The following is a 113989-nucleotide window of genomic DNA, read 5'->3' as shown; positions in this document are numbered from 1 at the left end:
CGGGTCGCGTATCTTGAGGAGCGAATGGCATCTCACTAGCGCTTGGGCGAAGCATCGGTGACACGCCGGTCTGCCCGGAACATGTGGTCAAACTGCTGGAGGGTGCGCCGGCGCCGTTTTCGCCGATCAGCGACGGGCATCGGCGGTTGCCTGGTCCGCGCGCCTGATCAGGGCCGCGAGCTCTCCGGGGGCGTCTGGCCCGGGCCTTGAGGTTCCGGAGATGTCGGAGAATCTCCATTTATCCCATTGGGATAGGACTAAACTCTGCTATCAAAAGACGCGGGCGAGACGCCGGCAGTAGAATGAGAGCCGCTGCAACCATGGATGACGTTGGCGAACCCAAGGGTGGAGACGAAGAGCGCCAGTCCAAGGCGCCGCTGATCGTAGGTGTGGGCGCGTCCGCCGCCGCCCTCGATAGCATCGAACGGTTCTTCTCGAAGCTGAGGCTGAACCCCGACCAGGCCATGGTGCTCGTGTTGCAATACCGGGATGCCATCGAGGATGGCCGGCTGCGCAAGGCGCTTCAGCGATCGGACGGAGCGAAACTGTCCGAGATCAGCGACGGCCAGCGCGTGGAAGGGGGCACGATTCACCTTTGCCCGTCCGACATGCTCACCACGATTCATGGCGACCGTTTCGCGGTCCGGCGCGCAGAACAGGCGCGGGGCGAGCGGGCGACCATCGACAGCTTCCTGGTCTCGCTGGCGGAGGAGCGTGCCGAGCAATCGATCGGCGTGGTTCTCGCCGGCACCGGCGGCGATGGCACGCTCGGCGTCGCGACCCTGAAGGATCACGGCGGCCTGACGATTGCCGAACGGATCGGTGACGATTCGCCCGATCCGCACAAGGAAGGCAATTCGGCGATCGCGATCGCCGACTTTGTACTGCCGCCCGAGGATATTCCCGAGCATATCGACGTCTATGCCCGCCACCTGCGCCGCCTCGAGGAGAAGCAGGGTTTTGATGAGGTGCTGGCAGCGGCCGCCACTTCGCTGGCGCGCATCGCGGACATTCTGCGCAAAAAGACCGGCAACGATTTCCACGGCTATAAGCAGAACACCTTCCTGCGTCGCGTCCAGCGCCGTATGCAGGTGGTGCAGATCGACGATATCTCCGGCTATGTCGATTTCCTGCGCAACGACAAGGACGAGGCGCAGCACCTCTTCAACGACCTCCTGATCGGCGTGACGGAGTTCTTCCGCGATAAGAAGGAGTTCGATGTCCTGGAAACCCAGGTCATACCGAATATCTTCGAGGGCAAGGGGGCAGGCCAGCAGGTGCGCGTCTGGGTGCTCGGCTGCGCCACGGGAGAGGAGGCCTATTCGATCGGCATCCTGCTGCGCGAGCACATGGCCGGACTGGACTCGGTGCCGCAGGTGCAGATCTTCGCGACCGACATCGACGGCCGTGCACTCGCCACCGCGCGGGTCGGCCGCTACCGCACCAGCATCGAAAACGACATGACGCCGGAGCGATTGGCGCGCTGGTTCGTGCGCGAGGGCGATACCTATTGCGTGGTCAAGGAGCTGCGCGAGATGTGCATCTTCTCGCAGCATAACGTCATCAAGGATGCGCCGTTCTCCAAGCTTGATCTGGTCTCCTGCCGCAACCTGCTGATCTATCTCAACGGGGAGCTGCAGAACCGCGTCATCCCGCTGTTCCATTTTGCGCTACTGCCGGACCGCTTCCTGTTTCTTGGCAATTCGGAGAACGTCACGCGGCATCCGAAGCTGTTCGCGCCGGTGGATCGCCGCGCGCGCATCTTCAAGAAGCTCGAGACCGGGACGCGGCTACCGCCGGAATTCCCGATCAGGACGGCGGCCGGGCGGGCCTCCGTCGACATCCCGCCGGTCCGGGCCATCGGCCCCGACATCGGCCTCGAGCGCCGCGCCCAGCGCCTCGCCGAGCGTTATGCGCCGGCCTATGTCATCACCGACGACAGTTTTCACATCCTGCATTTCTCCGGCCGTACCGGCCGCTATATCGAGCCGACCGCAGGCACTGCGACGCTCGATCTGCTGCAACTCGTGCATCGCGATCTCCGGCTCGAACTGCGCACCACGCTCAGCCGTGCCGCGGAGACCAATGAACCCGCACACGCCGAGCAGGTGCAACTCGGCGTCAACGGCCATCGCGTGCTGGTCGATATTGCGGTCGAGCCGATTCCGGACGGGCCGGCAGGTCACCGCAATTTTGTCGTGCTGTTCAAGGATGGGCCGATCCGCCCGGTCGAGCACGCCGATAATAATCCCAACGTTCTGGTCCGGACTGAGCATGTCGAGCGGCTGGAGAGCGAGCTGCGGGCCACCCGCGAGCGTCTGCAGGCGACAATCGAGGAGCTCGAAAGCACCAACGAGGAGCTGAAGTCCTCCAACGAGGAATACCAGTCGCTCAATGAGGAGCTGCAATCCGCCAACGAGGAATTGGAAACTTCGCGCGAGGAATTGCAGTCGGTCAATGAGGAGTTGACTACCGTCAACGGCGAGCTGGCGCATCGCGTACAGGAACTGACGCGCGCCACCAGCGACCTGAAGAACTTCCTCGAGAGCACCCAGATCGCGACAGTATTCCTGGACAACGATCTGAAGGTGATGAACTTCACGCCGGCGATCACCCAGTTGCTGCATCTGGTCGAGACCGATGTCGGCCGCCCGATCGGGCATATCAAGGCGCGCATCCCGATTGAGGAGCTCTACGATGATGTCCGGCGTGTGCTGCGGACGCTGGCGAGCGCCGAACGCGAGCTGACCGCGCCCGACAGCGGCACGCGCTACATCGTGCGCATCCTGCCTTACCGGAGCATCGACAATTTCATCGCCGGCGTCGTGATCACCTTCATCGACGTCACCGCGATCACGCGGGCCGAGGAGCGGCAGCGGCTGCTGCTTTCCGAACTGCAACACCGCGTTCGCAACACGCTAGGCGTGGTCCGCTCGATCGCTCGCCGCTCGGCCGAGACCAGCGCGAACGTCGAGGACTATGCATCCCATCTCGATGGCCGTCTTAACGCCTTTGCGAGGACCCAGTCGCTGGTGACCCGCGATCCGGAAAGCGGGGTTGACCTCGAATACCTCGTGGTCGAGGAGCTTTTGGCCTACCACGCAAAGGAGGGCGAGCAAGTCACGGTCTCCGGTCCCAGGATCCGGCTGCAGCCCAAGACGGCGGAGACGTTCGCGCTGGCTATCCATGAGCTCGCGACGAACGCCTTGAAGTATGGCGCGTTGAGCAATCCGGCCGGGCAAATCGAGGTTGCGTGGCGCATCGACGACGCAGCGGAGCCGCTGCAATTGCTGTTCGAGTGGCGGGAGCGGGGCGGGCCCGTCGTGTCACCGCCGCGCCGCAGGGGATTCGGATCGGAGCTGTTGGAGCGGACCCTGGCGTTCGAATTCAAGGCCAAGTCCACGCTCGATTTCAATCCATTAGGGCTCCGCTGCACGGTGGCCATTCCGGTGAGCTCGCGGACGGTCCACACGCCGAGCATGGGGAGCTAGGGTGCATTCCTCTATGCCCGAGGGGAATCTGGCGCTGCCGGTGATCCGGCGGCTCAACGCCCTTCGCCAATTGTCCGAGCAGGGAATCGCGCTGCTCCAGCGGGCGATCCAGGACGGGCTGCAACGCGCCCGTGCTGGCGAAGACATTGCCAACGAAGGCGATCCGATCGACAGCGTAAAGATCGTGCTGTCGGGCTGGCTGTGCCGTTACAAGACGCTGGAGGACGGCCGCCGGCAGATCGTCAATTTCGTACTGCCGGGCGATAGCTGCGATGCCAGCGTCTATCTGCTCTCAGTGATGGATCACTCGATCGGCACGCTGACCCCGGTTGTCTATGCCGATATCAGGCGCGCCGCGTTCGAGCAGCTACTTGCGAGCGACCGGTCGCTGGCAGAGGCCATGTGGTGTGAAACCATGGTGAACAGCGCGATCCAGCGTGAGTGGACGGTCAATATCGGCCGGCGAAACGCGCTGGAGCGGGTCGCGCACCTGTTATGCGAACTCTACGAGCGGTTGCTCCCGGTCGGCATGATCGATGAGGATTCCTGCCCGTTTCCGGTCACGCAGATGGATCTGGGCGATGCCACCGGCCTTTCCGTGGTCCATGTCAACAGGACGTTGCAGGAGTTGCGGGCCTCCGGCCTGATCATGTTGCGCGATCGGATGCTAACGATCCACGACCTGAAAGTCCTCAAGGACACGGCGTTGTTTTCGCCCGACTACCTGCACACCAAGCGGCGCGGCTAGCGCATCCGTTTGCGACATCTGCCGCGCGCCGGTCGAATTCCGGACGGCGTTTAACATAGGTGAAGTCGCGCCGCACGGTCTCACGTTACGATCGCTGCAGGTTCACGAGGCAGGGGGAGGACACCATGCTTGACGGTGAGACGGCGGCGATGCTTCGCGCAGTGCTGGATGAGGTCTGTGGGGACCTGCCGCAATCCGACACGACGCGGCGGACGAGTGTGGCGTCGGGACTGCTGCTAGCGATGCGCGAAGGGCGCTCGTCGATCGACGAGCTCAGGAGCGCCGGCCATGCCGCGTTGCGCACCGCACCGAGCATGTGGCGCTGAGGCTCCGCAGCGATGGCGCTACGTTTTCCGGTTGCTGCTCCGCCCGGATGTTTGTGCGGTCTGTAGCTGAGCTGGTGTTCATGGCAGGCCTCGCCGCGGCGGGGCCATATTTTTTGACCGACCTCCGCGGCGACTCGAAACGAGACGAACTCCTTGTTCTCACCACATAAGGCAGCACCTCTGCTCGCGGGTCTCGATTTCCGCGCGGCGTCCGCTGCATTCGACTAGGAACTTTGACTTCCCGGCCAGATTGTCAGGACGAGTTTGAGCGGACGAAGCTCGTATGAACCAACTGATCTATCTGGTGGGACTGATCGTCGTCATTCTCGCGATACTGTCGTTCTTCGGACTCCGGTAGGCGCGCCATGGACAACGAGCGAGGGCTTGCCGTGTCCGCCGACCACAGGATCGGCGTTCGGATGCAATGGAGCCCGGTGTTTGCCGGAGCTCTGGTCGCAACGGCGCTGTCGGTGATCCTGGTCGGCTTTGGCGCGGCAGTCGGTTTGGGCGTGAGTTCGAGCTCACCGTCATGGCGTGACGCATCGGCCGCGCTCGCGCTGCTGTCCGGACTGTACCTGATCTTGCAGGCGCTGGTGAGCTTTGGTATCGGCGGCTACATTGCCGGCCGCGTGCATCGCATCATCGGTGCGACACCGTCTGATATGATCGAGGGCAGCGATGGACTGCATGGCCTGACGTCCTGGGCGATCGCCGTCATTTTGGGGGTGGCGCTGGTGGCGCTGATCAGCCCGCCGGCCACACGCCCAGTGGTCCAGAGCCGCCCCTCTGCGACGGCCGCGGAGCCGCTCCTAAGCGCCGAGCTCGACCATCTGTACCGGTCGCTCCGGCATCCGGCCAATATCGATAATATCGATATCGGCTATGAGCGCGCGGAAGCAGGGCGCATCCTGTTGACCAGTTCCGGCCACAGCGGCGTCAGCAATGAGGACCGCAGCTATCTGATACAGCAAGTTGCAGCGTCGACGGGGCTTGCCGCCACGGAAGCCGAAAAGCGCGTCGACACCGTGATCGGCGATGCCCGGACTGCAATCGCGCGGTCGCGGCGAAGCGCGGTGATCCTGGCGTTCTCGATTGCGGCGGCTCTGCTGTTCGGCGCGGTCGCCTCTTGGGCCGCCGCCTGCGCGGGCGGCCGGCATCGCGATGGCGCGAGGCTGCCGGAGTGGATGGGTGGCACGCCGAGGACGGTCGTGCCGGTGGCGTGATGTAGTGATGAATGTGCTTCACGGGAGACAATGATGGCAGTGCTCTTAGTCATGGACCACACCGGCGATACGAGGCAGCATTTCGATCCGAACGACAGCGAACAACTGGCTTGGGCAAACGCGCACTTCAATGAGCTGACGGCGGACGGTTACACCGCGGCCGTACGAAGATCGTCCGGCGAAGCGGCGCTGATCCGCACGCTGGATCCGACCGCGGACGAGACCCTGTTCTATCCCAGGCTGGTCGGCGGCTGATCTCATGATGGGCCGTCTGCGTGACGTGTCCTTACTGTCGACGCTTCGGCGCGCCGCCGGCACGTCGTACGCGACCTTGGGTGCGATCCGCGATCGCTGGAATGCCTATGAGAAGATCGAAGCACGCGGGATCGCGTTGTTGTCCGCGTGGCTCTCCCCGGAGCAGCGGTTGCAATTCGAGAAATACAGGCGTTTCGACGTCGTCGGCTCCGACTCCGGCAAGCGCTACCGGATTTGCTACGGGACATCGACCAACGTTTACGAGATGGACGGTCGGGATCGCGTTGTGCTGGGGTGGTGCTTCCGGCCTGTCGGCGCGCTGGTGCCAGGCGACGTGATGCTCGCGCAGAAGATCGCGTTGGAGACCAACGAGCGCGTGACACTCATGGTGGCGCAACCTTTTCCTAGCTCCCTCCCGCCGCGTGCCGGCTTCGGCCCAGCCGACTAGGCATTCGGCCCGCCGGCCAAGCCACCGGGAACGCGATTTTCTCCGGTGCGTTTGGCTTGTTGCGGCGGCCGCGCCGGTCGGCTTCGCCAAATGGAGGGCAGATGGTGCTCAATCTCGAAACACTGAAGGCGACACTGGTCCTTTACGGTCTCAATGCCGTCTTTGCGATCCTGCTTCTGGTTCTCGGATGGTATGCCTCGGGGATCGCGCAGCGCTTCGTATCGCGTGTGCTTACGGCAACGCATCGGGTCGACGCTCTGGTCACGGTGTTCCTGTCGAGCCTTGCCCGCTATGCAGTGCTCGCGGTGGTCGGTATCGCCGTGCTGCAGCTGTTCGGCATTCAGACGGCAAGCCTGGTTGCGGTGCTCGGCGCGACGTCTCTGGCCATCGGGCTGGCCTTGCAGGGGACGCTGTCAAACCTCGCCGCCGGCGTGATGCTGCTGTTGTTCAGGCCGTTCCGGATCGGCGATGAGGTCGAGGTCGCCGGAAAGGCCGGCAAGGTACAGGCTCTGTCGCTGTTCATGACGGAGCTGATTACGGGCGACAACACCCAGATCCTGCTGCCTAACGGTTCGGTGTGGGGCAGCGCCATCATTAATCACAGCACCTATCCCGGCACCGGTGAGGTGAAGGTATCGTTCCCTGTCCGCGCGGGGCGACCGATCGAGCGCATCGGCGAACAGATTCTGACGCAGCTGCGCCAGGATTCCCGGATCGAGCCGCGGCCCGCGCCCGAAGTGCATGTCTCCAAGGTAGTCGACATCTCCGATGCCGTACATCCCATCGTCGAGCTGACCGTCAGCGCCAAAGCCAAGCCAGCCGACGCCGACGCGGTGAAGCAGCGGCTCATGGACCTCGTCAGCACGATGCTTGCTGACGCAAGCGCCACACGGCCCGAGCCGTCACGCGCGGCCGGGTAGGGAACGTCGGTGATCCTGCCGGGTTGTCGGATGCCGATCCGCAATGGATATCGCCACGGAAAGTCCCATGAGCGCCCATACCCGTTCGTCTTCGCTGAGCCTGATCTTCCGCTCCTATCTTGCAGACCTGCGGCAATGGATCGGGCAGGTGATGACCGGCTACGCGCTGGCATGCGCCTTCATGCTGGTGGGCGCAATGTCGCTTCTGGTTGCGATCGGGATAGGCGTTGCGGCCGGCTTCCACGCGCTCGAAGTGCGTTACGGCATCTGGATCGCATACGCCGTAGTCGGCGGCGCGTTTCTGTTACTTGGGCTGGTGGGGCTGGTCGCGGGCCGCGTGCTGCTCGCGCGTCCCGCGCCGGCCGTGCCGCGCCCGAGCCGGCAGGCCGCGATGCTCAAGCGAGCCATTGCAGTGCCCGTCGCGGCACGCCTGATCGCGACCTCCCGGTCGGCGGCAGGGACGAGCGCCGATACCACCACTCAGGCGCTGGCCGCCGGAGCTGCTCTGCTGTTGGTCGGCTGGTTTGCCGCAACGCGGTTCAGGCGTCGGCCGGACGCGATCCAGGAGTAGCGATGGCTCCGCGCTCCAGTTGGTCCGACGACCTGATGCTTGCCGGCGCAACGGCACTGGCGACGCTGGCGATCTATCGACACGTATGCCGATCCGAGCCGCCGGTCGAACGGGAGCAGGGCGCCGCTCCCGCAGTCGCAGAAACGCAGGATCGCGGACGGCTGGCTGAGACGCCGCTGCAGATTCCGGCCGCCGGCTGGAAGGACGTTCTGCTGCGCACGTATCAGCAGATCGACGAGGACCGGCTGCTGGCGACCGCCGCCGGCGTCGTGTTCTACGGTCTGCTGGCGATCTTTCCGGCCATCACCGCGCTGGTCTCGAGCTACGGGCTGTTCGCGGATCCGTCGACGATCTCGTCCAATCTGCAGAGCCTCGCGCTGATGCTGCCGGAAGGCTCGTTCGCCGTCGTCCAGGACCAGGTCGCCCGGGTGCTCGCGAAGGGTAGCTCCACGCTCGGACTGACCTTTGGGATCGGCCTGCTGATCGCAATCTGGAGCGCCAATGCCGGCATGAAGGCGGTCTTCGACGCGCTCAATGTCGTGTACGAGGAGAAGGAAAAGCGCGGCTTCATCAAGCTCAATCTGATGTCGCTCTCGTTCACGATCGCAGCCCTCATCTCGATCATGCTGATGGTCGGGGCAGTGGTCCTCGTTCCGCTTCTGCTGCAGCAGCTTGGCCTCGGGATTGGTGCCGAACTCATTGTCCGGTTCGGTCGGTGGCCCATCCTGTTGCTCCTGCTGCTGGTCGCGCTTGCGGTGCTCTACCGCTATGGCCCAAGCCGAACCGAGCCGCGCTGGCAATGGCTGAGCGTCGGCGCCATCGCGGCAGCTGTGCTGTGGCTGATCTGTTCGTCGCTGCTGTCCTGGTACCTTGCGAACTTCGGCAATTACAGTGCGACCTACGGCTCGCTGGGCGCCGCCATTGGCTTGATGACCTGGATGTGGATGTCCGCGATCATCGTGCTGTGCGGGGCCGAATTGAATTCGGAGATCGAGCATCAGACAGCAATCGATTCCACAGCGGGGCGCCGCAAGCCACTCGGGGCACGCGGCGCAAGAATGGCCGATACCGTCGGCAGGGCTTCCTAGCAAGGAGGCCGTTCGACAAAAGCGCAGCACAGCGTCAAGCGCCCCGGATACCTGTATCCGTAATTCGCATAAGGTATATTATGGAATATTTATATCTACAATTAGATCAGATATTTAGTGGGAAATCTTCGCACCTGACCGCAGCACGAGGTCTGTCCAGGCCTGTCCCGACTGGCGATCCAGCCGGTCCGGACCGCATCGCGATCGTCTCGTCAGAAAGCCGATATTGCCGCGGCGTACGGACGCTGCAATAAGCCCCAGCTGTGCAGAGATCGCTGGTGACCCCGCGGCATCAGGTCCGTATAGGATGGCATCTCAGAACAACAACAAGCCTCTCGAGGGAGCAACACCAATGAGCTTTTCACGACGCACGCTGCTGAAGGTCTCCGCCGCTTCCGCCGTCCTGGGCGGAATTGGCGCGCCGTATGTGGCGCGCGCCCAGTCGGCCGAGTTCTCCTACAAGTTCGCCAACAACCTGCCGGAGTCGCACCCGTTCGTGGCGCGCGCCCGGGAGATGGCCGCGGCGATCAAGACCGAGACCAACGGCCGGTTTGACCTGCAGGTGTTCCCGAACAGCCAGCTCGGTTCCGATACCGACATGCTGAGCCAGGTGCGTTCCGGCGGCGTCGAGTTCTTCACGCTGTCAGGCCTGATCCTGGCGACCTTGGTGCCGGCGGCCTCGATCAACGGTATCGGCTTCGCATTCCCTGACTATCCCACGGTCTGGAAGGCCATGGATGGCGAGCTCGGCGCCTATGTGCGCGGCGAGATCAACAAGGCCGGCCTCGAGGTCATGGACAAGATCTGGGACAACGGCTTCCGCCAGACCACCTCGTCGACCAAGCCGATCAACGGTCCTGACGATCTCAAGGGCTTCAAGATCCGCGTGCCGGTGTCGCCGCTGTGGACCTCGATGTTCAAGGCGTTCGATGCGTCGCCCGCCTCGATCAATTTCAGCGAGGTCTATTCGGCGCTGCAGACCAAGATCGTCGAGGGCCAGGAAAACCCGCTGGCGCTGATCTCGGCTGCGAAGCTCTACGAGGTGCAGAAATACTGCTCGATGACCAACCACATGTGGGACGGCTTCTGGTTCCTGATGAACCGCCGGGCCTGGGCGGCTCTGCCTGATGATATCAAGACCATCGTCGCCAAGAACGTCAACGCGGCCGCCGTCAAGGAGCGCGAGGACACCGAGAAGCTCAACGCCACCGTGAAGCAGGAACTGGCCGGCAAGGGCCTGGTGTTCAACCAGCCGGAAGTCGGGCCGTTCCGCGACAAGCTGCGCGCCGCCGGCTTCTACGCCGAGTGGAAGGGCAAGTACGGCGAGAAGGCCTGGGATCTGCTCGAGAAGTCCGTCGGCAAACTGTCCTGATCGATCAAGCGGGAGGCTTGCCAGCGGGAGATTTGCTATGGCTCATGTCGAGATGACGCCGGCCGTGGCCGGCGAGGCGGCGTCACAGCCCCCTCGCCGCCGCTCTGTTCTCGGTTCCATCGAGGCGGCGCTCGGATGGCTGGTGGAGATCCCGGCGGCGATCCTCGTCGTCGCCGAGGTCGTGATCCTGTTCGCCGGCGTGGTGTCGCGTTACGTGCTGCATGCGCCGCTGATCTGGTCCGACGAACTGGCGTCGATCCTGTTCCTGTGGCTCGCAATGCTTGGATCGGCGGTGGCGTTCCGCCGCGGCGAGCACATGCGGATGACGGCGCTGGTCGCGAGCGCCGGGCCGCGGCTGTGGGCCTATCTCGACGTGGTCGCGACCTGCGCCGCGCTGGCGTTCCTGATCCTGATCCTGCGGCCGGCCTACGAATACGCCTACGAGGAAAGCTTCATCACCACGCCGGCGCTGCAGATCTCCAACACCTGGCGCGCGGCGGCGCTGCCGGTCGGCACCTGCCTGATGGCGCTGTTCGCGCTGCTGCGGCTGGCGCGGGTCGGCAACATCAAGACCTTCCTGCTGGCGGCGCTGACCGTGGTCGCGTTGATCGCCGTGTTCTGGCTGGCGCAGCCGCTGCTGCGGCCGCTCGGCAACCTCAATCTGATCATCTTCTTCGTTGGCGTGGTCGGCTTCTGCGTGTTCGCGGGGGTGCCGATCGGCTTTGCCTTCGGCATGGCGATCTTCGGCTATCTGGCGCTGACGACGCGGACACCGCTGATGGTGCTGGTCGGCCGGATGGACGAGGGCATGAGCCACCTGATCCTGCTGTCGGTGCCGCTGTTCGTCTTCCTTGGTCTGCTGATCGAGATGACCGGCATGGCGCGCGCGATGGTCGCATTCCTGGCGAGCCTGCTCGGGCATGTCCGTGGCGGCCTGCATTACGTGCTGGTCGGCGCCATGTACCTGGTGTCAGGCATCTCCGGATCGAAGGCCGCCGACATGGCGGCGGTCGCACCGGTGCTGTTCCCGGAAATGAAGCAGCGCGGCGCCAAGCCGGGCGATCTGGTCGCCCTGCTCGCCGCCACCGGCGCCCAGACCGAAACCATTCCGCCGAGCCTGGTGCTGATCACCATCGGTTCGGTCACCGGCGTCTCGATCTCGGCGCTGTTCACCGGCGGCCTGCTGCCGGGCGTCGTGCTGGCGATCACGTTGTCGGGGCTGGTGTGGTGGCGCTACCGCGGCGAGGACCGCAGCCACGTCCAGCGCGCCACCGGCAGCGAGATCGGCAAGGCGTTCGTGTTCGCCCTGCCCGCATTGGCCCTGCCCTTCGTAATCCGCTACGCCGTGGTCGAAGGCATCGCCACGGCCACCGAGGTCTCGACCATCGGCATCGTCTACGCCTTCGTCATCGGCCTCCTGATCTACCGCAAGTTCAGCTGGCGGCGGCTGTTGCCGATGCTGATCGAGACGGCGTGCCTGTCGGGCGCGATCCTGTTCATCATCGGGACCGCGACCGGGATGGCCTGGGGCCTGACCCAGTCCGGCTTCTCGCGGGCGCTGGCGGCGTCGATGACCGGGCTGCCCGGTGGCTCGGCGACCTTCATCGCGGTCTCGATCCTGGCCTTCGTGATCCTCGGCAGCGTGCTCGAGGGCATCCCGGCGATCGTGCTGTTCGGGCCGCTGCTGTTTCCGATTGCACACCAGGTCGGCGTCCACGAGGTGCACTACGCCATGATCATCATCCTGGCGATGGGCATCGGGCTGTTCGCGCCGCCGTTCGGCGTCGGCTATTATGCCGCCTGCGCCATCGGGCGCGTCGATCCGGCCGAGGGTATCCGGCCGATCTGGGGCTACATGCTGGCGCTGTTGATCGGCCTGATCATCGTCGCCATGTTCCCCTGGATATCGATCGGTTTCCTTTAAAGCACCTTGCGGATCGGATAGAGCCATGAGTGCAGCTCAAAACCAGTACTCGATCGGGCTGGACAAGACGCCGGCCAACTACGTGCCGCTGACGCCCCTGAGCTTCCTGGCGCGCTCGGCGGCCGTATATCCCGACCACATCAGCGCGGTCTATGAGGGCCGCAGCTTCACCTGGAAACAGACCTACGAGCGCTGCAAGCGCTTCGCGTCCTATCTCGCAGGCCGCGGCATCGGCCATGGCGACACGGTCGCGGCGATGCTGCCGAACATCCCGGCGATGAACGAGCTGCATTTCGCGGTGCCGATGACCGGCGCGGTACTCAATGCGCTCAACATCCGCCTCGACGCGGCGTCGATCGCGTTCCAGCTCGACCATGGCGGGGCCAAGATCATTCTCGTCGACCCCGAATTTTGCCACGTCATCGCGGAAGCGCTGAGCCAGATGAAGGGCGCAAAGCCGTTCGTGATCGACGTCGATGATGCCGCGTTCAGTGGCGGCAAGCGGATCGGCGAGATCGAATACGAGGCGGCGGTCGCGCAAGGTGACGCGTCCTTCGTGGAGCGGCCGCCTGCCGACGAATGGGATGCAATCGCACTGAGCTATACGTCGGGCACGACGGGCAACCCGAAGGGCGTGGTGACGCATCATCGCGGCGCCTATCTCAACGCGGTCAGCAACATCCTCGCCGGCAATCTCGGCCAGCATCCGGTCTATCTCTGGACGCTGCCGATGTTTCACTGCAACGGCTGGTGCTTCCCCTGGACCATCGCGGCGACTGCCGGCGTCAATGTCTGTCTGCGCAAGGTCGATCCGGCCAAGATCTTCGAGCTGATCCCGCAGCACGGCGTCACCCACATGTGCGGCGCGCCGATCGTCTACAACACGCTGATCAACGCGCCTGATGCGCCGAAGGGCGGCAAGGCGAAGCCGGTCATTGGCTTGATCGCGGGCGCGGCGCCGCCGGTCGCGGTGCTCGAAGGCGCCGAGCGCATCGGCATCAAGCTGACCCATGTCTACGGGCTGACGGAAGTCTATGGTCCCGCCTCGGTCTGCGCCGAGCAGCCCGGCTGGGACGAACTGTCGGCCGATGCGCGTGCGCAGTTGAAGCGGCGTCAGGGCGTCTCCTATCCGCTGCAGGAAGGCGTCACGGTGCTGGATCCCGAGACCATGCGCGAGGTGCCGCGCGACGGCGAGACCATCGGCGAGGTCATGTTCCGCGGCAACATCGTGATGAAGGGTTATCTGAAGAATGAGAAGGCAACGCAGGAAGCCTTCGCCGGCGGCTGGTTTCACACCGGCGATCTCGGCGTGCTCGACGAGCACGGCTATGTCATCATCAAGGACCGCTCCAAGGACATCATCATCTCCGGCGGCGAGAACGTCTCCTCGGTCGAGGTCGAGGACATCCTCTACAAGCACCCGGCCGTGCTGTTCGCGGCTGTTGTCGCCAAGCCCGATCCGAAATGGGGCGAAGTGCCCTGCGCCTTCATCGAGCTGAAGGACGGCGCCAACGCGACCGAGGCCGAGATCATCGCCTATTGCCGCGAACATATGTCGGGCTTCAAGACGCCGAAGTCTGTCGTGTTCGGGGCGATCCCGAAGACTTCCACAGGCAAGATCCAGAAATTCCTGCTGCGCAACGAGGTCGGCTCGGCCAAGGCGATTTCGGCCTGAGCTGCGCGACGCTCAGCCCTCCGCGAGGCGGCCGAGCAGGTCGTACAGGAGCTTCTTCTGATCGGACTTGAGCGGCGCCAGCGTCGTCGCGGTGCATGCGATCTCGATCGGGATCAATTGCTGGACCAGCGCTGTGCCGGCCGTGGTCAGGTCGATCAGGATCAGCCGCTTGTCGGTCGGATCGCGCCGGGTCGCAACCAGCCGACGCTTCTTCAGCCGCAGCACGACGTCGCGGATATTGGCGGGCTCCATGGCGACCAGGCGTCCCAGCAGGTTCTGCGACAGCGCCCCGCGCTCATAGAGCCGGGCCAGCGTCGCATATTGCGGCGCCGTCAGATCGAAGGAGCCGATCCGCTCCACCAGGTTGGACGACGCGCGCTGATAGGCCTTGCGCAGCAGGAAGCCGACCTGGTCCTCCAGCCTGTAGTCCGTCGCGAGCCGCCTGGCTGGCGCCGCCTCTGCCTTAGTCGACGTTCTCGGCATCCCGGTACATCACCTTGTGGCGCGTGGTCGAAACCCATTCGTCGATGTCGGCTTCGGTCATGAAATGCTGATCATCGAACCTGTTCCGGTTGCTGATGTCGGAGAGGCTCTTCTTCCAGCGCTTGTAGGGCGGCTTCGCCGGCGGCCCGAAGCACATGATGTCGAGCACGGATAATTCATCGGGAATGCCGAGCAGCGGCTTCATCGCCTGCTGCGCCTTCTCCTGCCCGATCGCGGTCACCCACCAGACATTATAGCCGAGGGCGGCGGCCGCGAAATGCGCCGACATCGTCGCCGCCGCCACGCTCTGCAGCAGAATGCGCTCGGCATTCTGCTTGTACATCGTGTCGAGCGCGGAGCCGTCGTTCAGCACCGGAAACGCCTTGACCCAGCGGAAGTCGCTGGCGACGACGATGAAGCCGGGAGCCGACGCGAGACCTCGATAATCCGGCGTCGGAAACTTCATCTTGAGCCGGGCGCGCGCGACCTGCTCCTCGCGGAAATACTCCGTGATCCTGTTCTTGAGGTCCTGGTCAGTGACCACGATGAAATGCCAGGGCTGCGCATTGGCGCCCGATGGGGCGTGCCGGGCGGCCTCCAGGATCATGTCGTAATGCTCTGATGGCATCACGTAGCTGGAATCGAAGGCGCGTGTGGTCAGCCGGTTTTTCACGACATCCATCAGCGCGTCGTATCGCGTGCGGTCCGTGTAATCGCGCGCAACCATAGCCTCGGCCATTGGAGCCTCCCGATATTGTTATGATCATAACGATATCGAAGGCGCGCAAAAGGTCAATGCCCGATGGCGGGTATCGGGCGCTCACCGCGACGGGTGGAACCGCGCGCGTCTGATCGACACGCGGGTTCAGCTGGCTCAGCACGATTTGAGTTTTCAGCCCGCCCGGTCGAGCGTCAGCCGCATGCCGTCATAGGCCGGGATCACGCCGGCCGGCAGGCTCTGCCGCAGCACCTCGTAGTCGAGGTCGGAATGCATGTTGGTGATGACGGCGCGCTTCGGCTTGAAGCGCTCGATCCACGACAGCGCGTCCGCAACGCTGAAATGGCTGGGATGCGGCGCATAGCGCAGGCCGTCGACGATCCAGAGATCGAGGCCTTGCAGGGCCGGCCAGCTCTCCTCGGGAATGTCGTGCAGGTCGGGCGTGTAGGCAGCATCGCCGATGCGGTAGCCGAGCGCCGGAATCCGGCCGTGCTGCACCAGGAAGGCCTCGAGCTTCAGCGGACCACCCTTCCCCGTGACCGTATGGCTCTCGCCGGCCTCGATCGAATGCCGGGTCAGGATCGGCGGATAGTCGCTGCCCTCCGGCGAGATGAAGCAATAGGAGAACCGCGCCATGATGTCCTTGGCGGTCGACTGGTTGAAGTAGACCGGGATGCGGCGCCGCTGGTGCAGCACGACCGAACGCAGATCGTCGATGCCATGGGTCTGGTCGGCATGCTCATGGGTCAGGAACACCGCGTCGATATGCTCGACGTCGGCGTCGATCAACTGCTCGCGCAGATCGGGCGCGGTGTCGATCACGACCCGCGTGGTGCCGTGCTCCATGGTGCGCTCGGCCATGATCGAGCAGCGGCGGCGGCGGTTCTTGGGATTGTTGGGATCGCAGGCGCCCCAACCGAGCGCCGGGCGCGGCACGCCGGCGGAAGAACCGCAGCCCAGGATGGTCAGTGTCAGTGTCATGCAGCAACCTTCGGCGCCGGCACCTTGGAGAACAGTCGGAAGAAGTTCTCGGTGGTCTGCTGCGAGATCTCCTCCAGCGAGACGCCGCGAGTTTCGGCGAGCACCTTGGCGACCTCGACAACATAAGATGGCTCGTTGCGCTTGCCGCGATATTTGCCGGGCGCGAGATACGGCGCATCGGTCTCGACCATGATGCGATCGGCCGGCAGCTCGGCCGCCAGCGCGCGCAGGGCTTCGGACTTCTTGAAGGTCAGGATGCCCGTGAAGGAGATCGACAGCCCGAGCGCAATCGCCTTCATCGCGAGCTCGCGGCCGCCGGTGTAGCAGTGCAGGACCGCCTTGAACGGCCCCTTCGCGACCTCATCCTCGAGGATGCGGCCGCAATCCTCGTCGGCCTCACGTGTGTGGATCACGAGCGGCAGGCCGGTTTCGCGCGCCGCGGCGACGTGCGCGCGAAAGCCGCGCTCCTGCGCCTCGCGCGAGCCGTGCTCATAGAAGTAATCCAGCCCCGCCTCGCCGAGCGCCACGACCTTCGGGTGTTTGGTCAGCTCGATCAGCTCGGTTGCCGGAATGCCGTCCTCTTCATCGGCATGATGCGGATGGGTGCCGACCGAACAGTAGACGTCCGGAAAGCGCTCCGTGATCGCAAGCAGGCCGCCGAGCCGCTTCACCCGGGTCGAGATCGTCACCATGCGGCCGATGCCGGCCGCCTCGGCGCGTCCGACGATCCCGTCGAGATCGTCGGCGAAATCAGGGAAATCGAGGTGGCAGTGACTGTCGACCAGCATGAATTTCGAACCGCTCATTCGGTCTTCGGTTCCACGTAGCGCGGAAACACGCCGACCGGTGCCGGCAGCGCCGTGCCCGGCTTGATCCGCTCCGCGATCGCCGTGAAGTTGCGGGCATCCGCTGCTATCCCGAGGCTGTCGAGCATCTTGCCGCAGGACTCGGGCATCACGGCCTGCGCCATGATCGCGATCTGGCGCACGACTTCGGCGGTGACGTAGAGCACCGTCTTCTGGCGCGCCGGATCGGTCTTGGCCAGCGCCCACGGCGCCTCGCCGGCAAAGTAGCGGTTGGCCTCGGCGACCACGGCCCACACCGTGTTGAGCCATTGATGGATCTGCTGCGTGGCCATCGCGGTCCGCGACGTCTCCAGCATGGCGTCGGCCTGCGACAGGATCGCCTTGTCGTTGTCGCTGAACTCGCCCGGCTCCGGCAGCACGCCGCCGAGCTGCTTGGCGATCATCGATAGCGAACGCTGCGCCAGATTGCCGAAATCATTGGCGAGGTCGGCATTGATGCGCGCGACGATGGCCTCGTGGTTGTAGTTACCGTCCTGGCCGAACGGCACCTCGCGCAGGAAGAAATAGCGCACCTGGTCGACGCCGTACTGATTGGCGAGATTGAACGGATCGACCACGTTGCCGACCGACTTCGACATCTTCTCGCCCCTGTTGAACAGGAAGCCGTGGGCATAGACGCGCTTCTGCAGAGTAATGCCGGCCGACATCAGGAAGGCCGGCCAGTACACCGCGTGGAAGCGGATGATGTCCTTGCCGATGATGTGCACGTCGGCCGGCCAGTAGCGCCAATGCTTGTCGCTCTGGTCGGGATAGCCGACGCCGGTGATGTAGTTGGTCAGCGCGTCGACCCAGACATACATCACGTGCTCTGGATCGTTGGGGACCTTGACGCCCCAGTCGAACGTGGTGCGCGAGATCGAGAGGTCCTTCAGCCCGCCCCGCACGAAGCTCATGACCTCGTTGCGGCGGGAATCCGGCCCGATGAAATCGGGCTGGCTCTCATAGAGGTGCAGGAGCTTGTCCTGGTAGGCCGAGAGCTTGAAGAAATAGCTCTTCTCCTCGACCCACTCGACCGGCGTGCCCTGCGGGCCGCGGCGGACATTGTCCTCGCCGACTGTGGTCTCATCCTCGGCGTAATAGGCCTCGTCGCGCACCGAGTACCAGCCGGCATAGGCGTCGATATAGATGTCGCCGTTGTCCTGCATGCGGCGCCAGATTTCCTGCACCGACTTGTGGTGCGCGGGTTCGGAGGTGCGGATGAAGCGGTCGAACGAGACGTTGAGCCGCTCGTCCATCTCCTTGAAGCGCGCAGCGTTGCGGGTGGCGAGCGCGTGCGGCGTCAGGCCCTCGCCCTGCGCGGTCTGGATCATCTTCTGGCCGTGCTCGTCGGTGCCGGTCAGGAAGAACACATCCTTGCCGTCGAGCCGCTGGAAGCGCGCCAGCGCGTCAGTCGCGATCGCCTCATAGGCGTGGCCGATATGCGGCTGGCCGTTGGGGTACGCGATCGCGGTCGTGATGTAGTAGACGTTGCCGCGGCCTGCGGCCGGCGCCGCGACGGGGGCGGATACAGGTGCTGCCGCGGCCGGCCTGGGTGGCTTCGGCGCGCGAACCGCTGCCGGTCTCGGCGCCTTCTCGGCGGTCGGAGCCTTCGGCACAGCGGGCTTCTTTGCAGCCGGTGCGACGGCCGCTGCGGCGGCCTTCTTCGGCGCGGTCTTGGTGGCCTTCGCGGCAGCTTTCTTGACCGTGACCGTTTTCTTGGCCGTCTTCTTCGCAGCATTCTTCACGGTCTTTTTGGCTGCCTTCCTGGCTCCCGGCTTCTTGGCCTTGCCGGCCTTCTTCGTCGCCTTGGTGACGCGCCCGCCCTTCTTGGCCGCGCGTGACTTCGCCGTGGCCTTGCTGGTCGCGCGGGCGGGCGATGCCTTCTTCGTCTTCTTGGCCTTCTTCGACGATTTCTTCTTAGCGGTCGCCACCACGGAATCCTTTGCAGATCGAAACGAGTTTGTCGGGAGCTTTGTCAGATGGATGTGTTGTCGGACAGATGTGTTTTGAGACTTGACGTCTATCGGGTCGCGTCAGCGAGCATCGAAAACACCGAGAAAACCAGCGGCTTGCGCTCCAGATTGTAGGCTTCGGTATCGCGCGCGGCGCGGACGATCTTTTCCCATACCTCCGCCAGCCGTGCAAGGCGCGGCAAATTGGCGTTGGCGTCGCCGGTTCGCATGCGCTCGCTCATCCAGCGATCGATGCCGTCGATGAAGGCGGCGAGCGCGACGCGGTCGCTGGTGCCGAGCGCGTCGCCCAGCGCATGCAGCTCGCGCGGATCGACGCTCGGTAGCGTTGCCAGCAACGCGGCCGTACGTTGTTGCAGCTTGAGTGCGTCGCCGCCGAGCAGCGACAGCGCCCGCCCGACGCTGCCCTCGGATGCCGCCGCGACCTCGAGCAACGCAGGATCGTCCGCTGCAATGTCGGTCGCGGCTGCGGCCGCGCGCACCACGTCGTCCGTCTCCAGGGGCCGCAGCAGCAATTTGCGGCAGCGGGACAGGATCGTCGGCAGCACCCGCGACGGCGCGTGACTGACCAGGAGGAACAGCGACTGCTGCGGCGGCTCCTCGAGGATCTTCAGCAGCGCGTTCGCGGCGTTGGGATTGAGCTCGTCGACGGTGTCGACGATGCAGACGCGCCAGCCGTCGACCGCAGCCGTCGAGCCGAAAAACGAGATGGTCTCGCGCGTCTCGTCGACGGTGATCACGGTGCGCATCACGCCGCGGTCGTTGAGGCCGCGCTCCAGCACCAGCAGCCCGCCATGGGCGCCCGCCGTGATCTGCCGCGCCACCGGATCGGAGGGATCGACCCGCAGCGTCGGCGCCGCCTGAACCTGAGACGATTTCGGATTGCGGAACGCCAGCACGAAGCGGGCCATGCGGTAGGCCAGTGTCGCCTTGCCGATCCCCTGCGCGCCGCCGATCAGCCAGGCATGCGGAATCCGCCCGCTGCGATAGGCATCGAGCAAGGCGGCCTCAGCCTCGCGATGCCCGAACAGATCGGACGTTTCGCGCGGATGGCGGGCAATGCTCTCCTGTTCGACCTTGCGCGCGCTCATGCCGGACTGTCCGCCGTGAGCGTTGCGCGCAGATGCTCGCGCAGCGCGGCCCATATCGTGGCTGTGACCGTGTCCGGATCGGGCGTGGCGTCGATCAGGACGCAGCGCTCGGGGTCTTCGGCCGCTATCCGGCGGTACGCGTCGCGCAAATCCTGATGGAACTTGATGCCTTCGGCCTCGAAGCGGTCGGCCGTGGCGGTGCCGCGGCGCGCGGCGGCGCGTTGCAGTCCGACCTCGACCGGAACATCGAGGATGAAGGTCAGATCGGGCTCGAGATCGCCGATGGTGACACGCTGCATCGCATTGACCAGTTCGGGCGACACCTGCCCGAGCTGGCCCTGATAGGCGCGCGTGGAATCGAAGAAGCGGTCGCACAGCACCCAGATGCCCTGGTTGAGCGCCGGCAGGATCACGGTGCGGACGTGGTCGTCGCGCGCCGCGGCAAACAGCAGCGTCTCGGCCTCCGGCCCGAGCAGCTTGCCCATTCCGGACAGCACGAGGTGACGGATGATCTCCGCGCCCGGCGAGCCGCCGGGCTCGCGGGTCACGATCGCGCGCAGCTTGGCGGTGTCGAGCCGCTCAGCGAGCTTGCGGATCTGGGTCGATTTCCCCGAGCCCTCGCCGCCTTCAAAGGTGATGAAGCGACCGCGCAAGCTCGGCCGTTGGACTGCTGCTTCCGCCATGTCAGAGCTTCTCGACTCCTGCGCGGAACATGCCGATGACGAGCTCCTGGGCACCGTCGAGCGCGCGGCGCAGCGTCGATCCCGTGCCGACGGCATCCGCCGCGTAGACAGGCGTCTCCATCGCGACGTTGGCTCCGCGCCAGACCCGGACCACGCCGATCTGCTGGCCGGCGGTGATCGGCGCCTTGACCGGGCCGTTATAGACGACGCGCGCGAGCAGCTTGTCATTGCCGTTCTTCGACACCATCACCTTGATCGGATCGGGGCTGACCAGCTTGACCGAACGGCTCTCGCCGCCGAACACCCGGGCGTAGCCGACCGGCTGGTTCGCCGCGATCAGCACCCGGGTCTCGAAGCTGCGGAAGCCCCATTCCAGCATCTTCTTGGCCTCGGTCGCGCGATCCTCCGAATCCTCGAGCCCGTTGACCACGACGATCAGCCGCGTGTCGTTCTGGACGGCGGAACCAACCATGCCGTAGCCGCCCTCCTTGGTGTAGCCGGTCTTCAACCCGTCGGCGCCGGGCAAGGCGTTGAGCAGTGGATTGCGGTTCTGCTGGCGGATCTTGTTCCAGGTGAACTCCTTCTCGCCGAACAGCTTGTACCTGTCCGGGTAGGCCAGGATGATGTGGCGCGCCAGCACCGCGAGTTCCCGCACCGTCATCTTGTTGTTCGGGTCCGGCAGCCCGTTGGAATTGCCGAAAGTCGACTTGGTCATGCCGAGCTCGCGGGCGCGCTTGGTCATGAAGTCGGTCGCGAACGTGTGCTCGTTGCCGGCAATGCCTTCGGCGAGCGCGATGCAGGCGTCGTTGCCGCTCGGGATGATCGCGCCGTGCAGGAGATCGTCGACCGAAACCTTGCTGTTGATCGCCGCGAACATCGTCGAGGTTCCGGACGGCGCCCCGCCGCGCCGCCAGGCGTTTTCACTGATCCGATACTCGTCGGTCAGCTTGATGTCGCCCTTCTTGATGGCGTCGAAAACCACCTCGGCGGTCATCAGCTTCATCATGCTGGAGGGCGCGCGCAGCTCGTCGGCGTTCTTCTCGAACAGGACGCTGCCCGAGGAGGCCTCGACCAGGATCGCGGTCGGCGCGTCGCCGTCGAACCCGCCCTCTTCCTTCTTTGCGCCCTGGACACTGTTGTTGGCGGCATAGACCACCCCGCCGCAGCCGATCGCCGCCACGACCGCGGCCGCGATCAGGCCACGCCAGCAACGCCCGGCGCGAGCTAGCAACGTGCGGGGAATTGCGGTTGGGGCTGCCATCGGCGATGTCCTGAAAGACTGCGTTCTAACAGCTGGAAGTATCGCAAACAACTGAGGTTTCGCCGCTTGTACACGGCCGGCTGGATTGCCGCCCGCGCTGAACGCCCATATCCTTGTCAGTAATCTCTGGAACCAGCTAACGACAACAGAACCGGCAAACAAGGCGGAAACGCGAATGTCATCCTCCCGCATCATTTCCGCCAACGGCATCGACATGTTCGTGCGCGAGGCCGGGCAAGGCCCGCTGGTCGTGCTCTGCCATGGCTGGCCGGAACTGTCCTACTCGTGGCGGCACCAGATCGTAGCGCTGGCCGCGGCAGGCTTCCGGGTCGCAGCACCGGACATGCGCGGCTTTGGCCGAACCGCCGCGCCGGCCGATGTCGGTGCCTACACGATCTTCGATACCGTGGGCGACATGGTCGCGCTGGTGGCTGCGCTCGGCGAGAAGAAAGCAATGATCGTGGGTCACGATTGGGGAGCGCCCGTGGCCTGGCACGCGGCCCTGTTCCGTCCCGACGTCTTCACCAAGGTCGCCGGCCTCAGCGTGCCGCCACCGTTTCGCGGCCGCGGACGTCCGCTGGAAACCCTGCGCGAGAGCGGCATCACCAATTTCTATTGGCAGTACTTCCAGCCTCCGGGCGTCGCGGAGGCCGAGTTCGAGCGCGACATCGCGCACACCATGCGGCTGGTGCTCGGACGCGGCGTCTCCGATCCGAGTTCGATGTTCGTCGACGATGCCAAGGGCTTCCTCGGCAAGCTGCCGGCCGGAATGCCGCTGCCGGCCTGGATCACCGAGGCCGACATCGCCGAATTCGCCGAGAGCTACCGGCAGTCCGGCTTCCGCGGCGGCCTGAACTGGTATCGCAATATCGACCGCAACTGGGAGCTGACCGCGCCCTGGCAGGACGCCCAGATCCAGCAGCCGTCGCTGTTCATCGCCGGCTCGAACGATTCGGTGATCACCGGGCTGATCGGCGCCAAGCGGGTCGCGGACATGGAGCGCGTGCTGCCGAGCCTCAAGCAGAAGCTGATCATCGAGGGCGCCGGCCACTGGATCCAGCAGGAACGCCCCGACGAGGTCAATGCAGCGCTGATCGCGTTTCTGAAATGATCAGGCCAAGGGCCTGATTCGCAACGATTTGACTCAGTAGAGTCCGCGTCCGCTCAGCACTTCAGCCGGTCCACGTGCGTCGATCGGCACGTAGGCGGCGGCCGGGCTCGGGGCCGCGGCATAGCGCGGGTCGCTCTCGTAGGAGACTTCGCGCGGATTGTTCAAGGTGCGGTTCCGTGACCGGCTCGAGGCCGACATTTCGGAGGTCGCGCTGACCGAAGCATAATCGGCCTGGGTGTTGCCGAGGCTGTAGGGCCGGCCCTCCGGCAACGGAACTTCGCCGCGGACACGACCGGACGAGGACGACATCTCGGGCACGAATGGCCGTGCCGAGGCGACTCGGACCATCGATGGTGACGGTGCCGGCGTGCCGGTCCGCAAGGTCGCCATCAGCTGGCGGTCGTCGGAGCCCTCGAGCGGCGCCCGGCCGACATATTCGACGCGGACGCGAGCTACGCCATTGCCTTTGAAATCAAGCAGTTCGGCGGCCTTGTTCGAGACGTCTATGAGGCGGTTGCCGTGATACGGGCCGCGGTCGTTGACGCGGACGATGAGCGACCGGCCGTTGCTCAGATTGGTGACCCGCGCGTAGCTCGGCATCGGCAGGGTCGGGTGGGCCGCCGTCAGCGAGCCCATGTCGAACACCTCGCCATTGGCGGTCAGGCGGCCATGGAAATCATCGCCGTACCAGGACGCCATGCCCTCGGCACGGTAGTTCTCGTTCTCCTCCGGCACATAGGTGCGGCCGGCGACGACATAGGGCTTGCCGATGCGGTAGGTCCCGCCGCCCTTCGGGACGGGGTCGCCCAACGCGACGACGCGCGGGCTCGACGACACGCCGTATTTCGGATCGACCCGGCTGGCGAACTTGCTGGAGGAGGCGCAATTGGCGAGGACGAGGCACGTCGCCACCGCAACGGCGCCACGCGCCGTCCGGATCATCGAATCTGGCCGTCTAGTCCCCATCTGCCCCAAGTACCATTCTGCCGGACCCGCGCCCACTTCGCGGCATCGGGATCATTTTCTTCAAGGTGCGGCCCACCTCCGCACCAGAGCTTGACGATATCGCAACCGGAACACGGCGGAAATGGGGAGAGCCTTAACCCTATGGCACTTTGGTAAACCGCCTGTTGCGCTTCCTCAGTTGTTCTACGGAGGCTCGGCCAGCCAAAATGCCCTCGCCTGTCCCGCTATCAGACACACTGTTGCAGCAAATCATCAGTGGGGCGGCATCTTGAATCCCAACAATTGAATCTTTTTGACTGTGCAAGGCTGCAATCGTTTTCTCTCCCGCGTGGGGCGCAAAGGAAGTTTGCGATGATCGAGACGGTTACAGCGGTGATGGGCCTGGTGAGTGCGGCGATCTTCTTGGCGCACGCCGTGGAAGGCTATCGGTACCGGGCCTGACAGTCCGTTGAAGGCGGAAAGACGCGTCACCTCTTTCCAGGAGAGAATGTTCGGAAAGCTTTAATCAATTCGGATGAGCATCGGTTGAAGGCAGGTGTATCATGCGTAATCACGATTTGGTCTCCGACGGATTTCTAACCCTGACCGCAGCGAGCCTCGTGCTGCTCTGCTCGAGCCTGCTGGCGTTCGCTTTCGGCTGAATATGTGATGCTGTCGGGCGCCATCCGCGCCCACGCGACGAGCCTTGACGACCCCTCACCTCATCCCTCGCCGATCTGACGTCGGCGTCAGCGCCAAGTCCTGATGATACCTGGCCAGGTGTGCGCCTGGCGACCTGATCCGCGTGGGGTGCCACGCCGTCTTCTCGCAGCCCCAGTCCTGACGCACCCTCCACAGTCCCAGCAATCAGGATCGGCGAATGACCGGCGCGGTAAGAGAGGGAACGTCTGCACTGCTCGTCAGCACGGACGGCCAGTTGCTCCTGCAATTGCGTGACGACCTTCCGCACGTTTCCGATCCCGGCAAGATCAGCCTCTTTGGTGGGCGGCGGGAGGGCACCGAGACCTTCCTGGAATGCGTCGTTCGCGAAATCCACGAGGAGATCGGCCATTACGTGCCGCCCGAGCGTTTTGAGCTGATCGGGAGTTATTCCGGACCAGATCCCTCGACACCGGGCGGCACCCTCCGCGGCGAGGTGTTCCTCGCACGCGATGTGCCGATCGACCAGCTGAGGGTCACCGAAGACCGCCTCGAGATCGTCGCGGTCGAAGACCTCGAACGTCTCAGCGGCAGACTGGCGCGCCCGGCGGAGTATGCGCTGGCGATCTTCCTGAAGCGCAGGCCGATCAACTGAGCGAAGAAACCAGCGCGCGGACGTGAGCGTCGAGCATCGCGAGCGCGACTGAAGGATGCGCCACATCGATATCGTCGACGTGCCAATACGTCACCCTGCCCGCCACTTCGGGGAACCGCCGCTCGATCAGCGGGCGGTGCTCTGCCTCCTTGAGTGCGATCACGAGGTCGACGTCGTCGAAGTCGGCCAATGAACATGGCCGCGGGTGGCGCGTTGCGCCCTCCGGAACGATCCCGCCTGCGCGGAGACGATCATCGGCGAAAACGGACATCGGTCCGACATTGTCCGGCGAGCCTCGCTCGGCCGCGCCCCTGGAGAATGCGCGCCACGCCAGTTGTCCCGCCCTCGCGAGATGATTGAATAGCTCCTCCGCGTATCGGCTTCGGTAGTAGTTGCCGGTGCACAGGAACAGGACGCGCTTCATGGCCGTCATGATGGTCAAAGGCGGTCCTCGCGGTCAACACCGTCGCGCGCTGGGCACCGAGAGAACTTCGGGTAAACTCGACGTCGCTCGGCGGCGGCCGATCAGTATTTCGCGAGCGGCGGGCCGCTGAATCTGTAATTCACCCCGACCCGCACGATATTGTCGGTGAACCTGGTCCCAAACGACGCGTTGACGAAATTGGTCGTCACAGTCGTGAAGCCGGAGTTTGGTGGCGGCAAGGAGTTGGTGACCGTGGTGGTCGCCGACACCGGCGCGCCGGCGAACCTGCCGAGATCCATGTAAAGATATTCAGCCTTGATCGACCAGTGGCTGTCGAGCGCAACCTCGCCTCCCGCCCCGACCGTCCACCCGGTGTGGGTGGCACCCCAACTGGATGGGAGCGAGGGTGCATTTGCGTCGAAATGGCCATAGGCCAAGCCGCCGGTTGCATAGAGCAGCAGCTGCGGAGCAGCCAGAATGCCAGCACGGCCGCGGAAGGTGCCGAACCAGTCCAGCCTGTAGTTGGCATTGATCAGCAGTGGTCCGGTTGCGCATCCCGTCGCGGAGCATAAAGCTCCGTCGGCGCGCTGGTCCGAGCCTTGGATGTCGGCCTCAAGACCAAGCAGCCAGTTCTGCCATTGCCAATTGTAGCCTACCTGTCCGCCCCCGATCATGCCGCTCGGGTTGGAGCTGCCCACGATGGGCTGGGGAGCAATTCCCCTGACCGAGGGCGGTTCGACGGGAACGCCGCCGGGAAAGAACACTTCAAACAAGGATAGTCCGGAAAGGGTTCCATCGTCGCGCTCATGGCCCCAGCCGTATCCGACGTTGCCGCCGATATAGAGGCCGGTCCAGTTGTAAGCAACGGGAGCGATCGTGGGTGTCTTGATCGACAAATCGGCGGCCAACGCGCCTTGCGCCAGCAACGAGCCGGCTACCGCTGTTACGACGACAATCCGTATCATCAGCTGGCGCCCCGAGAATAAGCAATCCCGAAAGCGATACTGATAGCGCTTTTTGCAAGCGTAGTCCGTCACAGAAACGTCACACCTTTATAGAGCTCGCCGCCGAGCCTTCGCGATCTCGGCGGAGCGCAGCAGTCAACGGCACCTGCCGGATGTCTCAAGCGCTTTGGGACCGGTTTGGGACCAACTTCGCGTTGCGTTCAGAGTCCCCGTACTGTAAGCGACTGAAATTCTTGATCCGGAAGGGTGGCCGAGTGGTTTAAGGCACCGGTCTTGAAAACCGGCGTGCCCGCAAGGGTACCGTGGGTTCGAATCCCACCCCTTCCGCCATGCATACCGCCTCCGCAGGCAGGCTCGTTGCGCGCCCCTTCCTGAACCAACAATTAACGAATCAGATTGATTGATAGGTGCATTGCCCGTTCGGCGCCCGGCACCGAGAGGTTGAAATGAATTGGGTCAAGGCACTGCTGCTGCTTTCCGTACTGCTTCTGGGATGCGCCGACCTCGCCACCACCAACAGGATTTTGGAGCTCGGGTTCGGCGAAGCGAACCCGTTCATGCAGATGGCTCAGGCCTGGTTCGGCGTCTGGTGGCTGATCCCGAAACTGGGCTTGACCTATCTCGTCATCGCGCTGCTGTGGCGCAGTGAAAGCCTCACCAAGATTGCCCTTGTCGTGGCGTTCTGCTCAACGCCCGTCATCAACAATCTCGTCATCCTCGCCGGCGCGAGCTGAGTCATCGCGCGCCGACTGAGCCGGCGATGCGATCGTCCCGCTCGTTGTCGTGAGCAGGCATGACTCAACCAATGTCCAAGATCGCTGCCGCATGGTCAGACTCCCGTTCTCTTGCCGGGCCCACCGTCAGGTCTGCGCGATGAACTCCGCGATCAGGCCGGCGATTTCCCGCGGCGCATCCTCGAAGCAGTAATGCCCGACGCCGGCAAGGCGCCTGACCGGCGCGGCCGGGAAGATTGCGGAAAACAGCGGCAGGAAATGGTCTGCATGCAGCGTGCGGTCCGCTTCGCCCCAGATCGCGAGCGCAGGCTTGCTGCGGATCGCGCGACCGGCGGCCGGAGTCGGTGCCTCGAATTGGTGCGCCCCGGTCGCAAAGCCCTTCGCCCATCCGATCGCACCGAGGCAGTCGGCCGGGCGCGCGAAAGGTGAGCCGTAGGCGGCAAGCCAGGCGTCGGTGATGACGGCGTTGTTCTCGAAGCCGTTGAGCTTGAGCGTGCTGAGGATGTTGAAGCCGAGTTGGCCGAGAACCGGCTCGAGCTCGCCGTTCGCCTCAGCCGTTGCGATCCATTGAAACCAGGGCGAGACCTGCGCATTCGCGCTGACGCGCGCGAACAGATCGCGCTGCCCGAACGGCGTCGGCCCGTTGGCCGAGATGACGCGGCGGATCCGATCCGGATGGCGTGCCGCGAGCCCCATGCCGACGGGGCCGCCGAAATCATGCATCACGAGGGTGATGTTGCTGAGGTCGAGCGCGAGGACCAGGGCCTCGAGATTGTCGACATGATCCTGCAGCCAATAGCTGCGCTGCGCCGGGGTCGCGCTCTTGCCAAAGCCCATGTGGTCCGGAACGACCACGCGCCGCGTTGCGCTCAGGACTGACACCAGGTGGCGGAACAGATAGCCCCAGGTCGGTTCGCCATGGAGGCAAAGCACCACCTCGCCGTCCCGCGGGCCTTCGTCGACATAATGCATCGGGAAGCCTGACGCCGCGTTGAAATGCGGTGTGAAGGGAAATGTGCCGTCGAACGTTGCGTCGGGTTGGATCATGGCCGGCCTCGAATGGTTTTAGTTTGAAACCATCGTGTATCGCTTGAGGTTTTACTTTGCAACCGATATATCCAGCTCTCGACCGGGCGGTCTTTCGGGCCGCGCCGCGATGAAAGGCGTCAGGCGGATCACGATGGCCAAGCGAGTGAGCCACAGGGACTCGATGTGCGGCGTGGCCCGGCCGCTCGATGCGATCGGCGACTGGTGGTCGCTGTTGATCGTCCGCGATGCGTTCGACGGGTTGCGCCGGTTCGGCGAATTTCAGAAGAGCCTCGGGCTTGCCAAGAACATCCTCTCCGCCCGGCTGCGCAATCTCCTGGCGCACGGCATCATGGAGACCGTACCCGCGGCGGACGGCAGCGCCTATCAGGAATACGTGTTGACCGAAAAGGGCCGCGGCCTGTTTCCGCTCCTCGTCGCGCTCCGGCAATGGGGTGAGGATTTCTTCTTCGAGCCCGACGAAGACCATGTGCTGCTGGTCGACCGAAAGAACGGTTTGCCGGTGCGGCGGCTAGAACTGCGCGCGCAGGACGGACGCGTCGTCGGTGCAGAAGACACGATGGTGCGGCTGCCATCGGCTAGCTGAGAAAAACAACCGCGCGAGATGCGGCCGCGCCATGCGCGCCCGTCTGCCAGCAACCTGATCTTAACCCTCCTTGCCGCAGCATCGGCTGCGTGGAGGTTCGATCAATGCAGACATTCCGGATTTCGCTGAGCGATGGGACGCGGCAATTCCACACGGCGATTCAAGCGCCGGATCCCGCGTCCGCGCGCATCAAGGCCGCCTACTTCTTCGACATCTCGAAGTGGCGAATCCTGAGCGTGTCGCTGAGTGGAGCGAGTGTCGCGGCGGCTTAGCCGCTGCGCGCCTACGCCATCCGGTCGAGCTCGGCCGCGGCAAGCCTCGCAATCTGCAGGTCGATCTCGGCGAGCGGATCGCCATCACCCAGGAACCATGCTGCCGACAAGCCGGTCCAGGCGGCGATCCAGGACAGCAGGCGCCGGCGATCCAGCTTCGCTGCTTCCACGACGATGTCGAGACGCCGCGCAAAGCGGCCGAGCTCGGTTGCGACCGGCCGTGTCGGATCGGCAAGATCGGGGTTGGTGAAAATGTTGGCGAAGTCGAAGCCGCGTTCGCCGACCAGATGCTTGGGATCGATCGCGAGCCAGCCACGCGCGCCGAAGTCGAGCACATTGTCATGGTGCAGGTCGCCATGCAGCACCACGATCTCGCGCTGATCGCCGAGCAGCGCTTCGGCGGTGTCGGCCGATCGGTTCAGGATGCCGCCGTGCGCCCTCGCCGCTGGCCACAGCTCGCGAAACCACTCTCTGAGTGGCGTCAAGTCCGGCCTCGGTTTCACTCTCCGGGCGTGCAGCCGCTCGGCTGTTGCACAGAGAATTCGGCAGGCCTCATCGTCCCGGCCGGTTCGCGCCATGTCGCTCAGCGAAGCCGGACCCATCGCCCGTTCGAGCAGCAGCGCCTCGCCGTCACGGGCTAGGACCCGCGCCGCGCCGTCTCCATCCCACCACGCCATGACGATGCCGCCGAGGCGCTCGTCCGGCTCGTGCGAAAGCTTGAGCATGGCCGGTTCGCCGTGCTGCCGAACCGGCAGCAACCGTGCGGCATGCGTGACGATCACGTCGCCGTCGGGGACGAGGCTCCAGGCCGTGAGATAGGGTTCGAACATCCAAGCAGGTTGGGTGGTGAAAGGTGCGACCGTCGTTGTAATCACTGCCGGTGCGCGCTGCCATGCTGGTTCCCTGCGGCGCATCGTGGCAGGGCCGCGCCAACCGGTTCCGTGCTGCCTGCCCATGTTGGCTGATGACAGCCCCCACCCATCTCGCGCTACAATGCCGCAGCCGGTGTGACGGAGGGTGTGGTGATGCCGCGAAAGGGAATTACCGGACACGACGAGTGGGTGGTGACCGAGGCCCTCGCCACGGCGCTGGTGGCGCTCGAACAATTGCCGTCGAAGCACCAGCCCCGCGCGCACATGGAGGATGTCCGGAAGATTCTGACCGCGAGATGCGAGGCCGGCGCCGTCACGCTGCATCTGGCGCAGGCCAAGTGCCGGTTGTTTCCCGATACCGACCCTCTGACCATCTATGAGGAATACGGCCTCAAGGATGGCTTGGGGTAGCGGCATCCGACAGAACGGCTATTCGTGGCTGACGCGCCAGATCGTGCCGTTGCCGTCTTCGGAGACCAGCAGTGCACCGTCGCGCGCCACGGTCACGCCAACCGGTCGGCCCCAGACCTGGTTGTCGCCGATGACAAAGCCGGTGACGAAATCCTCGTACTCGCCGGTCGGCACGCCGTCCTTCAACCTGATGCGAATGACCTTGTAGCCGGTGCGCTTCGACCGATTCCATGAGCCGTGTTCGGCGGCGAAGCCATCGCCGCGATACTCGGGCGGAAAACTGCTGCCGGTGTAGAAGGTCAGGCCGAGCGAGGCCGAGTGGGCTTGCAGCAGCACATCAGGAACCGTCACCTTGTCTTTCAGGTCGGGCCGCTCGCCGGCATGCGCGGGATCCTCGTTGGCGCCGATATAGTACCAGGGCCAGCCGTAGAACGCGCCCTCGCGGATCCGGGTCACATAGTCAGGCACGAGGTTGTCACCGCGGCCGTCACGCTCGTTGGTCGAACACCATGGCACGCCGCTGCCCGGCTGGATCGCGAGGCCCACGCAGTTGCGGATACCCGTCGCAAACAGTTTCTGGTTCTTGCCGTCGGGATCGAACGCGAGCACGGCCGCGCGGTCGGTCTCAGATCCCCAGGCCGCGCCGAGCGCGTGGTCGCGGCTCCAGGCCTCGATGCCTTCCGGAGGCCGGCCGAGACCCTCACCCGCGTTACCTACGGATCCGACCGATACCAGCATCCGCTTGCCGTCGGGCGTGAACACGATGTCGCGCGTGGAATGGCCGTAGCCGTGCGGCAGCCGGGCGACGATCGTCTCGGGCGCTCCAGACGCCTTGAGATCGCTGTTGCGATAGGCAAAGCGCACGACGCTGTCGGTGTTGGCGACATAGAGCCATTGCGGATTGTCGCCGTTCGGGAAGAACGCGATGCCGAACGGCCGGTTCAATCCGGTTGCGTAGACCTCATTGGTTGCAGCCTTGGTGGCGCCGTCGGCGCTGCGCAGGACACGGATGCGGCCCGGACCGGTTTCCGCGACGAAGATGTCGCCATTGGGCGCGGTCCGGATGATCCGGGGTCCGCTCAGTCCGCTCGCGAACAGCTCGATCTTGAATCCCGCCGGCACCTGCGGCACTGCAGAGGCAGGTCGCTGCACGACTCGCGATGAATTGCTGCTGGAGGCCGTCGCACCTGGCTTCGGCAAGTCCTGCGGCGTGATCAGACGAACCGTGCCCGGCCTGTCGCGCTGCCAGTCGCCGAACGCTTCCGCGCCTTTGAGCACAGGTTCAGCGTTCGCCGCGATGCTGATCGCTGCAAGGATGGCAACCGACAGAGTCACGCTGGCCAGATGTGTCTTGGGCATATGCTCCTCGCGCGATGTCCCTGTCAGTTGCAGAGTTCATAGCGCGGTTGGACCGCTCGCTGCGGTCACAATGTCGTCTGGCTCGTTGTCGGCTCGTTGTGGTTGCAGGCGCTGCGTGTCGGATCGCCCGGCTTGACGATCGATATGCGTGGGATCAAACCGCCCTGGAGCTGACCAACGGCTTGCGTTCGGCGGCCGCAGACAGGTCGCGGTAGGCCGCGGCTTCTCCAACCAGCGCCTTGAGTGGCACCGTGAGCCGGCAGATCAGGCCCTCGGCGCGCCAATCGAAGTCGGCCCGGCCGCCGAGCTGGGTTTCGATGCTGGCGATCACGCTTCGTGTGCCAAAACCCTTCTGCTTCGGCTTCGTCACCGGAGGCCCGCCGGATTCCACCCAGGCCAGGATCAGCGTCTCGTCCTGCACTTCCCAGGTGATCGCGAGCCGACCTGGCAACACCGACAGGCTGCCGTATTTGGCGGAGTTGGTGACGAGCTCGTGCAGCGCCAGCGCCAACGTCTGCGCCGTCGCGGGCTGCAATTGCACCTCCGCGCCATCGATCTGGATCTGTCCTGCTTCGGAATAGGGCGCGATCTCCTCGGTCACCAGCCGGCGGATTTCGGCGCCCTGCCAGCTCGACAGCGACAGCACGGTGTGCACGCGCGCCAGCGCCGTGATGCGGCCTTCGACCGCCCGCACATAGGCGGTGACATTCTGCGCGCGCGTCAGCCGCACGATCGATTGCGCCAGCGCGAGCGCGTTCTTGGCGCGGTGGTCGACCTCGCGGGTCAACAGGCTCTGCCGTTCCTCGGCCTTCTTGCGATCGGTGATATCGACGGTGACGCCGCTGACCCGCACCACCCTGCCGTTCCTGTCGCTGGTCGCCGCGGCCGTGCCGACGCACCAGCGCACCTCGCCGTCCGGCCGCATGACGCGGAATTCGGCCTCATAGGACGTCTGCCCCTTGCCGAACCCGGCCCAGGCCTGCCGCAGCTCCTCGACATCGTCGGGATGAAACAGCTGCTGGATGTTGTCCGACGTCAGCGCGAAGGATTTAGGATCGACGCCGAAGATCTTGTATTGCCCCTCGTCCCACATCCAGTCGCCGTTGACCCAATCCCAGTCCCACGAGCCCATCTTGCCCGCGGCGATCGCCATGCTGCGGCGCGCCTCGCTCTCGACCAGCCGCGTGGTCGACTGCTCGAGCTCGGCGGTGCGTGCGCGCACTCGGTCCTCGAGCTCGGCATTGAGGCGTTCGAGCTGCCGCGTCTTGCGGTAGAGCTCGGCGAACACGCGAATTTTCGCACGCAACACTTCCGGCACGACCGGCACCGGGACGTAGTCGACCGCGCCCATCTCATAACCGCGCAGCCGGTCGATGTCGCTGACCTGGATTGCCGAGATGAAGATCATCGCGGTCTTCTGGAAGCGCGGATGCTCGCGGATCATCGCCGCGAGTTCGAAACCGTCGAGCTCGGGCATGCAGACGTCGACCAGGATGACCGCGACTTCGTTCTTGAGCAGGAACTCGAGCGCCTCGCGACCCGACGAGGCGGCGACGAGCGTTTCGCCGAGCTCCTTCAGGATGACCTCATAGGCCAGTAATTTGGCCGGCTGGTCATCGACCAGAAGGATGTTTACCTTTTCATGGTCCATCATGTTCGATCGCCGATCAGCGGTGCAGCCACATGCGGATCGCCAGCAGCAGTTGCTCTGTGTTCACGGGTTTCGCCAGATAGTCGGATGCGCCTGCTTCCAGGCATTTCTCGCGGTCGCCCTTCATCGCCTTTGCGGTCAGCGCAATGATCGGCAGCCGCGCAAAGGCGGGGTTTTGCCGGATGGCGCCGATGGTCTGGTAACCGTCCATCTGCGGCATCATGATGTCCATCAGCACGATCGCGATCTTCGGATTGGACTCGACCAGCGAGATCGCCTCGTGACCCGTTGTCGCAGTCAACACCTTCATACCTCGCCGCTCCAGCACGCTCGACAGCGCGAAGATGTTGCGGGCGTCGTCGTCGACCAGAAGCGCGGTCTTGCCAATAAGATCCTCGTCGGAACTATTGAGCTTCTCGAGCATCCTCTGTTTTTCGACAGGCAATTCCGTGATCACACGGTGCAGGAACAGTGACGTTTCGTCGAGCAGACGCTCGGGCGACTCGACGCCCTTGACGACGATGCTGCGCGCCATCGTGTGCAGTTCCGCGTCTTCCTCCGCCGAAAGTTCCCGGCCGGTAAACACGACAACGGGAATATTGGAGAGCGTTTCGTCCTTGCGGATTTGATCCAGCACCTCGAAACCGCTCATGTCGGGCAGGCGCAGATCGAGCACGACGCAATCGCACGGGTTCTCGCGCAGCGTCGAGAGCGCCCCTGCCCCGGTGCCGCTGGTCACGATCTCGATATCCTCGTGCCCGAGCAACTCGGTGATGCTGAGCTGCTCGGCCGCATTGTCCTCGACGATCAGCAGCCGCTTGCGACGCGGTCTGGCGTATTCCTTGATCTGCGACAGCGCCGCGCTGACGCCTTCGGTCGTGGTCGGCTTGTTGACGAAAGAGAACGCGCCCCGCGCCAGCGCATGTTGGCGGTCCTCGTCGAGCGTAATGATCTGGACCGGAATGTGACGGGTCAGCGGATTGTGCTTGAGCTGGCTCAGCACGGTCCAGCCGAGCATGTCGGGCAGGAAGACATCGAGCGAGACCGCGCTTGGCTGGAACTGCTTGGCGAGATCGAGCGCCTCGGCGCCGCGGTTTGCGACCAGCACCTTGAAGCCCTTGTCGCGCGCGAGGTCGATCAGCACCCGCGCGTAATGCGGGTCGTCCTCGACGATCAGCAAGATGGTGTCGCCGGGCTCGAGATCGAGGCGGTCGTCCGGAAGCTGCTCGATCACACGCTCCTGCGTGCCCGAGACCTGCAGCGACGGTGCCGAAGTGTGCGGCATTTGTATCGGTTGGGTCTGCGGCCGCAATGCCACGGACGGCCCGGCATATTTCAGCGGCAGATAGAGCGTGAAGGTCGAGCCCTTGCCTGGCGCGCTGCGCAGATGGATCTCGCCGCCGAGCAGGCTCGCCAGCTCACGGCTGATGGCGAGGCCGAGACCCGTGCCGCCATATTTGCGGCTGGTACCGGCGTCGGCCTGCTGGAATGCCTCGAAGATCAGCTTCTGCTTGTCCTGGGGAATGCCGATGCCGGTATCCGACACTTCGAAGGCCACGACGGCGGGCGCAGCGTTGAGGATCGGATGCTCCGCGCTCCAGCCGCCGAGCGCGGCCGACACGGTCAGGCTGACGCCGCCATCCGCGGTGAACTTGAACGCATTCGAGAGCAGGTTCTTCAACACCTGCTGCAGCCGCTTGGAGTCGGTGACCATGCTGCGCGCAAGGTTGGTGTCGACATCGATGCTGAAGGACAGATGCCGGTTCTCCGCCTCATGCCTGAACGGCCGTCCAACCGTTTCGAGCAGGCTCGAGGTGAGAATTTCCTCGGCGTCGACCGTCACCGTGCCGGACTCGATCTTGGACAGATCGAGAATGTCGCTGATCAGGTTCAAAAGGTCAGTGCCGGCGCCGTGAATGGTGCGGGCGAACTCGACCTGCTTGCCGGTCAGATTGCCGTCCGGATTCTCGGTGAGCTGCTGGCCCAGGATCAGGATCGAGTTCAGCGGCGTCCGCAGCTCGTGCGACATGTTGGCTAGGAATTCGGACTTGTACTTCGAGGTCAGCGACAGCTCGGTCGCCTTCTCTTCCAGCGCGCGTCGCGCCTGCTCGATTTCCTGGTTCTTACGCTCGACGTCGACGTTGCGTTCGGCGAGCTGCTGGGCCTTCTGCTCGAGCTGGTCGTTGGTCTGCTGCAATTCCTTCTGCTGGGTCTGCAACTCGCCGGCAAGCTGTTGCGACTGCTTCAGCAGCGCTTCAGTCTGCATCGTCGCCTCGATGCTGTTGAGCACGATGCCGATGCTGTCGGTGAGCTGTTCGAGGAAGGTAATCTGCGAGGTCGTGAACGACGAGATCGAGGACAGCTCGATGACAGCCTTGACCTGATTCTCGAACTGCACCGGGAATACGACGAGGTTCTTCGGCATGATCCGCATCAAGGCCGAATTGATCGGCACCGCATCGCCGGGAATGTCGGAGACCAGGCGCTGGCGCTTGTCGAGCGCGCACTGACCGATCAGTCCTTCGCCGAACTGGACGATCTGCGGATGCGGGTTGCTGCTGTCGCTGGCGTAAGCCGACAACAGGCGGAGCTGCGCATTCTCGGGATTGTCGACCTGGTAGATCACGCCCATATGCGCGTTGATCAGTGGCGCAAGTTCGGTCAGCAGCAGGCGGCCGACGGTCGCAAGATCGCGCTGGCCCTGCAGCATGTTGGTGAAGCGCGCCAGATTGGTCTTCAGCCAGTCCTGCTCGGTGTTGCGCTCCGTGGTGAGACGGAGGTTGCCGATCATCGTGTTGATGTTGTCCTTGAGCTCGGCGACCTCGCCGCGCACGTCGACCTGGATCGAGCGCGTCAGGTCGCCCTTGGTCACGGCGGTCGCCACTTCCGCGATCGCACGCACCTGCGAGGTCAGGTTAGCCGCGAGCAGGTTGACGTTGCCGGTCAGGTCCTTCCATGTGCCTTCGGTGCCAGGCACGTTGGCCTGACCGCCGAGCCGCCCTTCGACGCCGACTTCGCGCGCCACGCTGGTGACCTGTTCGGCAAAGGTCGCAAGCGTCTCGGTCATGTTGTTGATGGTGTCGGCGAGCGCGGCCACCTCGCCCTTCGATTTCACCGTCAGGTTCTGCTTCAGGTCGCCGTTGGCGACCGCGGTCACCACCTTGACGATGCCGCGCACCTGCTCGGTCAGGTTCGCCGCCATGACGTTGACGGTGTCGGTGAGGTCCTTCCAGGTGCCGGCGACGCCGCGCACCTCGGCCTGGCCGCCGAGCTTGCCTTCGGTGCCAACCTCTCGCGCCACGCGCGTCACCTCGCCGGCGAAGGCGTTGAGCTGGTCCACCATCGTGTTGATGGTGTTCTTCAGCTCGAGGATCTCGCCCTTCACGTCGACCGTGATCTTGCGCGACAGGTCGCCGCGCGCCACGGCCGTCGTCACTTCGGCGATGTTGCGGACCTGGGTGGTCAGGTTCGCGGCCAAGAGGTTGACGTTGTCGGTCAGGTCCTTCCAGGTGCCGCCGACGCCGGGCACCACGGCCTGGCCGCCCAGCCGCCCTTCGGTGCCGACCTCGCGCGCCACGCGCGTCACTTCGGCAGCGAACGAGCGCAGCTGCTCGACCATCGTGTTCAGGGTGTCCTTGAGCAGCAGGATCTCGCCGCGCACGTCCACCGTGATCTTCTTCGACAGGTCGCCGCCGGCGATCGCGCTCGCGACTTCGGCGATGTTGCGGACCTGCGCGGTCAGGTTCGACGCCATGAAGTTGACGTTGTCGGTGAGATCCTTCCAGGTGCCGGCGACGCCGGGCACTTCGGCCTGGCCGCCGAGTTTGCCTTCGGTGCCGACCTCGCGCGCCACGCGCGTCACCTCGCCGGCGAAGCCGTTGAGCTGGTCGACCATCGTGTTGATGGTGTTCTTCAGCTCGAGGATTTCGCCCTTCACGTCGACCGTGATCTTGCGCGACAGGTCGCCGCGCGCCACCGCGGTGGTCACCTCGGCGATGTTGCGGACCTGCGCGGTCAAATTGCCGGCCATCGAGTTGACGTTGTCGGTCAGGTCCTTCCAGGTGCCGGCGACGCCGGGCACGTTGGCCTGGCCGCCGAGGCTGCCGTCGGTACCGACCTCGCGCGCCACGCGCGTCACCTCGCCCGCGAAGCGGTTGAGCTGGTCGACCATCGTGTTGAGCGTTTCCTTCAGCTGAAGGATCTCGCCGCGCACGTCGACCGTGATCTTGCGCGACAGGTCGCCGCCGGCGATCGCGGTCGCGACCTCGGCGATGTTGCGGACCTGCGCGGTCAAATTGCCGGCCATCGAGTTGACGCTGTCGGTGAGATCCTTCCATGTGCCCGCGACGCCGGGCACCTCGGCCTGGCCGCCGAGCTTGCCGTCGGTGCCGACCTCGCGCGCCACGCGCGTCACCTCGCCGGCGAAGGCGTTGAGCTGGTCCACCATCGTGTTCAGCGTTTCCTTCAGCTGAAGGATTTCGCCCGACACGTTCACCGTGATCTTCTTCGACAGGTCGCCCTTCGCCACCGCGGTCGCGACCTCGGCGATGTTGCGGACCTGCGCGGTCAGGTTCGAGGCCATCGAGTTGACGCTGTCGGTCAGGTCCTTCCAGGTACCGGCGACGCCGCGCACCTCGGCCTGGCCGCCGAGCTTGCCTTCGGTGCCGACCTCGCGCGCCACACGCGTCACTTCACCGGCGAAGGCGTTGAGCTGGTCCACCATTGTGTTGATGGTGTCCTTCAGCTCGAGGATCTCGCCGCGCACGTCCACCGTGATCTTCTTCGACAGGTCGCCATTGGCGACCGCGGTGGTGACGCCCGCGATGTTGCGGACCTGCGCGGTCAGGTTCGACGCCATGAAGTTGACGTTGTCGGTGAGGTCTTTCCAAGTGCCGGCGACGCCAAGCACGTTGGCCTGGCCGCCGAGCTTGCCTTCGGTGCCGACCTCACGCGCCACGCGCGTCACTTCCGAGGCGAAGGCGTTGAGCTGATCGACCATCGTGTTGAGCGTTTCCTTCAACTGAAGGATCTCGCCCGACACGTTCACCGTGATCTTCTTCGACAGGTCGCCGCCCGCAATCGCGGTCGCGACGTCGGCGATGTTGCGGACCTGCGCCGTCAGGTTCGACGCCATGAAGTTGACGTTGTCGGTCAAATCCTTCCAGGTGCCGGCGACGCCGGGCACCTGGGCCTGGCCGCCGAGCTTGCCTTCGGTACCCACCTCGCGCGCCACGCGCGTCACTTCCGACGCAAACGAATTGAGCTGGTCCACCATCGTGTTGATGGTGTCCTTCAACTCGAGGATTTCACCGCTGACGTCGACCGTGATCTTGCGCGACAGGTCGCCGCGCGCGACCGCGGTCGTCACGTTGGCGATGTTGCGGACCTGGGCGGTCAGGTTGCCGCACATCGCGTTCACGGAGTCGGTCAGGTCCTTCCAGGTGCCGGCAACGCCCGGCACGATCGCCTGGCCGCCGAGCTTGCCGTCCGTGCCGACCTCGCGCGCCACGCGCGTCACTTCCGAGGCAAACGAGCGCAGCTGATCGACCATCGTGTTGATGGCCTCCTTCAGCTGCAGGATCTCGCCGCGAACGTCGACCGTGATCTTCTTGGACAAGTCGCCGTTGGCGACCGCAATCGTCACCTCGGCGATGTTGCGGACCTGGCCGGTCAGATTGTTGGCCATCGAGTTGACGCTCTCGGTCAGGTCCTTCCAGACGCCGGTCACCTCCGGCACCTGGGCCTGGCCGCCGAGCTTGCCCTCGGTGCCGACTTCGCGGGCGACGCGCGTGACCTCCGAGGTGAACACCGAGAGCTGTTTGATCATCGTGTTGACGATGTTCGCCGACTGCAGGAATTCGCCGCGCAGCGGCCTGCCCTCGACGTCAAGCTGCACGGTCTGCAGCAGGTCGCCCTGCGCCACCGCGGCGACCGCGCGGGTGACCTCGCGGGTCGGCCACAGCAGATCGTCGATCAGCGTGTTGACCGAGCTCTCCATGTCGGCCCAGGCGCCGCTGGCGAGGCCGAAATTGACGCGCTGACGGGTCTGCCCCTCGCGACCGACGACCTGCCCGACGCGCGCCAGTTGCTGTGCCATGCGCTCGTTGGCGGCTGCGATTTCGTTGAAGGCGTCCGCGATCTTGCCGTCGATGCCGAGATAATCGCCACGCATCCGGACCGAGAAGTCGCCGCCGCGCATCGCCTGCAAGGACTGCAGCAGATCGTGCGAGGAATCGAGACTTCCATTCGATGATTGGGCGCGGCGTGTTTCAGCACGGGGACGAGGCGGCGAACCGAGATCGGTCATGGAATTTCCCCTACGCGCTGGCCGCGAATCCAGGGACTCGGAAAAGCCAGTGTGACCATAAGAATGACTGCCTTGGATCTATTCAAGCGGGAAAACGCCAAAACCACGATTTGTGACGCAAACCGAGTAACTTAATCGCGGATGGAACCAAAAGTTCCACTGCGCGTTGGAACTTTTCCCGGACTGGCGTAAGCCATTCGTCTTGTTTGGTCCTCACGGACGCATGTGATTGCATTGGAACATTGGCCTCCCCGGAGCGTTTCGGGGATTGGCAGGATTGGTGATGGTTAAGAAATCAGACACGCTCAAGCGGGACATTTTCGAGAGTGAGCGAAGATTCCGGCTGTTGGCCGGAGGGGCGATTGACTATGCGATTTGCACGCTCGCGCCCGATGGACGGATAATCCACTGGAACAAGGGCGCCGAGCGCATCACCGGCTATCCGGCCAAGGCAATCCTCGGTAAGCACTTCTCGATCTTCTATCCTGAGGAGGATCGCGCATCGGGCCTTCCCGCGAAGGCGTTGCTGATGGCGCGGAAGGAAAAACACGCCGAGGCCGAGGGCTGGTGCATCCGCAAGGACGGATCGCAATTCTACGCTTCGGTCGTCATCGATCCGATCTACGAGAAGCGCAAGTTGGTCGGCTACGCCATGGTGACCCGCGACGTGACCGAGCGGCGGCAGGCGCGCGTGGATCTCGAGGCCAGCGAAAGCCAATTCCGACTGCTCGTGAGCAACGTCACCGATTACGCGCTGTACATGCTGACGCCGGCCGGCATCGTCGCCAACTGGAACGCCGGCGGCGAGCGCATCAAGGGCTATTCGCCCCGCGAAATCATCGGCCAGAGCTTTGCGCGATTTTACACTCCGGCCGATCAGGCCGCCGGCAAACCGGCACGTGCGCTCAAGATCGCGGAAGAGACCGGGCACTACGAGGAGGATGGCTGGCGGGTCCGCAAGGACGGCTCGTTCTTCTGGGCAAGCGTCGTGATCGATCCGATCCGCGACAGCGACGGCAGCCTGATCGGCTTTGCCAAGATCACGCGGGACATTTCCGAGCGGCGCGAGGCGCAGCAGAAGCTCGAACAAGTGCAGCGACAGCTGGCGGAATCGCAGAAGATGGATGCGCTCGGCCAATTGACCGGCGGCGTCGCGCACGACTTCAATAACCTGCTGATGATCATCTCGGGCAATCTGCACCGGATCAGGCGCGAGGTGATGAGCGAACGCGGCAGGCTTGCACTGAGCGCGATCGAAACCGCGTCCGAACGGGCGGCATCCCTCACCAGCCAGTTGCTCACCTTCGCGCGCCGCCAGAGTGTCAACCCGCAGACTATCGATGTCGCCGACAGGATCCGCGCGCTGCGTGCGGTCCTGACCAGCGCACTTGGCGGCCTGGTCAAGCTCGAGATGGACATCCAGCCGGATGTCTGGTCGGTCTTCGTCGACCCGAGCGAATTCGAGACCGCGCTGATCAATCTTGTCGTCAATGCGCGGGATGCGATGCGCGACGGAGGCACGCTGACCATCGCGGCGCGCAACGTTCCTGCCCAAGCCCAGGTGGCCGTCAGCGTGACCGATACGGGCGAAGGCATTCCGGACGATGTGCTGAGCAAGGTCTTCGATCCGTTCTTCACCACCAAGCCGGTCGGCAAAGGGACCGGCCTCGGGCTGTCCCAGGTCCACGGGTTCGCGCATCAGGCCGATGGCCGGGTCGAGATCGCAAGCACGCTCGGCAAGGGCACGACGGTTTCCATCTTCCTGCCGCGCGGGACCGTGGCCGCAACGCGCTCGCGTGCCGACCACGCCATGCACGCATCGGCGACGGTCCTGTTGATCGAGGACAATCCAGCCGTCGCCGATGCGAGCACCGGCCTGCTCGAACAACTCGGCTACACCGTGCGCTGGGCGTCCAACGCAGAGGCGGCCTTGTCGGAAATCGACGCCAACGGGATCGATGTGGTGTTCAGTGACATCGTGATGCCCGGCCGGATGGATGGGCTGAAGCTGGCGCGCACGATCCGGGACATGAAACCCGAGCTGCCGATCCTGCTGACGACGGGCTACAGCGAGGGCGCGCGTGACGTGAGGTCCGACTTTCCGGTGCTGCGCAAGCCGTACCACATTCACGATCTCAGCCGCGAACTCTCCAGGTTGACAGGGCAAGGTTCAGGCGACGCGACCAGCGGCGCATCGGCAGATGCGCCGAGCGGGTTCGATTCTGCCACACGTGATGGTGCGGAGAGGCCAAAGGCCAAAGCCCGCTGCTAGTTCGGGATCAAGGAGCTAGCGATCCGCCGGCCAGGTTCGCCGCACCAATTGCACCCGCTCGATGCGGCTGCATTGCTCGCAGCGGTACTGAAGGATGTCCCTGCCTTCGCTTCCCGGAGAGCTGCTCTCAAGCCGCATCGTTCTGACGCAGCTGATGCAGGAGATCAGCGTCAGCAGCGGGCTGCGATCGTCATTCATCGATGCCCGCGGAGGCGCGGTCGGATCGGCGATCATGGCGCTGGGCGATGCTATGGTGTTGGCTCTCACCACAAGAAAATGCCGATCCCGCGGTTCAGGTTCCCGCCCGGAAACCTGATTTGGGCTCAAGACGGTGTGTCAGCCCCTCGTACGATCGCGCGGCCGGATCACACCCTGGCGTTACTGTGGCCCGGCTTGGCCTTTGGCTTGTCCGCTCTGGCCTTGTCTGCCTTGGCCGCCGCTGTTGGACGGTCCGCATAGCTTCGGCTCAGCCGCTCCCGAACGGTCGGGAGCCGCTCGCCGCCACCAGCGGCCTTCCAACGAACTATCAACTCGGCAACTTCGGCGCGCATCGCCATCAGCTGGTACGACCCTTCGCTGCAATCCAGATCGCGATTGACCTGATCCCGGATCGATGCCTCGACCAAGGTCATCTCAGCCCGCAAAGTGCTGATCCTGCGACGAATTTCATTGATCTTGTTGTCCATGGCTTGTTAGAACAAAAATAGAACATATTGTCAAGTCACGATCCGGCAAGTGAGGTGGACGATGAGCATGGCAGCGGTAAAATTTGGTGGCGTTGCGGACCGGCTTGGCGGGCTGATGTCGCGTGCCCAGGCGCTGCGGTTGAGGAGCCTGGCCGAGGAGGCCTATCAACCGAACCAGTACGCGCGCGACTTGACGTCAGAGGAAGCCGAACGGCGCATCGATGCCCTGCGGGCGGAGATTGCGCTGGCGGACTCGTTCTAAGCCCCTGCCCGGTCGAGCCGGACACTCCCTTAAGGCTTTGATATAGCGGCGCAGCTAGGTCTGTTCTGTTATGGCAGCTTGCCGCTGCCTGACCTTTGGGAGAGCCTTTCGTGCTGGAGCTGGAGAAGCGGTCGCCGCTTGCGTTCCCGATCACGCTGAAAGACGGGCGAATACTCGCGACCGTCGGCGACGCGGCGGACTATCTGTCAGCACTGAACGCCGACCAGCGCGAGCGCGGCTATTGGAAGACGGCGATCCTGATGTTCAACAACGCGATGCGCGAACCCAGCTACCTGAGGATCGCAACGATCAACATGCGCTCTGCGCTTGTGTATGACCGCCTCGTCGACGACGCCGGCTCCTGATTGTGGCGCGGCAGCTACAGCCGAATCGGCGGCGGTTGCGTACGGCCGTGTTCGTTATGGCCGCAAACAAGGTAACGGCGGTACACGCGACGGCAGGGAGTGCAATGCACTTCGGCCGCACTCTAGGGCCGCCAGGGAGGGCCAAGGCGGCCCATTTCTTTTCAAAGCAATCTTGTCTTTTCAAAGCAGTTTTGCACGGACGAACAGCGTCCGCAGCGCGTTGGTCGCCTGCACTGTCAGCATGGCGTTGCCGGCCGCCCGCTCCAGCGCAACCAGCGCTTCGTCATGGAGCGAGCGGAACTCCATCCATTCGACGGCGCTGAGATTGCTGATGAAGCGGTAGGCCTGGCCGACGGTCGCGAGCGTCACTGTCTCGCCGTTCAGCCGCACCTTGAATGTCGCCTTCAGCGGCGTGTCGGATTTGGAAGTGTCACCCATGGCGCGGTTGTGCGCCGCGGCGCGTTAATGTCAATCTAATTTCTCAGCTTCCGCGCAGCTGTGCCGGCCCCGCTGAATCGCAATGTCTGTTAGCGTTTCCCAGGGGGTGATTCGTGCCTGATCTTGCCAACACAGCCTATCTCGATGCGCTCAATTCCGAGCAGCGCCGCGCCGTCGAGCATGGGGTCGGCAAGGATTGCATCGTCGGCGCCCCGCTGCTGGTGATCGCGGGCGCGGGCTCGGGCAAGACCAACACACTCGCCCATCGCGTTGCGCACCTGATCGTCGCCGGCGCCGATCCGCGCCGCATCCTGTTGATGACCTTCTCGCGGCGTGCTGCGGCGGAAATGGCCGGCCGCGTCGAGCGCATCGCACGCCGCGTGCTCGGCGACCGCGCCTCCGTCATGACCGATGCGCTGAACTGGGCCGGCACGTTCCACGGCATCGGCGCGCGGCTGCTCCGCGAATTCGCCGAGCGTATCGCGCTCGACCCGGCCTTCACGATCCACGATCGCGAAGACTCCGCCGATCTGATCAACCTGGTCCGTCACGATCTCGGTTTCTCCCGTACCGAAAGCCGGTTCCCCACCAAGGGCACCTGCCTTGCGATCTATTCGCGCTGCGTGAATGCGGAAATGCCGATCGAGGCCGTGCTCGGCCAGTTCTTCCCGTGGTGCTCCGGCTGGGCCGGTGAATTGAAGCAGCTGTTCGCAGCCTATGTCGAAGCCAAGCAGCGGCAGAACGTGCTCGATTACGACGACCTCCTGCTCTACTGGGCGCAGATGGTGACAGACACCGCGCTGGCCGAGGAGATCGGCGGCCGCTTCGACCACGTGATGGTCGACGAATATCAGGACACCAACCGCCTGCAGTCCTCCATCCTGCTCGCGCTCAAGCCGACCGGGCGCGGGCTCACAGTGGTCGGCGACGACGCGCAATCGATCTATTCGTTCCGCGCCGCCACCGTGCGCAACATTCTCGACTTCCCGAGCCAGTTCAGCCCCGCCGCCGAGATCGTCACGCTCGACCGCAACTATCGCTCGACCCAGCCGATCCTGTCGGCCGCCAACGGCGTGATCTCGCTGGCCAAGGAACGCTTCACCAAGAACCTGTGGACCGACCGGACCTCGACCCGCAATCCGCTGCTGGTCACGGTCCGCGACGAGGCCGACCAGGCGCGCTACATCGTCGAGCAGGTGCTGGCCAATCGCGAGGAAGGTGCGCTGCTGAAGCAGCAGGCGGTGCTGTTCCGCACCTCCTCGCACAGCGGACCGCTGGAGGTCGAGCTGACCCGCCGCAACATTCCGTTCGTGAAATTCGGCGGCCTCAAATTCCTCGACGCCGCGCACGTCAAGGACATGCTGGCGCTGCTGCGTTTCACCGCCAATCCGCGCGACCGGGTCGCCGGCTTTCGTATCCTGCATCTGTTGCCCGGCGTCGGGCCGGCCTCGGCACAGCGCGTGCTCGACCGCATGGCCGAAGCCGCCGATCCAATCACCGCGCTCGCAGCGCTGCCGGCGCCGCCCCGCGCAGGCGCGGACTGGAGGTTGTTCGTCGAGACGATCGAGAACCTGCGCTTCTCGGAATGGCCGGTCGATATCGAGCGCGCGCGGCTGTGGTACGAGCCGCATCTTGATCGCATCCACGAGGACAGCGAGGTCCGCCGCGCCGACCTCATCCAGCTCGAGCAGATCGCCGCCGGCTACCCGTCGCGCGAACGCTTCCTCACCGAGCTCACGCTCGATCCGCCCGACGCGACCAGCGACCAGGCCGGCGTGCCGTTGCTCGACGAGGATTACCTGATCCTGTCGACCATCCATTCCGCCAAGGGGCAGGAGTGGAAGTCCGTCTACGTGCTCAACGTCGTCGACGGCTGCATGCCCTCCGACCTCGGCGCCGGCACCTCGGCCGAACTCGAGGAGGAGCGCCGCCTGCTCTATGTCGCCATGACCCGCGCCAAGGACGATCTGCATCTCATGGTGCCGCAGCGCTTCTTCGTCCACGGCCAGGCCGCCAAGGGCGACCGCCATATGTACGCCTCGCGCACCCGCTTCATCCCGGAACGACTGCTGCCGATGTTCGAGCGGACCACATGGCCGCGCGCAGCCGCCGCGCAAGCCTCCTCCCCCAGCCGTGCGCCGCCGATCGATATCGGCGCGCGGATGCGCGGCATGTGGCGCTGACGAAAATCCCCTCCGCTCCCGGAACGAAGCCACCGGCCTCGCGTTAGCGCGGTGTTCGTAATCGGCAAACGACCATCCCCGACGGCTTCGGCGCGGTGCTCCGCGCTGGAGCCGTCTTTTTGTTGCGCCGCGTCAATTCACGCCGAAAACAGTGTAACCGGCTGGTCGAAGCCCTTCAGCGTATAGTCGGAACCGGTCGCCGTGATCATGCTTGCGGTTCGATCCCGCACGGCTGATGTGACCAGGATCTCGCCGGACTTCGCGATCGCTTGGGCCCGGGCCGCGCGATTGACCACCGTGCCGACCGCCGTCAGGTCACGATGGGTTTGGCCGAACTCACCGAAATTGGTGTCGCCGCTGTCCATCCCGATGCCGATTCCGAGTTCGATGTCGCCGGCGCCGATCGCCTTTACTAGCGTATCGTGCCTGTCCTTGAAGCGGCGCTGGATCTCGCGCGCCGCCAGCAGGGCCTGCACGGCGTGATCGTCCCGCCGTACCGGGAAATTGAAGATCGCGAACACGGCATCGCCGATCGTCTTGTTGAGGATGCCGTCATAGCGCCAGATCGCGGCGGCGCAGTCGTCGTAGAACGCGTCGAGCAGCGACGTCAGCCCGTCCTGCGCGATGGTCTGCGTCAAAGTGGTGTAGCCGCGCAGATCGGCGAACAGGATGGTGGCGTCGATGGTCACGGCGCGCGCCTTCATGATCTTCGAGAAGGCCATCTCGCAGATCGTGCAGGTGTTCGGGTTCATGCGGCTCGGCCGGACGCCGAACAGGCGGAACGGCGCCGACAAGGGGCCGCGCAGCGGGATCGGCATATGCAGATTTTGCCAGCAGCCGAGGCAGATCGTTGCGGGTTCCGGAGTCATCGGCGTTCCACCGGCTGTTCCAGCGACGAAACCCATTCCAGCCTGGCACGGTCGGTCATGGTGTCCTGCGAGATTGCCGCGCTCAGGCGGTCGTCACGAAACTCACTCCAATCCGCGTCTTCTTGCTCCAGATCACCTGGCACTCATAGACCACCGAGGCGTCGCGGGCCATCATCAGGCGGAATCTATGCGGGACGAATGCCGGATTCTCGACCTCGATGGCGGCGCCTTCCGCCGAGATGTTGACGATCGTGCAGTGCATGACCGAACCGCCCGACGAGACATAGCCGGGTTCATTGACCTCGGTTCGTGGATGCCTGCGCTTCTCGTCCACCCGGCCTGTCTCCCCCGCTCTCTTGCCACAAACGTGGGCGATCGGGATCGCAGGAGTCAACGGCTGGCACGGCTCACATCAGGCTTTCGCACCATGATTTGTGCGCAGCGGCAAGCCGAATTGCTTATCGCGTTCGTGCAGACGAGCCCCGCGCCGGTGCGGGCTTGCCGTTCGCGACAGCACGAGGATAGCCTCATCTTATGGGCGATGCGCCGGCGCAACGCACGCTCGCAACAACAACGAACAGGCGCCAAGGGGAGACGCGCCATGTTCGAGATCCTCGATCGCCGGACGACTCTGACCGGCAACCAGATCAAGATCCTTGCGGCAGCCATCATCGGCGATGCGCTGGAATTCTTCGATTACTTCCTGATCGGCTTCGTGCTCGCCTTCCTGATCGGGCCGTGGAAGCTCACCTTCGGCCAATCGGCCACCGTCCTGATGAGTTCCGGCATCGGCGCCATCATCGGCGCCTATCTCTGGGGCTGGCTCGCCGACCGGGTCGGGCGCCGCATCGTCTTCATCGGCACGGTGCTGAACTTCTCGATCGCGACCGGCCTGCTCTATTTCACGCCCGACAATGGCTGGGTTTACCTCGCAATCCTGCGCTTCTTCGTCGGCACCGGCGTCGGCGGCCTGTATTGCGTCGACCTGCCGCTGGTGCAGGAGTTCATGCCCTCGCACAAGCGCGGCTGGGTCGGCGGGCTCGTCACCTGCGTGATCCCGCTCGGCGTCGGCCTTGGCGCAGTGCTGGGCGCGATCATGGGCACCGATCAGTGGCGGCTTTTGTTTGCGATCGGCGTACTGCCGGCGGTCCTCGTGCTGCTGGTCCGGCTCTGGGTGCCGGAGTCGCCACGCTGGCTGTGCCGGCAAGGGCGCTATGACGAGGCCCGCAAGTCGCTCGCCTGGGCCCTGCAGGTGCCGCCATCGGAGCTGCCGCTGCCGAGCGCGGCCGACGCCGGGCCGATCGTCACGACCAGCTGGTTCGACCTGTTCAAATATCCGCGCAGCCTGATCGTCTCCTGGCTCGGCAACGCCGGCGCGCAGACCGGCGTCTACGGCATCACGCTGTGGGCGCCCGCACTGTTCGTGCTGCTGCTGAAGGTCACGCCGCAGGAAGCCGCCAAGATGATGATCCTGCTCAGCGTCACCGGATTCCTCGGCCGCATCTCGTTCTCCTGGTTCTCGGAGTTGCTGGGACGGCGCATCGCCGGCGGCCTGCTCGGCCTCGGCGCCGGCGCGCTGACCATCATTGCCGGCTATCACTACGACGCGACGCTGTTCGGCATGTCGGCGTTCTGGCTGCTGCTCGGCGCCGCCTTCTTCTTCGCCGACGGCGGCTTTGCGATCGTCGGGCCCTATGCGGCGGAGGTCTGGCCGTCGCATCTGCGCACCACGGGCATGGGCTCGGCCTACGGTTTCGGCGGCATCGGCAAGATCATCGGGCCGGTCGGCCTCGCACTGATCGTCGGTTCGAACAACTATCTCAAGCCGGACGTGCCGCTGACCCAGATCCCGACCGCCTTCGTCTATCTCGGCTGCTGGTTCCTGATGGCGGGCGCCGTCTATCTGTTCTTCGGGCTCGAGACCCGGGGCAAGTCGATCGAGCAGATTGACAGGGAGCTCAACGCGGCGGCTGACGTCGCGGCCTCCGCCACCATCCGGCGCGCCTGAGGGAGGCGAATATGAGCGTGACGTCAGCAGATCTTGCGGGCGATCGTGACGTGATCGCCCGCGCCGAGTCGATCCGGGACGCAGTTGCGGCCGCCGCCGACGAGATCGAAACAACTCGCCGCCTGCCGCCCGATTTGCTCGACCGGCTGCACGAGGCGCGCCTGTTCCGCCTGCTGTTGCCGCGTTCGACCAAAGGGATCGAGACCGATCCCGTCACCTTCTTCCATGCCATCGAGACCATCGCCAAGGCCGATGCCTCGACGGCGTGGTGCCTGAGCCAGGCCGGCGGCTGTGCGATGTCGGCGGCCTATCTCGACCTGCCGGTCGCGCAGGAGATGTTTGCCGACCCGCGTGCGGTGCTGGCCTGGGGCCCCGGCCCCAAGGTCAAGGCGATCGAATGCGAGGGCGGCTACCGGGTCACCGGGGTCTGGTCGTTCGCGTCAGGCGGCCGGCACGCCACCTGGCTCGGCGCCCATTGCCCGATCTATGCCGCGGACGGCTCGCCGCGCCGCGACGCCAATGGCGAGCAGCTCGAACGCACCATGCTGGTGCGAACCGAGGAAGTCGAATGGACCGACATCTGGAACACGGTCGGGCTGCGCGGCACCGCCAGCGACCAGTTCGCGCTCGACGACTTCTTCGTTCGCGCGGACCATTCGATCACCCGCGAATTCGAGCGCGAGTGCCGCGAGAATGGTCCGCTGTACCGGATGAGCAACCACACCTGCTACCAGGTCGGCTTCGCCGGGGTCGCCTGCGGCATCGCCCGCAGTGCGCTGGACAATTTCGTCGACGTTGCCCGCAACAAGGTGCCGCGCGGCATGAAGAAGACGCTGCGCGACAATGCCGTGGTGCAGTCCGGCCTCGCCCAGGCCGAGGTCAATTTGCGCGCCGCCCGCGCCTTCCTGCTGCAATCGATGGCGGACATCTGGAAGGACCTGGTCGCCGGCCACAGCATCACGGTCGCGCAGCGCATGACGATCCGGATGGCGGCGACCCACGCCATCCACAAGGCGCGCGAGGCGGTCGACTTCGCCTACAGCACGGCCGGCGCGACCGCGATCTTCGACGGCCATCCGCTGGAACGGCGCTTCCGCGACATCCACACAGTGACCCAGCAATTGCAGGGCCGCTTCAGTCATTTCGAGACCGTCGGCGCCTGGATGCTCGGCGTCGATGCCGACCTCAGCTTCGTCTGATCTGAATTCTCAGGGAGAACGACCATGCCATTGGGCGGACTGCAGCATTTCACCATCGAACCGCAGGATTTGGAAAAGACCAAGGCGTTCTATTGCGATGTGCTCGGGCTCGAGAATGGCGATCGGCCGCCGCTCGATTTTCCAGGCTACTGGCTCTATTCCGGCGGTCAGGCCACCGTCCATTTAATGGGCACCCGCAAGCCGCGCGACGGCATCGTCGTGCGTGGGACGGAGAAGAAATATGAGGACACCGGCCGCCTCGACCATATCGCCTTTGCCGCGACCGACGTTGACGGCGTACGCAAGCGCCTCCAGGCGAACAATGTCAGCTTCCGCGAGCAGATCGTGCCGCGCACCGGCGACACCCAGATCTTCCTCTACGATCCCGATGGCGTCGGCGTGGAGCTGAACTTCCCCAAGAGCTGAAGCGGATTACCTGCTCAACAAATGGCCGATGCAAGCGTCGGCCAATATTTCCCACCGCAAAACCGGTTCCCGACAAGGCCCTGACTCGGCCATCACTCGGGCGTGATCCCGTCCGTTTTTCTTCAACATTGAATGACGAATTAACCGAGCCGCGCCGCTGCGGCAGAATAGCCGGGTGCTGCGCCTTTAACCTACCCCAGGGCATGGTAGCCCGGCTATTCGTCCCCACTTCGCCGCCGGACGCTCGCTAGTCGAGCCCGCGCTCGTGGCTGAGGCGGACCATTTCGTTGATGAAGATTTGTTTCTGCTTGTCGTCGAGGCTGGCGTAAAGCGGCTCGGCAGCGTCGGCGACGCCGCGCTGATCGACCGCGCGATCATTGAGGAACTGGGCCTCGTTGCGCATCTGCTCGATGATGTCGTCAGGCGGATCGCGCTGCGCGCGTGCAATGCGCAGGTTGAGCCGGTCGGCGCCGTTGTGCCCGAGATAGTGCATCGCACTGTTGAAGCCGGCCCAGTTCTTCTCCTGCTCCGGCGTCAGGTTGAGCTCCTTCTTGATCCGCTCGATATTGGCGTCGCTATTGGCGACGATCTGTTCGGCCGTGAGCTGCGGTGCGCCGGCCTGGGTCAGCACCGTCGGTGCTTGCTTGGCGCCCTTGTCCTTGGCGGCGACCTTGGCCGATTTGGCGGCCTTGGCGCCCTGCTTGTCACCGGACGCTGGAGCCTGCGCGTTCTTGCCGTTGCCGGCGTTGGGATTGCCGTTGTTGCCGGTCAACACCCCGGTCACGCCGGTCACAACCCCGACCACGCCGCCGATGGCTCCGCCGAGAACCCCGCCAACCGGTCCGGCGGCCTTGTTGCCTTCGCGCGCGCCCTGCTCCACGCCCTGCACGATCTGCGCATCGACCATATGAGGCACTGCAAGCAGCGTGACGGTGGCGGCCCCAACCGCGGCGCACAATCTCCATTGTGCTCGCAGCTTCGCTACCGGGATGAGCATGATCGGGTCTCCGTGATCGATGGTGGATTGCAGAATGGAAGCGCGGGTAGGTCGACGAATCCGACCTTATCGTCTCCGCCTTCGGCAAGTCTATCGGCCGGGCTGGGCATCAACATGACGGAACACGGTTGGATCAGGCTCGGCTGAACAAGCTGCGGCTCAACCGCGCAGCGTCCCCGATCACGGCTTCGCCAATCTCCGCGTGCGTCGCAGCATGATGGCGGGAAGCGCGTCAAACCGCCGGCAATCGCTGTGATGCTGATGACGCTGCCTGCGATTTGACCACAACGTTAGTACTACGTGGCACAGGCATCTCGTTTCTCGACAGCCGCCGGCAATTCTGTTCTGATCGGCATGAACGAAATCCCGCGACGTCGCGCGAACGCGACGCACAAAACAACAACGGGATTCGAAAAAGTCTTTTGTCCGTTGGCGACCAGGGAGGGAATGCCATGTCACGGAAGAAGCTTTCGCGCCGAGAATTCGTTGCGGCGACAGCGCTGTCATCGGCGGCGCTCATCACAGCCCCCTACGTGCGTGGCGCCTACGCAGCCGGCAAGCTCTCGATGGGCTTCTGGGATCACTGGGTGCCGGGCGCGAACAGTGCCTCCACCGAGCTCGTCAACGAATGGGCCGCCAAGGAAAAGGTCGAGGTCCAGATCGACTACATCACCAGCCAGGGCAACAAGAACATCGTCACCATCGCTGCCGAGGCGCAGGCGAAATCCGGTCACGATATCTTCCAGATGCCGACCTGGTGGCCGCAGGCCAATGCCGAGCTGCTTGAGCCGGTCAACGACATCATGGATCCGCTCGTCAAGCTGAACGGCGAGGTCAACGGCACGGTGAAGTATCTCGGCCAGGCCGACGGCAAATGGCTCGGGGTTCCCGCCAGCGTCGGCAGTCAGATCAAGGGCCCCTGCTCGCGCATCGACCTGATGAAGAAATACGCTGGCATCGACGTCCAGGAGATGTATCCGGCCGGAAGCCCGCCGAAGGCGGACAACTGGACTCTCGACACGTTCCTGAAGGCGGCCGAAGCCTGCCACAAGGCGGGCTTCCCGTTCGGTATCGGTCTCGGCGAGACCAGCGACAATGTCGACACCGCCGGCGCGATCTTCCAGTCGTACGGCGCGCATCTGGTCGACGCCAAGGGCAACCTCACCGTCAAGACCGACGCGGTGCGCCAGGCGCTGGAATTCTACAAGAAGCTGCTCGCCTTCCTGCCGCCGGACGTTGCCGCATGGGACGATGCCTCCAACAACAAATGGCTGGTCGCGGGCAAGGGCGCGATGATCATGAACCCGCCGAGCGCGTGGGCGGTCGCCAAGCGCGATGCGCCGCAGGTCGCGGAACAATGCTGGACGCACGGGTTCCCGGCCGGCCCGAAGGGACGGTTCGCGCCCTATCTGCCGTTCTTCTGGTCGATCTGGTCGTTCTCGAAGAACAAGGAAGCGGCCAAGAGCCTGCTGTCGTTCCTGTCTCAGCCGGCATCGATCGAGAAGATGGTGATCGCGAGCGGCGGCTATGATCTACCGGCTTACGAGAAGCTCACGACATTGAAGGTCTGGGAAGAGCAAGGGCCGCCGAAGGGCACGCTCTATCATTACCCGAACCCCTACAAACACCAGACGCTGTCGATCGCGGCTTCGCCCGCGCCGCCCAAGGTCGCGCAGCAGATCTACTTCCAGGCCACCCTGACCAAGATGTGCCTGCGGTACTACCAGGGTGAAGCGATGGAAAAGACGCTCGCTTGGGCCGAGGGCGAGTGTGAAGGCTTCATGCGAAGCTGACGAGAAGCGAGCCCCGCACGGCCGGCCGATCGTGCCGGCCGTGCGAGCTCTCGCCTCAACATCCCAGCCGCAAACCCGGCAAGACCTGCAACCAACCCGCGCGAGGGACCTGCGTTATGGTTGATGTCGCATTCCACCCCAACCGTGCGGCCGCAGCCCAGTCGGGTCGACGGCGCGTCGGCCTGCGCAACGCGCTCCGTCGCAAGTCGATGTCCGCGTTCCTGATGACGCTGCCGTTGATCCTTCTGATCGCCGTGCTGGTGATCTATCCGGCGTTCTATTCGCTGCACCTTGCGACGCTGAACAAGGCGATGACGAAGTTCGTCGGCTTCGGCAATTTCGAGTTCCTGTTCAAGCGCGACACCTTCTGGCTGGTGGTCAAGCAGTCCTGCATTTTCGCGATCTCCGCGGTGGTCTTCAAAGCGCTGATCGGCTTCATCGTCGCGCATTTCGTGCACAACGTGCCCGCCAACAAGCAGCGCAAATGGCGCGGCATGCTGCTCGTTCCGTGGGTGATCCCGCCGGCGATGAGCACGCTGGCCTGGCTCTGGCTGTTCGACCCGTCCTACAGCGCCTTCAACTACACGCTGTCCTTCTTCGGCATCGGACCGATCCCGTGGACCGGCGATGCGATGTGGGCGCGCTTCTCGGTGATCCTCGTCAACGTCTGGTACGGCGCGCCGTTCTTCATGATCATGTATCTGGCGGCGCTGAAATCGGTGCCCGAGCAGCTCTATGAGGCGGCGGCAATCGACGGCGCCAATTGGTGGCAGCGCATCTGGTACGTGACCCTGCCGATGATGCGCAACATCATCGCGATCACGACGCTGTTCTCGCTGATCGTGACCTTCGCCAATTTCGACATCGTGCGCATCCTGACCGCCGGCGGGCCGCTCGACCACACCCACATCTTCGCAACCTGGGCGTTCCGAGTCGGCATCGAGGGCAGCGACATTCCGCTCGGCGCCAGCGTCTCGCTGTTCATGGTGCCGATCCTCGCGGTCGCGGCGATCTTCATCCTGCGCGACATCACCAAACGCGGGAACGAATCCTGATGAGCACAGTGACGATCGACAAGGCGGGACCGACGCGCAAGGTCAAATACGGCAGCATGAGCCGCGACCGGACCTGGGCGCTGCGCTGGTCCTACTTCTTCCTGACGCTGTTTGCGATCTTCTCGCTGACGCCGCCGTTCTACATGCTGATCACGTCGCTGAAGGGCAGTGCCGAGATTTCGGCGGCGACCAACCCGTGGTGGGTGCACCAGCCCACACTCGAGAACTACGTCCAGCTCTTGACCTCGAACCAGTTCCTGCGCTTCTTCTGGAATTCGGCCTGGGTCTCGATCATCGTGGTCACCATCACGATGCTGATCAGCGTGCCGGCCGCCTTCGCCTTGGCGCGGATGAAATTCTGGGGCTCGGCGACGCTTGCGACCGGCGTATTCCTCACCTACCTCATCCCGGACAGCCTGCTGTTCATCCCGCTGTTCAAGATGTTTGCCGTGTTCGGCGACTGGACCGGCATCCAGCTCGTGAATCGCTGGTACGTGCTACTGTTCATCTATCCGACGCTGACGGTGCCGTTCTGCACCTGGATCATGATCGGTTATTTCGCCTCGATCCCGAAGGAGCTCGACGAGGCCGCGATCATCGACGGCGCGAGCTGGTTCCAGACGCTGACCCGGATCTTCATCCCGGTCGCCCTGCCCGGCCTGATCGCGGCGACCATCTTCGCCTTCACGGTCTCCTGGGCTCAGTTCCTCTATCCCCTGGTGTTCACGACCTCGACCGATCAGCTCGTGCTGCCCGTCGGCATCATCACCACCCTGATCAAGGGTGATGTCTTCAACTGGGGGCAGATCATGACCGGCGCCCTGCTCGGCGCCGCGCCGCCGCTGATCATCTACGCCTTCCTGATGGACTACTACATTGCCGGCCTGACCGCCGGTGCGACAAAGGGTTGAACGCGACAAGGGTAGGAATTCATGGCCGACGTTAGTTTGCGCAAGGTGGTGAAGCGTTACGACGAGGTCGAGGCGGTGCGTGGCATCGACCTCGATATCGCCGACCATGAGTTCGTGGTGCTGGTCGGGCCGAGCGGCTGCGGCAAGTCAACGACGCTGCGGATGATCGCCGGCCTCGAAGACATTTCCGACGGCGACATCATGATCGGCGGCGACGTCGTCAACGACGTGCCGCCGAAGGACCGCGACATCGCGATGGTGTTCCAGAACTATGCGCTGTATCCGCACATGACGGTCGCGGAGAACATGTCGTTCGGACTGCGGCTGAAGCACTATCCCAAGGCCGAGATCAAGAGCCGGGTCACGGAAGCGGCCCGGATGCTCGACATCACCGACCTGATCGACCGCAAGCCAAAGCAGCTCTCCGGGGGCCAGCGCCAGCGCGTCGCGATGGGACGCGCCATCGTGCGCAATCCGAAGGTGTTCCTTTTCGACGAGCCGCTGTCCAACCTCGACGCCAAGCTGCGCGTGCAGATGCGGATCGAGATCAAGAAGGTGCATCAGAAAGTCCGCACCACGACCGTCTACGTCACCCACGACCAGGTCGAGGCGATGACGCTGGCCGACCGCGTCGTGGTGATGAACCACGGCAGGATCGAGCAGATCGGCACGCCGAACGAACTCTACCACAAGCCTGCGACCCGCTTCGTCGCGAGCTTCATCGGCTCGCCCGCCATGAACTTCGTGCCGTGCCGGCTCGAGGACGTCGGCGGCAAGCTCAACGTGCGGCTGACCGATCGCCTCGCTTTCGCCCTGCCGCCGGCGCGCGCCGCCCGCTACCAAGCCCTCTCGCGCACCGACAAGCTGCTGCTCGGCATCCGGCCCGAGCATGTGATGGATGCGCGGCCGCATGCCGAGCCGGGTGTCGAGCCGTTCGACGCGGTGCTCGACGTCACCGAGCCGATGGGCATGGAGACCCTGGTCTATTTCACGCTCGAAGGCACCCAGGTCTGCGGCCGGGTCAGTCCCAATGCCGGCGCGCAGGATGGCAGCCCGCTCCGATTGGCTGTGGACCTCAACAATATGCATTTGCTAAACGAGGTGACCGGCGCCGTCCTTTGACGGCGCACAAGAAACCTCAAGGGCGGGAAATGGCCACCAACAAGAAGAAGATTTTCATCACCCAGACTCTTTCGCCGGGGGCACGGGTGCTCCTCAACGAGCGGGACGACGTCGAACTCATCGAATTTCCCAACCTGATCACGGCCAAGGACTTCCAGGCGATGCTGGAGCAGCACGCGCCGGTCCATGGCGTGGCACTCGGCGCGACCCGCTTCGGCGAGGCGGAGCTCGAAGCCTCCAAGGGCATGCTGGTGGTGACCCGGATTGGCGTCGGCTATGACGCTGTCGATGTGCCGGCACTGTCCCGCCGCAAGGTGCCGCTGATGGTCGCAGGCACCGCGAACTCGCCGTCGGTCGCGGAGCAGGCCCTGTTCATGATGCTGACGCTGGCCAAGCGCGCGCAGGAAATGCACACGATGGTCAAGGACGGCACCTGGGCGAGCCGGCTCGGCGTATTGCCCTTCGACCTCTACGGCAAGACCGTCCTGATCGTCGGCTTCGGCCGGATCGGCACTCGCACCGCCAAGCGTTGCCTTGCGATGGAAATGAACGTGCTGGTTTACGATCCCTACAAGCCCGCCAGCGAGATCACCGCGGCCGGCTGCGAGGCCGTGTCGAGCCTCGAAGCGGCGCTGCCGCGGGCCGATTTCGTCACCATCCATTGCCCGAAGAATCCGGAAACGGTCGGCCTGTTCAACGCGGCGCGGATCGGGCTGATGAAGCCGACCGCCTATCTCATCAACACCGCTCGCGGCGGCATCGTCGACGAGAAGGCGCTGCACGATGCGCTGGTGTCGGGCAAGCTCGCCGGCGCCGGTCTCGACGTGTTCGAGGTCGAACCGCCGCCGGTCGGCCAACCGCTGCACGCTTTGCCGAACGTGATCATGGCACCGCATGTGGCCGGCGTGACCGTCGAGGCCGTCGATCGCATGAGCGAGCAGACCGCGCGCAATATCCTGAGCGTGCTGGACGGCAATCCGCTGCGCCAGAATGTGATCAACCAGGACGTCCTCGGCTGAACCTTCAGCCTTCCCAAAGGCGCGATGACGTCATCGCGCTTTCGTTTGTTGTTTGAGCACGATCCTTTCGGAAAAATCGCTTCACACTTTTCCGGATCGTGCTCTAGTCGCGCTGTGGCCGACCTTGCGAGGTCGGCCCGGCGATGCGGAGCATGCACATGGCTTTCAAGGAATTCGGCAACTACGATGCGGTCGGTCTCGCCGAGCTCGTCCGCAAGAAAGAGGTGACGCCAAAGGAACTGCTCGACGAGGCGATCGCGCGCACCACCGCCGTCGACCCGAAGATCAACGCGGTCGTCGTCAAGCACTACGACTACGCCGAGCGCCAGATCGCCAAGGGCCTGCCTGACGGCCCGTTCACCGGCGTTCCGTTCCTGTTGAAAGACCTCGATCTGCTCGAGGGCACCCGCACCACGTCGGGCGCCAGCCTGCTGAAGGATTTCGTCGCCGACCACAACGGGACGCTGACCCAGCGCTTCCTGGATGCGGGTCTTGCGATCTTCGGCAAGAGCGCGAGCCCGGAATTCGGCCTGATGCCGACGACGGAATCCCGTCTGTTCGGCCCGACCCGCAATCCCTGGAATCTGGAGCATTCCTCCGGCGGCTCATCGGGCGGCGCCGGGGCTGCGGTCGCGGCGCGCATCCTGCCGGTCGCGCATGCCAGCGACGGCGGCGGCTCGATCCGGATTCCCGCCTCCGCCTCCGGCGTGTTCGGCATGAAGCCGACGCGCGCCCGCAATCCCTGCGGTCCCGATCGCGGCGAAGGCTGGGGCGGCTTCTCGGTCGGCCATGTGCTCAGCATCAGCGTCCGCGACAGCGCCGTCATGATGGATGCGATCCACGGTCCTGAGCCGTCGAGCCTCTACGTCGCGCCGCCGCCGGAGCGGCCGTTCTCGCAGGAAGTCGGCCGCGACCCCGGTCAGTTGCGCATCAGCTTCACCGACAAGTCGCCCTATGGCGATGCGATTGATCCGGAGATATCAGCGGCGGTCCGCGACACCGCCAAGCTGCTGGCCGGCCTCGGCCATCACGTCGAGGAGCGCGCGCCGTCGCTTGCGGCCGATCCGGCCGCGCTCATGACCACGATCGTCGGCGGCAACACGGCGCTGACCATCCGCCTGCTTGAGCAGCGGGTGGGGCGCACGCTGACGTCCGACGACGTCGAGCGGCTGACGCTCGCCAGCGGCCAGAACTCGGTCAAGATGACGCCGGCCGACTATGTCGCGGCGCAGCTTGCGGCATTCCAGGTCTCGCGCGGGCTCGCGACCTTCTTCGAGGGCTGCGACATCTTCCTGAGCCCGACCCTGTGCGCGCCGCCACTTCGTCTCGGCGAGCTGAACACGATGTCCGAGGATCTGAGCCACATCGCGCCGGTGCTGCGCCGCTACATGCCGGGCACCTCGATGTTCAACATGTCCGGGCAGCCGGCGATGTCGGTGCCGCTGGCCTGGAACGAGGCCGGACTGCCGCTCGGCATGATGTTCGCGGCCAAGCTCGGCGAGGAAGGACTGCTGTTCCGCCTGGCCGGCCAGCTCGAACAGGTGCGTCCCTGGAAGGACCGCCGTCCGCCGGTTTGTGCTTAGGAGCGTTTTCAAGCAAAATGGGTGGCGGTTTGCGTCTGGAAAACGCATCCGATTGAACCCGCAGCTTCGGCCTCGCCGCAGCTACGGGCTGACAAAGGGCAGTCAGATCAGGTAGATAGGAAGGGCGTCGGCACGATTCCGCCGGCGTCGTGCCTGGGAGACCGAACCGTGAGCGACCCGACCGACAATGCGCTTGCCGCGATCGCGAGCATTCTCGATCAGACCAAGATACCTCCCGAGAAGGCCAAGTCGCCCGACGACAAGACCGACAAGGCAGCTGAGCCGACTCCGCCGGTCTCCATCGCGATGCCGCCGCCCCTGCCCACGTCGGTCGAAGTCGTTACCGTCGAGACCGTATCCATCCAGACCGTGACCATCGAGGCCGCGCCCGCCGAACCGGCGGCTGTCGAAGCGGCGGCTGTCGAGCCAGCGCCGATCGAGGAGCCGCCGCCGATCGAACCGCCTCAGCCGGTCGCACAGGCTGAGCCCAGTGAGCCGCCGACGAGTGAGCCCGAGCCGAGCGCGCCGGAGCCGGAGCCGATCCAGCCGCCCCAGCCGATCGAGGCCAACGGCTATTCGAAGTCCGGACCAGGCCCGATGGCCGCGCTGCGCTTCCACTGGACGGTGCGCCAGGACGGCGCTCAGTACTATGTCGACGAGACCGTCGGCGAAGGATCGGCCCCGCTGGTCAACGGGCCGATGGACCGGGATGCCGCGATCAAATTCGTCGACGACCGCGAGGCCGAAGCGCGACGGCGTTTCGAGCATTTCAAACACGAGATCGCCAGCCGCACTGCTGCCGCCCTGCGGATGAGCCGGGACAGCAACGAGGCCTAACCCTGCGGCAGCCTCGGCGGTCCCAGAAAATCCTTCTTCGCGAGATCGACGCCGGCATGGCGCAGGATGTCGTAGGCGGTCGCGACATGGAAGAAGAACTGCGGAACGCTGAAGGTCAGGATCAGCGATTTGCCGGTGAATGGCCTGGTCGCGCCGCTTCGGAACGTGAATACGACGTCGCGGTCGGCGGCGTCGTCGATCACCTCGCGCGGCAAACCCAGCGCAAAATCAATCGTCGCGGCAATCCGCGCCCTCAACTCGGCGATGTCGGGCTCCGCCGCTGCGAAGGCAAGCGGCGCGCACCCCGCCAGCAACGCGCAGCTCAAGACGACGTGCCGGTTCGCTTCTCCGATCTGCTCGCGAAGGCTGTACATGTTCGGCGCGAGCCGCATGCCGAGCAACACGTCGGGGCCGAACCCGCGAGCGATCGCGTGAGCCTCGGCATGATCGAGCAGCGCGGAAAGATTGTGCAGATACGGCACATAGATGCCGACGGATGCTTCATGGAGCGAGATGGTCACTTTTGCGCCCGCGATGCTGGCTCGATCGTCCCATCTGGTCTAAATGCTCCACAACCACATGTCATCGGAATTGACGGAGAAATTTGATGTTTCGCGCGCTCGCCGGTCTCGCTCTCGTGTTGCTCGTGTCTGCCGCGCATGCGCAGCCGGCGCCATCGCGGCTCGACGAGATCGTCAAGCGCGGCACGCTGCGCGTCGGCATGACCGGCGACTATCTTCCCTTCACGGCACTCGACAAGGAGACCAAGACGTTTCGCGGCTTCGACGTCGACATGGCGCAATCGCTCGGCAAGGCGCTCGGCGTCAAGGTCGAGTTCGTGCCGACATCGTGGCCTCAAATGATGAAAGATTTCGAGGCCGACGATTTCGACATCGCGATGGGCGGCGTCTCCATCACCTACGATCGGCAGAAGAAGGGCCTGTTCTCGACGCCGATCATGCGCGAGGGCAAGACGCCGATCGCACGCTGCGCCGACAAGGCCAAGTTCGAGACGCTCGCCGAGATCGACAAGCCTGGCACCCGCGTCATCGTCAATCCCGGCGGTACCAACGAGCGCTTTGCGCGCGCCAATGTGAAGACCGCTGACATCCGCGTCTTCAACGACAACACCAGGATCTTCGACGAGATCGCCAAGGGCGACGCCGACCTGATGATGACCGACGCGTCCGAGACACGCTATCAGCAGAAGCTGCACCCCGGCGTGCTCTGCGCCGTGCATCCCGACAAGCCGTTCGACTTCGCGGAGAAGGCCTACTGGATGCAGCGCGACGTCGCGTTGAAGGCGTTCGTCGACCAGTGGCTTCACATCACGCGCGAAGACGGCAGCTACGCGAAGATCTACGCTGCGTGGTTCGAATAAACCTGCAACGTCAGACCGGCGTTCCCAAGAATTGATGGGCACGGACTGAAACCGAACCGCGATCCAATGCTTTGAACCTAAGCCGCGAGGACACGACTCATGTTCTGACCGTGATCTGGGACACGTTCAACGAGGCGGTGACCAGATAGCCTTGCGAACGGGATTCCCTGCACCGGAGGTCGAGATGAAGAAGCTTCTGGCGATCGCCACGCTCGTGCTGGCGAGCACGGCGACAGCGCAGGCCCAATACACATTCGATTACGGCGGCCGCACCATTCGCATCGATCCGGATCGTGGAACGGTTTCGATCCCCGGCGTCTATGACAACACCGGCCGCAGTTCCAAACGCGCCAAGCCCAGGGACGCCGAGCAGAAGCGCGAGACGGCGCCGAAGGACGCCAGGACGGATTCTCCGTCCACGCCCGTCACGCCACCCGCGGCCACTGCATCACCCTCACCGGCCGCGGTTGATCAGGCAGCTGCCCCGGCAGCGCCGCCGACAGCCGCAACGACCGCTCCGCCACCACCACCGGCGCCACCGGCTGTTCAGCAAAGCGCGGCGCCGGCGGCGAGTCCGATCCCGGCGCCAACGGTCGGCGCCGCCTCACCTGCACCGAAGCCTGCAGCGAACCCCGTGCAGGCAGCCAACTCGCCGCTCGGCGTCTGGTTGACTGAAGAAAAGGAAGGCAAGGTCCGCATCGAGCAATGCGGCGCCAATCTCTGCGGTTACTCGGTCGACAGGAAGTCGAACGCCAACGGCGAACAGGTTCTGATCAACATGAAGCCGGGCAAGGACAAGTGGAGCGGCCGCATCTTCGATCCGAACAGCGGCAGCACCTACGATTCCACCATCGCGCTGAAGAGCCCCGACACGCTGCGCGTGCAGGGCTGCGCGTTCGGCGGGATGTTCTGCGGCGGCCAGACATGGACGCGGGTGAATTGATTGCCTGCATCGGAAAAGTAAAAGCCCCGCTCACGAGCGGGGCTTTCTGACTTGGCCAGCAACGAGCGCTCAGCCGAGCTTGCCGTTGTATTCCTCGTCGGTGACGTGCTCCATCCAGGTCGAGAACACGCCGTCGAGTGCCTCCTGCATGGCGATGTGGGTCATGCTGTTGCCGGGCGAAGCGCCGTGCCAGTGCTTCTCGTTCGGCGGAATCCAGACGACGTCACCGGGCCGGATTTCACGGATCGGCCCGCCCTTGGCCTGCACGCGGCCGATGCCCGAGATCACGTAAAGCGTCTGCCCGAGCGGATGGGTGTGCCAGGCGGTGCGGGCACCGGGCTCGAACGACACCCGCGAGGCGTTCAGCCGGGCCGGCGCCGGGGCCATGTTGATCGGGTCCTGCAGCACGCTGCCGGTGAAGTTCTCCTTCGGCGCGCGGCGGGTCGGCCGCGAGCCGGAAACGTGGATATCCATGGGGTTACCTCCCTCTCTTGACGTTATTTCTTGGTTGCGGCGTAGCGCGCCTTGGTCTCGGCATTCATCGGATAAAGGCCGGGCAACTGGGCGCCGTTGTTCACCTCGTTGACGATCCAGGCTTCCATCCGTTCCTGCTCCGGCCCTTCGGCCAGCACGTGGTCGAGGAATGCCTGCGGGATCAGCACCGCGCCGTCCTGGTCCGCCACCACCACGTCGTTCGGAAACACGGCAACGCCGCCGCAGCCGATCGGTTCGCCCCAGCCGACGAAGGTCAGCCCTGCGACCGACGGCGGCGCAGCGTAGCCGTCGCACCAGACCGGCAGGCCGGTGCCGAGCACGCCCTCGAGGTCGCGCACCACGCCGTCGGTGATCAGCGCCGTCACCCCGCGCTTGACCATGCGCGCGCAGAGGATGTCGCCGAAAATGCCGGCATCGGTGATGCCCATGGCATCGACCACGGCAATGCAGCCCGCCGGCATCGCCTCGATCGCGGTACGGGTCGAGATCGGTGACGACCACGATTCCGGCGTCGCCAGGTCCTCGCGGGCCGGCACGAAGCGCAGTGTGAAGGCCGGTCCGACCAGCCGCTTCTGTCCGGGCTTCAACGGCTTGGTGCCGCGCATCCAGATGTTGCGCAGGCCCTTCTTGAGCAGGACCGTGGTGATGGTGGCGGTGGACACGTGCGACAGCGTCGCGATCGCCTCAGTGGACAGTGACATCTCGAGAGCTTGCTCCGATGGGAGGAAAAGACCGGCGCATGTTGCCGGGCAAAGGCCGTGCGTCAAGGGCTGCGCGAAAATGCTGCGATCAGCCAAATTTATCGCCGGCATGCCGATTAATTTATTGAAGTTGCTGCATCATTTTGCACGAAGCGAATTCCGTTTTGAATCGAAACACGCTAGCTTGATGGCCGACGAAGTCCGCTTGATCCAAATGGCCGAACCCTTAAGTCCTCCCCGCCTTTTGCCGAGTGGCGACAGCGCCATCACGGTGGAATTCAGCCGCACCATCGATGACGCCGCCAACCGGCGGGTGCTCGCGCTCGACCGCGTGATCGCAGCCGAGCCGATCGCCGGCATCACCGAGACCGTGCCGACCTACCGCTCGCTGCTGGTGCATTACGATCCCGTGCAGATCAGCTTCGACGCGCTCGGCGAGCAGCTGCTCGCGCGCGCCGCCAAGGCGCTGCCGACCGAGACCGGTGCGCGGCGCTGGCGGATTCCCGTCACCTATGGCGGCGAGCATGGCATCGATCTCGAGGACGTCGCTAAGAGCCTCAACACCACGCCCGACCAGATCGTGGCACGGCACGTCGCCGGTGACTATCGCGTCGCCATGATCGGCTTCACGCCCGGCTGGTCCTATCTCAGCGGGCTGGAGACATTCCTGCACATGCCCCGGCGCAAGGACCCCCGGCTGCTGACCCCGGCCGGAACCATCTCGATCGGCGGCATCCAGACCGGCGTGCAGTGCCTCGCCGGCCCGAGCGGCTGGCACCTGCTCGGCCGCACCCCGGTGCGAACCTATCAATTGCATCGCGATCCGACCTTCCTGCTGGAGCCGGGCGATGCCATCACCTTCACGGCGATCGACGCCAAGACCTTTGCCGAACAGGACCGCGCCGCCGAGGCCGGCGCGCTCGTCGCAGAACTGGTGACGCCATGAGCAAGCTCGTCGTCACCTCGATTGGCCCGGCGAGTTCGGTGCAGGACGGCGGCCGCCCGGGCTCGCAGCGCTATGGCCTGGTGCCGAGCGGCGCGATGGACCGTCTTTCGCTGGCTGCGGCGAACACGCTGGTCGGCAATGACCCGTTCGCCGCCGCGGTCGAAATCGGCCCGTTCGGCGCCGCTTTCACCGCACGCGGCGGCGCGGTGCGCGTCGGGCTCGCCGGAGCATCGCGCAATGCTGACATCGGCGGCCGGCCGGTCGCGTTCGACAGCTCGGCGACGCTCGCCGAGGGCGAGACGCTCAATCTCGGCTTCGCGCGCGGCGGCTCATTCAGCTATCTCGCGATCGAGCACGGCATCGAAGGCGAGCCGATGTTCGGCAGCCTCGCCGTCAACGCCCGCGCCGGGCTCGGCAGCCCCTACCCGCGCCCGCTGGAGAGCGGCGACGAATTGAAGACGCAGGTCGCCAGCGGCGCCGCCGAGCGCCGCATCGAATTGCCGGCCGCGACCGAAGCGCCGATCCGCATCGTGTTCGGCCCGCAGGACGACGAGTTCGCCGAGGACAACAAGAAGCTGTTCATCGACAGCGAGTGGAAGATCTCGGCCACCAGCGACCGCATGGGCTACCGTCTCGAAGGCCCGGTCATCAAACACCTCGACGGCCACAACATCGTCTCCGACGGCACCGTGACCGGCAGCATCCAGGTGCCCGGCAACGGCCAGCCGATCGTGCTGATGCCGGACCGCGGCACCAGCGGCGGCTATCCGAAGATCGCGACCGTGATCACGGCGGATTTCGGTCGCTTCGCGCAGATCTCGGCCGGCCGGCCGTTCCGCTTCAAGGCGGTGACGATGGCGGAAGCGCAGGCCGAGGCGATCAAGTTCCACGCGCTGCTGCGTTCGCTGCCCGACCGCCTCCGCGGCATCGAGGATCTTGGCCTCAACATCGAAGCGCTGCGGGATGCGAATGTCGCAGGCCAGGCGGTCAGCGCCGTCGATGTGTCGACCTGGCAAGTCGCGCTACCCTAGAGCATGATCCGGAAAGGTGCGGAGCGGTTTTCCGACAAGATCATGCTCAAACAAGAGAGCCACCAACAACAAACGGATCGATCGTCATGACCAAAACTGTCGACCTCAATTGCGATCTCGGTGAAAGCTTCGGCCCCTGGGAAATGGGCAATGATGCGGCGATGATCGAGCTTGCGACCTCGGTCAACGTCGCCTGCGGTTTTCATGCCGGCGATGCCGACATCATGCGCAAGACGGTCGAGCTCGCGAAGGCGCGCGGCGTCAGCGTCGGCGCCCATCCCGGCTATCGCGACCTGCATGGTTTCGGCCGCCGTCCGATGCCGGGGCTGACATCCTCGGAGATCGAGAACCTGATCGCCTACCAGATCGGCGCCTTGCAGGCGATCGCAACCGCGGCCGGCCACAAGGTCACCCATGTCAAGGCGCATGGCGCGATTTCCAATGTCGCCTGCGAGGACGACATGACCGCGCGGGCGATCGCCAATGCGATCAAGGCCGTCGATCCGAGCCTCGTGTTCGTGGTGCTCGCAAACTCGAAGCTGGTGCGCGCCGGCGAAGCCGCCAACTTACGGATGGCGCATGAGGTGTTTGCCGACCGGGCCTATGAGGATGACGGCAACCTGGTGTCGCGCAAGAAGCCCGGCGCGGTGCTGCACGATCCCAAGGCGATCGCCGAGCGTGTGGTGCGGATGGTGCAGGATGGCGCGGTCGTCTCGGTGACCGGCAAGGTGATCAAGATGCAGACCGATACCGTCTGCATCCATGGCGACACGCATGGCGCGGTCGAGATCGCGCGCGATCTGCGCGCAGCGTTGAAGCAGGCAGGCATCGCGGTTGCGCCATTCAACACCGCGCAGTGAGCCGCGAAGCATCTATCAGCAAGGGCCGGCCGCCGCGCCGGCCCTTTTAGATTCCGTTAAGAGTCTTCTTAAACCCAAACTTGCCGTTTGATTGCTAGGTGCAGCTTCCGAGCCTTTGATTGTCCTCTCAGGAAATTGGGTACCAAAGCATGTTCCGCACCAGCCTCTTCCTCGCAATATCAGCGGTTGCCACGGCCGCTTTCACCAGTGCGGCCTCCGCCGGCTGCTACAGCTGCTATACGCCGCCGCCCCAGCCCTGCACGACCTGCTATCAGGTGCAGACGGTGCCGCCGCAGTACCGCACGGTGCAGGAAACCGTGATGGTGGCGCCGGGCCACGTCGTCGCGCATCGCACGCCGGCGCAGTATCGTACCGTGATGGTGCCGAAGACGGTGATGGTCGCGCCCGAAGGCGTCGCCTATGAGCGCATCCCGCCGCAATACGCCACCCAGGAACGCACCCAGATGGTCTCACCGGGCTATTCCTACTACGCACCGGTTCAGCAGACCTGCAACACCTGCGGCGGTCGCGGGTACGGGTACGGCTATGGATACGGTTACGGCCACTACTGAGCGATCCGCATCCAGCCAATACAAAGCCGCCGCCTGATCGCATCAGACGGCGGCTTTTGAATTTTGAGAAGCTTTCAGAACGGGTGGACGGACAGCGTGCCGAACACGATCGCCGCGATCACGGCAAAGGCGCTGTAGAGCGCAGCCGTGTGAACTCCAGCTCCGGACTTCCTTGAAACCTGTCGCGCGTAAAAGTGCAGGCGGGCCTCCGCCGATAGCTCGCGCATGGTCGATCTCCAACGCCCCATTCTCGGGCATATGGAATATCGTTCGCGCCGCAATTCAAGCGGGTGGCAAAAATAGCGACGCCTCACCCGCCAGGAACCCGGTTCCCGGAGGATTTTTCTTCCTCACGGGTTCGCCCGAGAATCTTATTCGTTGCAATTCGAGGCGTCGGGAACCCGCGCCAGTCCCGCGGCAACTGAAAATCTTGAAAACAACCCCATGCAAAGGAGCCGGACGCCCCGATGGCGTCGGCAGCCGCGCCGCATTCAGGGCTTCCAGCGGCCGATCCTGAACGCCGCCAGATGGCCCGGGATGTCGGCCGGATCGAACGGCGGACCGGCGAACGCGCCGATGGCGCTGGAGGCGCCCGCCGGGCGTCCGGATGCGGCGTCGTAGAGGTCGGGCCTGAACACGGCCATTGCGGCCTTCAGCGCCTCCGGCCGGTACGGCGTCTGGCCCCAGCGCACCATCTGCGCATAGAGCCAGGCCGCCTGCGCCGGATCAGGCCGCGCCGCCGCCTCGCGCCCCACCAGCAGATAGCGATTGCTTTCGCGCATGGTGCCGTCGGGCGAGATCTTCAATCGTCCATCGAGCGTGCGCTGGATGACGCTGGCGTCGACGCCGAGCCGCTCAGGTGAGCTGAGGATGCGGGCGACCTCGCCCCGGTTCTCCGGTTGCTCGATGAATTCAGCGGCGCGCAGATGCGCGCGTACCAGTGAGGCGACAACGCCGGGATTCTTCTCCGACCAGCCCTGCCGCACCGCCAGCACCTTCTCCACCGCGCTGAGCAGGATGTCGGAGACGAAATGCAGGATGTGGCCGATGCCGAGATCGACCGCGATCGAATTCCAGGGCGCGCCGACGCAGAACGCATCGACGTGGCCGCTGGCGAGACTGTCCACCATGTAGGGCGGCGGCAGCACCACGAGCTGGACGTCCTCATCGGGATCGACGCCGCCGGCGGCCATCCAGAACCGCAATTGATAATTGTGGGTGGAGAACGGGAAGGTCATGCCGAAGGTCAGCGGCTCGGCGCCGCTCTTGCGCCGCTTCGCAACCACACGGGCCAGCGCCTGCGCGGTCGCCATCGGGTCGAAGCGGTCGCCGTCGATCTCCTGCATCAGCGCGGCATGCAGCGCCGGCGACACCGTGATGGCGTTGCCGTTGAGCCCGAGATTGAACGGCGCTGTGATCGGCACCTTGACGTGGCCAAGCCCGAGGCTGGAGGCGATCGCGACCGGCGCCAGCAGATGGGCGGCATCGAACAGGCCGATATTGAGCTTGTCGCGGACGTTCGACCACGACACTTCGCGCACCAGGGCGACGTCGAGGCCTTCGGCTGTGGCAAATCCCTTGTCGACAGCGACGATCAGGGCGGCTGCGTCCACCAGCGGAATGAACCCGACGTGCAAGGGTGTGGTCATTTCAAGAGCTCCGACGCCGTCAGGATCGATTGCGCGATCTCTCCGATCTTCTTCTTCTCGCGCATCGCGGTCGAGCGCATCAGCACATAGGCCTCTTCCTCGGTCAGCCCCTTCACCTTCATCAGGATGCCCTTGGCGCGGTCGATCACCTTGCGCTCCTCCAGCGCGTGCTTGGTGCGGTCGAGCTCGTCCTGCAATTTGGCGAAAGCATTGAAGCGGGACACGCAGAGATCGAGGATCGGCTTCATGCGCTCCTTCTTGAGGCCGTCGACGATATAGGCGGAGACGCCCGCCTCCACTGACGCCTGGATCGATGCGGCGTCGCTCTGGTCGACGAACATCGCGATCGGCCGGCGCACGGCACGGCTGACCTGGAACATCTGCTCCAGCACGTCGCGGCTGGGGTTCTCGAGGTCGATGACGATGATCTCGGGATCGAGCGCGTAGATCCGCGACAGCAGGCTCTGCATCTCGCTGATATGGACCACGTCCGTATAACCGGCTTCCCGCAGCCCCTCCTCCAGGATGGCCGCCCGGATCGGGCTTTCGTCGACAATGACGATCTTGGGAGACGATTCAGCGCTCATCGGCAACTCTTAACCCGGCAAGATGCATCCATATCACGCCAAATGGCCCGGCAAAGGGTTGTATTTGTCGGCAATTGGGACTAGCTCCTGCCCATCAATCAGGCAGATTTGGCAAGATATGCAAGAGGTCGCCGCGCCGAACGCGGCTGTCGTCTGGACGATCATCTCGTCAATTGCGGCGCGGGCCAGGAATCTTGCTGACCGCGACCGGTATGCCGCGCTCCCATGCCCAGAGTTGAACGTAGTCTTCCTCTGCTTCGAAGATCATTTCCCGCACCACCATCTCATCGATTCCATCGCCGTCGAGATCGCCGGTGGCGAGCAGATAGAAGTAGTCTGAATTCTCACCACTCGACGATGATTCACGGGCGGCAAGGTGGAAGGGCTTCAACGCTCCGTTGACTCGCGTGAACAAACCCCAAGCCTCGTAGCCGACATAGTCGTCGGTCTTGCCGGGGTTGGTCTCGACCCGCCAGTTGATCGACCAGATGTGCTCCTTGTGCCCGGGCGTCCTCAGCGCAGCGTCGAACTCCTGCACCAATGCAACGGCAAGATTCTGTCCAACAACCAGGCGCGGACTGCCAAGCCGCTGCGAGGTGATGAACTGCGCAATCTCGCGCTCCGAAAGCACAGCCACCAGTTCCTGTGTCATCACCTGATCGTTCGGATCGGTGCGGCTCTCTGATTTTGGAATGAAGCGCTTCCGCCAGGCGACTGGGGTCAGTTTGACCGGAGTCGGCAAACCACCTTTCAAGAGCCGGACCGTCGAGTCGTTGCTGAGGTAGGAAAACGACGCAAACACGCCTTTCGCAGGATCAGGTACCGACTTGTCAGGCACGAAGGTGACACGCCATCCCTGCAATCGCGCTGCGAGTTGCGGCGACGGCAGCTGTACCCAGGGACGTGCGTGCGCTTGCTGACCGACCGCCGGCTTCGCGTCCGCTGGTCCAGGGGCCGGTGGTGTGACCGGCCGGTGATAGCCCGGAGGATCAGGAAACGGACTCGGCACTTCACCCGCGGCCGTCGAAGCCAGCGGGAGTGTCCACCCAGCGCAGGCGAATAGAGCGGCCATGGCACTGCTCGAAACGCTTCGACAGGAACGAACTTTCATCGGTCAGGAAACTTTCAGCTCTTAGGCACTGGTTTCATTCGATAATTACGAGCGTTATTTTGTCCTTTGTGGAAGCCAAGGGATTGAATTGCGCTATCCGATCAACTAGTTAGATGGCCATATCCGAACAGTTCAGATCAGGCTCCAGGCGACCACATGGAAAGAGCGCCCCATATCTCGTTCGTCAGTCTCGGCTGCCCCAAGGCGCTGGTCGATTCCGAGCGCATCATCACCCGGCTGCGCGCGGAAGGCTATGAGCTCGCGCGCAAGCATGACGGGGCTGACATCGTCATCGTCAACACCTGCGGCTTCCTCGACAGCGCCAAGCAGGAATCGCTCGCGGCGATTGGCGAAGCCATGGCCGAGAACGGCAAGGTGATCGTCACCGGGTGCATGGGCGCCGAACCGGAGCAGATCGAGGCTGCCTATCCCGGCGTGCTGTCGATCACCGGGCCGCAGCAATATGAGAGCGTGCTGGATGCCGTGCATCGCGCGCTGCCGCCGGCGCACAATCCGCACCTCGACCTGGTGCCGCCGCAGGGCGTCAAGCTGACGCCCCGGCACTACGCGTACTTGAAGATTTCCGAAGGCTGCAACAACCGTTGCAGCTTCTGCATCATTCCGAAGCTGCGCGGCGACCTGGTGTCGCGGCCGGCCAATGACGTGCTGCGCGAGGCCGAAAAGCTGGTGAAGGCCGGCGTCAAGGAATTGCTTGTCATCTCGCAGGACACCTCGGCCTATGGCGTCGACCTGAAATATGCCGAGAGCCCGTGGCAGGATCGCAGCGTCCGCGCGAAATTCTTCGACCTCGCGAAGGAGCTCGGCGAGCTCGGCGCCTGGGTGCGGCTGCAATATGTCTACCCCTACCCGCATGTCGACGAGGTCATCGGCCTGATGACCGAGGGCAAGGTGCTGCCCTACCTCGACATCCCATTCCAGCATGCGAGCCCCGACGTGCTGCGCGCGATGAAGCGCCCGGCCGCACAGGAGAAGACGCTGGCGCGGATCCAGAAGTGGCGCGAACAATGCCCGGAGCTGACGCTGCGCTCGACCTTCATCGTCGGCTTCCCTGGCGAGACCGATGCTGATTTCGCCTATCTGCTCGACTGGCTCGATGAAGCCGGGATCGATCGCCTCGGCTGCTTCAAATACGAGCCGGTCGCCGGCGCCACCTCGAATGCAATTCCCAATGCGGTGCCCGACGAGGTCAAGCAGGAGCGCTGGAATGCGCTGATGGCACGGCAGCAGAAAATTTCCGCGCGCCGCCTGAAGCGCAAGGTCGGCACCCGCCAGCAGGTGATCATCGACGAGGTCGGCCCGACCGTGGCCAAGGGTCGGTCAAAGGCCGATGCCCCGGAGATCGACGGCGCCGTCTATCTCACCAGCCGCCGCCCGCTCAAGATCGGCGAGATCGTCACCGCCAAGATCGAGCGTTCCGACGAATACGACCTGCACGGCAGCGTCGCGGGATTCTAGCTCCGGTCTTTATTTCAAGGCGTTCCGCGGATGCAGAACGGCGTCCGCTCTTGTGAACCCGGCCGCGGTCTGGGCTCACAAAGCTATGGCGGCCATCGGGTCGCATGGAGCCTGGTCTTGCGGCAATCACGGAAGCGACTGCTGGTGCGCGGCCGGTTGGCCGTGGCCGTCCTCATCCAACTCGTGCCGGCGCTCGCCGCCACGGCTGCGCTCGCCGCGCCGCAGCCGTCCTCCGAAGCCACGGCCCAGACCTGGTGCTTCGGCAAGCAGGACCCGGCGCAACGCATCGGCGGCTGCAGCTTTCTCCTTGCCTTGCGAAAACTGCGCGACAAGCAACGCGCCGGCGTCTTCCTCAATCGTGGCGGCGCCTATCTCGAAAGCAACGATCTCGATCGCGCGATCGCCGACTTCACGGAAGTGATCAAGTACGAGCCGATGCGTGGCAAGGGACTGGCCAATCGCGGCGAGGCCTATCGCCGCAAGGGCGATATCGTTGCGGCCATCGCCGATCTCGATCAGGCCATTGCGCTTGATCCTCGGGATGAGATCGCTCGGTACAACCGCGGTATCGCCCACAGCGACCGTGGTGAACCGCGTCTCGCCATCGCGGATTACAATGAGGCCATCCGCCTCAGGCCTGGAGATGCCTGGTACTACAACAATCGCGGCAACTCCTACATCGACGCCAAGGAGCCGGATCGTGCAATGGCCGACTATGATCACGCCATCCGTCTCGATCCAAAGTTCGCGCTCGCCTATTACAATCGCGGCAATGCCTGGCGCGGCCGCAACGATCTTGAACGCGCGCTGGCCGACTACGATACGTCGCTGCGGCTGGATCCTCGCTATGCGGCGGCCTACGGCAACCGTGCCCGGGTGTTTCGCGATCGCGGCGATGTCGATCGGGCGCTGGCCGATTTCGATCAATCGCTGCGGCTCGATTTGGCCGGCTACCGCGACTACTACGCGCGCGGCAACCTCTATCTTGAACGGCAGGACTACACCCGGGCATTCGACGACTTCAGCAACGCGGTCAAGTTCAACACGAAATACGCGGCCGCGTTCAATGCGCGCTGCCTGACGCGGGTGATCCTGGGCCAGGCGCAGCAGGCGCTCGCGGATTGCGAGCAGTCGCTGCAATGGAATCCGGACGATCCCTACACGCTGGACAGCCGTGGCATCTGTCGCCTCAAGCTCGGCGAGCTTGACGCTGCGATTGCGGATTTTGACGCTGCCTTGAAGATCAACCCGAAGCTTGCAAGTTCGCTCTATGGCCGCGGCGTCGCGCTGCGGAAGAAGGGCGACGGCGACGCGGCGCAAGCCGAAATCGCCGCCGCCCAGGCGATTCAGTCCGACATCACAAAGGAATTCGCGCGCTACGGCATCGAATGACGCGCGGCCGGCGTGGGGGCTGCGAGTGCCGGATCGAGCGTCCGCAGCACGCGATGAATACGGACCGAGCTGCCGATTCCTGCATTGCGCACATAGGCATCGACGACCTCTTCGCTCTCGACCACGACGAGGCCGAACAGCTTGCGATCGTCGGTCGCGTAGGTGCACAGCCAGTGCATCTTGCCCTGCGTCGCAACGATGGCGTCCAGCGCAATCCGCGCATGACGCGCCGCTTGCGCGTCATCAGTCACATCGAAATTGGCCGGAAGATCTCGTTCGATCAGCAGCTTGATCACAGCGCCACCTCCAGGATTGCCTCGTCGCAGCCTAACACGCTCCGCGAGCCGATTGCGTGCGATATCACCTCCCGCTTGACACCGCCGCCCTTTCGGCTGTATGGCCCTGCGCCATGAAGCTGAACCGGACCCACCGCCGCGCCATCAACCGTCGTCGCACCCGCGACGATGCTGGGCTGCGCCGTGTCCGACGCCATCGCTGATTAGCTGATATCAGCCAGGGTTTTCGAGAAGGCCGCGCCCCAAAGCGCGGCCTTCTTGCTTTTCGGCCCGCCCTTTTTCCCAACGACTGACCCCAGAGGAGATCGATATGACCAACGCTAGCCCTCCGTTCGACGCGCTAATGGACATCACCGCCCGCCCGGAGGTCGTGTTCGTGCGCGGTGCCGGCTCGTACCTCTGGGACGCCAACCGCAACCGCTATCTCGATTTCGTGCAGGGCTGGGCCGTGAATCCGCTCGGCCATTCGCCGGTCATCGTGGCCGACGCACTGGCCGCGCAGGCCCGGCGGCTGCTGACGCCGAGCCCGGCCTTCTACAACGAGCAGAGCCTGAAACTGGCGAAGCTGTTGGTCGACAGCAGCTGCTTCGACCAGGTGTTCTTCGCCAATTCCGGCGCGGAGGCCAATGAAGGCGCGATCAAGCTCGCGCGGAAATTCGGCGCCAAGTACAAGAACGGAGCGCACGAGATCATCACCTTCGAAGGCGGCTTCCACGGCCGGACGCTCGCGACCATGTCGGCCTCGGGCAAGAAGGCATTCGAGCCGCTGTTCGAGCCGAAGGTGTCGGGCTTCCGGAAGGCGTGGCTGAACGACATCGACTCGGTGCGGAAGTTGATCTCCCCGTCGACGGTCGCGGTCATGCTCGAGCCGATCCAGGGTGAAGCCGGTGTGTGGCCCGCCACGGATGAATTCCTGCGGGAGTTGCGCGCGCTGACCCAGCAGCGCGGCCTGCTCTTGATCGTCGACGAGATCCAGACCGGCATGGGCCGGACCGGAAAATTGTTCGGCTATGAGCACGCCGCGATCGAGCCCGACATCATGACGCTCGGCAAGGGCATCGGCGGCGGCGTGCCGCTCGCAGCGCTGCTCGCGACCGAGCATGCCTCGTGCTTCGATCACGGCGATCAGGGCGGCACCTTCAACGGCAATCCGCTGATGTGCGCCGCGGGCATTGTCGTGCTCGATCAGATCGGCAAGCCCGATTTCCTGAAATCGGTCACCGACACCGGGCTGCTGCTCGAGCGCGAATTGCAGCGGCTGTCGGCACGGCACGGGCTCGGCGAGATCAGGGGCCGCGGCCTCCTGCTCGCGCTCGACCTCAAGATGCCGATCGGCGCGGCCGTGGTCGCCGAGGCGTTCGCGGCCGGCGTGCTGGTCAACTCGCCGCAGCCCGACACGCTGCGCTTCATGCCGGCGCTCAACGTGACGCGGGAAGAGATCTCCGCTGTCATTGACTGCCTTGATACCGTGCTGACCAAGGTCGGCGCGGCAAGACGGGTGGCGTAAGGCCAGACCTCGTCGTTCCGGGGCATCGCAACAGCGATGAACCCGGAACCTCGAGATTCCCCGGTGCGCAATTGCGCACCTGAGGTTCGATGCTAACGCATCGCCCCGGAATGACGATCTACCTACGGCCGCAAGATCGCCGCGCCGGTGGTCGCCCGGCTCTCCAGGTCGATATGCGCCTTGGCCGCATCCTTCAGCGCATAGGCGTGGTTGATCGGCACGTGCAGCTTGCCGTTGATCACGGCGGCGAACAGCGTGTCGGCGCCTTCGAGCAGTTCCTTGCGGGTGCCGACATAGTCGTTGAGCTTGGGCCGCGTCGCGAACAGCGAGCCGTGGTTGTTGAGCTCGGCGAGCGGGAACGGCGGCACCGGACCCGAGGCGTTGCCGAACGAGACGAACAGGCCGCGCGGCCTGAGGCACGACAGCGATCCCGGGAAGGTGGTCTTGCCGACGCCGTCATAGACCACGTCGCAGAGCTCGCCGCGGCTGATCTGCTTGACGCGTTCGACGAAGTTCTCCTCGTTGTAGAGGATGACGTGGTCGCAACCATTGGCGAGCGCGAGATCGGCCTTCGCCTTCGAGCCCACGGTGCCGATGACATGCGCGCCGAGCGCGCGCGCCCATTGGCAGGCGAGCAGTCCGATGCCGCCGGCCGCGGCGTGGATCAGCACGCGATGGCCCTGCTCGACCTTGAAGGTCTTGTGCAAGAGGTACCAGACCGTGAGCCCCTTGAGCATCAGCACAGCGCCCTGCTCGTAGGTGATGTGGTCGGGCAGTTTAACCAGTTTGTCCGCCGGGATGACGCGCTCGGAGGCGTAACCGCCGAGGTTGTAGTAGTAGGCGACGCGATCGCCGGGGTGGAAATTGGTCACCCCCGGACCGACCGCCAAAACCTCGCCCGCGGCCTCGTTGCCGGCGATGAACGGCAGGCCGGGCGCCTTGTAGAGGCCGGTGCGGAAATAGACGTCGATGAAGTTCAGCCCGACCGCATGCTGGCGGATCCGGACCTCGCCGTTCCCCGGCGCGCCGACCTCGACATCCTCATAGGTCAGGACCTCCGGGCCCCCCACCTTGTGCACGCGCACAGCCTTGGTCATGTCGGTCGCTCCCCTCAAATACTGACTTGCCCGAGCGAATGCCATCGGCGCCGCCTTGTCAACCAAGCGGCCCGGAACCGGGCTAGCCTGCCACCTTCTTGCGGTTGCGCTTGGCCATGACGTTGAACGCCTCGACCGCGGCCGAGAACGCGATCGCGAAATAGATGTAGCCGCGCGGGATGTGGAATTGGAATCCGTCGGCCACCAGCGCGACGCCGATCAGGACCAGGAACGCCAGTGCCAGCATCTTGGTGGTCGGATGCTCTGCGACGAACCGCGCCACCGGTCCCGACGAGATGTACATGATGATGCACGCGATCACGACAGCCGCGATCATGATCTCGATGTCCTGCGCCATGCCGATCGCGGTGATGATCGAATCCAGCGAGAACACCAGGTCAATGATGATGATCTGCACGATCACCCAGAAGAACGCGTTGGGGCTCGGCTTGTCGTTTTCCTCGACGTCACGCGCCTCGACCTCGGCGTGGATCTCGTGGGTCGCTTTCGCGATCAGGAAGAGGCCGCCGCCGATCAGGATGATATCGCGCCACGACAGCGCGACACTCGAGATGGTGATCACAGGCTGCGTCAGCCCGATCAGCCAGACCAGGACGCTGAGCAGGATGATGCGGAACACCAGCGCCAGCAGCAAACCGATCTGCCGCGCGCGGTTGGCCTGCGGTTGCGGAATCCGCGAAACCAGCACCGACAGGAAGATCACGTTGTCGATGCCGAGCACGATCTCGAGCGCGGTCAGGGTCAACAGCGCCGCCCAGGCTTCCGGGCTGGTAATCAATTGCATCATGCTCTGAAGGCTTTCATCCGGCGGATCACGGTATCACTGCCGACGATGTAGACGGCGATGGCGCAGAGACCGAAGGTGATCGAGGGACCGACCACGAAATCGTTGGCGAGGGTATAGGCGCCGAGCAGCGCCCAGGCGGCGAGCAGCCACAGCGTCAGCCAGCGCAGCCGCACCACCCGGAACGGGTGCAGCACGTGGAACGGCGCAAAGGTCAGCGCGATCAGCAGCGCGACCACGACCGTCGACAGCACCGGCGGCAGATGCAGCAGGAACAGGTAGAACGCCGCCGCATTCCACAGCGCCGGGAAGCCGCGGAAATGGTTGTCGTCGGCCTTCATGCGGCGGTCGGCGAAATAAAGCGCGCTGGAGACCACGATGCCGATGCCGAGGATCGGCGCCGCCAGCGGCAGCAGCATGCCGCTCGCGGTGATCGCATAGGCCGGCACGAACACGTAGGTGACGAAATCAACCACCAGGTCGAGCACCTCGCCCGACCAGTTCGGCTGCAGCCGCACCACGTCGAGCCGGCGCGCCAGCGGGCCGTCGATCCCGTCGATGATCAGCGCGAGCCCGAGCCAGGCGAACATGTTGGCCCAGTGCTCGCGCACGGCCTCCAGCATCGCCAGCAGCGCGACCCCGGCGCCGAGCGCCGTGAAAATATGAACGGAGAATGCGGCGGTCCGCATCCGTTCTGGCAGCGCATCCGGCTGGCTCGAGTGCTCCATCGGCCGAGTGCTATCAGGAATCGGCCCACTTTGCATATGCAGTCTTGCGGCGTTCGGCCGCGCAAATCGTTGGAAACTTTCAGTGGTTACCGATGGCTTGAAAATTGGCCCAAGCATGTCAAATGTCCTGATATGACCGACAGCTCGCTGGATTATGACGTTATCGTAATAGGCGGTGGTCCGGCCGGATTGACGGCTGCGATCGCCCTTGCCGACGCCGGCGCGCGGACCGCGCTGCTGGCGCGGCGCACGCCCTATGCCGACAACCGCACCACCGCGCTGCTCGGCGCCTCGACCGAGATCCTGGAGCGGCTCGACGTCTGGCGACGCTGCAGCGACAAGGCGGCCGCGCTCAAGACCATGCGCCTCGTCGACGACACCGGCCGCCTGATCCGCGCACCGGAAGTGCGATTCAATTCCGACGAGATCGGCCGCGAGCAGTTCGGCTTCAACATCGACAATCGCGCGCTGGTCGCAGCGCTCGAGGACCGCGCCGGCGAGATCGCCGCGCTGACGCGGTTCGACGACGAGGCCGCCTCGGTGCAGCCGGATGATGCAGGCGTCACCGTGGTGACGCGGCAGGGCCAGTCGCTGCGGGCCCGGCTCGTGGTCGGTGCCGACGGGCGCAATTCATTGTCCCGCGAGGCCGCCGGCATCGAGGTGACGAGCCGCGCGCTCGGGCAGTCCGCCCTCACCTTCAACATCAGCCACAGCCGCCCGCACCGGAACATCTCGACCGAGTTTCACACCGAGCATGGCCCCTGCGTGTTCGTGCCGCTCAGCGGCAACCGCAGCAGCGTGGTCTGGGTTTCGACACCCAAGGAGGCCGAACGGCTGACGGCGCTCAGCGACGACGAATTGTCTGAAGCGGCCGAGCGGCAATCGCATTCGATTCTCGGCCGCGTCGAGGTCCAGGGCGGCCGCCACGTGTTTCCGCTCGCGATCGAACGGCCCCGGCAGTTCGCCAGGGACCGGATCGCGCTAGTCGGGGAATCCGCCCATGTGCTGCCGCCGATCGGCGCGCAGGGCCTCAACATGGGGCTGCGCGATGCCGCCGATATCGCCGAGATCACGGGCCAGGCGATCGGCCGCGGCGAGGATCCCGGCGCGCCAAACGTGCTGGCGCGCTATCAGGCCGCGCGGCGCCCCGATGTGGCCAGCCGGACCTGGGCGATCGACATCGCCAACCGCTCGCTGCTGAGCGATTTCCTCGGCGTGCAGACCGCGCGCGCCGCTGGCCTGCATGTGCTCGGCGCGTTCGGCCCGCTGCGGCGGCTGGCGATGCGCGAGGGCCTCGCGCCGTCATGGCGGCGGTAGTGTTCGCTTAGGGAAATACCAGCCGCCCGCTCTGAATGAACCACATCACGCTGGTCAGCGTGACCACCGAGGCGAAGGTGCCGATCAGCACCGCGACCGATGCCGGTTCGATCCAGGTGTCGTTCTGCCGCGCGATCACGAACACGTTGAGCGCCGGCGGCAGCGAGGCCATCAGCACCGCGGTCGCCGCCCAGGGCTGGGCGAACGGACCGAACAGCAGCATCAGTCCGAATGCCAGCAGCGGATGGATCAGCAGCTTGATCGCAACCACGCCCGGCACCTCCCACGGCACCCGCTCGAACGGCCGCAGCGCCACGGTGACGCCGAGCGCGAACAGTGCCATGGGCGCCGCGGCGTTCTGCAGGAACTGGATGGTGCGGTCGAGCGCCGTCGGAATCGGAACGTGAAACGCGGCGACCAGCGCGCCAAACACCGCCGACATGATCAGCGGGTTCTGCACGATCTGCTTGAGCACCACGCCGAATGCGTGCAGCAGCGAGGGATGGTCGCGGTCGGTGAGCTCGATCAGCAGCGGCACGATCGAGAACAGGAAGATGCTGTCGCAGCAGAAAATCAGCGCGGTCGGCGCCGCCGCCTTGGCGCCGAGCACGGCAAGCGCAAGGCCCGGACCCATATAGCCGATATTGCCGTAGGCGCCCGACAGCCCCGCAAGCGTCGCCTCGCGCAACGACAGGCGGCCCATCAGCTTGCCTGCGAGCATCGCCAGGAAGAACGCGATCACGGTTCCAAGCGTGGTGGCGATCAGGAATGGCGGGTTGTTCAGCTCCGCAAACGGGGTCTTGGACATGATCCCGAACAGCAGCGCTGGCAACGAAACGTAAAGCAGGAAGAAATTCATCCAGGCGAGCCCGCTCTCGGGCAAACCCTTGGCTTTTCCGCATGCGTAGCCGATGAAGATCAAGCCGAAATACGGCAACGCCAGATTGAGGATATCGATCATTCTGAAAGTAGTTTCTCGGCCGGTTTTCGGGTCGTTTTTGCAGGTCTGGAATCGGTAAACCGTGGGTTAATTCGAAGCTTAGCCCCTAGCATCGGCCACAATGTTGGTCTATCGACGAACCATGATCAAAGCACGCACCGCCAAATTCCAGATCGGGCAGATCGTCCGTCACCGGGTGTTCTCCTTCCGGGGCGTGATTTTTGATATCGACCCGGAGTTCAACAACACCGAGGAATGGTGGCTGTCGATTCCCGAGGACATGCGGCCGCACAAGGACCAGCCGTTCTACCATCTGCTCGCGGAGAACTCGGAGACCGAGTACGTCGCCTATGTCTCGGAGCAGAACCTGCTGCCCGATGATTCCGGCGAACCGATCCGGCACTCGCAGGTCGCGGAGATCTTCATCAAGGACAAGTCGGGCGGCTATCGTCCGCGCAATCCGTCGCTGAACTGACCCGCGGCACCGCGGCCCGGCCGGCCGCCTCATACCCCGTCACGCTTGGCCAGCGCCGCCGCGATCGCCCAGACCACAAACCCCGCCAGCGCCAATCCGGCGCCGACCAGGCCGGTCGAGGTCCAGCCATAGCCCGCCGCGACCGCCATTCCGCCGAGCCACGGCCCCAGCGCGTTTGCGGTGTTGAATGCGGAATGGTTGAGCGACGCAGCCAGGCTCTGCGCCTCGCCCGCGACGTCCATCAGCCGGGTCTGCAGCACGGTGGCGAGCGCGCCGCCGAGTCCGATCAGGAAGACATCCGCACTCAGCGTCCAGAAATTCAACGCCGCCAGCGGATACAGCGCCAGCGTCGCCGCCGACCACAGCAACAGCCCGCCCGCGGTCGCCATCAACGCGCGGTCGGCAAAGCGCGGCACGATGATGTTGCCGGCGGTGAGGCCGGCCCCGAACACGCATAGCGTCACCGGCACCAGCGCCGGAGAGGCGTGCGTCACCGCCAGCATGGTCGAGGCGAGATAGGTGTAGACCGAGAACAACCCGCCGAATCCGATCGCGCCGATCGCCAGCGTCAGCCAGACATGCTTGCGCCCGAGCGCGGACAGCTCGCGGAGCGGGCTCGCATTGCTGTTGGCGACGTCCCGCGGCGCGAACAGCAGGACCAGGATGGCGGTGAGCAGCGCGAGGCCGGCGACGATCGCAAACGCCCAGCGCCAGCCGATCGCCTGCCCCACCCCGTTGGCGAGCGGCACGCCGATCGTCGTCGCAATGGTGAGGCGAGCAGGACGCGGCCGACCGCCGCCGTGCGCTTGTCCATCGGCACCAGCGAGGCCGCGACCAGCATGGCGATGCCGAAATACGCGCCGTGCGGCAGCCCGGCGAGGAAGCGCAGCACCAGCATGGTGTGATAATCCGGCGCGAGCCCCGAGAGGCCGTTCATCAGCGCGAAGAAGCCCATCAGCGCGATCAGCAGCGTCCGCCGCGTCATACGCGCCGACAGCACGGCGATCACAGGCGCGCCCACCACGACGCCGAGCGCATAGGCACTGATCGCGTGGCCGGCCTGGGGCTCACTGACGTGCAGGTCGTGGGCGAAGAACGGCAGCAGGCTCATGGTCGCGAATTCGGCGATGCCGATCGCAAAGCCGCCCATCGCCAGCGCGAGGTGGACGATGCCCGGATGAAACGCGCCGGGAACATTGTCCTGGTCGAGGCGGCCACCCGCATCGGCCGCAGCACGGCCGCTCGGCGGCAAAGCCTCGTTCTTTGGCCGGGAGAGCGGTTCCCGCCGCTGCTTGCTGACTTGCTGGGACATTGGCGACTTCCATGACTGCGAACGAGCTTGCGGCCCAGGCAAGGTCCGGTCGCATCGCGCCATCATCGATCGGCACAGCGGCCAGGATCCGCGGAAGACCACGCGCGCGTGGTTGCGCAACGAAGGCGCGCTTGCCGCGCTTCGCCTGGCCTCCCGTGACGGATTTATGATTGTGCTTCGACGCCCGAGGACTTGTCCGGACAAGGCAATGGTGATGCGGCTTGGCGCGATCGATTTGCCTCACGCGACCATCGCACACGACCTGTGCAATCACCAGCGCTGCAGGCTGCCATCAGCCAGTCCGTATCGCATGACAAAAAAGGCGCCCTTCCGGGCGCCTTCTGATTTGCGATGATCTCGCGATGTCGTGAGCGCTTGAACGCTTACTTGGCTGCGGGGTTGGCCGGAGCCGGCGTCGCACCAGCCGCGCCGGCGCCTTCCAGCTTCTTGCGCTGCTCTTCGGCGCGCTTCTGCAACTCTTCCTGCAGCTTCTTCGAGTTTTCCTCGAACACCTTCGGATCGGTCGGCGGGCCGTCGAAGGCCTTGGCGAATTCGGTGTTGAGCGGCAGCGGCAGCGTCAGCGGCGCGCCGTTCGAATTGATCGCCTGGACCACGAGGTTCTGGCCCTTCTTCATGTTGGCGATCAGCTCGGGCGTTGCCTCATAGTCGGACATGCAGCCGTTCTGGAAGCAGATCACGTAGGGCGCCTGCTGCGGCGGGTTGTTGTCGACGATGATGCGGGTGCCGTGCACGAGCTGCATGCCGAGCGGCAGCGTGACGCGCAGGATCTTCTTCGGCTCGCCTTCCGGCTCGATGATCACGGCGGCGATGACCGGCTGGCCGGACTCGATGCGGCCGTCCTTGCCGGTGAAGCACACCTGCTTGGCGTTGGCTTCCTGACCCTTCAGACAGAACTTGGTCCAGGGAGCGTAGATGAGCTGGATCTGCTGATCCTGGGGCGGCTGCTGGCCGGCAGCCGCAGCGGGCGGCGCACCTGCGGCCGGTGCCTGGGCTGCGGGCGCCGGGGCCGCCGGAGCCGCCTTCGGAGCTGCCTTGGGTGCCGCCTTGGGCGCAGCCTTCGGTGCCGCGGGCGCCGGCGCTGCCGGCTGCTGGGCCTGAGCGGCAGGAACCAGGAGCGCTGCAGAGAATGCCGTCGCCGCCATCAGGGCAACAATTCGCCCATGCGGCCGGACCGGGGCGGCCAAGATACGGAAATTCATTGCGGAAAACCCTTTCTGAACGGCAGCGCCCGAAACCGCTGCAGGCGCCGACACATAGCCGTTTGGGCGGCTGTCTCCTAGTCAATTGAGGCGGATACGTGACAGGCGTTCCCGCCTTCGAATTGCACGCCTTCAATACAGCGGCGCGCGGAAAGATCAATGCCGACAAGCGCATTTGCGCCTATGTGACGACGAGTTTCAGCGGCCTGTGATAAACCTCGGCCGTGACGTTTCGCGAATCAAATCCGGCGCCTCACGCACGTGTTCCCGGGCACGGTGGGCGCGCCGCACTGGCCGCCATCCGGCTCGCCTTTGCATTCTTCCTGGCATTCGTCCCGGCGCTGCTGACGGGCGCGTTGGCCCCCGCGGCGGCCGCCGAGAGCCAGGCGATCGCGATGCACGGTGCACCCGCGCTGCCGGCCGACTTCACCCATTTGCCCTATGCCAATCCAGACGCCCCCAAGGGCGGCCGGCTGGTCCTGAGCCCGCGGGAGGGCACTTTCGACAGCCTCAACCCCTTGATTGTCAGGGGCCTCGCCGTGCAGCAGCTGAGGGGCTACGCCTATGAGCGCGGCTATGTCTACGAAAGCCTGCTGGTGCGGAACAATGACGAGCCATTCACGCTCTACGGCCTGCTCGCCCGCAGCGTCGAGACCGACGACGCCCGAAGCTATGTGACATTCCATATCGACCCTCGGGCGCGCTTCTCCGACGGCCACGAGGTCACCGCCGACGACGTGGTGTTCTCGCTCGAGCTGCTGCGCGATCACGGCCGTCCGCTGCATCACCAGTATTATTCGAAAGTCGCAAAGACCGAGGTGCTCGACCCGCTCACGGTGCGGTTCGATTTCGGCGGCGTCGCGGATCGCGAGTTGCCGATGATCCTCGGCCTGATGCCAATCCTGCCGCGCCACGCCACCGACGTCTCCAGATTCGAGGAGACCACCTTGGCGCCGCCGATCGGCTCCGGCCCGTATCGCGTGACGGCGGTGAAGCCCGGCACCAGCGTGACCTTCACCCGCAATCCCGATTACTGGGGTCGCGAGTTGCCGGTGAATCGGGGCCTCTGGAATTTCGACGAGATCAGGCTCGACTACTACCGCGACGCCAACGGCCAGTTCGAGGCGTTCAAGCGCGGCCTCTATGACTTCAGGACCGAGCCCGAGCCGCTGCGCTGGCACGATGGCTACGATTTCCCCGCAGCCAAGAGCGGCGAGGTGATCCGCGAGGCCATCAAGATCGGCACGCCGCAACCGTCTGAATTCCTGGTGTTCAACACCAGGCGGCCGAAATTTGCCGACGTCAGGGTGCGGCAGGCCCTGCTGATGCTGTTCGATTTCGAATGGATCAACCGCAACTACTATTTCGGACTCTATTCGCGCTCGGGCGGCTATTTCGCCGGTTCGGAACTGTCCGCCTATGGTCGCCCCGCCGACGATCGCGAGCGCGAACTGCTGAAGCCCTATCTGCCGCACATTCCGCCTGACATCCTCGAAGGCCGCTATCACCTCCCCGTCACCGACGGCTCGGGGCGCGACCGCACCATCCTTCGCGATGCGCTCGCGCTGTTGTCCGAGGCGGGCTACGCGCTCGACGGCACGGTGCTGAAGCAGCGTTCGACCGGGACGCCGCTCCGCATCGAGATCCTGGTGACGAGCCGCGAGCATGAGCGGATCGCCCTCGCCTACCAGCGTGACCTGAAGCGCGCCGGCATCGACGCCGCGGTGCGGGTGGTCGACGCGGTGCAATTCGAGCAGCGCAGGGTCGCTTATGACTACGACATGATCCCCATCCGCTGGGACCAGTCGCTGTCGCCCGGCAACGAGCAGTGGTTCTACTGGGGAAGCCAGGCCGCCGATGTGCCGGGCACCCGGAATTACATGGGCGCCAAGGATTCCGCGATCGACGCCATGATCGCGGCGCTGCTGGCGGCGCGGGAGCGGCCGGCCTTCGTCTCGGCGGTGCGGGCACTGGACCGGGCCCTGACGTCGGGCTTCTACGCTATCCCCCTATTTAACTTGGGAGAGCAATGGATCGCGCGGTGGAATCGGATAGAACGGCCTTCGACCACGGCGCTGACGGGCTACCTGCCGGAGACTTGGTGGCAGAAGCCCGGCGCGCAATCCAGATGATGCGAGCGCACGCCGTATGATCTGGTCCGATCGAAGCGATGCAACCGACGTTGAACCCTTGAACCAGTCGATCACCTCGCCAACGCTCGACACGCTGTTCAAGCGCACGCTGGCGCGGCAGCCCGAGGCGCTGGCGCTGGTCGATCCGCTCAACAAGCAACGCATCACCGGACAGACCCGCAAGCGCCTGACCTACGCGCAGGCCGACCGCGCCATCACCGCGATTGCAGCCCATTTCGTCGAGATCGGATTGCCGGCCAATACGGTGATCGCGGTTCAGCTTCCCGGTACGGTCGAGTTCGCCCTGACACTCCTCGCTGCCCACCGGGTCGGCCTCGTCGTGGTGCCGTTGCCGCTGCTGTGGCGGCAGGCCGAGCTGACGTCGGTGCTCAACCGCACCGCTGCGCGGGCGATCGTCACCTGCGGCAAGATCGACGGCGTCTCCTATGCCGACATCGCCATGAACGCTGCGGCCGAAGCCTTCTCCATCCGCCACGTCTGCGGCTTCGGCACCGATCTGCCCGAAGGCATGTCGTCGCTCGACGAGGCGATCCTGCAGGACTCCCGAACCACGCGTCGCATGATCGAGGATGGCCGCAAGCCGGCGCTGATCTCCTTCGACGTCACCAGCGACGGCTTTCGTCCGGTGCCGCGCGCACATTTCGGCCTGATCGCCGGCGGGCTCGCGATGTCGCTGGAGAGCGACCTGCCACAAGGCGCCACCATCATGTCGGCGTTCGCGCCGATGTCGTTTGCGGGCATCTGTGCGTCGCTGGTGACCTGGCTGCTGTCGGGCGGAACGCTCGTCATGCATCACCCGTTCGACGAGGAGACGTTTGAAGCCCAGTTCAAGGATCACGGCTGCGACACGCTGATCGCGCCGGCGCAACTCGCGCTAAAGCTCGACGAGCAAAGCTTGTCGGAGCGGCTGCCCACCCTGCGCAACGTGATCGGCCTGTGGCGCACGCCGGAGCAGGTTGCCTCCAGTGCGCATTGGACCTCGCGGCGGGTGACCATGACCGACGTCTATCTGTTCGGCGAGGCCGGGCTGTTCGGCGCCCGCCGCAGCGCCGAGGACGGATCGCCGGCGCCGATCAAGCCGGGTCCGCACAGCGCGCCGCGCGAGGCGCCCGGCGCATCGATCGCCGGCGAGATCCTGCTGACCCCGAAAGGCACGCTCGGCCTGCGCGGCCCGATGGTGCCGGTCGCCGCCTATGCGCCGCCGCCACCTCCGGGCGACAGCCTGATCGCGCCGCCGCCGCGCGATTACGTCGACACCGAATACGCCGCGCGGCTCGACCGCGTGACCGGCGCCGTCAACATCACCGCCCCGCCGTCGGGGGTCATGACGGTCGGCGGCTACCGTTTCCTTGCCCAGGAACTGCAGGAATGGTCGCGCCGGCTCGGCCAGGGCGCATTGTTGACGGCATTGCCGGACCGCCTCAGCGGCCACCGGCTCGCCGGGCGGGCCCAGGACAATGCCCGGGCCCGCGACGCCCTCACAGAACTTGGGCTTAACCCGTTGATGGTCGAGGCGTTTCGCGACCGTAGCGGCACCGGGACGCCCTAAAATCTTATCATTGCGTTAGTCTTAGCATTGTGTTGACGCCGCATTAAGCCATGCCAACTAGCATCGCAGCCGTTGCTGTTCTTAAGCATTGGTTTCGAGCGTTCGAATGTCTCAACAAGGTCCGGTTCTCATCGTCTCGGCGTCGGCAAAGCCGCCGTTCGCCGCGGTCCTCGATGAGACCAAGCTGTTTCCGGTCGTCGTCACTGACTGGAGCGAGGTCGGGCGCGCCATCGAGCAGGTCAAACCGGCGGCGATCATCGCGGCCGCCGAGGGCGTCGACTTCGTCACCCTGTCGGGCCTTGCCAAGCGCGCCGCCGCCCGCGCGCCCTATCTGCCGCTGATCGCGGTCGATCCCGCGACCACCCTGCCCGATACCGTGATCGCGTTCTTCCAGCACAAGGGCATGCCGGATCGCCTGGTCGCCCGGCTCAACGCATCCCTACGCGTTCGCGCGCTGCATGCGACCGTGATGCGCCGCCTGGTGCCGCCGGCGCCGATCGCAATGTCCGATATCGATCCGGTCGGAGAGGCCACGGCGCTCCTGATCGGCCGTGGCGGCGCCTATCCGGCGCTGTCGGTTGCGCTCGGCGAACGCGCCGGCGTGGTTGGCGCGCTCAGCATCGAGGCGGCTGCAAAACATCTCTCCAACCGCGACATCGACGGCATCGTGCTGGCCGAGGGCTTCACGCCGCGTGTGATGGATGCGTTCCTGACGGTGCTGACCGAGGACGTTCGCTTCCGTCCATTGCCCGTGATCGTCGCATCCGGCGAGCTCACGCCGCGCTACGAGCTGCCCAATCTGGAGATCGTCACGGCCGGGCCGACCCGCGTCGCCGACATGGCGCTGCCGATGATCCGGCAGCATGCCTTCGAGGCGCGGCTCGGCCGCATGCTCAAGGCGATCGACGCCAAGGGCCTGATCGATCCCCGCACCGGCCTGCTCACCAAGGCCGCGTTCGAGCGCGACTTCGCGACCGCCATCTATCACACCGCCGAGCGCGGCGGCGCGATCTCGGTGGCCCGCTTCACCTTCGACAACGCGCAACCGCGTGCGCAATTCGACGGCGCGCGGATCATCAGCCGGCTGATGCGGCAGGCCGATTTTGGCGCTGTCTATGACGACCGCTCGCTGGTCGTGGCGTTCGCCGGCACCGACCTGCGCAACGCGCAGGCGATCACGCGGCGCCTCGCGAGCGTGATGCGCCACACCCAGAACGGCCGCCGCGACGTCAGGGCCGAGCCGGCCGTCAGCGTTGCCACGCTGCTGCCGACCGATTCCGCCCAGTCGCTGCTGGGACGCCTGTTCGCAGCACCGGAGCGCGCGGCGTCGTAACAAGCTCTTTAGCGCCTATCTGTTGTTGCGATCGCTGCGCAGGTATCGCCGGCCGGCGAAGCCGCCTTATCTGGGCGGCTTCGCATGCCTGTCCTTCGCGCCCTCACGCGTGCTGCGGTTGCGCCAGCTGGCTGACCTGCGTCGCCGGCGGATCGACAACCAGGGTACCGCCATGGCCGTCGCTCGAGGTCGTGAAGGTCGAGGCCATATAGTTGCCCAGCAGCGCAATGCTCGCCGTGACGGTGCCGTCCGTCACCGTGAGCGTTCCGTTCGTGCTGGTTCCGCTGAAGCTCGGCGTTTGAACGTTCGCGAAACTGATATTCGCGAAATCGATCGCGTCCGAACCCGTCATCCCGGCGACGGTGCCGTTGAAGCTCGCCGAATTATCGAGCTTCAGCGTTCCCGTCGAACCCAGGAACGACACGGCGGCGTTCGAAGCCCCCGGCAATTCCAGGGTAGCGCCCGTTGCGATGCTGGCGCTGCTCGGGCTCTCCCCCGTTACGTTGAAGGACTGCCAGGCCCCCCACGCAGTGCCGTCATAGGCCCGGATCCAGAGCTGGTCGGTGCCCGAGCCGGCCTGATAGGTCGCCTGGGAAAGCTGCGCCGCGGTGACGTCGATCTCGGTATTCGCCGGCTCGTTGATGCCGCCGACGTTCCAACGTCCGTTCGTGTTGGAATCCCACAGCGCATACTTCGTGATGGGATCGCCGTCGGCGTCCGTCGCCGTGACGAGGTTCGCGGCAGCAAAGGTCTGCCCCGAGACCGTCACGACGTTGGCGACCGCGACCGTCGGCGCCTGGTTCGTCGCGGTGGCCGTGAAGGCCGTCCAGCTGCTCCACTCGCTGCCATCGTTGGCCCGCACGTAGAGCGTATCCGACGGCGAGCCGCCGGGACCGAACACGTAGCTGACCTGTGACAGGTTCGCCGCCGCGACATCGATCTCGGTGCTGGCGGCCTGGGCGACGCCGTTGACCACGAAGTGGCCGTTGCCGCCGGTGTCCCAGAACGCGTACTGGGTCATCGTATCGCTGTCGGCGTCGGTGACCGAGAACAGGCCGGTCGCTGCGACCGAATGGTCGTGAATTCCGCTGACATTCGCCGCCGTCACGACCGGAGCATGGTCGGGCCCCGGTGTTGCCGTGAACGCAGCCCAGCTGCTCCACTTCGATCCGTCGTTGGCGCGCACGTAGAGCGTGTCCGACGGCGAGCCTCCGGGACCGAACACGTAGCTGACCTGCGACAGGTTCGCCGCCGAGACATCGATCTCGACATTGGCGGCCTGGGCGACGCCATTCACCACCCAATGGCCGTTGCCGCCGGTGTCCCAGAACGCGTACTGGGTGATCGCATCGTTCTCGGCATCGGAGACCGAGAACAGGCTCGAGGCGAGCGCCGAGAACTGGCCGTGGTTGGCGGTCACGTTCGCTGCCGTCACCACCGGGGCCGTATCGACCCCCGGCCCTGCGGTGAACGCGGCCCAGGTGCTCCACAGGCTGCCGTCATTGGCCCGCACATAGAGCGTATCCGGTGTCGAGCCACCGGGCCCGAACACGTAGCTGACCTGCGACAGGTTTGCCGCTGAGACATCGATCTCGGTGTTGGCGGCCTGGGCGACACCGTTGACCACCCAGTGACCGTTGCCGCCGGTGTCCCAGAACGCGTACTGGGTAATCGCATCGTTCTCGGCATCGCTGACCGAGAACAGGCTCGAGGCGAGCACCGAGAGCTGGCCGTGACTGGCGGTCACGTTCGGTGCCGTCACCACCGGGGCCGTATCGACCCCCGGCCCTGCGGTGAACGCGGTCCAGCTACTCCACGGTGATCCGGCGTCCTTCGCCCGCACGTAAAGCGTATCGGACGCCGAGCCGCCGGGGCCGAACACGTAGCTCACCTGCGACAGGTTTGCCGCCGCGACATCGATCTCGACATTGGCGGCCTGGGCGACGCCATTCACCACCCAGTGGCCGTTGCCGCCGGTGTCCCAGAACGCATACTGGGTGATCGGATCGCTCTCGGGATCCGTGACCGAGAACAGGCTCGAGGCGAGAGCCGAGAACTCCCCGTGATTGGCGGTTACGTTCGCTGCCGCCACGACCGGCGGATCATCGATCCCCGGTGTTGCCGTGAACGCAGTCCAGCTGCTCCACAACTGCCCGTCGTTGGCCCGCACGTAGAGCGTATCGGGCGTCGAGCCGCCGGGACCGAACACGTAGCTCACTTGTGACAGGTTCGCCGCCGCGACATCGATCTCGGTGTTGGCGGCCTGGGCGACACCATTGACCACCCAGTGACCGCTGCCGCCGGTGTCCCAGAACGCATACTGGGTCATCGTATCGTTGTCGGCATCGGTGACCGAGAACAGGCTGGAGGCAAGGACCGACACCTCCCCATGCGTCGCCGTCACGTTCGGCGCCGTCACCACCGGAGCGGTGCCGTCTACCCACGTTGTCGAGAAAGCTGTCCAGCCTCCCCACAACATCCCGTCGCTTGCGCGCACGTACAGCATGTCGGGCGCCGAGCCGCTCGGACCGAACACGTAGCTCACCTGCGACAGGTTCGCCGCCGAGACATCGATCTCGGTGTTGGCCGCCTGGGCGATACCATTGACCCCCCAGTGACCGTTGCCGCCGGAATCCCACAAAGCATATTGTGTGATTGGATCGCCGTCGGGATCTGTCGCCGAGAAGATACTCGTAGCCGGAACCGAAAGCTGCGGGTGCTGTCCTATGAGGTTTGCTGCCGTCACGACCGGAGCCCGATCGGGCCCTGGTGCTGCCGTGAACGCGGTCCAGCCGCCCCACAACGTTCCGTCGTTCGCCCTGATGTACAACGTATCAGGCGTCGACCCGACCGGACCGAAGACGTAGCTCACCTGCGACAGCTGCGACGCGGTAATGTCGATCTCGGTGTTGGCGGCCTGGGCGACACCATTGACAACCCAGTGGCCGCTGCCGCCGGTGTCCCAGAGCGCGTACTGGGTCATCGTATCGGGATCCGGATCGCTCACCGTGAACAGGCTTGACGCGGCAACCGACGTTTGGGCGTGCGTCGCAGTGACGTTGGCGGCTATCACGGTCGGCGGGGTATCGACGAACGCCTTTGCCGTGAATTGAGTCCATCCGCCCCAGAGCGTACCGTCATTGGCCCGCACGAAAAGCGTATCGGTCGAACCGCTCGGACCGAACACGTAGCTCACCTGCGACAGGTTCGCCGCCGTGACATCGATCTCGGCGTTGGTGGGCTGGACGGCGCCGTTGACGACCCAGTGGCCGTTACCTTGGGTATCCCAGAACGCGTATGTGACGATGGGATCGCCATCGGCGTCCGTGGCGCTGAAGAGGCTGGAAGCCAGCGCAGCGCTCTCACCCAGGGTCGCCTGCATGTTGGACGCGGATGTCACCGGCGCGCTATCGGCACGCGTCGTGAGCAGCGTGCCGGTGCCGGAATCCGCGCCGACACTGAACCGCACGCCAGGCGTCTGATCAAGCTGCAGGTCGAAGGAGGAAGCCCCCTCCGTGACGTGCAGGACATTGCCCGCGAGCAAGGTCGCCGAGCCGCCCGATACGAAATTGAGGCCCGCCAGATCGATGCTGTCGCCCCCAACCAGCCCGCTGATGGTCGTGCCGGACAAGGACGTGCCGTCGATCTTGAGCTGCCCGCCGGAGCCGCTGAAGGTGATGCCGCCGCTTGCGATGCTACCGGCCTGCAACTCGACCTGGCCGCCGGAGATCGTCACCGGACCGGTCGACCCGCCGGAGGAAACGAGTTCGGTGCCGCCGGCAAACACCGTCACGTTGCTGGTGGCGGCCCCGGCCACGTTGAACGTGCCGCCGCTGGAGACGGCAACATGGTGGGCGGTCGCGCCGGACAGAACGTTCAATACGCCGCCGCTGCTGACGGTCGTGTGGTCGATCGCGCCTCCCGACGACACGTTGACCATGCCGCCCGAAATCCCGGTTCCCGAGCCGGTCACGCCGGTGACCACGCCTCCGGAGAACACGTTCTCGATGCCGCCGGCAAACACCGCGACATTGCTCAGAACCATTCCGCCGACGTTGAAGATGCCGCCGCTCGAGACGGAGATATGGTCCACCGTCGCGCCGGACGAGACATTCAGGTCGCCGCCACTGAAGACGGTCGCATATTCGAAAGAAGCTCCGGAGAGAACGTCGACCAACCCGGAAATTGCGGTCCCCGAACCGGTGACGCCGGTGACCGAGCCGCCCGCAGAGACGATTTCGTGGCCGCCACCCTGAATGGTGACATTGCTGGTGATCTTGCCCTGCACGTTGAGCGTGCCGGACACGTTGATCATGCTGGCCGAACCTCCGGCCAGCACGTTGAGCGTCGCGCCGGCTGCGACGGACGTTCCGGTGCCGACCGTGCCGCTGATGGTCCCCTGGATGACGCCACCGGACGAGACGTTCTCGACGCCGCCGCTCGACACCAGAATCGTATTGGACGTAGTCCCGGTCACGTTGAGCATGCCGCCCGCCGAAACCGTCGTGCCGGTGGCAAACCCGCCAGCCAGCACGTCGAGCGTTCCCCCGGAGACGAGCGTTCCACTGGCCCTGCCGCCGCTGCCGACATACATCGTCGCGCCGCTTGCAATGACGGCACTCGTATCGCTGCCCGCAACCGTTTCGGTACCGCCGGACGAGACAGTCGTGCCCGTGTCACTGCCGCCATTACTGACGGTCAGAAGCCCGCCGCTGCTGACGGTGGTGCTGACCGCCGACCCGCCGGAGGCAACGAACATCGAACCGCCATTGAGCACGGTGTCGCCGGTGTCGCTTTGGCCGCTCGAGACGGTGTAGGACGATCCGCTGCTCACGGTCACCGGGGAGCTTTGGCTCATCACCGTGCCGCCGTTGTTGGTCAAGCCCGTGACACTGCCGCCGGCAATCACAATCAAGGTGCCGCCGCTATTGACCGTGATACCGCTTGCGGTGCCGCCGGACGAAACGACTTCGGTGCCACCGGAGCTGATTACTGTGCTGCTGGCGATGCCGCCAGCCATCACGGTCTCGGTGCCGCCGGCGCTGATCACCGTGCTCCTGGCGATGCCGCCAGATGAAACGATCTCGGTACCGCCGGAACTGATCACCGTGCTGCTGGCAACGGGGCTGTACGGGCCGCCGCCCCACACGATCTGTTCACCGCCCGCGATCAGCGTGGTGGAGATCGCCGTTGCGCTGCCGCTATATTGGCCGCTGCCGACATATTGGATGCTGCCGCTGCCGGTTACTGTCGTGTCGACGGCTGTGCCTGTTGCAATATAATTATATGGCGCAACAAGCTGGATTCCACCGCTGGTGATGGTGGTATTGCTTGCGACACCATGACCGGCGCTTCCGAAGGCGGCATAGCCGATCCACTGCGTTCCGCCCGCGATTGTCGTGCTGGTTGCAACGCCGCCCCCAAGGAATCCGACGATCTGTTCGGAACCGCTTTGGATCGTGGTGTTGGACGCGAGTGCGCTGCCCACGAAGTTGTTGTTGTATGTGTCGGAGACGTATTCGTATCCTCCGTTCTCGATCAAGGTGCTGATCGTGGTGCCGCCCCACATTTGTTCGTTGCCGCCACTGAGGGTGGTGTTGATGGTTGTGCCGTTGAATAGTCTAATCCCGCCGCTGCCGACCGTGGTGTTGCTTGCGGTCGAGCCACTGTAAACGGCCATTAAGCCGCTATTGATGGTCGTTCCAATCGCCGTTCCAGTTCCGGTCGCGTTTGACGGAGTGGTGCCGAGGACCACACCTCCACCACCGTTGACCACGGCGTTGACGAGGGTGCCCAGAACGTAAATCTGCCCGGCGCTATTGGAAGAACCACTGGAGGTCGTGTCGCCGACATCCGTGGCGCCGGAGGAAACAACGACGGCACCAAAATCGACGGTGTTGCTGATATAGCCGCCGTTCAGCACGTAGAGCGTGCCGCCGTACTGGACTGTGTTGTTAGTCTGTGTGTCGGACACAGAAACGGTGCTGCCGCTGGCAACGTTCACACCCATAGACCCCTCCCCGGAAATAGCCGATCTCGAAATCCAATTAAGTCTGCCCGGCCGTTGGCCCACTGCCGAGCCCCTGGCCTTCTGGCCTGCCGACAGCGGAAGCAAACGCCCGCAAGCCCGCGCCAATCCACTTGGCGCGAACTCTTGATCATTGAGCTTTGGAGAGCAGTTGAAGTGCTGGCGAGACGCGAACCAGATTCAAGATGCTACGTCATCCAAAATATAAAAGCCGGTCTGAATAAAAAACACGATCAGCTTACGATTCGTCGAAAAGCCGTCAAGATCCAGTTGGCTTAAAGTTCAACGTTCCCCCGCCCGTTGTTCACACTGTGGAACCGTCGCGCCCTCCTGGGATCTTCGGTTCCACTCTGAGACCAATCCGCGAAGTGAAGATCGTTTCGATCTTCAGCACCAGGCCCATCTGCAGCCGACGAAGCGGTAGTAGTAGATCCTGCGCACGTGATGGACGCCAGACGCGCGTCGCGGCCCGCTCGCATTCAGCTGCTTTGGCACGTTTGGATCCTGGCTGCCCGGATCGACCTGGACAGCCCGGCGCCGCAACTCGGCGGCCTTGGCGGCATCGGGCGCGCCGAGCAATCCCCGCTCCTGCATGACGGCGAGGTATTTGAGAGAAAATCCGTCGTTGAGATCGGCCGCCTGCTGAAAATATTGCGCGGCCGTGGCGTAGTCGCGCGGCGTTCCCTTGCCGTAGAAGTACATCAAGCCGGTCTGGGCGAGCGCGAAAGGATCACCCGCCTCGATTGCCTTCTGATAGAGCTCGAGCGCCCTCGCCTCGTCCTTCTTGACGAAATTGCCATTGGAATACATTGCGCCGAGATTGCTGATCGCGCCCGGCTCTCCCGCTGCGGCCGCCTTGCTGAACAGCTCGAAAGCGCGCGGCATGTCCTTGACGACCCCGCGCCCGGTCGCGAAATAGACCCCGAGCTTGCCTTGCGCCGGTGCGTAGCCGGCATCCGCGGCCTTGGCCAGATAGCGCTGCGCGACCAGATAGTTTTTCGTTCCGCCATAGGCGAGGCCGAGCAGAAATTCGAGCCGCGGTTGATCGGGATTGGCGCGCAGCGCCGCCTCGCAGATCGGGATCGCGGCCGCGAAATCATGCGTGTTGTCGATTCTCAATTGCTCAGGGCTGGCGAATGGCGGCGCCGGTGCGGCCGCGCGCTCGCAGTCGCCATCAGGGCCGCCGGCGGCAAGCGGCGGTGTCTGGGCTGCGACGCGCTGCGCGTCGGCTTGTGGCGTCACCGGCGCTGCGCCGGCGGTCGCTTGCGCCACATCGCCTGCCGCCGATAGGGCTGAAGGAGCCGGTTGCGCCGGAGTGGAAGTCGGCGAGGCTGTGGTGACCGGAGACGGCGCTCCCGCCAGATAGACGTCGCCGACCAGGGAGGAACTGTCCCAGGGCGTCTGCTTCTGATCAGTTGCCGCGAGCACGTCGCCGCGAACCCTCGACAGCATCTGGCGCACTTCGATGCCGGGTGTCGCGATATGCTTCAGCAGCGCGGCAGTGAATGGCGAATTTCGCCCGGCACCGTCGAGCGCGACGTTGTTCGGCTGCGTCGAATAGACGATCAGCGAGCCCTGCCCGCTGGCATCGACGCGGCCGAGCCCGCGACTGGGCGCCGCGCGACTACCACGCGCGAGCTTCTCGAGAAAGGGATTGTTGCGGCAAGCGTCGAGGATGATGATGTTGGCCCGCCCCGTCCCCTCCATCTCTTGCTGGATGTCGGTCAGGTTCACGGTGCTGAAGCGCACATCCGCCGGCGTTTCGATTTTCGCGTCGACCGGGACCAGATAGTTTTCGCCGTTCATCTGCAGGCCGTGACCTGCGTAGAAGAACAACGCGACGTCGGCTCCGCTCAGCCGCGCGGAAAAATCCCGTACTGCGTTAGCCATGGCGTCCCGGGTCCCGTCACGCGCTTCGATCACGGTGAAGCCCATGCCGCGCAAAGCCGTCGCGAGATCGGCTGCGTCATTGGCGGGATTATCGAGGGCGGGAACGGCCTGGTATTTGCTGTTGCCAAGCACCAGCGCCAGGCGGGTGCCGGCGAAGGCCTCGATCGGCAGGATGGTCAACGCAAGGCAAAGCCCGATGAAAAGCAACCGGCAATGGAGTTGATGCATCGTACTTGCTTGTGGCCTTTAGTACCGACTGCGAACGACTTTGAGATGCAAACCATACCGGCAACACGCTTGCCCGTCAAAACTCTGACCCAACACGACGTTGTGTTGAAACCAAAGGCGCTTGAAGATGACCGCTGGCGTGTGCACGGAACCGCACACACAGCATCGTTCAGTTCACTCATGACAAAATCAGCACGCGATGTGTGATCTCTGCACAGTCGCGCCAGCGTGTGCGCCAAACCGGTTGGCGCCGCGAGCAACCTCTCACGCCGCCTTCTTGCTCTCGGCGAGGTTGGCGAGCTGGCGCAGGATCTCTGTCGTGCCGGCGAGCCGCTCTTCCGGCGTGTCCCAGTCCTGGAAGAACACCACCTTCATGTCCGGCCGCACCTTGGCGGCCTGGCCGTGCTGGCGGATGAACGTCACCAGCCGCTCCGGATGCGCAAAGCTGTTGTCGCGGAATGCGATCACGGCGCCCTTCGGACCGGCATCGACCTTGCCGACATTGGCGCGGCGGCAATAAGCCTTGATCGCGGCGACCTTGAACAGGTAACGCACCTCGTCCGGCAGCACGCCGAAGCGGTCGCGCATCTCGGCGGCGAAGGCATCGATGTCCTCGTCGGTGTCGAGGTCGGCCAGACGGCGATACAGCGACAGCCGCACGCTGAGATCGTTGACGTAATCCTCGGGGATCAACACCGGCATGCCGATCGTGATCTGCGGCGACCAGCGGTCGGCGGCGGGCTCGGCGACGCCGGCCTTGAGGTTGACGATCGCCTCCTCCAGCATCGACTGGTACAGCTCGAAGCCGACTTCCTTGATATGGCCGGACTGCTCCTCGCCGAGCAGATTGCCGGCACCGCGAATGTCGAGGTCGTGCGACGCAAGCTGGAAGCCCGCGCCCAGTGTCTCCAGTGACTGCAGCACCTTGAGCCGCCGTTCCGCCTGCGCCGTGATCTTCTGCTGCGCCGGCAGCGTGAACAGCGCATAGGCGCGCAGCTTGGAGCGGCCGACGCGGCCACGCAGCTGGTAGAGCTGGGCGAGGCCGAACATGTCGGCGCGGTGCACGATCAGCGTATTGGCGTTCGGGATGTCGAGACCGGATTCCACGATCGTGGTCGAAAGCAGGATGTCGTATTTGCCGTCGTAGAACGCCGACATGATGTCCTCGATCACGGTCGGCGGCATCTGGCCGTGGGCGACCGCGACCTTCATCTCCGGCACGTTCTTGTCGAGGAAATCCTTGACGCCGGCGAGGTCCTCGATCCGCGGCACGACATAGAATGCCTGCCCGCCGCGATAACGCTCGCGCAACAGTGCCTCGCGGATCATCAGGGGATCGTGCGGCGCGACGAAGGTGCGCACCGCGAGACGATCGACCGGCGGCGAAGCGATGATCGACAGCTCGCGGACGCCGGTCAGCGCCAGCTGCAGCGTGCGCGGGATCGGGGTCGCCGACAGCGTCAACACATGGACCTGGGCGCGGAGCTGCTTCAGCCGCTCCTTGTGGCTGACGCCGAAATGCTGCTCCTCGTCGACGATCAAGAGGCCGAGGTCCTTGAACTTGATCGCCTTGCCGAGCAGCGCGTGGGTGCCGACGACGATGTCGACGCTGCCGTCGGCGAGCCCCTTCTTGGTCTGGTTCAACTCCTTGGTCGACACCAGCCGCGACGCTTGCGCGACATTGACCGGGAAGCCCTTGAAGCGCTCAGTGAAGGTACGGGAATGCTGCCGCGCCAATAGCGTAGTCGGCACCACGACCGCGACCTGCCGGCCCTCCAGCGCCACGGCGAAGGCCGCGCGCAATGCCACCTCGGTCTTGCCGAAGCCGACGTCGCCGCAGATCAGCCGGTCCATCGGGCGGCCGATCTCGAGGTCCTTCAGGGTCGAGGTGATGGCCCCAAGCTGGTCCTCAGTCTCCTCATAGGGGAAGCGCGCGCAGAACTCGTCGTAGACGTGCGGCTGCAGCGGGAATTTCGGCGCCTCGTGCAGCTGCCGCTCGGCCGCGATCTTGATCAGCTCGCCCGCGATCTCGCGGATGCGGTTCTTGAGCTTGGCCTTGCGCGCCTGCCAGCCGCCACCGCCGAGACGATCGAGCTCGACATTGGCGCTGTCGGAGCCGTAGCGCGACAGCAGCTCGATATTCTCGACCGGCAGAAACAGCTTCGTCTCCGCCGCATAGTGCAGCTCGAGACAGTCATGCGGCGCGCCGGACACTTCCAGCGTCTGGAGGCCGACGAAGCGGCCGATGCCGTGCTCGACATGGACGACGAGATCGCCGGTCGTGAGGCTGGTCACCTCCGAGATGAAATTGTCGAGCTTGCGGCTCGCCTTGCGCGGCCGCACCAGGCGGTCGCCGAGAATATCCTGCTCGCTGATGACGGCAAATTCGTCGGTCTCGAAGCCGGACTCCATGCCGAGCACGGCCAGCATGGTCTCGTTGCGCGGCGTTGCCTGCACGATCCGCCAGGTGTTGACGCTGGTGGTGTTGAGCAGCTTGTGGTCGCGCAGCATCGCGCCCATGCGGTCGCGCGAGCCCTCGCTCCACAGCGCGACGATGACCTTCTTGCGCTGTGATTGCAGCGCGCCGATATGGCCGACCACGGCCTCGAACACGTTGACATTGCTGTCGGCACGCTCGGGGGCGAAATTGCGGCCCTGCCGCGCGCCGGCGTCGAACAGGTCTGCGGTGCCTTCGGGCACCGCGAACGGCGTCAGCCGCGCCAGCGGCACGTCGCCGAGCAGCTTGGTCCATTCGGCTTCGGTCAGATAGAGCTTGTCCGGCGGCAACGGCTTGTAGATCGCGCCGCTGCCCGGATGCTCCAGCGCCTCCCGCCGTGCGTCATAGTAGTCGGCAATCTGCGTGAAGCGCTCGCGCGCGGCGTCCTCGCCCTGCGGCTCGATCGCGATGGTTGCGCCGTCGAGATAATCGAACAGCGTGTCCATCCGCTCCTGGAACAGCGGCAGCCAGTGCTCCATGCCGGGATGGCGGCGTCCCTCGGAGACCGCTTCATAGAGCTGGTCATCGCGCTCCGGCGCGCCGAACGCCGCGACATAGCCCATGCGGAAACGACGGATGGTTTCGGTTGTGAGCTGGAACTCCGAGACCGGCACCAGGTCGAGCCCGCGCATGTCCAGATGCGTGCGCTGGGTCTCCGCATCGAAGGTGCGGATCGATTCCAGACTGTCGCCGAAGAAGTCGAAACGCACCGGCTGGTCGAGGCCGGCCGGATACAGATCGAGGATGCCGCCGCGGACGGCGTATTCGCCGGGCTCGCGCACCGTGGAGGAGCGCGTGTAGCCATTGTGCTCCAGCCAGGCCACGACCGAATCCATCGGCACCACATTGCCGGGTGCGACCGACAGCGCCTGGGCGGCGACCTGGTCGCGCGCCGGCACCCGCTGCACGACGGCGTTCACCGTGGTCAGCACGATCAGCGGCTTGTCGGAGCCCGTCAGCCGCGACAGCTTCGCCAGAGCCGTCAAGCGCTGCGCCAGGATACCGGAATGCGGCGAGACGCGGTCATAGGGCTGGCAGTCCCAGGCCGGGATCTGCATGACCGCGATATCGGGGGCGAAGAACTCCAGAGCGCGGGCGAGCTGCTGCATCCGCGCGCCGTCGCGGCAGACCACGGCGAGGCTGACCGCCGGCCGCTTCGGCTGCGCGGCGATGGCGCGCGCCAGATCGGAGATGACGAGCCCCTCGGCGCCCTCGGCGACGTTGGCAATGGTCAGCACCCGACCGGGCGCGAGCATCGCGGCCGGCGATTTCATCGGCTGCTTCATGCGCTGGGATCCGCGACCCGGAACGCCTTGATGCGGGCAAACAGCGCGGTCGCATATTCCGCCGGCAGCACCTTGTCGCCGGTCAGCGCGGCGTAGAGGTCGGGATCCGGAACCTCGATCAGATGCTCGAGCTCACCGAGCTCCTGATCGGACAGCTCGCCAATGGTCGCGTCTGCGAACCGGCCGAGGATCAGGTCCATCTCCCGGGTGCCGCGGTGCCAGCAGCGAAACAGTAGCCGCTTGCGGCGGTCATCGAGCCCCTGGCTCGATCGTGTCGATCCCGTCATGTCCCAAAATCCGTTCAACGCGAAAAGCCCGGACGTGCCGGGCGGGCTTGATATAGCGACGGCGACGGCCGATGTCAGCCCTCATTCGCTGCGTTTTGGGGTTTCCTTGCGCGCATGACGTGAGTCGTGTGTAAAGGGCTGCGATGCGCCCAGCCCTGCTCAATCCGTTGTTTGCCCAGGTCACGACGCTTTCGGGCGTCGGCCCGAAGCAGGACAGGCTGCTGCGCTACCTGCTCGACCGCAGCGAGACGCCGCGGCTGGTCGATCTGCTGCTGCATCTGCCGGCGAGCGTGATCGACCGCCGAGCCCGGCCGAAGATCCGGGATGCTGTGGTCGGAACCATGGTGACGCTGGAGGTCACCGTCGACCGCCATCGCCCGCCGCCGCCGCGCAATTCACGCGCGCCCTACCTTGTATATGCCAGCGACGACACCGGCGATGTCGTGCTGACCTTCTTCCGCGCCCAGCCCGGCTATGTCGAGAAGCTGCTGCCGGTCGGCGAGAAGCGTTACGTCTCGGGCACGCTGGCGATGTATGACGGCACCCCGCAGATCGTGCATCCCGATCGCGTCGTCGACGAAGCGGGCTTTGCAAAACTCTCCGGCATCGATCCGGTCTATCCGCTGACGGAGGGGCTGGCGATCGGCTCGCTCCGCCGCGCGATCGCGCAGGCGCTGACCAAGCTGCCGGATCTGCCGGAGTGGATCAGCCCCGAGGTGGTGCGCCGCTGCAACTTCCCGCCGATCCGGGAGGCGCTGACCCGCGTCCATGTCCCAGTCGAGCTGAGCGACATTTTGCCCGACGGTCCGTTCTGGTCGCGGCTTGCGTTCGACGAACTGCTCGCCGGCCAGCTCGCGCTGGCGCTGATCCGCGCCACGCTGCGCCGCCCTGCCGGCGTCCGCAATGCCGGCGACGGCCATCTGCGCAACAGGATCATCGATGCCCTGCCCTATGCGCTGACCAAGTCGCAGCGCGAGGCGGTCGCGGCGATCACGGAGGATCTGCGCCAGCCGGTGCGGATGCTGCGCCTGGTGCAGGGCGATGTCGGTTCCGGCAAGACCGTGGTGGCGCTGCTGGCGGCCGCCGCCGTCACGGAGGCCGGCAAGCAGGCGGCGCTGATGGCGCCGACCGAAATCCTGGCGCGCCAGCACATCAAGACCATCGCGCCGCTGGCCGAGCGTGCCGGCATGCGGGTTGCGATCCTCACCGGCCGCGAGAAGGGCAAGGAGCGCCGCGAGCTGCTGGCGCGGCTCAAGGCCGGCGAGATCGATCTGCTGGTCGGCACCCATGCACTGATCCAGGACGACGTCGTCTACAAGGATCTGGCGCTCGCCGTGGTCGACGAGCAGCATCGCTTCGGCGTGCGCGAGCGCCTCGCGCTGACTGCCAAGGGCGAGGCCGTCGACGTGCTGGTGCTGAGCGCGACGCCGATCCCGCGCACGCTGGTGCTGACCTATTTCGGCGACATGGATGTTTCGGAGTTGCGTGAGAAGCCCGCAGGCCGCCAGCCGATCGATACGCGCGCGGTGCCAATGAGCCGGATCGAGGACGTCATGGACGGCGTCGGCCGCGCGCTCAGCGCCGGCAAGCTGGTCTACTGGATCTGCCCGCTGGTCGATGAATCCGAGGCCGAAGGCACCGAGCACCTCACCAACGCCACCGAACGTTTCGAGAGCCTGCAGCAGCGGTTCGGCGATCGCGTCGGCCTGGTGCATGGCCAGATGAAGGGCGCCGAGAAAGACCGCGTCATGGCGCAGTTCGCCGCGCATGAAATCGGCCTCCTGGTGGCAACGACGGTGGTCGAGGTCGGCGTCGACGTGCCGGCGGCGACCATCATGGTGATCGAGAACGCCGAGCGTTTCGGCCTCGCGCAACTGCATCAATTGCGCGGCCGCATCGGCCGCGGCTCGGAGGCCTCGACCTGCCTTCTGCTCTACAAGGAACCGCTCGGCGAGATGTCGAAGGCACGGCTGAAAGTGATCCGCGAGACCACGGACGGATTCCGGATCGCCGAGGAGGATCTGAAGCTGCGCGGCGAAGGCGACGTGCTCGGCATCCGCCAGAGCGGCCTGCCCGGCTACCGCATCGCGCGCTCCGAGGTACACGGCCAGCTCATCACCCAGGCTCGCGATGAGGCCTTGCGGATCATGAAGGACAATCCGAAGCTGAAAGGCGAGCGCGGCGAAGCGCTGCGCGTCCTGCTCTACCTCTACGAACGCGACGAGGCCGTCCCGCTGATCGGCGCGGGCTGAAAAATCAGCCCTCGACCTTGGCCGGCGCGGCGGGCTGCAACGAGGCCTGGTTGGCGATCCGCGCGGCGTTGGCCATGCCGGCAAGCGCTGCGGCGCGCTTCTGATCGTTGGTGCCGGGCTGCACCACGCCGGCCGACATGATCAGCGTCGCGGCATCCTCGGTGCTCATCTCGATCTCGATGATCTTGCTCTTCGGCACGTAGAAGAAGAATCCGGTGGTCGGGTTCGGCGCGCACGGCAGGAACACCGAGATATGCTCCTCGCCTCCGGGGAAGCTGGCGGCGAGCTCGGCGCTCGGCGCCTGCGAGATCAGCACGATCGACCACATCCCGGGCGAGGGAAACTCGACCAGCCCGACGCGGCGGAAGCTCGAGCCGTTGCCGGAGAACAGCGTCTCGAACACCTGCTTCAGGCCGCGATAGATCGCACGCACCGCGGGAATCCGCCCAAGCAGCCGCTCGCCGAGATCGACCAGGGTGCGCCCGATCAGGTTGGCGGTGAGGAAGCCGAGCAGCGTCAGCGCGATGACCGCGACGATCAGGCCGGAACCGGGCAGCCCGAACGGCAGATAGGTCTCCGGCCGGTAGGCGGTCGGCACGAACGGGCGGACCAGGTTGTCGACCCAGTTCACGAACCACCAGGTCAAATACAGGGTGATCGCAACCGGCCCGGCCACCACGAGGCCGGTCAGGAAATAGTTGCGGAAACGCGCCATCAGCCCGCGCGGGTGGTCCGGATGCAATTCGCCAGACGGGTCAGGAGGCACTTGATCGGAGGTCATTGCGGTTCCAGGGTCGTCGAAGCGGCCGTAGTCCACCACCCAGCTAAGCCATTCCAGCGGATTTTTGAAGGGGCCGCGTGACGGGCCCCCTTGCGGCTATTCGACCGTGACCGATTTGGCCAGATTCCGGGGCTGATCGACATCGGTGCCCATCACGACGGCAGTGTGATAGGCGAGCAGCTGCACCGGGACGGCATAGACCATCGGCGCGAAGGTCGCCCCCATGTCCGGCATCACGATCGTCACCAGCGACTGGATGGTCGCCTCCGCGGCGCCCTTGGCGTCCGTCATCAGGATGATCTTGCCGCCGCGGGCGGCGACTTCCTGCATGTTGGAGACGGTCTTCTCGAACACCTTGTCGTAGGGGGCGATCACCACCACCGGCATGTGCTCGTCGATCAACGCGATCGGGCCGTGCTTGAGCTCGCCGGCGGCGTAGCCCTCGGCGTGGATGTAGGAGATTTCCTTCAGCTTCAGCGCGCCTTCCAGCGCCAGCGGATAGCTGGTGCCGCGGCCGAGATAGAGCACGTCGCGCGACTTCGAGATCTCGCGCGCCAACTTCTCGATCTGCGGCTCGGTGGTCAGCGCTTCCGACATCAGCCGCGGGATCTCGACAAGGCCGTGCACCAGCTTGGTCTCGTCGGCATCGGACAGCTCGCCGCGGGCCTTGCCGGCGGCAACCGCGAGCGAGGCCAGCACCATCAGCTGGCAGGTGAACGCCTTGGTCGAGGCGACGCCGATCTCGGGACCGGCCAGCGTCTGCAATACGGTCTCGCTCTCGCGCGCGATCGTCGAGGTCGGCACGTTGACGACCGACAGCGTGTGCGCGCCCTGCGCCTTGGCGTAGCGCAGCGCCGCCAGCGTGTCGGCGGTCTCGCCGGACTGCGAGATGAAGATCGCAAGGTCGCCCTTGCGCAGCGGCGCCTCGCGGTAACGGAATTCGGAGGCGACATCGAGCTCGACCGGCAGCCGCGCCAGCCGCTCCAGCCAGTATTTCGCGACGAAGCCGGCATAGCTCGCGGTGCCGCAGGCGGTGATCGAGATACGCTGGATGTCCTTGAAGTCGAACGGCAGCTTGACCGGCATGGTGACGCGCTCGGTCGCCATGTCGACATAGCGCGCGAGCGTATGCCCGACCACTTCCGGCTGCTCGTGGATTTCCTTCGCCATGAAGTGGCGATAGTTCGCCTTGTCGACCAGCGCCGTCGCGGTCGTATGCTTGATCGCCTCGCGATGGACGATGGCGTTGTCCTTGTCGAAGATCGTCGCGCCCTTGCGGTTCAGCACCACCCAGTCGCCGTCCTCGAGATAGCTGATCGTGTCGGTGAACGGCCCGAGCGCGATCGCATCCGAGCCGAGATACATCTCGCCCTCGCCGTGGCCGACCGCGAGCGGCGGGCCGTTGCGGGCGCCGATCATCAAATCGTCCTCGCCGGCGAAGATGAAGCCGAGCGCGAACGCGCCGCGCAGCTGCGACAGCACCGCCCTCACCGCCTCGACCGGCGCGACGCCGCCCTTGAGCAGATTGTCGACCAGATGCACCACGACCTCGGTGTCGGTCTCGGTCGCGAACTTCGCACCCTTGGCTTCGAGGTGCTCGCGCAGCTCGCGGAAATTCTCGATGATGCCGTTATGCACGACGGCGACGCGTTCGGTGGCGTGCGGATGCGCGTTGTTCTCGGTCGGCCTGCCGTGGGTGGCCCAGCGGGTATGGCCGATGCCGGTGTGGCCACCGAGCGGCTTGGCCTCCAGCCGGGTTTCCAGATTCTTCAGCTTGCCCTCGGCGCGGCGCCGCGCCAGGACGCCGTTCTCAAGCGTCGCGACACCGGCGGAATCATAGCCGCGATATTCGAGCCGCTTCAGCGAATCCACCAGTTGCTCCGCGACCGGAGCGCGTCCAAGAATGCCGACGATGCCGCACATGCGGTTCAATGTCCCCAAAAATCGCCGAAAATTTGCCAAAGCGGCGACACGGTCCCTTAACGGGAATCGCCGGTCGCAAGATACTCAATAATTATTGCCGATTGCGACAGTCTTAAACGGCAAGGTTGATGCGAAAGGCTGGTTAATCGGGGCTAACTAATTTGGCAAGAGTGCGTCGGCGGCACTGCCGTCGGCGGCCCAGCTTGGCTCTACCCATGCATCCTGGCGTAGGCGAATATGGCCACGAGGCCCCAGAATATCATTCCGCTGATCATCGCCACGATCTCGTACGGCCGCACGCCGACGAGGCCCCACAGCCCGCGACCGGTCTTTGTGAAGATCGCTTCGATCAATGCCTGGATTAGATATTCGCTCACGGTTCCCAACCCCGACCACGCAACCAAACGTCGCGGCACGTGACGAGCATGCCGTGCAGTCCGGTCTTGAGGAAAAACAGATAGAGCGCGAACAGCAGCACGAAGCTGACCCGATCGTCGCCCCAGGACATGAACTCCGGTTGATCGGATGTCTTCCGGGCCAGCACCGCCAGCTGTCCGGTCTCTGCCCATTGGCAGAGACGCGCGGCGCTAAAATACGTCACCAGGCTGCAAAAGATTCCGGTCAGAACAGTCGCGGCATGTTTGCGCATGGTGCGTTTTGCACCACCGCCACCTAAAGGCGATGAAACCGCCGCGGGCAAACGCCGTTAACCGCGTCAACGCAGCATTAACGCCTTTCGGCGAGGGTGCCGCCGCCGGAGGTACCCCGATGGATACTGCGCATGATCGCGAGGCACGTCGCCTCGATAAGCTCGCGGAACTCGACGTCCTCGACACGCCGCGTGAACTGGCCTTTGACCGCCTGACCTCGCTATGCCGCAAGATGTTCCGCGTGCCGATGTCGACGCTGACCTTCATCGACGGCCACCGGCAATGGTTCAAGGCCTCCGACGGACTGGACCTGCGCGAAACCGACCGGCGGCCCGCGCCGTGCAATGTGACCATCACGCTGGATGAGCCGCTGGTCGTCCCCGACATGCTGCGCGACGCCCGCTTCGCGGACAACATCTTCGTCCGCGGGGCGCCGTTCGTGCGCTTCTATGCCGGCGCACAGCTCAAGGTGTCCGGCACCGTGATCGGAAGCCTGTGCGCCATCGACACACGCCCTCGCGATGACTTCGGCGCCGAGGAGACCAGCATGCTGGTCGACCTGGCCGCGATCGCCGTCGATGAATTGAAGCTGCGGAACCTGTCCATGCAGGACGCCCTCACCGGCTGCTCGTCGCGGCGCGCCTTCCGCGGCGAAGGCGAACGGCTGACTGCGCTGGCGACGCGGCATATCAGCCCGCTCGCCTGCGCGGTGCTCGATGTCGATCACTTCAAGCGGGTCAACGACACCTACGGGCATGCGGTCGGCGACATGGTGCTGGCGGCGGTGGCGGAGGCCGCACGCTGCGCGCTGCGCGGCTCCGATTTGATCGGCCGGCTCGGCGGCGAAGAGTTCGGCATCCTGTTGCCGCACACCAAGCTCGAGCAAGCGATGGGCGTGCTGGAGAAGGTGCGTGCCGCCGTTGCGGCGACACGGATCGAGACACCGGCCGGCACCATCGGCGTCACCTGCAGCCTCGGCGGCGCGGTGCTCTCGCCGGGCAATTGCTTTGACGACATGCTGCGCAACGCCGACCTTGCGATGTACGGCGCCAAGCAGGCCGGCCGCAATCAGGCGCTGGCCTGGGTCGACCGCGCGCCGTCGATTGCGCCGACCGCGCGGCGCGTGTTCAAGGCCGGCACGATCAGCTTCAATGCCGGCCATTCCACGATCGACTGCACGGTGCGCGGCCTGTCGCGCGACACCGCAACGATCGAGGTGCTGTCGACCTCCGGGATTCCCGACCAGTTCAAGCTCGCAATCGCCGCCGACGCACTGTCGCGAGCGTGCCGGATCACTGGAAAGGCCGACAACCGGATCGAGGTCGCCTTCACCTGATCGGCGGTGTCGGTCATTCTCAAGTGGTAGGCAGCGGAGCCTTGCGATGTCGAACGATCAGCCCCCGCCACTCGCAAAACCGTTCTGGCGCCGCGGCCTTGCCGGCTTCCTCGATTTCATCACCGTGTTCTTCGGCGGCGGCTATGCGATCGGGGCCGCCACCGGCCAGACCACCAAGGACGGTTTCAACCTGACCGGCGCTCCCGCGCTGCTGCTGTTCGCGCTGATCGTTGCGTATTTCTATCTCGGCTGGAAGGTCGTCGGCGGCACGCTGTGGCAGCGTATCCTCGGCGCGCGGTAGATAACCCGCTCGTCATTCCCCGGTGTGCAATCGCGCACCTGTGGGCGACGCGTTACGAGCCCGGCAACCAACGGGCCTCAGGACGAGGGGTGAGATGGATTCCGGGAGCTCGCGTAGCACCGGCACCCTAATGCTCGACCCGGTACAGCCGCCAGCGCGCCGGCACGCCCTTGAGCTGATGTGTGCCGCGATCCTTGAAAACGACTTCGGACTCCAGCATCAGGTCCTTGACCGCGCTCGATACCAGGACCTCGCCGGCACGCGCTTTCGCGGCGACGCGCGCGCCGATGTGAAACGCGAGACCGATGACCTCGGCTCCGCTCACCTTGTATTCGCCCGCGTGCAGCCCAATCCTGATCTCGAGCCCCAGCGTGCGCACTGCCTCGCGGATCGCGGTCGCGCAGCGGATCCCGGCCGCAGGCTTGCCGAACGTTGCCAGCACGCCGTCACCCGTCGTCACGACTTCCTTGCCGCGCAAGGCCTTTAGCTCGCGACGAACGGCGGCGTAATAATGATTCATCACCGTCGCCCAACGCGAATCGCCGAGCCGCGCGGCCTTTTCAGTGGACCGGACGATATCGACGAACAGGATCGTGGCGAGCGCCTGCTTGAGCTCCGAGCCTCGATCGGCGGTCCGGCGCCGGTTGGCGATATTTCCCGCCAGCGGTTCGTAGCTATGGCTGCGCCGCCGCGCGACGGCCGCCTTGGTGTAGTCCTGGGCGCGCTGCACCGTGCGGCAACGAATGGTTTTTTCCTGCGGTGGGAACGTCCAGTAGACCTTTCGCCCGGTTCCAGCGCCCTGAACCTCGACGGCGCCCCATTTCAGGAAAATCGTCGTGCCGGCGCGCCGAATGCACCACGCCTTCGACGTGTATCCGGACACGTTCGACTGGTGGACTCCGATGCGGAGGAATTTGGGCATGAGCGTCCGGCCGATCGAACGAGCGCTTGAGGGCTACCTTGGGTAAAGCGTAGTCAGACATTCGCGCATTGGCAACAAGGACGCGCGATCGGCCCCCGGCTTCCCTGCGCCTCTGGTAGACCGACGTGAATGCGAACGTCGTTGCCGGGCGAATAACCCATCGACGCTTCGCATTGCTAGCGCGACTTGGTTCGATCCAATGGAGGGCTGATCGATATGGGATTTGCAGAACGTGACGGCGCGGCGCGATCGTCGGATGGTTCGGCTGCAAGCAGCCTGATCGCGTGCTTGAAGAGATTGCCGACGATGATCCGGCCGTCGTTGCGTTTCTGAACCCGGCGGCGTCGGTGCCGTCCTGCACCAAGCTCGGCCTGAAGCGCGCTTTTGACGAGCTTGGAACGTGGTTCGCTTTCAAGCCAGTACTCGCCACCGAACCGGCCATCCAGGAAGAATGACACCTCTGCATCGAGAACAAGCGGGCCGACAGCTTCACCGTCAAGATGATCGGGAAATGCAATTCACCGACGCAGGGCGACGCTATCTGATCAGCGCCAATACTGGTCTAGGCGGCTGACGGCAGCAGGCCGTCTAGGCGCCGACCCAAGGGAAAAAGCCGCTGGCCTTGGAGCGCCAGCGGCCTTCCGGGGGCATTGTTCGCATAGGGGGACTACGCCTTTATTGCTTAGCCCACCTACCGCCGAGCAACTTGAGCGAGATCAACCCGGCTCCGCATGGCCAGCTGGCACAAACTGCATGTGTTGCGCGAGCGAGCCCGCAGCCCGATCCGTAGTTCCACGGTGCAACTTTCCCGCTAAATTGACTCGCCGTTGTCACAAAGCCGGAGCAGGATTCACACTTGGACGGGAAGCTAGTGGGGATTACGTCCATGGATACTTTCATCGCGCGTGCGAACATCGACCACTGTCTGGACCTTCTGAAGGCCCACGACACATCGGACGAAACGAGAGCGACGGTCACCCGAATACTGATCGAGGAAGAGAAAAAGCTAGGCGACGCACAGGAGGAGCTCCAGTTCGTCGAAAGCAGGGCCGTGGCCTGCCGCGATCGCGCAGAACGTCAACGGCGATTGGCAGACGCGTTAGAGCCAGGGTCGGTAGAACGCCGAGTGGCGGAAAGCCTGCTCATCAACTTCGAATGGCTGGCAAAGTTTGTCCAGGGCTCGTGCGAGCAGATGCGCCGGAAGGCTAATGGTGGCCTGCTCTGAGCGTTTGATGTCCATCAAAGACAGCGTCAAGCAAGCTCGGGCACCATTTCGACCACGTTGCGAATGTCTGGCCAGACATAATGTTATTGGTTCGCGCAACGGAGGGCAGGCTTCATACTAAGCAGGTCCGAAAGAGGCCGCCTCATGGCGGCCTCTTTCATTTCAGGACGCACGAGATGTCGCGCATTCGCGGGTGATGACATCCGGGTTCGGATACGCTGATCACTTCCCCTTCGCCGCCTTCGCCTTCAGCTTCGCCGCGCGGTAGCGCGCTGCGCCGCCTTCGCGGATCGACTGTTCGCTGCGCTCGAGCGCCATCGCATCGTCGGGGACGTCCTTGGTGATGACGGAGCCCGAGCCGATATAGGCGCCCTTGCCGATCGTGACCGGCGCGACCAGCGACGAATTGGTGCCGACGAAGGCGCCCTCGCCGATCAGGGTCTTGTGCTTGAGGAAACCGTCATAGTTGCAGGTGATGGTGCCGGCGCCGAGGTTGGAATTGGCGCCGACATGGGCGTCGCCGACATAGGAGAGATGGTTGACCTTGACGCCGGCCTCGAGCACGGCGGCCTTGGTCTCGACGAAATTGCCGATCCGCGCGCCGTCGCCGAGCGAGGTGCCGGGCCGCAGCCGCGCATAGGGACCGACCGACACCTTCTTGCCGATGCTGGCTTCGACGATGTGCGAGAACGAATGGATCACGGCGCCGTCGTCGATCGAGACGCCCGGTCCGATCACCACGAACGGCTCGATCACGACGTCCTTGCCGAATTTGGTGTCGGCTGCGAGATGGACGGTGTCCGGCGCGATCAGGGTCACGCCGGCCTCGAGCGCGGCCTTGCGCAGCCGCGCCTGCATCACGGCTTCGGCCTCGGCGAGCTGCGCCTTGGTGTTGATGCCGCGCACTTCGTCTTCGCTGGTTTCAATCACGACGGCCTCCAGTCCCATGTACCTGACGATGCCGACGGCGTCCGTCAGATAATATTCGCCCTTGGCGTTGGCGTTGCCGATCTTCTCGATGATCGCGAGCGCCGTCTTGCCGGCGAACGCCATCACGCCGGCATTGCACAGCGCGATCTTGCGCTCCTCGGGGCTGGCGTCGGCCTGCTCGCGGATCGCAACCAGTCTGCCGTTCTCGACCACCAGCCGGCCGTAGCCCGTTGGATCGGCGGCATGGAAGCCGAGCACCGCGAGCGCGGCGCCGTCACGCAGCGGCGCGCGCATCCGCGCAAACGTCTCGGCCGAGATCAGCGGCGTGTCGCCAAACGCGACCAGCAGATCGTCGGCACCGCCTGCGATCGCCTCGCGCGCGGCCAGCACCGCGTGCGCGGTGCCGAGCCGCTCGCGCTGCACGTAGGCCTTGGCGTCGGGCCGCACCCGGCGCGCCTCGGCGGCGACCGCCTCATGGTCGGGGCCGATCACGACCGCGAGTTGCGATCCCTCGCCGCTGGCGGCGGCATTGAGCACATGCGCCAGCAGCGCCTGCCCGGCGACGGGGTGCAGCACCTTCGGCAGCGACGAGCGCATCCGCGTGCCCTCGCCGGCCGCAAGCACCACTGTCAGGCTGGTTCGCGCAGTCATTCGAAAATCCCCGATATCGCGCGATGTTCGCCGCGCCAAGCTTACGTTCAAAGCCTACGTTCAAAGCCTTCTTGGAGGCCGTCTTTAATTGTTTTCCCCGGCAGAAGAAACCGTTTCGCCCTCATGGTCCTGCGGATTCAAGTTCCCGGTCCATTTCCTGTTAATCTTTGCCTCGTGATTCGGCGGGCCTTGAGGAGGGCCAAGCGGGCTTTGGCCAAAGATCGCGACAATCTGGCGGATTTCGACACCGAGAGCACCTCCGGCTTTTTGGCCGAGGAGGATGCTTTTGATCGCCGCATGCTGTGGCGGCTCGGCTCGTGGGGCGTGGCTGCGGTCGGCGCCGTCGTCGTCGCCGTGATGGCGAACCAGTCGGCCCTGACAATGCGGCGCGACCTGGTCGCCGCATCAGACATCGCACGACAGGCCCAGCAACTACAGACGCTGGCGAAGGAAAGCCATAACGAGACGCGCCGGCTCGCTTCCGCGATCGATACGCTCAACGGCGACCGTGACCGGCTCTACTCGCGGGTCACCACGCTGGAACAGGGGCTCGACTCCGTGACCGGCACGATCGGCAAGCAGCCGGCGGCACTCGTGCCGACGCCAGCAAAATCGGCCGCGTCGCCCGACGTGGCCTCGGCCAATGCGGCGCCTGCGGCACCCGCCGTCGCCGCTGTCGCAACCACGCCGCCCGCCGCATCGGACAAACCGGTCGCGGCCGACAAGGCGCCGGCATCCCCCGACAGCAAGGTCTCGGCACCGATCGAGAAGCCGGCAGCCGTGGCCGAAAAGCCCGTGGTGGCCGAGAAGAAGCCGACGCCCGCTACGACCAGGCAACAAGCCGCCGCGGAGAAGCCGCCGGCATCCGACAATCCGCCGTCGGCTTCTCCCAACATCCCATCCGTTGCCAGTCCGATGAGCGCCGCGGCCGCCGTAGCCAGTGCCGAGGATGCAAAAGCTCCCGCGTCAGCGGCGGCTTCCGCACCGGTCGCCGACAAGCCGCCTGCCGAGAAGCCGCTGCTGGCATCGCTCGATGCCGCGGCGAACAAGACGGTCGAAACGGTCAAGCCGCCGACCGCCAATGACGTCAGCGCCGCGCCGATCCCGCCGCTCGTGATCACGCCGGATCCGGACTCCGACGTCGAAGACGACGCGCCGAAGGCGCAGATCCACCGCACCGAGTTCGGCGTCGATCTCGGCACCGCAAACTCGGTCAATGGACTGCGCGCGCTGTGGCGCGGCCTGTTGAAGGCGAAGGCCAACGCGCCGCTGGCCGCGCTGCGGCCGATCATCGTGATCAAGGAAAACAGCAACGGGCTCGGCATGCAGTTGCGCCTGGTCGCCGGACCACTGAACGACGCGGGGACCGCCGCCCGGATCTGCGCCGGCCTCAGCCTCGTGCAACGGACCTGCGAGACGGCGATCTATGACGGCCAGCGGCTGGCCCTGAATGAGCCGCCCGCCGGCACCAGGCCGCCGCAGCCGCACCGGCGGTTGGCGCCGAAGCGCACCACCCTCGCCCCGCCGCCGCAGCCGGTTGCGGAGGAAAAGAAGCCGGAGCCTGCGACAATCTCGTCGATGTTCCGGCGAAACAGCCAATAATCATGTGCGGCAAAGGATTGCGGCCAAATTCTCAACCGATTTCGCTGCTTTGACCGAGCTTGTCCCAGCCCCCGTTCCCGACCATAGTGCCGCGATGACAAAACCTCCGTTCCGCCTCTCCCCCTATCAGGTCCAGTTCCTGATGGTCGTCGGCTTCGTCACCGTCGGTTACGCGTTCTACGTGCGCTATCTGGCGATCGAGTTCTCGCCCGTCGCGCTGGCCTGCGACGCCGGCACGCAGACCATGCTGTGCAAGGCGCGCGCGCTCTCGACCGTGCTGTTCAAGAACTCGGTGTTCGGCATCGCCGCGCTGGTGATTGCGCTGCTGAACCTGATGCGGCCCTCGATCGTGCTGCTCACCGGCGGGCTGATCGCCGCCGGGCTCGGGATCGTGCTCTACAACGTCGTGTTGTCAGGGCTTGCGATCGGGCTGTTCATCCTGGGTTTTGCGCGGCCCGCGCCCGCCACAGCGTAGCTGATAGCAAGAGATACATCACACAAGTCCAGTCCGACTGCCAGTTGATCGTGCCCTCGTTGTAGATCGTGTAGAGGGCGGCGATCGCGAGCACGCCGGCGAACACGGATTCGGCGAGCGGCCGGATGCCTTCCTTGGGGCGGTTGAGCATGGTCAGCAGTGCGAACGGCACCACGGCCATGGTCAGCGAGGCATACGGGAAGTCGCGATAACGCGGATCGAAGGCGAAGCCGAGCGCGGTCTCGGCGGCGATGACCGTGGTGATGGCCAGCACGATCGCCAGCAGCGCGCCGATCGCGCCCTTGCCGCGATAGTCGCGCGGTCCGATCAGTTCCAGGAAGGTCGGCAGCGAGCGTCCGGCGATCAGCGCATGCGCCGTCAGCAAGGGCGCGATGATCGCGGCCGCGAGCAGCACGCCCCAATGCAGGAAGCCACTGGTGCCGTAGCTCTCGTAGTACATCTTGTCGCCGGCGATCCCGAGCAGCGTCCCCGCCGTCGTCGCCGAAATGGCGACCGCGATCCAGGCCGACGGCCGCGGCGTCCAGGGCCGGCGGCGCAATGTCAGCCAGGCCACCAGGAATGTTGCGATGGACAGCGCCATGCCGCCCGCCATCTGCAGCTTCCACTCCGGATAGTTGGTGATCGCAACGCCGGGCGGATACTTCACCTGCCGCTTCACCGAATCGAACAGGCCCCAATTGCCGCCGACCGTGCCCTCGAGCTTGCGCTTCCAGGGCTGGTCATAGGCCTCG

100 protein-coding genes, 1 tRNA gene and 1 pseudogene (2 of these 102 running past the window's edge) are annotated in these 113989 nt (G+C 64.9%); 55 read left to right on the top strand and 47 right to left on the bottom strand.

Going from position 1 to position 113989, the window contains the following annotated elements:
• The 13 genes from CK489_RS28295 to CK489_RS28235 form a co-directional block, all read left to right on the top strand.
• Window positions 1–39 carry the 3' portion of a hypothetical protein gene (locus CK489_RS28295; RefSeq protein ID WP_095734555.1) on the top strand. The gene continues 231 nt to the left of window position 1, outside the view, so 39 of the gene's 270 nt are visible here — the last part of the coding sequence; its start codon lies beyond the left edge, outside the window; it ends in the stop codon at window positions 37–39.
• Window positions 40–320: 281 nt separating this feature from the next.
• Window positions 321–3491: a CheR family methyltransferase gene (locus CK489_RS28290; RefSeq protein ID WP_095734554.1), complete on the top strand. Its 3171-nt coding sequence runs from the start codon at window positions 321–323 to the stop codon at window positions 3489–3491.
• Window positions 3492–3504: 13 nt separating this feature from the next.
• Window positions 3505–4239, top strand: coding sequence for a Crp/Fnr family transcriptional regulator (locus tag CK489_RS28285; RefSeq protein WP_198961039.1), 735 nt, complete (start codon window positions 3505–3507; stop codon window positions 4237–4239).
• Window positions 4240–4364: 125 nt separating this feature from the next.
• Window positions 4365–4565 carry a hypothetical protein gene (locus CK489_RS28280; protein WP_095734552.1) on the top strand — a complete coding sequence of 67 codons (201 nt, stop codon included), beginning with the start codon at window positions 4365–4367 and terminating at the stop codon, window positions 4563–4565.
• Window positions 4566–5035: 470 nt separating this feature from the next.
• On the top strand, window positions 5036–5788 hold the full coding sequence (locus tag CK489_RS28275; RefSeq protein WP_349626951.1) for a hypothetical protein: 753 nt from the start codon (window positions 5036–5038) through the stop codon (window positions 5786–5788).
• A gap of 33 nt (window positions 5789–5821) precedes the next feature.
• Complete coding sequence (locus CK489_RS28270; protein ID WP_095734685.1) at window positions 5822–6043, top strand: hypothetical protein; 222 nt, start codon at window positions 5822–5824, stop codon at window positions 6041–6043.
• A 4-nt stretch (window positions 6044–6047) separates the two neighbouring features.
• Entirely contained in the window at window positions 6048–6491 is a 444-nt protein-coding gene (locus CK489_RS28265) for a hypothetical protein (protein WP_245350515.1), read from the top strand.
• 101 nt (window positions 6492–6592) lie between these two features.
• A complete protein-coding gene (locus tag CK489_RS28260; protein WP_050626494.1) occupies window positions 6593–7411 on the top strand; it encodes a mechanosensitive ion channel family protein in 819 nt (272 codons plus the stop codon).
• 67 nt (window positions 7412–7478) lie between these two features.
• Complete coding sequence (locus tag CK489_RS28255; RefSeq protein WP_095734683.1) at window positions 7479–7982, top strand: hypothetical protein; 504 nt, start codon at window positions 7479–7481, stop codon at window positions 7980–7982.
• 2 nt (window positions 7983–7984) lie between these two features.
• On the top strand, window positions 7985–9070 hold the full coding sequence (locus tag CK489_RS28250; RefSeq protein ID WP_095734550.1) for a YihY/virulence factor BrkB family protein: 1086 nt from the start codon (window positions 7985–7987) through the stop codon (window positions 9068–9070).
• A 352-nt stretch (window positions 9071–9422) separates the two neighbouring features.
• Window positions 9423–10442, top strand: coding sequence for a TRAP transporter substrate-binding protein (locus CK489_RS28245; RefSeq protein ID WP_050626497.1), 1020 nt, complete (start codon window positions 9423–9425; stop codon window positions 10440–10442).
• A gap of 37 nt (window positions 10443–10479) precedes the next feature.
• A complete protein-coding gene (locus CK489_RS28240; RefSeq protein WP_050626498.1) occupies window positions 10480–12366 on the top strand; it encodes a TRAP transporter large permease in 1887 nt (628 codons plus the stop codon).
• Between the two features lie 25 nt (window positions 12367–12391).
• Window positions 12392–14041, top strand: coding sequence for an acyl-CoA synthetase (locus CK489_RS28235; RefSeq protein WP_050626499.1), 1650 nt, complete (start codon window positions 12392–12394; stop codon window positions 14039–14041).
• Between the two features lie 12 nt (window positions 14042–14053).
• Here the strand turns inward: CK489_RS28235 and CK489_RS28230 are convergent, their stop codons facing one another.
• From CK489_RS28230 to CK489_RS28195, 8 genes are all read right to left on the bottom strand, one after another.
• Window positions 14054–14524, bottom strand: coding sequence for a MarR family winged helix-turn-helix transcriptional regulator (locus CK489_RS28230; protein WP_095734549.1), 471 nt, complete (start codon window positions 14522–14524; stop codon window positions 14054–14056).
• Window positions 14505–15263: a nitroreductase family protein gene (locus CK489_RS28225; protein ID WP_095734548.1), complete on the bottom strand. Its 759-nt coding sequence runs from the start codon at window positions 15261–15263 to the stop codon at window positions 14505–14507. Before CK489_RS28225 ends, CK489_RS28230 begins: the two co-directional genes overlap by 20 nt.
• A gap of 153 nt (window positions 15264–15416) precedes the next feature.
• Window positions 15417–16223: an MBL fold metallo-hydrolase gene (locus tag CK489_RS28220; protein ID WP_050626502.1), complete on the bottom strand. Its 807-nt coding sequence runs from the start codon at window positions 16221–16223 to the stop codon at window positions 15417–15419.
• Window positions 16220–17011 carry a TatD family hydrolase gene (locus CK489_RS28215; protein WP_095734682.1) on the bottom strand — a complete coding sequence of 264 codons (792 nt, stop codon included), beginning with the start codon at window positions 17009–17011 and terminating at the stop codon, window positions 16220–16222. The genes CK489_RS28220 and CK489_RS28215 overlap by 4 nt, the downstream gene beginning before the upstream one ends.
• Window positions 17012–17025: 14 nt before the next feature.
• A complete protein-coding gene (gene metG / locus CK489_RS28210) occupies window positions 17026–18999 on the bottom strand; it encodes a methionine--tRNA ligase (protein ID WP_095734547.1) in 1974 nt (657 codons plus the stop codon).
• Between the two features lie 89 nt (window positions 19000–19088).
• Window positions 19089–20129: a DNA polymerase III subunit delta' gene (locus CK489_RS28205; protein ID WP_095734546.1), complete on the bottom strand. Its 1041-nt coding sequence runs from the start codon at window positions 20127–20129 to the stop codon at window positions 19089–19091.
• Complete coding sequence (gene tmk / locus CK489_RS28200) at window positions 20126–20812, bottom strand: dTMP kinase (RefSeq protein ID WP_095734545.1); 687 nt, start codon at window positions 20810–20812, stop codon at window positions 20126–20128. The genes CK489_RS28205 and tmk overlap by 4 nt, the downstream gene beginning before the upstream one ends.
• Window position 20813: 1 nt before the next feature.
• Window positions 20814–22073: a D-alanyl-D-alanine carboxypeptidase family protein gene (locus CK489_RS28195; protein WP_095734544.1), complete on the bottom strand. Its 1260-nt coding sequence runs from the start codon at window positions 22071–22073 to the stop codon at window positions 20814–20816.
• Window positions 22074–22248: 175 nt separating this feature from the next.
• Here CK489_RS28195 and CK489_RS28190 point away from each other — a divergent pair, with 175 nt between their 5' ends.
• On the top strand, window positions 22249–23184 hold the full coding sequence (locus CK489_RS28190) for an alpha/beta fold hydrolase (RefSeq protein ID WP_095734543.1): 936 nt from the start codon (window positions 22249–22251) through the stop codon (window positions 23182–23184).
• A 33-nt stretch (window positions 23185–23217) separates the two neighbouring features.
• Here the strand turns inward: CK489_RS28190 and CK489_RS28185 are convergent, their stop codons facing one another.
• A complete protein-coding gene (locus CK489_RS28185) occupies window positions 23218–24150 on the bottom strand; it encodes a septal ring lytic transglycosylase RlpA family protein (RefSeq protein ID WP_094193693.1) in 933 nt (310 codons plus the stop codon).
• A gap of 859 nt (window positions 24151–25009) precedes the next feature.
• On the opposite strand from CK489_RS28185, the gene CK489_RS28180 reads away from it, so the two are divergent.
• The gene (locus CK489_RS28180) at window positions 25010–25444 is read left to right on the top strand and encodes an NUDIX domain-containing protein (RefSeq protein ID WP_095734542.1); all 435 of its coding nucleotides are present in this window, start codon (window positions 25010–25012) and stop codon (window positions 25442–25444) included.
• On the opposite strand, the gene CK489_RS28175 is transcribed toward CK489_RS28180, so the two are convergent.
• On the bottom strand, window positions 25437–25877 hold the full coding sequence (locus tag CK489_RS28175) for an arsenate-mycothiol transferase ArsC (protein ID WP_094193694.1): 441 nt from the start codon (window positions 25875–25877) through the stop codon (window positions 25437–25439). The genes CK489_RS28180 and CK489_RS28175 overlap by 8 nt on opposite strands.
• A 92-nt stretch (window positions 25878–25969) precedes the next feature.
• Window positions 25970–26833, bottom strand: coding sequence for an outer membrane protein (locus CK489_RS28170; protein ID WP_095734541.1), 864 nt, complete (start codon window positions 26831–26833; stop codon window positions 25970–25972).
• 240 nt (window positions 26834–27073) lie between these two features.
• Between CK489_RS28170 and CK489_RS28165 the strand changes: the two genes are divergently transcribed.
• A tRNA-Ser gene (locus CK489_RS28165) sits at window positions 27074–27163 on the top strand.
• 116 nt (window positions 27164–27279) lie between these two features.
• Window positions 27280–27567, top strand: a complete 288-nt coding sequence (locus CK489_RS28160) for a DUF5658 family protein (protein ID WP_244485949.1) — start codon at window positions 27280–27282, stop codon at window positions 27565–27567.
• Window positions 27568–27693: 126 nt separating this feature from the next.
• On the opposite strand, the gene CK489_RS28155 is transcribed toward CK489_RS28160, so the two are convergent.
• Entirely contained in the window at window positions 27694–28614 is a 921-nt protein-coding gene (locus CK489_RS28155; RefSeq protein ID WP_095734540.1) for an alpha/beta fold hydrolase, read from the bottom strand.
• A 133-nt stretch (window positions 28615–28747) separates the two neighbouring features.
• Between CK489_RS28155 and CK489_RS28150 the strand changes: the two genes are divergently transcribed.
• Window positions 28748–29200, top strand: a complete 453-nt coding sequence (locus CK489_RS28150) for a winged helix-turn-helix transcriptional regulator (RefSeq protein ID WP_095734539.1) — start codon at window positions 28748–28750, stop codon at window positions 29198–29200.
• 104 nt (window positions 29201–29304) lie between these two features.
• Entirely contained in the window at window positions 29305–29472 is a 168-nt protein-coding gene (locus CK489_RS41885) for a hypothetical protein (RefSeq protein WP_021081920.1), read from the top strand.
• Window positions 29473–29483: 11 nt separating this feature from the next.
• Here CK489_RS41885 and CK489_RS28145 read toward each other — a convergent pair whose 3' ends face one another.
• Window positions 29484–30302 carry an aminoglycoside phosphotransferase family protein gene (locus tag CK489_RS28145; protein WP_095734538.1) on the bottom strand — a complete coding sequence of 273 codons (819 nt, stop codon included), beginning with the start codon at window positions 30300–30302 and terminating at the stop codon, window positions 29484–29486.
• Window positions 30303–30497: 195 nt separating this feature from the next.
• Between CK489_RS28145 and CK489_RS28140 the strand changes: the two genes are divergently transcribed.
• Entirely contained in the window at window positions 30498–30755 is a 258-nt protein-coding gene (locus CK489_RS28140; RefSeq protein ID WP_028340659.1) for a hypothetical protein, read from the top strand.
• 18 nt (window positions 30756–30773) lie between these two features.
• Here the strand turns inward: CK489_RS28140 and CK489_RS28135 are convergent, their stop codons facing one another.
• The 3 genes from CK489_RS28135 to CK489_RS28125 form a co-directional block, all read right to left on the bottom strand.
• Window positions 30774–32114, bottom strand: a complete 1341-nt coding sequence (locus tag CK489_RS28135) for a PQQ-dependent sugar dehydrogenase (protein ID WP_095734537.1) — start codon at window positions 32112–32114, stop codon at window positions 30774–30776.
• Between the two features lie 154 nt (window positions 32115–32268).
• On the bottom strand, window positions 32269–33765 hold the full coding sequence (locus CK489_RS28130; protein ID WP_050626547.1) for a sensor histidine kinase: 1497 nt from the start codon (window positions 33763–33765) through the stop codon (window positions 32269–32271).
• 16 nt (window positions 33766–33781) lie between these two features.
• Window positions 33782–40072: a HAMP domain-containing protein gene (locus CK489_RS28125; RefSeq protein WP_502694144.1), complete on the bottom strand. Its 6291-nt coding sequence runs from the start codon at window positions 40070–40072 to the stop codon at window positions 33782–33784.
• Between the two features lie 283 nt (window positions 40073–40355).
• Between CK489_RS28125 and CK489_RS28120 the strand changes: the two genes are divergently transcribed.
• On the top strand, window positions 40356–42344 hold the full coding sequence (locus CK489_RS28120) for a hybrid sensor histidine kinase/response regulator (RefSeq protein WP_095734535.1): 1989 nt from the start codon (window positions 40356–40358) through the stop codon (window positions 42342–42344).
• 15 nt (window positions 42345–42359) lie between these two features.
• Here the strand turns inward: CK489_RS28120 and CK489_RS28115 are convergent, their stop codons facing one another.
• Window positions 42360–42578 carry a hypothetical protein gene (locus tag CK489_RS28115; protein WP_050630743.1) on the bottom strand — a complete coding sequence of 73 codons (219 nt, stop codon included), beginning with the start codon at window positions 42576–42578 and terminating at the stop codon, window positions 42360–42362.
• 131 nt (window positions 42579–42709) lie between these two features.
• On the bottom strand, window positions 42710–43030 hold the full coding sequence (locus CK489_RS28110; RefSeq protein ID WP_095734534.1) for a hypothetical protein: 321 nt from the start codon (window positions 43028–43030) through the stop codon (window positions 42710–42712).
• Window positions 43031–43091: 61 nt separating this feature from the next.
• On the opposite strand from CK489_RS28110, the gene CK489_RS28105 reads away from it, so the two are divergent.
• On the top strand, window positions 43092–43292 hold the full coding sequence (locus CK489_RS28105) for a DUF3072 domain-containing protein (protein ID WP_050423694.1): 201 nt from the start codon (window positions 43092–43094) through the stop codon (window positions 43290–43292).
• Window positions 43293–43402: 110 nt separating this feature from the next.
• Window positions 43403–43657: a hypothetical protein gene (locus tag CK489_RS28100; protein WP_021082218.1), complete on the top strand. Its 255-nt coding sequence runs from the start codon at window positions 43403–43405 to the stop codon at window positions 43655–43657.
• Between the two features lie 180 nt (window positions 43658–43837).
• Here CK489_RS28100 and CK489_RS28095 read toward each other — a convergent pair whose 3' ends face one another.
• Window positions 43838–44095, bottom strand: coding sequence for a hypothetical protein (locus CK489_RS28095; RefSeq protein WP_050630745.1), 258 nt, complete (start codon window positions 44093–44095; stop codon window positions 43838–43840).
• 113 nt (window positions 44096–44208) lie between these two features.
• Here CK489_RS28095 and CK489_RS28090 point away from each other — a divergent pair, with 113 nt between their 5' ends.
• A complete protein-coding gene (locus CK489_RS28090) occupies window positions 44209–46278 on the top strand; it encodes an ATP-dependent helicase (protein ID WP_095734533.1) in 2070 nt (689 codons plus the stop codon).
• Between the two features lie 137 nt (window positions 46279–46415).
• Here the strand turns inward: CK489_RS28090 and CK489_RS28085 are convergent, their stop codons facing one another.
• Entirely contained in the window at window positions 46416–47147 is a 732-nt protein-coding gene (locus CK489_RS28085) for an adenylate/guanylate cyclase domain-containing protein (RefSeq protein ID WP_050630746.1), read from the bottom strand.
• Window positions 47148–47229: 82 nt separating this feature from the next.
• Window positions 47230–47481 carry a PilZ domain-containing protein gene (locus CK489_RS28080; protein ID WP_050630747.1) on the bottom strand — a complete coding sequence of 84 codons (252 nt, stop codon included), beginning with the start codon at window positions 47479–47481 and terminating at the stop codon, window positions 47230–47232.
• A gap of 267 nt (window positions 47482–47748) precedes the next feature.
• On the opposite strand from CK489_RS28080, the gene CK489_RS28075 reads away from it, so the two are divergent.
• The 3 genes from CK489_RS28075 to CK489_RS28065 are packed head-to-tail and all read left to right on the top strand — an operon-like array spanning window position 47749 to window position 50780.
• Entirely contained in the window at window positions 47749–49155 is a 1407-nt protein-coding gene (locus tag CK489_RS28075) for an MFS transporter (RefSeq protein ID WP_050630748.1), read from the top strand.
• An 11-nt stretch (window positions 49156–49166) separates the two neighbouring features.
• Window positions 49167–50354: an acyl-CoA dehydrogenase family protein gene (locus CK489_RS28070; protein WP_095734532.1), complete on the top strand. Its 1188-nt coding sequence runs from the start codon at window positions 49167–49169 to the stop codon at window positions 50352–50354.
• A gap of 24 nt (window positions 50355–50378) precedes the next feature.
• Window positions 50379–50780, top strand: coding sequence for a VOC family protein (locus tag CK489_RS28065; RefSeq protein ID WP_050630750.1), 402 nt, complete (start codon window positions 50379–50381; stop codon window positions 50778–50780).
• A gap of 247 nt (window positions 50781–51027) precedes the next feature.
• Here the strand turns inward: CK489_RS28065 and CK489_RS28060 are convergent, their stop codons facing one another.
• Entirely contained in the window at window positions 51028–51777 is a 750-nt protein-coding gene (locus CK489_RS28060) for a Spy/CpxP family protein refolding chaperone (protein WP_502694143.1), read from the bottom strand.
• Window positions 51778–52229: 452 nt separating this feature from the next.
• Here CK489_RS28060 and CK489_RS28055 point away from each other — a divergent pair, with 452 nt between their 5' ends.
• From CK489_RS28055 to CK489_RS28025, 7 genes are all read left to right on the top strand, one after another.
• A complete protein-coding gene (locus CK489_RS28055) occupies window positions 52230–53570 on the top strand; it encodes an ABC transporter substrate-binding protein (protein WP_095734530.1) in 1341 nt (446 codons plus the stop codon).
• A gap of 116 nt (window positions 53571–53686) precedes the next feature.
• Window positions 53687–54625 (top strand): carbohydrate ABC transporter permease, encoded by a 939-nt coding sequence (locus CK489_RS28050; protein WP_095734529.1) that lies wholly within the window; start codon window positions 53687–53689, stop codon window positions 54623–54625.
• Window positions 54625–55536, top strand: coding sequence for a carbohydrate ABC transporter permease (locus CK489_RS28045; protein ID WP_021082228.1), 912 nt, complete (start codon window positions 54625–54627; stop codon window positions 55534–55536). Before CK489_RS28050 ends, CK489_RS28045 begins: the two co-directional genes overlap by 1 nt.
• 21 nt (window positions 55537–55557) lie before the next feature.
• Window positions 55558–56658: an ABC transporter ATP-binding protein gene (locus CK489_RS28040; RefSeq protein WP_050630754.1), complete on the top strand. Its 1101-nt coding sequence runs from the start codon at window positions 55558–55560 to the stop codon at window positions 56656–56658.
• 29 nt (window positions 56659–56687) lie between these two features.
• Window positions 56688–57677 (top strand): hydroxyacid dehydrogenase, encoded by a 990-nt coding sequence (locus tag CK489_RS28035; RefSeq protein ID WP_050630755.1) that lies wholly within the window; start codon window positions 56688–56690, stop codon window positions 57675–57677.
• Between the two features lie 158 nt (window positions 57678–57835).
• Window positions 57836–59260: an amidase gene (locus CK489_RS28030; protein ID WP_095734528.1), complete on the top strand. Its 1425-nt coding sequence runs from the start codon at window positions 57836–57838 to the stop codon at window positions 59258–59260.
• Between the two features lie 168 nt (window positions 59261–59428).
• Window positions 59429–60097, top strand: coding sequence for a hypothetical protein (locus CK489_RS28025; RefSeq protein WP_050630757.1), 669 nt, complete (start codon window positions 59429–59431; stop codon window positions 60095–60097).
• On the opposite strand, the gene CK489_RS28020 is transcribed toward CK489_RS28025, so the two are convergent.
• Window positions 60094–60618, bottom strand: coding sequence for a DUF1993 domain-containing protein (locus CK489_RS28020; RefSeq protein WP_095734527.1), 525 nt, complete (start codon window positions 60616–60618; stop codon window positions 60094–60096). The genes CK489_RS28025 and CK489_RS28020 overlap by 4 nt on opposite strands.
• 86 nt (window positions 60619–60704) lie before the next feature.
• Here CK489_RS28020 and CK489_RS28015 point away from each other — a divergent pair, with 86 nt between their 5' ends.
• Window positions 60705–61478, top strand: coding sequence for a transporter substrate-binding domain-containing protein (locus tag CK489_RS28015; protein WP_095734526.1), 774 nt, complete (start codon window positions 60705–60707; stop codon window positions 61476–61478).
• Between the two features lie 184 nt (window positions 61479–61662).
• On the top strand, window positions 61663–62421 hold the full coding sequence (locus CK489_RS28010; protein WP_095734525.1) for a DUF2147 domain-containing protein: 759 nt from the start codon (window positions 61663–61665) through the stop codon (window positions 62419–62421).
• Between the two features lie 69 nt (window positions 62422–62490).
• Here the strand turns inward: CK489_RS28010 and CK489_RS28005 are convergent, their stop codons facing one another.
• Window positions 62491–62895 carry a (R)-mandelonitrile lyase gene (locus CK489_RS28005; protein WP_029081862.1) on the bottom strand — a complete coding sequence of 135 codons (405 nt, stop codon included), beginning with the start codon at window positions 62893–62895 and terminating at the stop codon, window positions 62491–62493.
• Between the two features lie 23 nt (window positions 62896–62918).
• Complete coding sequence (locus CK489_RS28000; protein ID WP_095734524.1) at window positions 62919–63617, bottom strand: ribonuclease activity regulator RraA; 699 nt, start codon at window positions 63615–63617, stop codon at window positions 62919–62921.
• Between the two features lie 214 nt (window positions 63618–63831).
• On the opposite strand from CK489_RS28000, the gene pxpB reads away from it, so the two are divergent.
• The 4 genes from pxpB to CK489_RS27980 all read left to right on the top strand — a co-directional run bounded on the left by pxpB (window position 63832) and on the right by CK489_RS27980 (window position 67026).
• Window positions 63832–64563 (top strand): 5-oxoprolinase subunit PxpB, encoded by a 732-nt coding sequence (gene pxpB / locus CK489_RS27995; RefSeq protein WP_050630762.1) that lies wholly within the window; start codon window positions 63832–63834, stop codon window positions 64561–64563.
• Window positions 64560–65594, top strand: a complete 1035-nt coding sequence (locus CK489_RS27990; RefSeq protein ID WP_095734523.1) for a 5-oxoprolinase subunit C family protein — start codon at window positions 64560–64562, stop codon at window positions 65592–65594. The genes pxpB and CK489_RS27990 overlap by 4 nt, the downstream gene beginning before the upstream one ends.
• Window positions 65595–65680: 86 nt before the next feature.
• Entirely contained in the window at window positions 65681–66454 is a 774-nt protein-coding gene (locus CK489_RS27985) for a LamB/YcsF family protein (protein ID WP_095734522.1), read from the top strand.
• Between the two features lie 149 nt (window positions 66455–66603).
• Window positions 66604–67026 carry a hypothetical protein gene (locus CK489_RS27980; RefSeq protein ID WP_050630764.1) on the top strand — a complete coding sequence of 141 codons (423 nt, stop codon included), beginning with the start codon at window positions 66604–66606 and terminating at the stop codon, window positions 67024–67026.
• A gap of 74 nt (window positions 67027–67100) precedes the next feature.
• Here CK489_RS27980 and CK489_RS27975 read toward each other — a convergent pair whose 3' ends face one another.
• The 4 genes from CK489_RS27975 to CK489_RS27960 form a co-directional block, all read right to left on the bottom strand.
• Window positions 67101–67253 carry a hypothetical protein gene (locus CK489_RS27975; RefSeq protein WP_198961038.1) on the bottom strand — a complete coding sequence of 51 codons (153 nt, stop codon included), beginning with the start codon at window positions 67251–67253 and terminating at the stop codon, window positions 67101–67103.
• 264 nt (window positions 67254–67517) lie between these two features.
• Window positions 67518–68675 carry a CmpA/NrtA family ABC transporter substrate-binding protein gene (locus CK489_RS27970; protein ID WP_095734520.1) on the bottom strand — a complete coding sequence of 386 codons (1158 nt, stop codon included), beginning with the start codon at window positions 68673–68675 and terminating at the stop codon, window positions 67518–67520.
• Window positions 68672–69262, bottom strand: a complete 591-nt coding sequence (locus tag CK489_RS27965; RefSeq protein ID WP_028332037.1) for an ANTAR domain-containing response regulator — start codon at window positions 69260–69262, stop codon at window positions 68672–68674. Before CK489_RS27965 ends, CK489_RS27970 begins: the two co-directional genes overlap by 4 nt.
• A 169-nt stretch (window positions 69263–69431) precedes the next feature.
• Window positions 69432–70334 (bottom strand): hypothetical protein, encoded by a 903-nt coding sequence (locus CK489_RS27960; RefSeq protein ID WP_143278242.1) that lies wholly within the window; start codon window positions 70332–70334, stop codon window positions 69432–69434.
• A gap of 195 nt (window positions 70335–70529) precedes the next feature.
• On the opposite strand from CK489_RS27960, the gene rimO reads away from it, so the two are divergent.
• Together rimO and CK489_RS27950 are read left to right on the top strand one after the other, a co-directional pair.
• Complete coding sequence (rimO, locus tag CK489_RS27955; RefSeq protein WP_095734519.1) at window positions 70530–71849, top strand: 30S ribosomal protein S12 methylthiotransferase RimO; 1320 nt, start codon at window positions 70530–70532, stop codon at window positions 71847–71849.
• 117 nt (window positions 71850–71966) lie between these two features.
• Window positions 71967–73241 (top strand): tetratricopeptide repeat protein, encoded by a 1275-nt coding sequence (locus tag CK489_RS27950; RefSeq protein ID WP_158226511.1) that lies wholly within the window; start codon window positions 71967–71969, stop codon window positions 73239–73241.
• Here CK489_RS27950 and CK489_RS27945 read toward each other — a convergent pair.
• A complete protein-coding gene (locus CK489_RS27945; RefSeq protein ID WP_095734517.1) occupies window positions 73226–73537 on the bottom strand; it encodes a hypothetical protein in 312 nt (103 codons plus the stop codon). The two genes, CK489_RS27950 and CK489_RS27945, sit on opposite strands and share 16 nt — an antisense overlap.
• Window positions 73538–73847: 310 nt before the next feature.
• On the opposite strand from CK489_RS27945, the gene CK489_RS27935 reads away from it, so the two are divergent.
• Window positions 73848–75044 carry an acetylornithine transaminase gene (locus CK489_RS27935; RefSeq protein WP_095734515.1) on the top strand — a complete coding sequence of 399 codons (1197 nt, stop codon included), beginning with the start codon at window positions 73848–73850 and terminating at the stop codon, window positions 75042–75044.
• A gap of 122 nt (window positions 75045–75166) precedes the next feature.
• Here CK489_RS27935 and CK489_RS27930 read toward each other — a convergent pair whose 3' ends face one another.
• From CK489_RS27930 to pcsA, 3 genes are all read right to left on the bottom strand, one after another.
• Window positions 75167–76141, bottom strand: a complete 975-nt coding sequence (locus CK489_RS27930; RefSeq protein WP_050630772.1) for a quinone oxidoreductase family protein — start codon at window positions 76139–76141, stop codon at window positions 75167–75169.
• An 82-nt stretch (window positions 76142–76223) separates the two neighbouring features.
• On the bottom strand, window positions 76224–76949 hold the full coding sequence (locus CK489_RS27925; RefSeq protein WP_050630773.1) for a TerC family protein: 726 nt from the start codon (window positions 76947–76949) through the stop codon (window positions 76224–76226).
• Window positions 76946–77674 (bottom strand): phosphatidylcholine synthase, encoded by a 729-nt coding sequence (gene pcsA, locus CK489_RS27920; RefSeq protein WP_095734514.1) that lies wholly within the window; start codon window positions 77672–77674, stop codon window positions 76946–76948. The genes CK489_RS27925 and pcsA overlap by 4 nt, the downstream gene beginning before the upstream one ends.
• Before the next feature lie 132 nt (window positions 77675–77806).
• On the opposite strand from pcsA, the gene CK489_RS27915 reads away from it, so the two are divergent.
• Window positions 77807–78991 carry a UbiH/UbiF family hydroxylase gene (locus CK489_RS27915; protein WP_095734513.1) on the top strand — a complete coding sequence of 395 codons (1185 nt, stop codon included), beginning with the start codon at window positions 77807–77809 and terminating at the stop codon, window positions 78989–78991.
• A 7-nt stretch (window positions 78992–78998) separates the two neighbouring features.
• Here CK489_RS27915 and CK489_RS27910 read toward each other — a convergent pair whose 3' ends face one another.
• Window positions 78999–79952: an AEC family transporter gene (locus CK489_RS27910; protein ID WP_050630776.1), complete on the bottom strand. Its 954-nt coding sequence runs from the start codon at window positions 79950–79952 to the stop codon at window positions 78999–79001.
• 121 nt (window positions 79953–80073) lie between these two features.
• Here CK489_RS27910 and hspQ point away from each other — a divergent pair, with 121 nt between their 5' ends.
• Window positions 80074–80406: a heat shock protein HspQ gene (hspQ, locus tag CK489_RS27905; RefSeq protein ID WP_050406639.1), complete on the top strand. Its 333-nt coding sequence runs from the start codon at window positions 80074–80076 to the stop codon at window positions 80404–80406.
• 29 nt (window positions 80407–80435) lie between these two features.
• Here hspQ and CK489_RS27900 read toward each other — a convergent pair.
• Window positions 80436–81718: pseudogene (locus tag CK489_RS27900) on the bottom strand (MFS transporter).
• Window positions 81719–82101: 383 nt separating this feature from the next.
• Window positions 82102–82938, bottom strand: a complete 837-nt coding sequence (locus CK489_RS27895) for an invasion associated locus B family protein (protein ID WP_050630777.1) — start codon at window positions 82936–82938, stop codon at window positions 82102–82104.
• A 395-nt stretch (window positions 82939–83333) separates the two neighbouring features.
• On the opposite strand from CK489_RS27895, the gene CK489_RS27890 reads away from it, so the two are divergent.
• From CK489_RS27890 to CK489_RS27880, 3 genes are all read left to right on the top strand, one after another.
• Window positions 83334–85070, top strand: a complete 1737-nt coding sequence (locus CK489_RS27890; RefSeq protein ID WP_095734681.1) for an extracellular solute-binding protein — start codon at window positions 83334–83336, stop codon at window positions 85068–85070.
• A gap of 16 nt (window positions 85071–85086) precedes the next feature.
• On the top strand, window positions 85087–86640 hold the full coding sequence (locus CK489_RS27885; protein WP_095734512.1) for an AMP-binding protein: 1554 nt from the start codon (window positions 85087–85089) through the stop codon (window positions 86638–86640).
• A 106-nt stretch (window positions 86641–86746) separates the two neighbouring features.
• Window positions 86747–87973, top strand: a complete 1227-nt coding sequence (locus CK489_RS27880) for a nucleotidyl cyclase domain-containing protein (RefSeq protein WP_050630778.1) — start codon at window positions 86747–86749, stop codon at window positions 87971–87973.
• Window positions 87974–88076: 103 nt separating this feature from the next.
• Here CK489_RS27880 and CK489_RS27875 read toward each other — a convergent pair whose 3' ends face one another.
• From CK489_RS27875 to CK489_RS27860, 4 genes are all read right to left on the bottom strand, one after another.
• Window positions 88077–93983: an AIDA repeat-containing protein gene (locus CK489_RS27875; protein WP_095734511.1), complete on the bottom strand. Its 5907-nt coding sequence runs from the start codon at window positions 93981–93983 to the stop codon at window positions 88077–88079.
• Window positions 93984–94388: 405 nt separating this feature from the next.
• Window positions 94389–96119, bottom strand: coding sequence for a caspase family protein (locus CK489_RS27870; protein WP_095734510.1), 1731 nt, complete (start codon window positions 96117–96119; stop codon window positions 94389–94391).
• A gap of 264 nt (window positions 96120–96383) precedes the next feature.
• On the bottom strand, window positions 96384–99902 hold the full coding sequence (gene mfd / locus CK489_RS27865; protein ID WP_095734509.1) for a transcription-repair coupling factor: 3519 nt from the start codon (window positions 99900–99902) through the stop codon (window positions 96384–96386).
• On the bottom strand, window positions 99899–100189 hold the full coding sequence (locus CK489_RS27860) for an FAD assembly factor SdhE (RefSeq protein WP_095734508.1): 291 nt from the start codon (window positions 100187–100189) through the stop codon (window positions 99899–99901). The genes mfd and CK489_RS27860 overlap by 4 nt, the downstream gene beginning before the upstream one ends.
• Window positions 100190–100332: 143 nt before the next feature.
• On the opposite strand from CK489_RS27860, the gene recG reads away from it, so the two are divergent.
• Entirely contained in the window at window positions 100333–102441 is a 2109-nt protein-coding gene (gene recG / locus CK489_RS27855) for an ATP-dependent DNA helicase RecG (protein WP_095734507.1), read from the top strand.
• Window positions 102442–102445: 4 nt separating this feature from the next.
• On the opposite strand, the gene CK489_RS27850 is transcribed toward recG, so the two are convergent.
• The 4 genes from CK489_RS27850 to CK489_RS27840 form a co-directional block, all read right to left on the bottom strand.
• Window positions 102446–103222 carry a DUF502 domain-containing protein gene (locus tag CK489_RS27850; RefSeq protein WP_050630820.1) on the bottom strand — a complete coding sequence of 259 codons (777 nt, stop codon included), beginning with the start codon at window positions 103220–103222 and terminating at the stop codon, window positions 102446–102448.
• Between the two features lie 96 nt (window positions 103223–103318).
• Window positions 103319–105145 carry a glutamine--fructose-6-phosphate transaminase (isomerizing) gene (glmS, locus tag CK489_RS27845; protein WP_050630784.1) on the bottom strand — a complete coding sequence of 609 codons (1827 nt, stop codon included), beginning with the start codon at window positions 105143–105145 and terminating at the stop codon, window positions 103319–103321.
• 209 nt (window positions 105146–105354) lie between these two features.
• Complete coding sequence (locus CK489_RS41485; RefSeq protein WP_158226510.1) at window positions 105355–105522, bottom strand: hypothetical protein; 168 nt, start codon at window positions 105520–105522, stop codon at window positions 105355–105357.
• Entirely contained in the window at window positions 105519–105794 is a 276-nt protein-coding gene (locus CK489_RS27840) for a hypothetical protein (RefSeq protein ID WP_095734506.1), read from the bottom strand. Before CK489_RS27840 ends, CK489_RS41485 begins: the two co-directional genes overlap by 4 nt.
• A 119-nt stretch (window positions 105795–105913) precedes the next feature.
• Here CK489_RS27840 and CK489_RS27835 point away from each other — a divergent pair, with 119 nt between their 5' ends.
• Window positions 105914–107131: a GGDEF domain-containing protein gene (locus CK489_RS27835; protein WP_050630786.1), complete on the top strand. Its 1218-nt coding sequence runs from the start codon at window positions 105914–105916 to the stop codon at window positions 107129–107131.
• Between the two features lie 46 nt (window positions 107132–107177).
• Entirely contained in the window at window positions 107178–107432 is a 255-nt protein-coding gene (locus CK489_RS27830) for a hypothetical protein (RefSeq protein ID WP_050630787.1), read from the top strand.
• Between the two features lie 127 nt (window positions 107433–107559).
• Here CK489_RS27830 and CK489_RS27825 read toward each other — a convergent pair whose 3' ends face one another.
• Entirely contained in the window at window positions 107560–108354 is a 795-nt protein-coding gene (locus CK489_RS27825; protein ID WP_095734505.1) for an adenylate/guanylate cyclase domain-containing protein, read from the bottom strand.
• Between the two features lie 284 nt (window positions 108355–108638).
• Between CK489_RS27825 and CK489_RS41480 the strand changes: the two genes are divergently transcribed.
• Together CK489_RS41480 and CK489_RS27820 are read left to right on the top strand one after the other, a co-directional pair.
• Entirely contained in the window at window positions 108639–108809 is a 171-nt protein-coding gene (locus CK489_RS41480; RefSeq protein ID WP_158226509.1) for a hypothetical protein, read from the top strand.
• Window positions 108810–109240: 431 nt separating this feature from the next.
• The gene (locus tag CK489_RS27820; protein WP_063781902.1) at window positions 109241–109579 is read left to right on the top strand and encodes a hypothetical protein; all 339 of its coding nucleotides are present in this window, start codon (window positions 109241–109243) and stop codon (window positions 109577–109579) included.
• Window positions 109580–109801: 222 nt separating this feature from the next.
• On the opposite strand, the gene glmU is transcribed toward CK489_RS27820, so the two are convergent.
• Window positions 109802–111160, bottom strand: a complete 1359-nt coding sequence (gene glmU, locus CK489_RS27815) for a bifunctional UDP-N-acetylglucosamine diphosphorylase/glucosamine-1-phosphate N-acetyltransferase GlmU (RefSeq protein WP_095734504.1) — start codon at window positions 111158–111160, stop codon at window positions 109802–109804.
• A gap of 210 nt (window positions 111161–111370) precedes the next feature.
• Here glmU and CK489_RS27810 point away from each other — a divergent pair, with 210 nt between their 5' ends.
• Both CK489_RS27810 and CK489_RS27805 read left to right on the top strand, forming a co-directional pair.
• The gene (locus tag CK489_RS27810) at window positions 111371–112762 is read left to right on the top strand and encodes a hypothetical protein (protein WP_095734503.1); all 1392 of its coding nucleotides are present in this window, start codon (window positions 111371–111373) and stop codon (window positions 112760–112762) included.
• Window positions 112763–112856: 94 nt separating this feature from the next.
• A complete protein-coding gene (locus CK489_RS27805) occupies window positions 112857–113237 on the top strand; it encodes a hypothetical protein (protein ID WP_050630792.1) in 381 nt (126 codons plus the stop codon).
• Here the strand turns inward: CK489_RS27805 and CK489_RS27800 are convergent.
• Window positions 113197–113989 carry the final stretch of a glycoside hydrolase family 17 protein gene (locus CK489_RS27800; protein ID WP_095734502.1) on the bottom strand. The gene runs 836 nt beyond the window's last position, so only the last 793 of its 1629 coding nucleotides appear in the window; its start codon lies off the right edge, out of view; it ends in the stop codon at window positions 113197–113199. The genes CK489_RS27805 and CK489_RS27800 overlap by 41 nt on opposite strands.

Source organism: Bradyrhizobium sp. UFLA03-84, assembly GCF_002289535.1.
Lineage (GTDB): Bacteria > Pseudomonadota > Alphaproteobacteria > Rhizobiales > Xanthobacteraceae > Bradyrhizobium > Bradyrhizobium viridifuturi.
Note: the sequence above shows the minus strand (reverse complement) of the source record. Positions and strands in the feature narration are given on the sequence as shown.

What these genes read in the sequence shown, in the direction of transcription:
- CK489_RS28290 (WP_095734554.1), top strand. Translation starts at nt 321, where the DNA reads ATGGATGACGTTGGCGAACCCAAGGGTGGAGACGAAGAGCGCCAGTCC.
- CK489_RS28285 (WP_198961039.1), top strand. Translation starts at nt 3,505, where the DNA reads ATGCCCGAGGGGAATCTGGCGCTGCCGGTGATCCGGCGGCTCAACGCC.
- CK489_RS28280 (WP_095734552.1), top strand. Translation starts at nt 4,365, where the DNA reads ATGCTTGACGGTGAGACGGCGGCGATGCTTCGCGCAGTGCTGGATGAG.
- CK489_RS28270 (WP_095734685.1), top strand. Translation starts at nt 5,822, where the DNA reads ATGGCAGTGCTCTTAGTCATGGACCACACCGGCGATACGAGGCAGCAT.
- CK489_RS28265 (WP_245350515.1), top strand. Translation starts at nt 6,048, where the DNA reads ATGATGGGCCGTCTGCGTGACGTGTCCTTACTGTCGACGCTTCGGCGC.
- CK489_RS28260 (WP_050626494.1), top strand. Translation starts at nt 6,593, where the DNA reads ATGGTGCTCAATCTCGAAACACTGAAGGCGACACTGGTCCTTTACGGT.
- CK489_RS28255 (WP_095734683.1), top strand. Translation starts at nt 7,479, where the DNA reads ATGAGCGCCCATACCCGTTCGTCTTCGCTGAGCCTGATCTTCCGCTCC.
- CK489_RS28250 (WP_095734550.1), top strand. Translation starts at nt 7,985, where the DNA reads ATGGCTCCGCGCTCCAGTTGGTCCGACGACCTGATGCTTGCCGGCGCA.
- CK489_RS28245 (WP_050626497.1), top strand. Translation starts at nt 9,423, where the DNA reads ATGAGCTTTTCACGACGCACGCTGCTGAAGGTCTCCGCCGCTTCCGCC.
- CK489_RS28240 (WP_050626498.1), top strand. Translation starts at nt 10,480, where the DNA reads ATGGCTCATGTCGAGATGACGCCGGCCGTGGCCGGCGAGGCGGCGTCA.
- CK489_RS28235 (WP_050626499.1), top strand. Translation starts at nt 12,392, where the DNA reads ATGAGTGCAGCTCAAAACCAGTACTCGATCGGGCTGGACAAGACGCCG.
- CK489_RS28230 (WP_095734549.1), bottom strand. Translation starts at nt 14,524, where the DNA reads ATGCCGAGAACGTCGACTAAGGCAGAGGCGGCGCCAGCCAGGCGGCTC.
- CK489_RS28225 (WP_095734548.1), bottom strand. Translation starts at nt 15,263, where the DNA reads ATGGCCGAGGCTATGGTTGCGCGCGATTACACGGACCGCACGCGATAC.
- CK489_RS28220 (WP_050626502.1), bottom strand. Translation starts at nt 16,223, where the DNA reads ATGACACTGACACTGACCATCCTGGGCTGCGGTTCTTCCGCCGGCGTG.
- CK489_RS28215 (WP_095734682.1), bottom strand. Translation starts at nt 17,011, where the DNA reads ATGCTGGTCGACAGTCACTGCCACCTCGATTTCCCTGATTTCGCCGAC.
- CK489_RS28205 (WP_095734546.1), bottom strand. Translation starts at nt 20,129, where the DNA reads ATGAGCGCGCGCAAGGTCGAACAGGAGAGCATTGCCCGCCATCCGCGC.
- tmk (WP_095734545.1), bottom strand. Translation starts at nt 20,812, where the DNA reads ATGGCGGAAGCAGCAGTCCAACGGCCGAGCTTGCGCGGTCGCTTCATC.
- CK489_RS28195 (WP_095734544.1), bottom strand. Translation starts at nt 22,073, where the DNA reads ATGGCAGCCCCAACCGCAATTCCCCGCACGTTGCTAGCTCGCGCCGGG.
- CK489_RS28190 (WP_095734543.1), top strand. Translation starts at nt 22,249, where the DNA reads ATGTCATCCTCCCGCATCATTTCCGCCAACGGCATCGACATGTTCGTG.
- CK489_RS28185 (WP_094193693.1), bottom strand. Translation starts at nt 24,150, where the DNA reads ATGGGGACTAGACGGCCAGATTCGATGATCCGGACGGCGCGTGGCGCC.
- CK489_RS28180 (WP_095734542.1), top strand. Translation starts at nt 25,010, where the DNA reads ATGACCGGCGCGGTAAGAGAGGGAACGTCTGCACTGCTCGTCAGCACG.
- CK489_RS28175 (WP_094193694.1), bottom strand. Translation starts at nt 25,877, where the DNA reads ATGACGGCCATGAAGCGCGTCCTGTTCCTGTGCACCGGCAACTACTAC.
- CK489_RS28170 (WP_095734541.1), bottom strand. Translation starts at nt 26,833, where the DNA reads ATGATACGGATTGTCGTCGTAACAGCGGTAGCCGGCTCGTTGCTGGCG.
- CK489_RS28160 (WP_244485949.1), top strand. Translation starts at nt 27,280, where the DNA reads ATGAATTGGGTCAAGGCACTGCTGCTGCTTTCCGTACTGCTTCTGGGA.
- CK489_RS28155 (WP_095734540.1), bottom strand. Translation starts at nt 28,614, where the DNA reads ATGATCCAACCCGACGCAACGTTCGACGGCACATTTCCCTTCACACCG.
- CK489_RS28150 (WP_095734539.1), top strand. Translation starts at nt 28,748, where the DNA reads ATGGCCAAGCGAGTGAGCCACAGGGACTCGATGTGCGGCGTGGCCCGG.
- CK489_RS41885 (WP_021081920.1), top strand. Translation starts at nt 29,305, where the DNA reads ATGCAGACATTCCGGATTTCGCTGAGCGATGGGACGCGGCAATTCCAC.
- CK489_RS28145 (WP_095734538.1), bottom strand. Translation starts at nt 30,302, where the DNA reads ATGTTCGAACCCTATCTCACGGCCTGGAGCCTCGTCCCCGACGGCGAC.
- CK489_RS28140 (WP_028340659.1), top strand. Translation starts at nt 30,498, where the DNA reads ATGCCGCGAAAGGGAATTACCGGACACGACGAGTGGGTGGTGACCGAG.
- CK489_RS28135 (WP_095734537.1), bottom strand. Translation starts at nt 32,114, where the DNA reads ATGCCCAAGACACATCTGGCCAGCGTGACTCTGTCGGTTGCCATCCTT.
- CK489_RS28130 (WP_050626547.1), bottom strand. Translation starts at nt 33,765, where the DNA reads ATGGACCATGAAAAGGTAAACATCCTTCTGGTCGATGACCAGCCGGCC.
- CK489_RS28125 (WP_502694144.1), bottom strand. Translation starts at nt 40,072, where the DNA reads ATGACCGATCTCGGTTCGCCGCCTCGTCCCCGTGCTGAAACACGCCGC.
- CK489_RS28120 (WP_095734535.1), top strand. Translation starts at nt 40,356, where the DNA reads ATGGTTAAGAAATCAGACACGCTCAAGCGGGACATTTTCGAGAGTGAG.
- CK489_RS28115 (WP_050630743.1), bottom strand. Translation starts at nt 42,578, where the DNA reads ATGATCGCCGATCCGACCGCGCCTCCGCGGGCATCGATGAATGACGAT.
- CK489_RS28110 (WP_095734534.1), bottom strand. Translation starts at nt 43,030, where the DNA reads ATGGACAACAAGATCAATGAAATTCGTCGCAGGATCAGCACTTTGCGG.
- CK489_RS28105 (WP_050423694.1), top strand. Translation starts at nt 43,092, where the DNA reads ATGAGCATGGCAGCGGTAAAATTTGGTGGCGTTGCGGACCGGCTTGGC.
- CK489_RS28095 (WP_050630745.1), bottom strand. Translation starts at nt 44,095, where the DNA reads ATGGGTGACACTTCCAAATCCGACACGCCGCTGAAGGCGACATTCAAG.
- CK489_RS28085 (WP_050630746.1), bottom strand. Translation starts at nt 47,147, where the DNA reads ATGACTCCGGAACCCGCAACGATCTGCCTCGGCTGCTGGCAAAATCTG.
- CK489_RS28075 (WP_050630748.1), top strand. Translation starts at nt 47,749, where the DNA reads ATGTTCGAGATCCTCGATCGCCGGACGACTCTGACCGGCAACCAGATC.
- CK489_RS28070 (WP_095734532.1), top strand. Translation starts at nt 49,167, where the DNA reads ATGAGCGTGACGTCAGCAGATCTTGCGGGCGATCGTGACGTGATCGCC.
- CK489_RS28065 (WP_050630750.1), top strand. Translation starts at nt 50,379, where the DNA reads ATGCCATTGGGCGGACTGCAGCATTTCACCATCGAACCGCAGGATTTG.
- CK489_RS28060 (WP_502694143.1), bottom strand. Translation starts at nt 51,777, where the DNA reads ATGCTCATCCCGGTAGCGAAGCTGCGAGCACAATGGAGATTGTGCGCC.
- CK489_RS28055 (WP_095734530.1), top strand. Translation starts at nt 52,230, where the DNA reads ATGTCACGGAAGAAGCTTTCGCGCCGAGAATTCGTTGCGGCGACAGCG.
- CK489_RS28050 (WP_095734529.1), top strand. Translation starts at nt 53,687, where the DNA reads ATGGTTGATGTCGCATTCCACCCCAACCGTGCGGCCGCAGCCCAGTCG.
- CK489_RS28045 (WP_021082228.1), top strand. Translation starts at nt 54,625, where the DNA reads ATGAGCACAGTGACGATCGACAAGGCGGGACCGACGCGCAAGGTCAAA.
- CK489_RS28040 (WP_050630754.1), top strand. Translation starts at nt 55,558, where the DNA reads ATGGCCGACGTTAGTTTGCGCAAGGTGGTGAAGCGTTACGACGAGGTC.
- CK489_RS28035 (WP_050630755.1), top strand. Translation starts at nt 56,688, where the DNA reads ATGGCCACCAACAAGAAGAAGATTTTCATCACCCAGACTCTTTCGCCG.
- CK489_RS28030 (WP_095734528.1), top strand. Translation starts at nt 57,836, where the DNA reads ATGGCTTTCAAGGAATTCGGCAACTACGATGCGGTCGGTCTCGCCGAG.
- CK489_RS28015 (WP_095734526.1), top strand. Translation starts at nt 60,705, where the DNA reads ATGTTTCGCGCGCTCGCCGGTCTCGCTCTCGTGTTGCTCGTGTCTGCC.
- CK489_RS28010 (WP_095734525.1), top strand. Translation starts at nt 61,663, where the DNA reads ATGAAGAAGCTTCTGGCGATCGCCACGCTCGTGCTGGCGAGCACGGCG.
- CK489_RS28005 (WP_029081862.1), bottom strand. Translation starts at nt 62,895, where the DNA reads ATGGATATCCACGTTTCCGGCTCGCGGCCGACCCGCCGCGCGCCGAAG.
- CK489_RS28000 (WP_095734524.1), bottom strand. Translation starts at nt 63,617, where the DNA reads ATGTCACTGTCCACTGAGGCGATCGCGACGCTGTCGCACGTGTCCACC.
- pxpB (WP_050630762.1), top strand. Translation starts at nt 63,832, where the DNA reads ATGGCCGAACCCTTAAGTCCTCCCCGCCTTTTGCCGAGTGGCGACAGC.
- CK489_RS27990 (WP_095734523.1), top strand. Translation starts at nt 64,560, where the DNA reads ATGAGCAAGCTCGTCGTCACCTCGATTGGCCCGGCGAGTTCGGTGCAG.
- CK489_RS27985 (WP_095734522.1), top strand. Translation starts at nt 65,681, where the DNA reads ATGACCAAAACTGTCGACCTCAATTGCGATCTCGGTGAAAGCTTCGGC.
- CK489_RS27980 (WP_050630764.1), top strand. Translation starts at nt 66,604, where the DNA reads ATGTTCCGCACCAGCCTCTTCCTCGCAATATCAGCGGTTGCCACGGCC.
- CK489_RS27975 (WP_198961038.1), bottom strand. Translation starts at nt 67,253, where the DNA reads ATGCGCGAGCTATCGGCGGAGGCCCGCCTGCACTTTTACGCGCGACAG.
- CK489_RS27970 (WP_095734520.1), bottom strand. Translation starts at nt 68,675, where the DNA reads ATGACCACACCCTTGCACGTCGGGTTCATTCCGCTGGTGGACGCAGCC.
- CK489_RS27965 (WP_028332037.1), bottom strand. Translation starts at nt 69,262, where the DNA reads ATGAGCGCTGAATCGTCTCCCAAGATCGTCATTGTCGACGAAAGCCCG.
- CK489_RS27960 (WP_143278242.1), bottom strand. Translation starts at nt 70,334, where the DNA reads ATGGCCGCTCTATTCGCCTGCGCTGGGTGGACACTCCCGCTGGCTTCG.
- rimO (WP_095734519.1), top strand. Translation starts at nt 70,530, where the DNA reads ATGGAAAGAGCGCCCCATATCTCGTTCGTCAGTCTCGGCTGCCCCAAG.
- CK489_RS27935 (WP_095734515.1), top strand. Translation starts at nt 73,848, where the DNA reads ATGACCAACGCTAGCCCTCCGTTCGACGCGCTAATGGACATCACCGCC.
- CK489_RS27930 (WP_050630772.1), bottom strand. Translation starts at nt 76,141, where the DNA reads ATGACCAAGGCTGTGCGCGTGCACAAGGTGGGGGGCCCGGAGGTCCTG.
- CK489_RS27925 (WP_050630773.1), bottom strand. Translation starts at nt 76,949, where the DNA reads ATGATGCAATTGATTACCAGCCCGGAAGCCTGGGCGGCGCTGTTGACC.
- pcsA (WP_095734514.1), bottom strand. Translation starts at nt 77,674, where the DNA reads ATGGAGCACTCGAGCCAGCCGGATGCGCTGCCAGAACGGATGCGGACC.
- CK489_RS27915 (WP_095734513.1), top strand. Translation starts at nt 77,807, where the DNA reads ATGACCGACAGCTCGCTGGATTATGACGTTATCGTAATAGGCGGTGGT.
- CK489_RS27910 (WP_050630776.1), bottom strand. Translation starts at nt 79,952, where the DNA reads ATGATCGATATCCTCAATCTGGCGTTGCCGTATTTCGGCTTGATCTTC.
- hspQ (WP_050406639.1), top strand. Translation starts at nt 80,074, where the DNA reads ATGATCAAAGCACGCACCGCCAAATTCCAGATCGGGCAGATCGTCCGT.
- CK489_RS27895 (WP_050630777.1), bottom strand. Translation starts at nt 82,938, where the DNA reads ATGAATTTCCGTATCTTGGCCGCCCCGGTCCGGCCGCATGGGCGAATT.
- CK489_RS27890 (WP_095734681.1), top strand. Translation starts at nt 83,334, where the DNA reads ATGCACGGTGCACCCGCGCTGCCGGCCGACTTCACCCATTTGCCCTAT.
- CK489_RS27885 (WP_095734512.1), top strand. Translation starts at nt 85,087, where the DNA reads ATGATCTGGTCCGATCGAAGCGATGCAACCGACGTTGAACCCTTGAAC.
- CK489_RS27880 (WP_050630778.1), top strand. Translation starts at nt 86,747, where the DNA reads ATGTCTCAACAAGGTCCGGTTCTCATCGTCTCGGCGTCGGCAAAGCCG.
- CK489_RS27875 (WP_095734511.1), bottom strand. Translation starts at nt 93,983, where the DNA reads ATGGGTGTGAACGTTGCCAGCGGCAGCACCGTTTCTGTGTCCGACACA.
- CK489_RS27870 (WP_095734510.1), bottom strand. Translation starts at nt 96,119, where the DNA reads ATGCATCAACTCCATTGCCGGTTGCTTTTCATCGGGCTTTGCCTTGCG.
- mfd (WP_095734509.1), bottom strand. Translation starts at nt 99,902, where the DNA reads ATGAAGCAGCCGATGAAATCGCCGGCCGCGATGCTCGCGCCCGGTCGG.
- CK489_RS27860 (WP_095734508.1), bottom strand. Translation starts at nt 100,189, where the DNA reads ATGACGGGATCGACACGATCGAGCCAGGGGCTCGATGACCGCCGCAAG.
- recG (WP_095734507.1), top strand. Translation starts at nt 100,333, where the DNA reads ATGCGCCCAGCCCTGCTCAATCCGTTGTTTGCCCAGGTCACGACGCTT.
- CK489_RS27850 (WP_050630820.1), bottom strand. Translation starts at nt 103,222, where the DNA reads ATGACCTCCGATCAAGTGCCTCCTGACCCGTCTGGCGAATTGCATCCG.
- glmS (WP_050630784.1), bottom strand. Translation starts at nt 105,145, where the DNA reads ATGTGCGGCATCGTCGGCATTCTTGGACGCGCTCCGGTCGCGGAGCAA.
- CK489_RS27840 (WP_095734506.1), bottom strand. Translation starts at nt 105,794, where the DNA reads ATGCGCAAACATGCCGCGACTGTTCTGACCGGAATCTTTTGCAGCCTG.
- CK489_RS27835 (WP_050630786.1), top strand. Translation starts at nt 105,914, where the DNA reads ATGGATACTGCGCATGATCGCGAGGCACGTCGCCTCGATAAGCTCGCG.
- CK489_RS27830 (WP_050630787.1), top strand. Translation starts at nt 107,178, where the DNA reads ATGTCGAACGATCAGCCCCCGCCACTCGCAAAACCGTTCTGGCGCCGC.
- CK489_RS27825 (WP_095734505.1), bottom strand. Translation starts at nt 108,354, where the DNA reads ATGCCCAAATTCCTCCGCATCGGAGTCCACCAGTCGAACGTGTCCGGA.
- CK489_RS27820 (WP_063781902.1), top strand. Translation starts at nt 109,241, where the DNA reads ATGGATACTTTCATCGCGCGTGCGAACATCGACCACTGTCTGGACCTT.
- glmU (WP_095734504.1), bottom strand. Translation starts at nt 111,160, where the DNA reads ATGACTGCGCGAACCAGCCTGACAGTGGTGCTTGCGGCCGGCGAGGGC.
- CK489_RS27805 (WP_050630792.1), top strand. Translation starts at nt 112,857, where the DNA reads ATGACAAAACCTCCGTTCCGCCTCTCCCCCTATCAGGTCCAGTTCCTG.